This is a genomic window from Pseudonocardia wallangbongensis (genome assembly GCF_054486945.1).
The window spans coordinates 1-115343 of record NZ_JBRERS010000009.1 but is presented as its reverse complement, the minus strand read 5'-3'; the positions used below and the strand labels follow the sequence as shown (position 1 = coordinate 115343).

Annotated in this window: 103 protein-coding genes, 1 tRNA gene, 2 pseudogenes and 1 riboswitch (1 of these 107 running past the window's edge); of the genes and pseudogenes, 52 read left to right on the top strand and 54 right to left on the bottom strand. The window is 72.1% G+C overall.

Features of this window, described 5'->3' with window-relative positions; translation table 11 throughout:
• On the top strand, positions 1–375 hold the 3' portion of the coding sequence (locus ACU436_RS28750; RefSeq protein ID WP_459030102.1) for a TetR/AcrR family transcriptional regulator. The gene continues 183 nt to the left of window position 1, outside the view; 375 of the gene's 558 nt are visible here — the last part of the coding sequence; its start codon lies beyond the left edge, outside the window; it ends in the stop codon at positions 373–375.
• Positions 376–382: 7 nt separating this feature from the next.
• Here the strand turns inward: ACU436_RS28750 and ACU436_RS28745 are convergent, their stop codons facing one another.
• A complete protein-coding gene (locus ACU436_RS28745; protein WP_459030101.1) occupies positions 383–1309 on the bottom strand; it encodes a DUF4231 domain-containing protein in 927 nt (308 codons plus the stop codon).
• A 102-nt stretch (positions 1310–1411) separates the two neighbouring features.
• On the opposite strand from ACU436_RS28745, the gene ACU436_RS28740 reads away from it, so the two are divergent.
• From ACU436_RS28740 to ACU436_RS28730, 3 genes are read left to right on the top strand one after another with little or no spacing between them, the layout of a single operon-like run.
• On the top strand, positions 1412–5788 hold the full coding sequence (locus ACU436_RS28740; RefSeq protein WP_459030100.1) for an nSTAND1 domain-containing NTPase: 4377 nt from the start codon (positions 1412–1414) through the stop codon (positions 5786–5788).
• A gap of 31 nt (positions 5789–5819) precedes the next feature.
• Positions 5820–7142 carry an alpha/beta hydrolase gene (locus tag ACU436_RS28735; RefSeq protein ID WP_459030099.1) on the top strand — a complete coding sequence of 441 codons (1323 nt, stop codon included), beginning with the start codon at positions 5820–5822 and terminating at the stop codon, positions 7140–7142.
• On the top strand, positions 7139–9625 hold the full coding sequence (locus ACU436_RS28730; protein ID WP_459030098.1) for a bifunctional lysylphosphatidylglycerol flippase/synthetase MprF: 2487 nt from the start codon (positions 7139–7141) through the stop codon (positions 9623–9625). Before ACU436_RS28735 ends, ACU436_RS28730 begins: the two co-directional genes overlap by 4 nt.
• On the opposite strand, the gene ACU436_RS28725 is transcribed toward ACU436_RS28730, so the two are convergent.
• The 4 genes from ACU436_RS28725 to ACU436_RS28710 are packed head-to-tail and all read right to left on the bottom strand — an operon-like array spanning position 9594 to position 12902.
• A complete protein-coding gene (locus ACU436_RS28725; RefSeq protein ID WP_459030097.1) occupies positions 9594–10073 on the bottom strand; it encodes a peroxiredoxin family protein in 480 nt (159 codons plus the stop codon). The genes ACU436_RS28730 and ACU436_RS28725 overlap by 32 nt on opposite strands.
• A gap of 26 nt (positions 10074–10099) precedes the next feature.
• Positions 10100–10864, bottom strand: a complete 765-nt coding sequence (locus ACU436_RS28720; protein WP_459030096.1) for an SDR family NAD(P)-dependent oxidoreductase — start codon at positions 10862–10864, stop codon at positions 10100–10102.
• Entirely contained in the window at positions 10861–11961 is a 1101-nt protein-coding gene (locus ACU436_RS28715; protein WP_459030095.1) for a haloacid dehalogenase type II, read from the bottom strand. Before ACU436_RS28715 ends, ACU436_RS28720 begins: the two co-directional genes overlap by 4 nt.
• Positions 11958–12902 (bottom strand): alpha/beta fold hydrolase, encoded by a 945-nt coding sequence (locus ACU436_RS28710; protein WP_459030094.1) that lies wholly within the window; start codon positions 12900–12902, stop codon positions 11958–11960. The genes ACU436_RS28715 and ACU436_RS28710 overlap by 4 nt, the downstream gene beginning before the upstream one ends.
• A gap of 61 nt (positions 12903–12963) precedes the next feature.
• Here ACU436_RS28710 and ACU436_RS28705 point away from each other — a divergent pair, with 61 nt between their 5' ends.
• The gene (locus ACU436_RS28705) at positions 12964–13578 is read left to right on the top strand and encodes a TetR/AcrR family transcriptional regulator (protein ID WP_459030093.1); all 615 of its coding nucleotides are present in this window, start codon (positions 12964–12966) and stop codon (positions 13576–13578) included.
• A gap of 74 nt (positions 13579–13652) precedes the next feature.
• On the opposite strand, the gene ACU436_RS28700 is transcribed toward ACU436_RS28705, so the two are convergent.
• Complete coding sequence (locus ACU436_RS28700; protein ID WP_459030092.1) at positions 13653–13859, bottom strand: DUF397 domain-containing protein; 207 nt, start codon at positions 13857–13859, stop codon at positions 13653–13655.
• Positions 13860–13881: 22 nt separating this feature from the next.
• Positions 13882–14829 carry a helix-turn-helix domain-containing protein gene (locus ACU436_RS28695; RefSeq protein WP_459030091.1) on the bottom strand — a complete coding sequence of 316 codons (948 nt, stop codon included), beginning with the start codon at positions 14827–14829 and terminating at the stop codon, positions 13882–13884.
• Between ACU436_RS28695 and ACU436_RS28690 the strand changes: the two genes are divergently transcribed.
• The 7 genes from ACU436_RS28690 (at position 14828) to ACU436_RS28660 (ending at position 22400) form a co-directional block, all read left to right on the top strand.
• On the top strand, positions 14828–15055 hold the full coding sequence (locus tag ACU436_RS28690) for a hypothetical protein (protein ID WP_459030090.1): 228 nt from the start codon (positions 14828–14830) through the stop codon (positions 15053–15055). The genes ACU436_RS28695 and ACU436_RS28690 overlap by 2 nt on opposite strands.
• Positions 15056–15126: 71 nt before the next feature.
• On the top strand, positions 15127–16254 hold the full coding sequence (locus ACU436_RS28685; RefSeq protein WP_459030089.1) for an ROK family protein: 1128 nt from the start codon (positions 15127–15129) through the stop codon (positions 16252–16254).
• Positions 16251–17717 (top strand): sulfatase-like hydrolase/transferase, encoded by a 1467-nt coding sequence (locus ACU436_RS28680; protein ID WP_459030088.1) that lies wholly within the window; start codon positions 16251–16253, stop codon positions 17715–17717. The genes ACU436_RS28685 and ACU436_RS28680 overlap by 4 nt, the downstream gene beginning before the upstream one ends.
• Complete coding sequence (locus ACU436_RS28675; protein WP_459030086.1) at positions 17714–19006, top strand: extracellular solute-binding protein; 1293 nt, start codon at positions 17714–17716, stop codon at positions 19004–19006. The genes ACU436_RS28680 and ACU436_RS28675 overlap by 4 nt, the downstream gene beginning before the upstream one ends.
• 18 nt (positions 19007–19024) lie before the next feature.
• The gene (locus ACU436_RS28670; protein WP_459030085.1) at positions 19025–19963 is read left to right on the top strand and encodes a carbohydrate ABC transporter permease; all 939 of its coding nucleotides are present in this window, start codon (positions 19025–19027) and stop codon (positions 19961–19963) included.
• Complete coding sequence (locus ACU436_RS28665) at positions 19964–20788, top strand: carbohydrate ABC transporter permease (protein WP_459030084.1); 825 nt, start codon at positions 19964–19966, stop codon at positions 20786–20788.
• Positions 20789–20798: 10 nt separating this feature from the next.
• Positions 20799–22400 carry an alpha-L-arabinofuranosidase C-terminal domain-containing protein gene (locus tag ACU436_RS28660; RefSeq protein ID WP_459030083.1) on the top strand — a complete coding sequence of 534 codons (1602 nt, stop codon included), beginning with the start codon at positions 20799–20801 and terminating at the stop codon, positions 22398–22400.
• Positions 22401–22482: 82 nt separating this feature from the next.
• Here ACU436_RS28660 and ACU436_RS28655 read toward each other — a convergent pair whose 3' ends face one another.
• From ACU436_RS28655 to ACU436_RS28645, 3 genes are all read right to left on the bottom strand, one after another.
• Positions 22483–23334 (bottom strand): GNAT family N-acetyltransferase, encoded by an 852-nt coding sequence (locus tag ACU436_RS28655; RefSeq protein WP_459030082.1) that lies wholly within the window; start codon positions 23332–23334, stop codon positions 22483–22485.
• Positions 23335–23349: 15 nt separating this feature from the next.
• Positions 23350–24693 carry a type I glutamate--ammonia ligase gene (glnA, locus tag ACU436_RS28650; RefSeq protein WP_459030081.1) on the bottom strand — a complete coding sequence of 448 codons (1344 nt, stop codon included), beginning with the start codon at positions 24691–24693 and terminating at the stop codon, positions 23350–23352.
• A 206-nt stretch (positions 24694–24899) separates the two neighbouring features.
• The gene (locus tag ACU436_RS28645; RefSeq protein ID WP_459030080.1) at positions 24900–26498 is read right to left on the bottom strand and encodes an alpha/beta hydrolase; all 1599 of its coding nucleotides are present in this window, start codon (positions 26496–26498) and stop codon (positions 24900–24902) included.
• A gap of 185 nt (positions 26499–26683) precedes the next feature.
• Here ACU436_RS28645 and panB point away from each other — a divergent pair, with 185 nt between their 5' ends.
• Positions 26684–27517, top strand: a complete 834-nt coding sequence (gene panB / locus ACU436_RS28640) for a 3-methyl-2-oxobutanoate hydroxymethyltransferase (protein ID WP_459030079.1) — start codon at positions 26684–26686, stop codon at positions 27515–27517.
• 109 nt (positions 27518–27626) lie between these two features.
• Here panB and ACU436_RS28635 read toward each other — a convergent pair whose 3' ends face one another.
• The 4 genes from ACU436_RS28635 to ACU436_RS28620 form a co-directional block, all read right to left on the bottom strand.
• Positions 27627–28730 carry a glutamate-cysteine ligase family protein gene (locus tag ACU436_RS28635; RefSeq protein ID WP_459030078.1) on the bottom strand — a complete coding sequence of 368 codons (1104 nt, stop codon included), beginning with the start codon at positions 28728–28730 and terminating at the stop codon, positions 27627–27629.
• A 78-nt stretch (positions 28731–28808) separates the two neighbouring features.
• Positions 28809–30224 carry an RNB domain-containing ribonuclease gene (locus ACU436_RS28630; RefSeq protein ID WP_459030077.1) on the bottom strand — a complete coding sequence of 472 codons (1416 nt, stop codon included), beginning with the start codon at positions 30222–30224 and terminating at the stop codon, positions 28809–28811.
• Positions 30225–30263: 39 nt separating this feature from the next.
• Entirely contained in the window at positions 30264–31007 is a 744-nt protein-coding gene (locus ACU436_RS28625; RefSeq protein ID WP_459030076.1) for a maleylpyruvate isomerase family mycothiol-dependent enzyme, read from the bottom strand.
• On the bottom strand, positions 31004–31834 hold the full coding sequence (locus ACU436_RS28620) for a fumarylacetoacetate hydrolase family protein (RefSeq protein WP_459030075.1): 831 nt from the start codon (positions 31832–31834) through the stop codon (positions 31004–31006). The genes ACU436_RS28625 and ACU436_RS28620 overlap by 4 nt, the downstream gene beginning before the upstream one ends.
• A gap of 197 nt (positions 31835–32031) precedes the next feature.
• On the opposite strand from ACU436_RS28620, the gene ACU436_RS28615 reads away from it, so the two are divergent.
• Entirely contained in the window at positions 32032–33186 is a 1155-nt protein-coding gene (locus ACU436_RS28615) for a lactonase family protein (RefSeq protein WP_459030354.1), read from the top strand.
• 50 nt (positions 33187–33236) lie between these two features.
• Here the strand turns inward: ACU436_RS28615 and ACU436_RS28610 are convergent, their stop codons facing one another.
• On the bottom strand, positions 33237–35606 hold the full coding sequence (locus ACU436_RS28610) for a xanthine dehydrogenase family protein molybdopterin-binding subunit (protein WP_459030074.1): 2370 nt from the start codon (positions 35604–35606) through the stop codon (positions 33237–33239).
• Positions 35607–35832: 226 nt separating this feature from the next.
• Between ACU436_RS28610 and ACU436_RS28605 the strand changes: the two genes are divergently transcribed.
• The 3 genes from ACU436_RS28605 (at position 35833) to ACU436_RS28595 (ending at position 40324) form a co-directional block, all read left to right on the top strand.
• Positions 35833–37482 (top strand): fumarate hydratase, encoded by a 1650-nt coding sequence (locus tag ACU436_RS28605; RefSeq protein WP_459030072.1) that lies wholly within the window; start codon positions 35833–35835, stop codon positions 37480–37482.
• 274 nt (positions 37483–37756) lie between these two features.
• Positions 37757–39379, top strand: coding sequence for an ABC transporter substrate-binding protein (locus ACU436_RS28600; RefSeq protein ID WP_459030071.1), 1623 nt, complete (start codon positions 37757–37759; stop codon positions 39377–39379).
• Between the two features lie 27 nt (positions 39380–39406).
• Complete coding sequence (locus tag ACU436_RS28595) at positions 39407–40324, top strand: SMP-30/gluconolactonase/LRE family protein (RefSeq protein ID WP_459030070.1); 918 nt, start codon at positions 39407–39409, stop codon at positions 40322–40324.
• Between the two features lie 48 nt (positions 40325–40372).
• On the opposite strand, the gene ACU436_RS28590 is transcribed toward ACU436_RS28595, so the two are convergent.
• From ACU436_RS28590 to ACU436_RS28580, 3 genes are read right to left on the bottom strand one after another with little or no spacing between them, the layout of a single operon-like run.
• On the bottom strand, positions 40373–43105 hold the full coding sequence (locus tag ACU436_RS28590; RefSeq protein WP_459030069.1) for a bifunctional acetate--CoA ligase family protein/GNAT family N-acetyltransferase: 2733 nt from the start codon (positions 43103–43105) through the stop codon (positions 40373–40375).
• A gap of 5 nt (positions 43106–43110) precedes the next feature.
• On the bottom strand, positions 43111–44274 hold the full coding sequence (locus tag ACU436_RS28585; RefSeq protein WP_459030353.1) for an acetoin utilization protein AcuC: 1164 nt from the start codon (positions 44272–44274) through the stop codon (positions 43111–43113).
• 2 nt (positions 44275–44276) lie between these two features.
• The gene (locus ACU436_RS28580; RefSeq protein WP_459030068.1) at positions 44277–45140 is read right to left on the bottom strand and encodes a sulfurtransferase; all 864 of its coding nucleotides are present in this window, start codon (positions 45138–45140) and stop codon (positions 44277–44279) included.
• A 93-nt stretch (positions 45141–45233) separates the two neighbouring features.
• On the opposite strand from ACU436_RS28580, the gene ACU436_RS28575 reads away from it, so the two are divergent.
• Together ACU436_RS28575 and galE are read left to right on the top strand one after the other, a co-directional pair.
• On the top strand, positions 45234–45959 hold the full coding sequence (locus tag ACU436_RS28575; RefSeq protein ID WP_459030067.1) for a metal-dependent transcriptional regulator: 726 nt from the start codon (positions 45234–45236) through the stop codon (positions 45957–45959).
• A 108-nt stretch (positions 45960–46067) separates the two neighbouring features.
• Positions 46068–47027, top strand: coding sequence for a UDP-glucose 4-epimerase GalE (gene galE / locus ACU436_RS28570; protein ID WP_459030066.1), 960 nt, complete (start codon positions 46068–46070; stop codon positions 47025–47027).
• A 20-nt stretch (positions 47028–47047) separates the two neighbouring features.
• Here the strand turns inward: galE and ACU436_RS28565 are convergent, their stop codons facing one another.
• Positions 47048–48118, bottom strand: a complete 1071-nt coding sequence (locus tag ACU436_RS28565; protein ID WP_459030065.1) for a DUF4192 domain-containing protein — start codon at positions 48116–48118, stop codon at positions 47048–47050.
• Positions 48119–48359: 241 nt separating this feature from the next.
• Between ACU436_RS28565 and sthA the strand changes: the two genes are divergently transcribed.
• Positions 48360–49775 (top strand): Si-specific NAD(P)(+) transhydrogenase, encoded by a 1416-nt coding sequence (gene sthA, locus ACU436_RS28560; RefSeq protein WP_459030064.1) that lies wholly within the window; start codon positions 48360–48362, stop codon positions 49773–49775.
• A 53-nt stretch (positions 49776–49828) separates the two neighbouring features.
• Here the strand turns inward: sthA and ACU436_RS28555 are convergent, their stop codons facing one another.
• Positions 49829–49972 carry a hypothetical protein gene (locus ACU436_RS28555; RefSeq protein ID WP_459030063.1) on the bottom strand — a complete coding sequence of 48 codons (144 nt, stop codon included), beginning with the start codon at positions 49970–49972 and terminating at the stop codon, positions 49829–49831.
• Between the two features lie 267 nt (positions 49973–50239).
• Here ACU436_RS28555 and ACU436_RS28550 point away from each other — a divergent pair, with 267 nt between their 5' ends.
• Complete coding sequence (locus ACU436_RS28550) at positions 50240–51145, top strand: EamA family transporter (protein WP_459030062.1); 906 nt, start codon at positions 50240–50242, stop codon at positions 51143–51145.
• A gap of 22 nt (positions 51146–51167) precedes the next feature.
• On the opposite strand, the gene ACU436_RS28545 is transcribed toward ACU436_RS28550, so the two are convergent.
• Complete coding sequence (locus tag ACU436_RS28545) at positions 51168–52187, bottom strand: LacI family DNA-binding transcriptional regulator (protein WP_459030061.1); 1020 nt, start codon at positions 52185–52187, stop codon at positions 51168–51170.
• A gap of 96 nt (positions 52188–52283) precedes the next feature.
• On the opposite strand from ACU436_RS28545, the gene ACU436_RS28540 reads away from it, so the two are divergent.
• Both ACU436_RS28540 and ACU436_RS28535 read left to right on the top strand, forming a co-directional pair.
• The gene (locus ACU436_RS28540; RefSeq protein WP_459030060.1) at positions 52284–53609 is read left to right on the top strand and encodes an MFS transporter; all 1326 of its coding nucleotides are present in this window, start codon (positions 52284–52286) and stop codon (positions 53607–53609) included.
• Positions 53606–54901 carry a sulfatase-like hydrolase/transferase gene (locus ACU436_RS28535; protein ID WP_459030059.1) on the top strand — a complete coding sequence of 432 codons (1296 nt, stop codon included), beginning with the start codon at positions 53606–53608 and terminating at the stop codon, positions 54899–54901. The genes ACU436_RS28540 and ACU436_RS28535 overlap by 4 nt, the downstream gene beginning before the upstream one ends.
• Positions 54902–55013: 112 nt before the next feature.
• Here ACU436_RS28535 and ACU436_RS28530 read toward each other — a convergent pair whose 3' ends face one another.
• On the bottom strand, positions 55014–55922 hold the full coding sequence (locus ACU436_RS28530) for a M23 family metallopeptidase (RefSeq protein ID WP_459030058.1): 909 nt from the start codon (positions 55920–55922) through the stop codon (positions 55014–55016).
• Between the two features lie 500 nt (positions 55923–56422).
• Here ACU436_RS28530 and ACU436_RS28525 point away from each other — a divergent pair, with 500 nt between their 5' ends.
• Positions 56423–57643, top strand: coding sequence for a hypothetical protein (locus ACU436_RS28525; RefSeq protein WP_459030057.1), 1221 nt, complete (start codon positions 56423–56425; stop codon positions 57641–57643).
• Here the strand turns inward: ACU436_RS28525 and ACU436_RS28520 are convergent.
• A complete protein-coding gene (locus ACU436_RS28520) occupies positions 57599–57973 on the bottom strand; it encodes a hypothetical protein (protein WP_459030056.1) in 375 nt (124 codons plus the stop codon). The two genes, ACU436_RS28525 and ACU436_RS28520, sit on opposite strands and share 45 nt — an antisense overlap.
• 167 nt (positions 57974–58140) lie before the next feature.
• On the opposite strand from ACU436_RS28520, the gene ACU436_RS28515 reads away from it, so the two are divergent.
• Positions 58141–59283: a sensor histidine kinase gene (locus ACU436_RS28515; RefSeq protein WP_459030055.1), complete on the top strand. Its 1143-nt coding sequence runs from the start codon at positions 58141–58143 to the stop codon at positions 59281–59283.
• A 136-nt stretch (positions 59284–59419) separates the two neighbouring features.
• Positions 59420–60088 carry a response regulator gene (locus tag ACU436_RS28510; protein ID WP_459030352.1) on the top strand — a complete coding sequence of 223 codons (669 nt, stop codon included), beginning with the start codon at positions 59420–59422 and terminating at the stop codon, positions 60086–60088.
• 37 nt (positions 60089–60125) lie between these two features.
• Here ACU436_RS28510 and ACU436_RS28505 read toward each other — a convergent pair whose 3' ends face one another.
• Positions 60126–60521 (bottom strand): hypothetical protein, encoded by a 396-nt coding sequence (locus ACU436_RS28505; RefSeq protein ID WP_459030054.1) that lies wholly within the window; start codon positions 60519–60521, stop codon positions 60126–60128.
• Positions 60522–60646: 125 nt separating this feature from the next.
• Between ACU436_RS28505 and ACU436_RS28500 the strand changes: the two genes are divergently transcribed.
• Positions 60647–61321 (top strand): response regulator transcription factor, encoded by a 675-nt coding sequence (locus ACU436_RS28500; protein ID WP_459030053.1) that lies wholly within the window; start codon positions 60647–60649, stop codon positions 61319–61321.
• On the top strand, positions 61318–62577 hold the full coding sequence (locus ACU436_RS28495) for a sensor histidine kinase (RefSeq protein ID WP_459030052.1): 1260 nt from the start codon (positions 61318–61320) through the stop codon (positions 62575–62577). Before ACU436_RS28500 ends, ACU436_RS28495 begins: the two co-directional genes overlap by 4 nt.
• Positions 62578–63960: 1383 nt before the next feature.
• On the opposite strand, the gene ACU436_RS28490 is transcribed toward ACU436_RS28495, so the two are convergent.
• Both ACU436_RS28490 and ACU436_RS28485 read right to left on the bottom strand, forming a co-directional pair.
• Complete coding sequence (locus ACU436_RS28490; RefSeq protein ID WP_459030351.1) at positions 63961–64899, bottom strand: NADP-dependent oxidoreductase; 939 nt, start codon at positions 64897–64899, stop codon at positions 63961–63963.
• 103 nt (positions 64900–65002) lie between these two features.
• Positions 65003–65407, bottom strand: a complete 405-nt coding sequence (locus tag ACU436_RS28485; protein WP_459030051.1) for a PaaI family thioesterase — start codon at positions 65405–65407, stop codon at positions 65003–65005.
• 87 nt (positions 65408–65494) lie between these two features.
• Here ACU436_RS28485 and ACU436_RS28480 point away from each other — a divergent pair, with 87 nt between their 5' ends.
• The 3 genes from ACU436_RS28480 to ACU436_RS28470 are packed head-to-tail and all read left to right on the top strand — an operon-like array spanning position 65495 to position 69044.
• Entirely contained in the window at positions 65495–66292 is a 798-nt protein-coding gene (locus ACU436_RS28480; protein ID WP_459030050.1) for a helix-turn-helix domain-containing protein, read from the top strand.
• 56 nt (positions 66293–66348) lie between these two features.
• Positions 66349–68277: an ABC transporter ATP-binding protein gene (locus ACU436_RS28475; protein WP_459030049.1), complete on the top strand. Its 1929-nt coding sequence runs from the start codon at positions 66349–66351 to the stop codon at positions 68275–68277.
• Positions 68274–69044: an enoyl-CoA hydratase-related protein gene (locus ACU436_RS28470; RefSeq protein ID WP_459030048.1), complete on the top strand. Its 771-nt coding sequence runs from the start codon at positions 68274–68276 to the stop codon at positions 69042–69044. The genes ACU436_RS28475 and ACU436_RS28470 overlap by 4 nt, the downstream gene beginning before the upstream one ends.
• 128 nt (positions 69045–69172) lie before the next feature.
• Here ACU436_RS28470 and ACU436_RS28465 read toward each other — a convergent pair whose 3' ends face one another.
• Entirely contained in the window at positions 69173–69760 is a 588-nt protein-coding gene (locus ACU436_RS28465; protein ID WP_459030047.1) for a TIGR03086 family metal-binding protein, read from the bottom strand.
• A gap of 77 nt (positions 69761–69837) precedes the next feature.
• On the opposite strand from ACU436_RS28465, the gene ACU436_RS28460 reads away from it, so the two are divergent.
• Positions 69838–70671, top strand: a complete 834-nt coding sequence (locus ACU436_RS28460) for an NAD-dependent protein deacetylase (RefSeq protein ID WP_459030046.1) — start codon at positions 69838–69840, stop codon at positions 70669–70671.
• Here ACU436_RS28460 and ACU436_RS28455 read toward each other — a convergent pair.
• A complete protein-coding gene (locus ACU436_RS28455; protein ID WP_459030045.1) occupies positions 70668–71975 on the bottom strand; it encodes a lipopolysaccharide biosynthesis protein in 1308 nt (435 codons plus the stop codon). The genes ACU436_RS28460 and ACU436_RS28455 overlap by 4 nt on opposite strands.
• Positions 71976–72138: 163 nt before the next feature.
• Positions 72139–72330 (bottom strand): hypothetical protein, encoded by a 192-nt coding sequence (locus tag ACU436_RS28450; protein WP_459030044.1) that lies wholly within the window; start codon positions 72328–72330, stop codon positions 72139–72141.
• Between the two features lie 43 nt (positions 72331–72373).
• Between ACU436_RS28450 and ACU436_RS28445 the strand changes: the two genes are divergently transcribed.
• Together ACU436_RS28445 and ACU436_RS28440 are read left to right on the top strand one after the other, a co-directional pair.
• A complete protein-coding gene (locus tag ACU436_RS28445; protein ID WP_459030043.1) occupies positions 72374–73339 on the top strand; it encodes a zinc-binding dehydrogenase in 966 nt (321 codons plus the stop codon).
• A 148-nt stretch (positions 73340–73487) separates the two neighbouring features.
• Entirely contained in the window at positions 73488–73898 is a 411-nt protein-coding gene (locus tag ACU436_RS28440) for a MarR family winged helix-turn-helix transcriptional regulator (RefSeq protein ID WP_459030042.1), read from the top strand.
• 34 nt (positions 73899–73932) lie between these two features.
• Here the strand turns inward: ACU436_RS28440 and ACU436_RS28435 are convergent, their stop codons facing one another.
• Positions 73933–74580 carry an MOSC domain-containing protein gene (locus tag ACU436_RS28435; protein ID WP_459030041.1) on the bottom strand — a complete coding sequence of 216 codons (648 nt, stop codon included), beginning with the start codon at positions 74578–74580 and terminating at the stop codon, positions 73933–73935.
• A 132-nt stretch (positions 74581–74712) separates the two neighbouring features.
• Complete coding sequence (locus tag ACU436_RS28430) at positions 74713–75093, bottom strand: hypothetical protein (protein ID WP_459030040.1); 381 nt, start codon at positions 75091–75093, stop codon at positions 74713–74715.
• A gap of 70 nt (positions 75094–75163) precedes the next feature.
• On the opposite strand from ACU436_RS28430, the gene ACU436_RS28425 reads away from it, so the two are divergent.
• Positions 75164–75598, top strand: coding sequence for a hypothetical protein (locus tag ACU436_RS28425; RefSeq protein ID WP_459030039.1), 435 nt, complete (start codon positions 75164–75166; stop codon positions 75596–75598).
• A gap of 15 nt (positions 75599–75613) precedes the next feature.
• On the opposite strand, the gene ACU436_RS28420 is transcribed toward ACU436_RS28425, so the two are convergent.
• From ACU436_RS28420 to ACU436_RS28400, 5 genes and pseudogenes are all read right to left on the bottom strand, one after another.
• A complete protein-coding gene (locus ACU436_RS28420) occupies positions 75614–76042 on the bottom strand; it encodes a TA system VapC family ribonuclease toxin (RefSeq protein ID WP_459030038.1) in 429 nt (142 codons plus the stop codon).
• Complete coding sequence (locus ACU436_RS28415; protein WP_459030037.1) at positions 76039–76272, bottom strand: ribbon-helix-helix protein, CopG family; 234 nt, start codon at positions 76270–76272, stop codon at positions 76039–76041. Before ACU436_RS28415 ends, ACU436_RS28420 begins: the two co-directional genes overlap by 4 nt.
• A gap of 52 nt (positions 76273–76324) precedes the next feature.
• Positions 76325–78163, bottom strand: coding sequence for a translation elongation factor 4 (lepA, locus tag ACU436_RS28410; RefSeq protein WP_459030036.1), 1839 nt, complete (start codon positions 78161–78163; stop codon positions 76325–76327).
• Between the two features lie 69 nt (positions 78164–78232).
• Positions 78233–78364 carry a hypothetical protein gene (locus tag ACU436_RS28405; protein WP_459030365.1) on the bottom strand — a complete coding sequence of 44 codons (132 nt, stop codon included), beginning with the start codon at positions 78362–78364 and terminating at the stop codon, positions 78233–78235.
• 53 nt (positions 78365–78417) lie between these two features.
• Positions 78418–78639, bottom strand: a pseudogene (locus ACU436_RS28400) (MscL family protein); the annotation flags it as partial.
• Between the two features lie 158 nt (positions 78640–78797).
• On the opposite strand from ACU436_RS28400, the gene ACU436_RS28395 reads away from it, so the two are divergent.
• The 3 genes from ACU436_RS28395 (at position 78798) to rpsT (ending at position 82113) form a co-directional block, all read left to right on the top strand.
• Positions 78798–80507, top strand: a complete 1710-nt coding sequence (locus ACU436_RS28395; protein WP_459030035.1) for a GGDEF domain-containing protein — start codon at positions 78798–78800, stop codon at positions 80505–80507.
• A 36-nt stretch (positions 80508–80543) separates the two neighbouring features.
• The gene (locus tag ACU436_RS28390; RefSeq protein ID WP_459030034.1) at positions 80544–81758 is read left to right on the top strand and encodes an MFS transporter; all 1215 of its coding nucleotides are present in this window, start codon (positions 80544–80546) and stop codon (positions 81756–81758) included.
• Between the two features lie 94 nt (positions 81759–81852).
• Positions 81853–82113, top strand: coding sequence for a 30S ribosomal protein S20 (gene rpsT / locus ACU436_RS28385; RefSeq protein WP_459030033.1), 261 nt, complete (start codon positions 81853–81855; stop codon positions 82111–82113).
• Between the two features lie 59 nt (positions 82114–82172).
• Here rpsT and ACU436_RS28380 read toward each other — a convergent pair whose 3' ends face one another.
• Both ACU436_RS28380 and ACU436_RS28375 read right to left on the bottom strand, forming a co-directional pair.
• Positions 82173–83039: an LLM class F420-dependent oxidoreductase gene (locus tag ACU436_RS28380; RefSeq protein ID WP_459030032.1), complete on the bottom strand. Its 867-nt coding sequence runs from the start codon at positions 83037–83039 to the stop codon at positions 82173–82175.
• 52 nt (positions 83040–83091) lie between these two features.
• Positions 83092–83811: a B3/B4 domain-containing protein gene (locus tag ACU436_RS28375; protein WP_459030031.1), complete on the bottom strand. Its 720-nt coding sequence runs from the start codon at positions 83809–83811 to the stop codon at positions 83092–83094.
• Between the two features lie 28 nt (positions 83812–83839).
• Between ACU436_RS28375 and pdxR the strand changes: the two genes are divergently transcribed.
• A complete protein-coding gene (pdxR, locus tag ACU436_RS28370) occupies positions 83840–85273 on the top strand; it encodes a MocR-like pyridoxine biosynthesis transcription factor PdxR (protein WP_459030030.1) in 1434 nt (477 codons plus the stop codon).
• On the opposite strand, the gene ACU436_RS28365 is transcribed toward pdxR, so the two are convergent.
• The 4 genes from ACU436_RS28365 to ACU436_RS28350 all read right to left on the bottom strand — a co-directional run bounded on the left by ACU436_RS28365 (position 85240) and on the right by ACU436_RS28350 (position 88364).
• Positions 85240–86034 (bottom strand): SCO1664 family protein, encoded by a 795-nt coding sequence (locus ACU436_RS28365; RefSeq protein WP_459030029.1) that lies wholly within the window; start codon positions 86032–86034, stop codon positions 85240–85242. The genes pdxR and ACU436_RS28365 overlap by 34 nt on opposite strands.
• Before the next feature lie 146 nt (positions 86035–86180).
• Entirely contained in the window at positions 86181–86750 is a 570-nt protein-coding gene (locus ACU436_RS28360; protein WP_459030028.1) for a DUF3090 domain-containing protein, read from the bottom strand.
• Between the two features lie 50 nt (positions 86751–86800).
• Positions 86801–87508 carry a histidine phosphatase family protein gene (locus tag ACU436_RS28355; RefSeq protein WP_459030027.1) on the bottom strand — a complete coding sequence of 236 codons (708 nt, stop codon included), beginning with the start codon at positions 87506–87508 and terminating at the stop codon, positions 86801–86803.
• Positions 87509–87542: 34 nt separating this feature from the next.
• On the bottom strand, positions 87543–88364 hold the full coding sequence (locus ACU436_RS28350; RefSeq protein WP_459030026.1) for an undecaprenyl-diphosphate phosphatase: 822 nt from the start codon (positions 88362–88364) through the stop codon (positions 87543–87545).
• Between the two features lie 51 nt (positions 88365–88415).
• Here ACU436_RS28350 and ACU436_RS28345 point away from each other — a divergent pair, with 51 nt between their 5' ends.
• Both ACU436_RS28345 and ACU436_RS28340 read left to right on the top strand, forming a co-directional pair.
• Positions 88416–89360 (top strand): aldo/keto reductase, encoded by a 945-nt coding sequence (locus tag ACU436_RS28345; protein ID WP_459030025.1) that lies wholly within the window; start codon positions 88416–88418, stop codon positions 89358–89360.
• A 99-nt stretch (positions 89361–89459) separates the two neighbouring features.
• Positions 89460–89699 carry a DUF5703 family protein gene (locus tag ACU436_RS28340; RefSeq protein ID WP_459030024.1) on the top strand — a complete coding sequence of 80 codons (240 nt, stop codon included), beginning with the start codon at positions 89460–89462 and terminating at the stop codon, positions 89697–89699.
• A gap of 4 nt (positions 89700–89703) precedes the next feature.
• On the opposite strand, the gene ACU436_RS28335 is transcribed toward ACU436_RS28340, so the two are convergent.
• The gene (locus ACU436_RS28335) at positions 89704–90549 is read right to left on the bottom strand and encodes a helix-turn-helix domain-containing protein (protein WP_459030023.1); all 846 of its coding nucleotides are present in this window, start codon (positions 90547–90549) and stop codon (positions 89704–89706) included.
• Positions 90550–91096: 547 nt separating this feature from the next.
• On the opposite strand from ACU436_RS28335, the gene ACU436_RS28330 reads away from it, so the two are divergent.
• Positions 91097–91963 carry an oxidoreductase gene (locus ACU436_RS28330; RefSeq protein ID WP_459030022.1) on the top strand — a complete coding sequence of 289 codons (867 nt, stop codon included), beginning with the start codon at positions 91097–91099 and terminating at the stop codon, positions 91961–91963.
• On the opposite strand, the gene ACU436_RS28325 is transcribed toward ACU436_RS28330, so the two are convergent.
• From ACU436_RS28325 to ACU436_RS28315, 3 genes are read right to left on the bottom strand one after another with little or no spacing between them, the layout of a single operon-like run.
• Positions 91960–92325, bottom strand: coding sequence for a hypothetical protein (locus tag ACU436_RS28325; RefSeq protein ID WP_459030021.1), 366 nt, complete (start codon positions 92323–92325; stop codon positions 91960–91962). The two genes, ACU436_RS28330 and ACU436_RS28325, sit on opposite strands and share 4 nt — an antisense overlap.
• 14 nt (positions 92326–92339) lie before the next feature.
• A complete protein-coding gene (locus tag ACU436_RS28320; RefSeq protein ID WP_459030020.1) occupies positions 92340–93110 on the bottom strand; it encodes an SDR family oxidoreductase in 771 nt (256 codons plus the stop codon).
• Entirely contained in the window at positions 93110–94426 is a 1317-nt protein-coding gene (locus ACU436_RS28315; protein WP_459030019.1) for a M20/M25/M40 family metallo-hydrolase, read from the bottom strand. The genes ACU436_RS28320 and ACU436_RS28315 overlap by 1 nt, the downstream gene beginning before the upstream one ends.
• A gap of 70 nt (positions 94427–94496) precedes the next feature.
• On the opposite strand from ACU436_RS28315, the gene ACU436_RS28310 reads away from it, so the two are divergent.
• A tRNA-Leu gene (locus tag ACU436_RS28310) sits at positions 94497–94583 on the top strand.
• Here the strand turns inward: ACU436_RS28310 and ACU436_RS28305 are convergent.
• The 3 genes from ACU436_RS28305 to ACU436_RS28295 form a co-directional block, all read right to left on the bottom strand.
• A complete protein-coding gene (locus ACU436_RS28305) occupies positions 94562–96322 on the bottom strand; it encodes a recombinase family protein (protein ID WP_459030350.1) in 1761 nt (586 codons plus the stop codon). The genes ACU436_RS28310 and ACU436_RS28305 overlap by 22 nt on opposite strands.
• 554 nt (positions 96323–96876) lie before the next feature.
• Entirely contained in the window at positions 96877–99267 is a 2391-nt protein-coding gene (locus ACU436_RS28300; protein ID WP_459030018.1) for a cell division protein FtsK, read from the bottom strand.
• Positions 99260–100111, bottom strand: a complete 852-nt coding sequence (locus ACU436_RS28295) for a DUF2637 domain-containing protein (RefSeq protein ID WP_459030017.1) — start codon at positions 100109–100111, stop codon at positions 99260–99262. Before ACU436_RS28295 ends, ACU436_RS28300 begins: the two co-directional genes overlap by 8 nt.
• Before the next feature lie 350 nt (positions 100112–100461).
• Here ACU436_RS28295 and ACU436_RS28290 point away from each other — a divergent pair, with 350 nt between their 5' ends.
• From ACU436_RS28290 to ACU436_RS28280, 3 genes are all read left to right on the top strand, one after another.
• Positions 100462–101175 carry a hypothetical protein gene (locus ACU436_RS28290; RefSeq protein ID WP_459030016.1) on the top strand — a complete coding sequence of 238 codons (714 nt, stop codon included), beginning with the start codon at positions 100462–100464 and terminating at the stop codon, positions 101173–101175.
• A gap of 64 nt (positions 101176–101239) precedes the next feature.
• Positions 101240–102253, top strand: a complete 1014-nt coding sequence (locus ACU436_RS28285) for a hypothetical protein (RefSeq protein WP_459030015.1) — start codon at positions 101240–101242, stop codon at positions 102251–102253.
• An 886-nt stretch (positions 102254–103139) separates the two neighbouring features.
• The gene (locus ACU436_RS28280; RefSeq protein ID WP_459030014.1) at positions 103140–104435 is read left to right on the top strand and encodes a hypothetical protein; all 1296 of its coding nucleotides are present in this window, start codon (positions 103140–103142) and stop codon (positions 104433–104435) included.
• 18 nt (positions 104436–104453) lie between these two features.
• Here the strand turns inward: ACU436_RS28280 and ACU436_RS28275 are convergent, their stop codons facing one another.
• Positions 104454–104888 (bottom strand): polysaccharide biosynthesis C-terminal domain-containing protein, encoded by a 435-nt coding sequence (locus ACU436_RS28275; RefSeq protein WP_459030013.1) that lies wholly within the window; start codon positions 104886–104888, stop codon positions 104454–104456.
• Between the two features lie 14 nt (positions 104889–104902).
• On the bottom strand, positions 104903–105646 hold the full coding sequence (locus ACU436_RS28270) for a pentapeptide repeat-containing protein (protein WP_459030012.1): 744 nt from the start codon (positions 105644–105646) through the stop codon (positions 104903–104905).
• 1466 nt (positions 105647–107112) lie between these two features.
• Here ACU436_RS28270 and ACU436_RS28265 point away from each other — a divergent pair.
• Positions 107113–107622: an SDR family NAD(P)-dependent oxidoreductase gene (locus ACU436_RS28265; RefSeq protein WP_459030011.1), complete on the top strand. Its 510-nt coding sequence runs from the start codon at positions 107113–107115 to the stop codon at positions 107620–107622.
• 264 nt (positions 107623–107886) lie between these two features.
• On the top strand, positions 107887–108675 hold the full coding sequence (locus ACU436_RS28260) for a transposase family protein (RefSeq protein ID WP_459030349.1): 789 nt from the start codon (positions 107887–107889) through the stop codon (positions 108673–108675).
• A 326-nt stretch (positions 108676–109001) separates the two neighbouring features.
• On the opposite strand, the gene ACU436_RS28255 is transcribed toward ACU436_RS28260, so the two are convergent.
• Positions 109002–109919, bottom strand: coding sequence for a LysR family transcriptional regulator (locus ACU436_RS28255; RefSeq protein ID WP_459030010.1), 918 nt, complete (start codon positions 109917–109919; stop codon positions 109002–109004).
• 109 nt (positions 109920–110028) lie between these two features.
• Here ACU436_RS28255 and ACU436_RS28250 point away from each other — a divergent pair, with 109 nt between their 5' ends.
• Genes ACU436_RS28250 through ACU436_RS28240 form a run of 3 tightly spaced genes read left to right on the top strand, consistent with a single transcriptional unit; the run spans position 110029 to position 112577 of the window.
• Positions 110029–110451 carry a hypothetical protein gene (locus ACU436_RS28250; protein ID WP_459030009.1) on the top strand — a complete coding sequence of 141 codons (423 nt, stop codon included), beginning with the start codon at positions 110029–110031 and terminating at the stop codon, positions 110449–110451.
• Complete coding sequence (locus tag ACU436_RS28245; protein ID WP_459030008.1) at positions 110444–112078, top strand: multicopper oxidase family protein; 1635 nt, start codon at positions 110444–110446, stop codon at positions 112076–112078. The genes ACU436_RS28250 and ACU436_RS28245 overlap by 8 nt, the downstream gene beginning before the upstream one ends.
• Before the next feature lie 58 nt (positions 112079–112136).
• Positions 112137–112577, top strand: coding sequence for a YybH family protein (locus tag ACU436_RS28240; protein ID WP_459030007.1), 441 nt, complete (start codon positions 112137–112139; stop codon positions 112575–112577).
• 411 nt (positions 112578–112988) lie between these two features.
• On the opposite strand, the gene ACU436_RS28235 is transcribed toward ACU436_RS28240, so the two are convergent.
• The gene (locus ACU436_RS28235) at positions 112989–113153 is read right to left on the bottom strand and encodes a hypothetical protein (RefSeq protein WP_459030006.1); all 165 of its coding nucleotides are present in this window, start codon (positions 113151–113153) and stop codon (positions 112989–112991) included.
• A gap of 119 nt (positions 113154–113272) precedes the next feature.
• The gene (locus ACU436_RS28230) at positions 113273–114259 is read right to left on the bottom strand and encodes a methylenetetrahydrofolate reductase (RefSeq protein ID WP_459030005.1); all 987 of its coding nucleotides are present in this window, start codon (positions 114257–114259) and stop codon (positions 113273–113275) included.
• A gap of 141 nt (positions 114260–114400) precedes the next feature.
• Positions 114401–114535: riboswitch (cobalamin riboswitch) on the bottom strand.
• 571 nt (positions 114536–115106) lie between these two features.
• Here ACU436_RS28230 and ACU436_RS28225 point away from each other — a divergent pair.
• Positions 115107–115343 (top strand): annotated as a pseudogene (locus ACU436_RS28225) (superoxide dismutase); the annotation flags it as partial.

Here is a 115343-nt window from a genome sequence, read left to right as displayed (position 1 = left end):
GAGTTCGACCTGCGCCTGCCCGATCTCACCGCCGCACCGCGCGAGCGGGTCGGCCAGGTGCTGGCCGCCCACCTGCTCGAACGCTGGGAGAACGACGACGGCCTGCAGATCCTGCTCCGCACCGCGACCACCGACGACGACGCGTCGGGCCGGATGCAGGCGATCTTCGCCGGGCAGCTCGGACCGCAGATCGCCACGCTCTCCGACGACCCGTCCACCGCGGCCACCCGCGCCGGCCTCGTGGCCTCACAGGCCCTCGGTGTGGCCCTGTGCCGCTACGTCCTGCGGCTGCCCCCCGTCGTCGCGATGTCCCGGGAGGAGATCGTCACGTGGATCGCGCCCACGCTGCAGCGCTACCTGACCGGATCACCGTGACGTGGCCTCAGCCGCCGGGAGGCCCGCTATCCGGAGCGGCGGCCGGTGCCTTGTGACCGGGGGGTTCCTCGGCCAGCTTGGCCATCCATCCCTGGTTCTCGACCGAGATGGCCTCCTCCGCCTCGATCGCGAGGTCGGCCATGCCGCCGGGGTCGGCGGTGGTGGCGGCCACGGCGAGCTGGTTCAGCCGCTGCGCGGTGCGGAGGAACTCGATGAGCTGGAACTCGTACCGGGCCGCGGCGACGTGCGTGGCCAGCGCCGTGCCGACGGTGGCCAGAACCGCGACCCACGCCGCGATCGACGCACCGAAGAGGGCGGCCGCGCCGCCCACGGCGGCACCCGCGGCTCCGATGGCGATCTCGGCGATCCGGAACCGGCGCAGCGTCGCCGCCAGGGCATCCGCCTTCGGCCGGTAGTAGCCGTCGATCTGCGATCTCACCCGCACCGCGAAGTAGGACGACGGGTCGGACACCGCGGGCAACGGCCGGTCCGCCGGCTCGATCCCCTGCCGGCGGATCAGCAGATCCGAACCGTCGGAGCACACGCGGTCCGTCGTCTCGCGCAACCGCGCGCCGGCCGGGTCGTCGCGGTACGGACCCGCCTTCGCCAGCCACAGGTAGACCTCGCTCTTCAGCGCCTCGGAGACCGACCGGGCCCGCGTCCACTCCCGCAGCCGGGTCCCGCTCCACGCCGGCCGGAGAACCGGCAACAACGCCGATCCCACCGCGGCGGCCGCGGCGAGTGCCCGGGCGAGCCCCGGAGCGCTGCCGGCCAGCGTGGCACCGGCCGTGGCCAGCGCGGCGACCACGACGACCAGCACCAGCGCGGTCCGCCGCGCGGCCTCGATCCGCCGCTTCATCCGGTCGGCCGTGCGCGACCACAGCGACTGCTCCCGCCACAACTCCACCAGCAGGCCCGAGGCCGGTATCGCCATGACCGCGAATCGTGCCAGAGCACCCACACGGGGTTCACCCGGTAGATCGAGTTCCGGAGTACGGTGCTCGGCGGGTGTGATCGTCACGGTTGCGGGGGCGCGATGACGCGGGTCTTCATCAGCCACGCGGGCCTCGACACGGAGCCGGCCGCCGAGCTGCAGCGGTGGCTCGTCGAGGACGGCCACGACGTGTTCCTCGACCGGGATCCGCAGGACGGGATCCGGCTCGGCGACGAGTGGGAGAAGCGGCTCCACGAACGCCTGCGCTGGGCCGACGCCGTCGTCTGCGTGGTGACGTCGGCCTATCTGCAGTCGCCGTGGTGCGCGGCCGAGGTGGGGGCGGCACGCAGCCGCGGCAGCCGGATGCTGCCGGTCGTCGCGGAGCCCGGGGTGGTCCACCCGCTGCTGCGCCCCGTGCAGCACACGAACATGGCGCGCGATCCCGCGGCCGCCCGGCGGGCGCTGTCGGACGCGCTCCGGCGCGTCGACGCGTCGGGGGGAACGGGGTGGCCCGACGGCACGTCGCCGTACCCCGGTCTGGTGGCGTTCGACAGAACGTTGCGTCACGTGTTCTTCGGCCGGTCCGAGGAGATCGGCCGGTTCCTCGAGTTGCTGCGCTCCCCCGTCGAGCGCGCCGACGGCGGGTTCCACCTCGTCGTCGGCCCGTCGGGATGCGGGAAGTCGTCCCTGGTCCGGGCCGGGTTGGCGCCGGCGCTCGCGGAGGAACCGGGCTGGTGGACCGCACCGCCGTTCGTTCCGGGCACCGATCCGGTCGGCGCGCTCGCCAGGAGCGTGGCCACGGCGGGGCGCCGGGTGGGCCTGGACCGGACGATCGCCGACGTCCGCGCCCGGATCGACGATGCGGGGCTCGCCGGCCCGGCCGGCGAGGTCCTGCTCGCCGCCCCGGGCGGGAAGGCGGAGCGGCTGCTGGTCGTGGTGGACCAGCTCGAGGAGCTCCTCACGCAGGCCGCTCCGTCGGAGCGCGCGCGTTTCGCCGAGCTCGTCGACGGGGCGTCGACCGGCCCCGTGCTGGTGGTGGCGACCCTCCGCTCGGAGTTCCTCGACCGGTTCCTGGCACAGCCGGAGCTGGCCGACATCCGCCCGCGGCTGCACCCGGTGCAGCCACTGCGCCGGCAGTCGCTCGGAGCGGTCGTCGAAGGGCCGGCCCGCGCCGCCGGGATCCGCGTCGAGGACGAGCTGGTGGACCGGCTCGTCGCCGACACCGGCAGCGGGTCCGCCCTTCCGTTGCTGGCGTTCACCCTGGCCGAGCTCGCCCGCGACCTCGGGCGCGGCGACCAACTCTCGGCGGCCCGCTACGACCAGCTCGGCGGGGTGCGGGGCGCCCTGACCCGGCAGGCGGACGCGGCACTCGCCGACGCGGTGCGGGCCGGGGGCCGCACCCCCGCCGACGTGCTCGCGGGCCTGCTGCGGCTGGTCACCGTCGACGAGCAGGGCAACCCCACGGGCTGGCGGGTCGACCGCGGCGAGCTGCCCCGCACCGTCGACGCCGAGCTGGACGCGTTCGTCGCCCGCCGGCTGCTGGTCACCGACACCGGCGACGACGGGTCCGCGGTGATCGGGGTCGCCCACGAGGCGTTCCTGACGGCGTGGCCGCCACTGCGGGAGGCGATCGACGCGGAGGCGACCGCCCTGCGGGCGCGCCGCGCGGTCGAGCACGGCGCCGCGGAGTGGGACCGCAGCGGGCGGCCAGACGAGCGCCTGTGGGAGCGGGGCCAGCTCGCTGCCGCGGTGGCCGACACCGGTGCCCGCGTCGGCTCCGCGACCGAGGCACCGGACCCCGGCGACGCCGGCACGACCGTTCGGGGACACCGGGCGGTGCGGCTGCCCCGGCCGCGTCCCCGCGCGGTGGTGACCGACCGCGTCCCGCTCAGCCCGACGGCCAGGACGTTCCTGCTGGCGAGCATCCGGCGGGATCGGCTCCGGCGGGGCCGGGCCACGGCGATCCTCTCGGTGTTGTGCGTGCTCGCGCTGGTCACGGCGGGGTTCGCGGTCGTGCAGCAGCGCGCCGCGCAGGAGCAGGGACGGGTGGCCACGGCCCGGCAGCTCATCGCACAGGCCGACCTCCTGCGCGACAGCGAGCCGGACACGGCGTTGAGGCTGGACATCGCGGCCGAACGGACTCATTCCGACGCCGACACCCGGGCCGCCTTGGTCGACGGCATGCTGTCCTCGCGGTTCGCGGGAACGCTCGCCGGACACACCGCAGAGGTGCGTGACGCGGCGTTCACTGCGGACCGACGCACGATGGCGACCGGCGGGGACGACGGCACAGTGATCATCTGGGACGTGTCCGATGAACGACCACGGGCTCTGGGGCCGCCCCTCACGAGCGATGTCGGTCTCGTCGGCCAGCGGACGTTCTCGCCCGATGGCCGCATCCTCGCCACGACGAGACGGGACGCGTCGGTCGTGCTGTGGGACGTGGCCGACCCGTCCGCTCCCCGGCCGATCGGCCGGCCCGTCCCGTTCGCCGACGGTGAGATCGTTACGGAGCCCTCCTCACTCACCCCTGGTGAACAGTACGTGTCAGGCCTGGGGTACTCCCCGGACGGGCGCATGCTGGCTGTCGGCGTCAAGGTTGTAGGGGCTGCAACGTCCAGGGTCGTGTTGTTGGACGTCTCGCAACCGGCCGATGCCCGTCGTCTCGGTGGGTCCATCACGCTGGAAGGGACGATCGACCTCTTGCAGTTCCACCCGACCGGCACGGCGCTCGTCACCGGCGCGGGCGACGGGCCCGGCGGCAGCGTGGTGGTGTGGGACGTCGCCGATCCGGCAAGTCCCCGCCCTCTCGGCCCTCCACTCGCCTACGGCGGAGCGCCGACGTTCAGCTCCGAGGCGCGGTTGCTGGCGGCCGCCACGCCTGCGTACGGCGGTGCCGTGACGATCTGGGATCTGACGGACCCGGCAACACCTCGGCAGCGCCCGGGGATCTCCCAGGATGCCTTGGCTGCATTGGGGTTCGACAACGAGTCCGTCGACCAGCTCTCGTTCACCACGGACGCAGCGATGCTCCGCGTGGTGAGCAGGACGAGTTCGGGCAGATACACCGTGCGGCTCTGGGACGTCGCCGACACCGCCTTGTCCCCGCGCTACCCGGAGTGGCCCGAGTTCGAGGAGCCGATCGACCGGGTGGCAACCACCCCCGACGGCGGCACCCTCGCGGTCGGTGGCTCGGACGGGATCGTGACGTTGTGGGATCTCGCCGGCAACGGTGTGCGGCAGATCGGCACACCTATCCGTGGGAACGTCGGCAGCCTCAGGATGGTCGCGTTCCTCCCGAACTCGATTCTCACCAGTCGGCGTGACGGCACGATGCTCTTCTGGGATCTCCCTGATCCACGAACACCCCGTCGGTTCGGACACCCGATCGAGGGCCCGAGCAACGTGTCCTCGCTCGCGTTCCCCGGCGGGTCGGAAACGGTGATCATCGGCTATCGGGACGGCCTGGTGGTACAGCACCCCGTCGCTGGTTCCACCGCATCGGATCCGGACCGGCAACTCCATCCGGTGGACTACAGCCAGTCCCCTCCCGTCTTCGCTCCTCGAACGGGGCTCCTCGCCGTTTCCGGCCCCGACGGGTCGATCGTGGTGAAGGACGTTTCCGAGCCATCTCGGGTCGGACGGATCTCGAAGCCATTCCCCGGCGAGCTGCGCGACGGGGATGCGGTGCCACTCGGTTTCTCATCCGACGGGCGCACTCTGGCTGTGAGCATCGTCAAGCCGACGCCGACGGAGCCGGGGAGCTTCGTGTCACTGTGGGATGTCACCGACCCCGCGGCTCCCCGCCATCTCAGCGCGACGTTCGTGCCGAACGGCAACCCGGGTTGGTATTCGCATGCATTCGCCGCCCTGTCCCCGGACCGTCGCCTGCTCGCCGCCCGGACGGGGCCCTCGTGGAATGAGATCAGCCTGATCGACATCAGCGACCCGGCACGGCCGGATCCGATCGGTGAGTCGCTGGTCGGCCATACCGCCCAGATCGGAGCGATCACCTTCTCGGCGGACGGCACGCTACTCGCCACCGCCGACTGGGACCAGAGCATGATCCTGTGGGATGTCACGGACCCGGCTCGCCCGAAACGATGGGGACCCACTCCCACCAATCACCCGTCCGCCGTGAGCTCCCTCGCGCTGTCATCCGATGGTCGAACATTGGCCTCCGGTGACGGCGACGGCGGCATCACCGTCTGGGACATCGCGAACCCCGCACGCCCTCGTTCACTCGTATCCACACCACCCAGCGGCGGTGGGCCCGTGTCGGCCCTGCAGTTCTCGCCCGACGGCAACATCCTGGCCTCAGGCGATGCCTCCATCGCCGACACGTGGGATCTCACCGAGCTCAACGCTCTCCGTCGCGACCCGAGGGAGGTCGCCTGCGAGCGCACCGGCCGAGGCCTGGACCGAGCCGAGTGGGCTCGCTTCGTCGGAGGGCTCGACTACCAGGACACCTGCAGCTAGGACGTGTCGACACCGGACCGTGACCGCCGGGATGGCAGGCTCTGATCTCGTGTCCGGGCTGCTCGACGCACCGCTGCTGAGCGGTCCCGCCCAGGTCCTCGTCGGCCTGGCCGGTGTGGCGGGCGGCCTCTTCCTCCTCCTGCGGCCCTCCCGCCGCTGGTGGACCCGGACGGTGCCGGCCGTGCTGGTGGTCGCCGCCGCCCTGACCGCGCTGCTCGCCGTGCTGGTCGACCAGGTGTGGCAGCCGTTCCCGGACGCGCTGCCGATGTCGGTGCTGCTCCTCGCCGGCGCCGTCCTCGCGGCGGTCGGGCTGGCCGCGACGGGGATGCGCGGGCGGCGGTGGCCGGGCCGGGCCGGGGCTGTGGTGGCCGTGCTGCTGGTGGTGCTGGGGTCGGCCGAGGGGATGAACGTCGTGTACCGCGAGTACCCGACGCTGCGCACGGCGCTGGGGCTCCCGGCCGTCGACGAGATCCCGTTCACCCAGATCCCGCTGCGGGAGCAGGTCATCGGCGCCCGGTCCGGGCTGCCGCTGTCGGCGATCTGGCGTCCGCCCGCCGGCATGCCCGCCGCCGGTGTCGTCACCGAGGTGCCGATCCCGGCCCCGAAGTCGGGGTTCGCCGCGCGGCCGGCGTGGCTGTACCTGCCGCCGGCCTACCTGGCGCGGCCCCGGGCGCAACTGCCGGTGCTGGTGCTGCTGTCCGGGCAGCCGGGGTCGCCCGACGACTGGCTGGACAGCGGCGCGCTCGCCCAGCGGATGGACGCGTTCGCCGCCGCGCACGACGGGCTGGCCCCCGTGGTCGTGATGCCCGACCACCTCGGCGCGCCCCTGAACAACCCGCTGTGCATGGACTCCCGCCTCGGCAACGTCGCCACGTACCTGTCCGTCGACGTCCCCGCGTGGATCCGCGACACCCTCCAGGTCGACCCGGACCCGTCCGGCTGGGCCATCGGAGGGTTCTCCAACGGCGGCACCTGCTCCCTGCAGATGGCCGTGACGGCGCCTGCGGTGTACCCCACGTTCGTGGACATCTCCGGCGAGGACGAGCCGACGCTCGGCGACCACGCCGCCACCGTCCAGGCCGCGTTCGGCGGGGACGAGGCCGCGTTCGCCGCGGTCAACCCGCTCGACGTGCTCGCGCGGCAGCAGTTCCCGGACACGGCCGGCTTCCTCGTCGCGGGCGAACAGGACACCGTCTACCTGCCGCAGGCGCGGCGGGTGCTCGCGGCCTGCCAGGCGGCCGGCATGGACGTCCAGCTGGATCTCAAGCCGGGCGGGCACAATTGGGAGGTATGGGGCCCGGGCCTCGAGGACTCCCTGCCATGGCTCGCCACCCGGCTCGGGATGACACCGTGACCGGACTCGTCGGGCTCGCGCGGTCGCTGGTGCGGGTCATCCGGCGGGCGCCGGTCTCCGTCGCGTTCGTCCTGATGGTCTGGGCCTACGGGCTCGCGACGCGCAGCCTCCCGGGTGGACCGAGCGACCGGTTGCTGCAGCACGTCGGCACCGGGGTCGGCCCGCTCGAGGCCGGCCGCTGGTGGACGCCGGTCTCGGCGATGCTCTGGTGGGGCACCATCGGCGCGGCGCTCGCCACCACCGCGCTCGTGCTGCTCGGTGGGGCGCTGGCCGAGCACCGGCTCGGGGGCTACCGGGCGGGCGTCCTGCTGGTCGGCACCCAGGTCGTCGGCACGCTGCTCGCGCTGGTCCTGGTCGGGGCGGGCGCGGCGCTCGGGAGCGGGTGGCAGTCCGACCTGGCAGCCGAGGTGGTGGTGGGCGCGGCCCCCGGCGCCGTCGGGCTCATCCTCGCGGCGAGCGGCACGTTGTCGGCCCTGTGGCGGCGCCGGCTGCGGCTGCTCATGCTGGCCGCGCTGACGATGCTGGTGGCGTACTCCGGCGAGCTGCCCGAGGTCATCATGCTGTGCTCCGGCCTGGCCGGGCTCGCCGCGGGCCGGCTGCTGGGCAGGCCCGAGCGGCATCCGGGCCCGGCGAGCCGCACCGAGGTGCGGGTGCTCATCGCGCTCGTGGTGGCCGCCTCGGCGGTCGGCCCGATCGTCGCCGCCATCGCCCACGCGCCGATCGGCCCGCTCTCCGTCCTGCAGTTCGTGGTGCTCTCCCCGCCACCGGACGCCGCGACCGTGCAGCAGATCTGCGCCACGAGCGACGCCGAGATGTGCCGGGACCTGCAGGCGCGGCTACGCCTTTCCGGGATCGGCCCGGGGCTGGCGTCCACGATCCCGGTGCTGCTGCTCCTGGTGGTCGCCGACGGGCTGCGCCGCGGACGGCGTGCCGCCCTCGCCGTCGGGATCGCGCTGAACCTCGTGCTCGCCGCGCTCGGCGTGCTGCTGGCCGTGCTGGTGGTGTCCACCCCGGTCGAGCAGCTGATGGTCTACCAGGCCGCGCCCGGCGCCCGCCGGATCCTCGCGCTGACGCTGCCGCCGCTCCTGCCGTTCGCGGTGGCCGCCCTGCTGTGGTGGACGCGCGAGCGGTTCGCGGTGCGCGCCCCGGCCGGCACGTACCGGAAGCTGCTGGTCACCACGGTGGCCGTGCTCGTCGCGCTGAGCGCGACGTACGTGCTGCTCGGTGCCGTCATCGCCGACCAGTTCGACCGCCCGCCCACCGTCGCCCAGCTGCTCGTGGACCTGCCGGAGCGCTTCCTGCCGCCCGGATACCTCGGCGAGGTCGACCCGGACTTCCTGCCGCAGGGCTTCCTCGCCACCCTGCTGTTCGAGTGGACCGGCGTCGTGTTCTGGCTGGTCGTGGCGGGCGGCCTGCTCGCCACGTTCCGCCGCCCGCGCGCCGGTCCCCGCGCGGGCGACACGGCGCGGGCCCGGGAGCTCGCGCGCCGCGGCGGCTCCAACCTCGGCTGGCTCACGACGTGGGCCGGCAACGCCTACTGGTTCGACGACCGGGGCGACGCGGCCATCGCGCACCGGGTGATCGGCTCCGTCGCCCTCACCACCGCCGACCCGATCGGTTCGCCCGGCGGCGACACGGTGGCCGAGTTCGCCCGGTTCTGCCAGGAGCACAGCTGGACCCCGGCGCTGTACAGCGTCACCGACGACACCCGGAAGGTGTGCGAGGCGCTGGGCTGGAACTCGGTTCAGGTTGCGGAGGAGACGGTGCTGCCGCTGCCGGAGCTCACGTTCACCGGCAAGAAGTGGCAGGACGTGCGCACCGCGCTGAACCGCGCCGCCAAGGCCGGGATCACCGCGGAGTGGATCCGCTACGCCGACGCCCCGCTCGCCCTCACCGACCAGATCCGGGCGATCAGCGAGGAGTGGGTGGCCGACAAGGGCCTCCCCGAGATGGGCTTCACCCTCGGCGGCATCGACGAGCTCGCCGACCCGGAGGTGCGCTGCCTGCTCGCCGTGGACGCCGACCGCACCGTCCACGGCATCACCAGCTGGCTCCCGGTCCACCGCGACGGCGCCGTCATCGGCTGGACCCTCGACTTCATGCGCCGCCGCGAGAGCGGCTTCCGCGGCGTCATGGAGTTCCTGATCGCGTCGGCCGTGCAGCGGTTCCAGGCGGAGGACGTCCAGTTCCTGAGCCTCTCCGGGGCCCCGCTCGCCCGCCTCGACCGCGGCGAGCAGCCGGCCGCCCTCCAGCGCCTGCTCGACGTCATCGGGCACGCCCTCGAACCCGTGTACGGGTTCCGGTCGCTGCTCGCGTTCAAGGCGAAGTTCCAGCCGGAGTACCGGCCGCTGCACCTGTGCTACCCCGACCCGGCGGCCCTGCCCGCCATCGGTCTCGCGATCGCCCGCGCCTACCTGCCCGACGTCACCGCGCGCCAGTCGGCCCGGTTGCTCACCCTGCGTGCTCGCGCACGTAGCGGATGAGGCCGACGACGTCCTCGGGGACGAGCCGTCCGATGGCGCCGCTGGAGTAGACGCTGACGATGACGGCCCCGCTCGGGTCGAGGACGAACCCGGTGGACTGCAGGTGCCGCGGATCGTCGTTGACGAACGCGCCGGTGGCCTCGCCGACGGCGCGGGCGTCGGCGCTGTGGCCGACGGGGAAGCGCAGGCGGAGCTTGTCGACGAGGGCCTGGGTGGTGGGCTCGTCGTCGACGGAGAGCGCCACGACCCGGGCGTCGACCTCGGCCAGGCTGTCGTGGGCACGCTCGAAGGCGCGCAGCTGGGCGTTGCAGTACGGGCACCAGGAGCCCCGGTAGAAGAGCACGACGCCGTAGTGCCCGGCCAGGGCGTCGGGCAGCTGGATGGTCGTACCGCCGGGGAGGTCGAGGGACAGGGCGGGGAACTTGTCGCCTACACCGAGTACGGGCATGGGTCTACTCCTGTTCGGGATCTTCTTCAGGTGTGGTCGGAGACGGTCCAGGTGCGGCCGGTCGCGGCCGTGCGCAGCAGCGCGACCAGCGAGCGCGCCGACCGCTCCGGCGTGATCAGCACGCCGTCGGCCTGGTACCGGGTGAAACGTTCGTGGAGGTCCTGCCCGATCCGCCGGGGGTCCTGGGTCCGGATCCATTCCTGCATGCCGGTGTCGACGGTTCCCGGCCGGAACGCGTTGACGGTCACCCCGGTGCCGGCCAGCTCGGCGGCCAGGTTGAGGGTGTGCGCCTCGAGCGCGGTCTTGCTGGTGACGTAGGCGTTTCCGCCGATCATCGACGCCGGGCCGGCGGCGACGCCGCTGGAGACGTTGACGATGCGACCGCGCCGGCGCTCGAGCATCGTCGGGAGGAAGGCGAAGGTGAGGGTTGCGACGGCGGTCAGGTTGATCGTGATCGCCCTCGCCCACTCCGCGGGATCGTTGCCCGCGGACGGGCCCAGGGGCCAGACCACCCCGGCGTTGTTGACGAGGACGTCCAGGTCCCCCAGCCGGTCCCGGATGCGCTCGGCGGCGGCCTCGACCTGCGCGAGGTCCCCGAGATCCGCCTGCACGACGAGCGCGCTCCCACCCGCGGCCCGCACCTGCCGTGCGCTCTCCTCCAGCTCGTCGCCGGATCGGGCCAGCAGGGCGACGGTCGCGCCCGTGCGCGCCAGCTCCAGCGCGACGGCGCGGCCGACGCCCCGGCTCGCACCGGTGACCACCGCGGTGGTCGGGTCGAACGATGTGCTCACATGATCTCCGGGTCAGGTTCGTCGAGGAGCGCCGGGAGCTCCGCGAGGGAGGTGACGGTGATGTCCGGCTCCGTCCCGAGGGTGTCGAAGGGACGGGCCGCGCGGTTGGCCCACGCGGTCCGCATGCCGGCCTCGGACGCGCCGACGATGTCGAACGGGTTGGAGGACACGAGCCGGATCCCGTCGATGGGGTGCCCCAGCGTCTCCGCGGCGAGCCGGTACACCGCCGGATGGGGCTTGTAGGCGCGCACCGCGTCCACGCTGATCACCACCGGCACGTGTTCCCGCAGGCCGCTCGCCGCCAGGCAGTCGCGGAGCATCGAGCGGCTCCCGTTCGACAGCACCGCCATCCGGTGGCCCCGGCCCGCCAGCGCCTCCAGGGCGGGAACGGCGTCGGGGAAGGGTTCGGGCACGTCGTACCGGCTCAGCACGGTGACCCGGTCGCGCGGACCCAGCTCGCAGCCGCACTCGCGCAGGGCGAACTCGAGCGAGCGCTCGGTGACCCAGGCGAAGTCCTCGTAGCGACCCATCACCGTCAGCCGGAACGTGTACTCGAGCTGCGTGCGCCGCCACACCCGGGCCACGCGTTGCGCGTCGGCCCGCGACATCGCCGCCTCCAGCTCCGCGGAGATGGCGAGCGGGTCGACCAGCGTCCCGTACAGGTCGAAGACCAGGGCCTCGCCTCCTGACGCCGGCGGGGGTGGCTCGGCGGGGGCGACCGCGGGCACGCGGTAGATGCGTCCGGTGGTGCGGAGCGCGTCGACGGTCCACTCCCCGCCGACCCCGCCGACCACCCATTCCATGATCGCCCACAGGTCGCGGTCGGCGACCTGCTCGTCCAGTGGCTCCAGCCCCGCCACCAGGGCGTGGATCTCCACCCCGGCCGGGAAGGGACGCCCGGAACGGCCGGTGAACACCAGCTCGTAGAAGCGGCCGTCGACGCTCAGCAGGCCGGGAGCGTCTGCGGTGTCGAAGGCCCCCGTGAGGAAGTCGCGGAACTCCGGGTAGTGGCCCACGTCGGGCTCGGCGAGCAGCGGGACGGCGCGGTGCCCGGCCGGGCGGTTCCCGGGGGGTTCGACGATCGGGGCGGCACTCATCGCCGACCGCCGATCCCCGCGGCGAACTCGGCGAGCAGCCGACCGATCTGCACGCCCGAATCCTCCTGCAGGAAGTGCCTGCCCGTGACCAGGTGCGTGCCCTCGGCGTGCGGCCACACCTCGTGCCAGTGGGCGGCGAACACGTCCGGCGGGAAGACGTCGTCCTCGCGGCCCCAGACGACCGTCGCCGGCAGCCGCAGCGAGCGGACCCCGTCCTCGAGCCAGGTGAACCGGTCGGTCGTGATGTCGGTCGGCCGCCCGAGCGGGATCGAGCGGGGCCACGTCCAGGTGGGGGTGCGCTCGTCCGGATCGCCGAGCACCGCGGCGTAGACGTCCTGGGCCTCGGCGGCGAAGCGGGCCCGGTCCACGACGGAGAGGTACATCCCCCGCCCCGGCATGGCGGCGTGCCGGCCCAGCAGGTACGGGCCGACGAGCGGGGCGTGCATGAGCCGCCACGGGAGCACGCCCTGGTGGAAGTCCGAGGACGGCGCCGCCCAGGCCCAGGTCGACATCACCGCCACCGCGGCCGCCCGGTGCGGGCGGGTCAGCAGCGCGCCCAGGCCCGTGGGGCCGCCCCAGTCGTGGCAGGCGAACACGACGTCGCGCAGGTCCAGCGCGTCGAGCAGGGCGACGAGGTTCGCGATGTGGTTGTCGAGCGTGTGCGAGCCGTGCGTGTGCGGCTTCTCCGACAGCCCGAAGCCGATCTGGTCCGGCACGACCACGCGGTGGCCCGCGGCCAGCAACGGGCCGATCACGTCCCGCCACAGGTACCCCCACGTGGGGTTGCCGTGCAGCAGCAGCACCGGACGCGCATCGCCGGGGCCCTCGTCGACGTAGTGCATCCGCCTGCCGTTCACGGACAGGAACCGTGAGCGGTAGGGGTAGCGCGACCGTGCCGCGGGTGGCAGCTCGTCGATCGTGCCCCAGATTTTCTGGATCACACACTCCATAATGGGCTGAAATTCTGGATTGTCAACTCCAGAATTTCGGTACCCTGGACCCGTGCCGACGAGCGCAGGACCCCGACTGACCCCGAAGGGACGGGCGACGCGGGAGCGGATCGTGGCGGCCGCGTCGGAGCTGATGTTCGACCGCGGCGTCGCCGGGACGAGCACGGAGGACGTCCGCGCGGCGGCCGGGGTGAGCAGCTCGCAGCTGTACCACTACTTCGAGAACAAGCAACAGCTGGTCCGCGCGGTCATCGCCCACCAGACCGAGGCGGTCCTCGACGCCCAGCAGCCCCTGCTGAGCCGGCTCGACAGCCTCCCGGCGCTGCAGGCCTGGCGCGACCTGATCGTCGACCTGCAGCGGCAACGGCACTGCGCCGGCGGCTGCCCGATCGGGTCGCTCGCGAGCGAGCTGGCCGACGCCGACCCCGAGGCCAGGCAGGACCTCGCGGCCGGCTTCACCCGCTGGGAGTCCGCCATCCGCGACGGCCTGGCGGCGATGCGCGCCCGCGGCGAGCTACGAGCGGAGGCCGATCCCGGGCGACTGGCCCTGGCCACCCTGACCGCCCTGCAAGGCGGCCTACTGATGACCCAGGTCCGGCGGAACACAGCCCCGCTGGAGGCGGCCCTGGACATGGCCCTGGAAGCCATCCACTCCTGGTCGCGCTGACTGCGACCAGACCGCGTCATGGCTCCATACTGCTGTTTTCCAGGCCTTGGAAGAGCCGTTATGGAGCCATGGTGCTAGAACTCGCGGGCTCGGACCCCGGACAAGAAGGCCTTCCATGCCTGGCCCGTGTGGTGGTGCGGGGGGTGCCTGCGCGCCTTCGTGTCCCGCACCGCCACCCCGCCTCCAGGGAGGGGCGCCACCTCGACGCATCCGTTGCCCCCGTTGCCGCCGCTGAAGCTGCTCTTCCGCCAGGCGAGGTCGGCGGGGATCGAGGCGGGCATCGGGCACCTCTCGCGGTCGCTCCTACATCTGCGCGGCCACCCGCTCGATCAGCGCGACGGACTCGGCCGGGCTCAGCGCAACCGAGCGCAGATGGTCGAACACCAGCCTAGCCCGAGCGACGTGTTCGGCCTTCTCGATGTGCACAGATCCCACCGGATGCTCGACGTAGCCGACATCGGGCTCCCCGAGCCCCTCGAAGCTGAGCACTGTGAACGCTCCGTTGATCCCTGGGTGTGCTCCTGCTTCGGTCGGCAGCACATGCACCGTCACGGTGTCGAGCCCAGCCGCCGTAACCAGGTGTGCGAGCTGTGCACGCATCACAGCGGCGCCTCCCACGGGCCGGTACAGCACCGCCTCCTCGAGGATGGCGATCAGCTCCAGCGGTCGCTCCGTCGCGTGGAGCCGTTCCTGCCGGATCATCCGGACCGCGACCTCGTTCCGCTGCTCGGCGCACGTTCGTCGACGCAGCGACCCGTCGAAGAGCGCCCCGGCGTAGTCGGCGTTCTGCAGCAGTCCCGGCATGTGCGCAATCGTGTAGTCGCGCACCGCGCTCGCCTCGGCCTCCAGCGGCACATAGCCCTGGTCATCAAGTCCGTACGCCCGCCACCACCCCTTCACGCTGGCCTCGCGCGTGAGCTCCAGGATCTCCCTCCACCGCTCCCCGCCGACGTCGAACAGATCCAGCATGCTGCGCACGATGTGCACGTCGACGCCCTGGTGGGCGTTCTCGATGCGGCTGAGCTTGCTGGGTGAGAAATCCAGGAGCGGGGCGGCCGCCTCGATCGTCAGGCCCGCGTGCACCCGCAGCTCGCGCAGGGTGCGGGCGAGCTGCCGTCTGCGGACGAGCGAGCCGTTGCGCACGTCCCACCCTCCCTGCTCTCCGCGACGGGTCGATGACAGATGGTGGCAGCGGGAGGTGACAAGTGAAAGATCCAGCCGCCACCGATCACCCGGACCCTCCCGTGGCATGCAGACCGAGGGCAAGCCGAGGGATCGGATCACCGAGGCCGGCGCCGTGATCGCCGGGTGGACGCGGCTGTGGTCGCACCTGCTCGTGGTGCACGTCGCGGGGCCGGACGGGCGCTGCCGCGGCTGCCCGAGCAGCCTGCACGCGGCGCCGCGCTCGCCGTGCCGGCTCGCCGAGCTCGCGGGGGCGGCGCAGGCGGCCCACCGCGCGCGGTCCGGTTCTGCCTGATTCTGTCGAAACATCGACAGAACAGCTGTGCAGGCATTGACGGAATAGGAGCCCGCTCCCACGCTGACCCCGTGCCCCACTCCCCCCGTCGCCTCCACGAGACGTGGATCCTCGACCACCTGCGCCGGCGGGGACGGGCGAGCCGGGCCGAGCTGGTCGCGGCCACCGGGCTGTCCCGGGCCACTGTCTCGGCCCTGGCCGGCGCGCTGCTGGCCCAGGGGAAGGTCGTCCTCACCGAGGCGGCGCAAGCCACGTCGCCCGGCCGCACACCCCAGGTCCTCGCCCTGAACCCGGCCGCCGGGCTGGTGCTCGGCCTCGACTTCGGGCACGCCCGCGTCGGGGTCGTCACGGCCGACGCCGCCCACGCGATCGCCGGCTCGGCCACGCGCCCCTACCCGCCCACCACGCCGTGGGACGCGCGGTGCGCGACCGCGGTGCGCCTCGCCCGCAAGGTGCTCGGCGGGGACGCGTCGCGGCTCGCGGCCGTCGGCATCGGGATCGCCGGCAGCATCGCGGGGCGGCCGGCGGTGGTCGACGCGATCCGGGACGCGTTCACGAGCGCCTTCGGCGTGCCGGTGCGCACCGACAACAACGCGCGCCTCGCCGGCCTCGCCGAGTCGGTCTGGGGCGCGGCGCGCGGCGTGCCGGACGCGCTGTACGTGCGGCTGTCCAGCGGCGTCGGCGGCGCCGTGATCCTCGACGGCCGCGTGCACCGCGGCCGTGGCGGCACGGCGGGCGAGTTCGGGCACGTCTGCGTCGACCCCGCGGGCCCGCTGTGCCGCTGCTCGAACCGCGGCTGCCTGGAGTGCTACGTCGGCGTCGAGGCGGTGCTGGCGGAGAGCGGCGCGGCCACGCTCGCCGACCTCGGGTCGGCGCTCGACCGCGGCGACCGCGGGGCGGGCGCGGTGGTGACGGCGGCGGGCCAGCGGATCGGGCTCGTCCTCGCCGGTGCCGGCAACGTGCTCGACGTCCCCCACGTCGTCCTCGGCGGCGACCTCGCCGTGCTGGGCGAGCACCTCGTCCACCCCGTCCGCCAGACGCTCGCGCGGCACCTGCACGCGAACCCGGCCGCCACCGTCGGCCTCGCGGAGCTGGGCGACCTCGACGGCGCACTCGGCGGCGTGGCCCTCGTGCTGCACGACCCCTCGATCCCGTTCACCGGCCCGCTCGCGCCCCGACACCTCACCGGAACGGCATGAACGTCCTGTTCTTCCTCACCGACCAGCACCGCACCGACACCCTGGGCGCCTACGGCAACGAGGTCGTGCGCACGCCGGTGCTCGACTCCGTGGCCGCCGAGGGCACCACGTTCGACCGCTTCTACACGCCCACGGCGATCTGCACGCCGGCCCGTGCGAGCCTGCTGACCGGCGCGGCGCCGTTCCGCCACCAGCTGCTCGCGAACTACGAGCGCAACGTCGGCTACCGGGAGGAGCTGGCCGACGACCAGTACACGTTCGGCCACGACCTGCGGGCCGCCGGGTACAACGTGGGGCTGGTCGGGAAGTGGCACGTCGGCACCCGCCGCACCCCGAACGACTACGGGTTCGACGGACCGCACCTGCCCGGCTGGCACAACCCGGTGGACCACCCCGAGTACCGCGCCTACCTGGAGGAACGAGGGCTGCCGCCGTACGGGATCACCGACGAGATCCGCGGCACGTTCCCCAACGGCACCCCCGGCAACCTGCTCGCCGCACGGCTGGAGCAGCCGGTGGAGGCGACCTTCGAGCACTTCCTCGCCGACCGCGCGATCGAGTCGTTGCGCCGCTACGCCGCCGAGCCGGACCGGCCGTTCTTCCTCGCCACGCACTTCTTCGGCCCGCACCTGCCCTACATCGTCCCGAGCGAGTACTTCGACATGTACGACCCCGACGACGTCGTGCTGCCGCCGTCGGTGGCCGAGACGTTCGAGGGCAAGCCGCCGGTGCAGCGCAACTACTCGGCGCACTGGACGTTCGACACGATTCCCGAGGACGTCTCGCGCAAGCTCGTGGCCGCGTACTGGGGCTACACGACGCTGATCGACGAGCAGATCGGGCGGATCCTCGACGCCGCCCGCGAGCTGGGCCTCTACGACGACGCCGCGGTGTTCTTCTCCGCCGACCACGGCGAGTTCACCGGGGCGCACCGGCTGCACGACAAGGGCCCGGCGATGTACGAGGACATCTACCGCGTCCCGGGGATCGTCCGCCTGCCCGGCGGGGTTGCGGGGCAGCGCTCCGACCGGTTCGCGACCTTGATCGACTTCACGGCCACGATCCTGGACGTCACCGGGCTCGACCCCGCGAAGGCCGTCGACGGCCGCTCGCTGGCCACCGTCGTGCGCGGCGAGGAGACGGGGTGGCGCGAGGACCTGGTGCTCGAGTTCCACGGCCACCACTTCCCGTATCCGCAGCGCGCGCTCGTGACCGACCGGCACAAGCTCGTGGTGAACCCGGAGTCGGTGAACGAGCTCTACGACCTGGTGGAAGACCCGCACGAGCTGCACAACCGCTACCCCGACCCGGCGTACGAGGCGGTGCGCGACGCGCTGCTCGCCAACCTCTACCGGCAGCTGCGCGAGCGCGGCGACAACTTCTACCACTGGATGACCTCGATGTACCCGGTGGGCGGCAAGGACCACGACGCCTCGCTGAGCGCGTTCGAGGACGCGAAGTGATCAGCCGACGCGGGTTCCTCGGCCTCGGCGCCGCGCTCGCGCTGGCCGGCTGCTCGGCGTCCGTCGACGCCGACACCCCGCGGGTCCCGGCGCGCGCGTTCCCCGGCGAGTACGCCGGCCCGCACCGCACGCTCCAGTTCTGGAACCCGTTCACCGGCGGCGACGGGCCGACGATGGCGAAGATCGTCAAGGCGTTCAACGCGGCGCACCCGCAGATCACCGTCGAGATGTCCTCGCTGGACGCCGACGACCTGTACGCGAAGGTGCTCCCCGCGGTGGGGGCGGGCCAGGGCCCGGACGTCGCGATCATGCACCTGGACCAGCTCGCGACGTTCGCTATCCGCGGCACGATCGTGGCGCTCGACGACCTCGTCTCCGGACTCGGGCTGAGCCGCGCCGACTTCGTGCCCGCCGCCTGGGACCAGGGCATCTACCAGAGCCACCGCTACGGCGTGCCGCTCGACGTCTTCACGCTCGCGCAGTACTGGAGCCCGGAGGCCTTCGCCGCGGCCGGCGTCACCGGCCCGCTCCGCGGCGACACCGTCGACGGCGCGATGGCCGCGCTGCAGGCGTCCGGGGTGCAGAACCCGTACTGGCTCGGACCCGAGCGCTGGCAGATGTTCGTGAGCCTGCTCGTGCAGTTCGGCGGCAGCCTCTACGACGAGGCAGGCACGCGGGCGACGTTCGGCTCCGACGCGGGCGTCCAGGCGCTCACCTGGATGCGCGCCGTGGTCGAACACGGGTACAGCCCGCAGGGGGTGTCCAACGAGCGCGCCCCGTTCAAGAACGGCTCCGCCGCGTTCCTCACCGACCTGCCGGCCACGATCCCCGACCTGGGCAAGACCGCGCCCGACCTGGCGTGGGAGGTGGCGCCGCTGCCGCAGGTCGGCCCGCGCCCCGGCGCGTTCGCGAACTCGCACAACTTCGTGCTCACCGAGCAGTCGCAGGCCGACCCGGACACCGCCCATGCCGCACAGGTGTTCCTCGACTGGACCAGCCGCAACTCCGCGACCTGGGCCGAGGCCGGCAACACCCCGGCCCGCGGGATCGCGCGCGACACCGACGTGTTCCGGGCGTCGCGCCAGGCGGTCCTCGCCACCGACGAGGTGTTCGCGAACCTCTTCTTCCTCCCGCAGGTCCCCGGCTCGCGCGACATCGCGGGCAACAGCTACGAGCGCGCGGTGAGCGAGGCCGTGCTCGGCCGGGCCACTCCCGCCGCCGCGCTCGCGTTCGCCCAGGACACCGCGCAGCGCCAGCTCGACGAGTTCCGCCAGCTCTACGTCTCCTGACCCATCGATGAGGACGCGATGACCACCACCTCGATCGCAGTGCCGCGGTCCGACGTCCGCCCGGCGGCCCGCCCGGTGCGCTCGCTGCGCGGCCGGCCGTGGACGCCCTACGCCTTCCTCGCCCCGTTCTTCCTGCTGTTCGCGGTGTTCGTCGTCGTCCCGATCGGGCTCGGGCTGTGGGCGAGCCTGCACCGGTGGAGCCTCGGCCTGCCGAACCAGCCGTTCGTCGGCGTCGAGAACTACGCGGACCTGCTCACCGGCGGGAGCGTCTTGTCGGTGGAGTTCTGGAAGGGCATGCGGGCCACCGCGATCTTCACGCTGGCCAGTGCGCCGCTGCTCGTGGTGCTCCCGTTCGCGCTCGCGCTGCTGCTGAACCGCCGCTTCCCGGGACGTACGTTCTTCCGGGCCGTGTTCTTCGCGCCGTACGTGCTGGGCGTCGCGGTGGTCGGGCTGCTGTGGAACTACCTGCTGGACCGCCAGCTCGGCCCGGTCAACCAGATCCTCGGCGTCGACATCGGATGGACCACCACGCTGCCCGCCGGGTGGGTGGGGCTCGTGGTGGCCACCGTGTGGTGGACGCTCGGCTTCAACACCGTCATCTACCTCGCCGCGCTCGCGGACGTGCCCGCCGAGCTGTACGACGCGGCGAAGGTCGACGGCGCGGGGCCGTGGCAGCGGCTGTGGGCGGTGACCGTGCCCGGGGTGCGGCGGGTGCTCCAGTTCGTCGTGATGATCACGATCATCGCCTCGGCGAACATGTACGGCCAGTCGGCGCTGATCACGCGTGAGCAGCCCGGCAGCGCCACCCGCACCGCGATCGGGTTCATCGCGCACACCGGCATCGAGGGCTTCGACATCGGCTCGTCGTCGGCCATGAGCATGATCCTCGCCGCGACGCTGATGGCCGTGAGCGCGCTCGGGTCCCTGCTGTTCCGCAAGGTCGGGGGGAACGAGTAGATGACCAGACGCCCCCGGGTGGCGCTCGCGGCCACCCTGCTCGTGCTCACCGCGGCCGTCGCGCTGCCCCTGGTGTTCATGCTCTCGACGTCGTTCAAGTCGCCGCAGGAGGCGAACGCCCTCACGTTCTCCCTCCTCCCGGAGGCGCCGACGCTCTCGGCGTACCGCGAGATCCTCACCGACCCGCAGATCCCGGTGCTGCGCTGGCTGGGCAACAGCCTGCTCACCGCCGTGCTGCACAGCGCGCTCGTCGTCGTGCTCGCGACCACCGCGGCGTACGCGCTCGCGCGCATGGAGTTCCGGTTCAAGCGCACGCTGTTCGTGCTGATCATCGCGACGATGTTCGTGCCCGGGATCATCTTCCTGATCCCGCACTTCCTCATCGTCAACGAGCTGGGCTGGCTCAACAGCTACGCGTCGCTCGTGGTGCCGTCCGCGGCCGGGGCGTTCGGGGTGTTCTTCCTGCGCCAGTTCTTCCTCGGCATCCACGGCTCGCTGGAGGAGGCCGCGATCGTAGACGGCTGCAACCAGTGGGGCGTGTTCTGGCGGATCATGGTGCCGCTCGCGCGCCCCGCGATCGCCACGCTCGCCGTGCTCGCGTTCCTCACCAGCTGGAACGACTTCCTGTGGCCGGTGTTCGTGCTGTTCAGCACCGACATGCTCACGCTCCCCGCCGGGCTCGCCCAGCTGCAGAACGAGAACACCACCCGCTTCGACCTGCTCATGGCCGGTGGCGTGATCGCCAGCGTGCCCGTGCTCGCCGTCTACGTCCTCGCGCAGCGCTACATCATCGAGGGCGTCTCGCAGGGCGGCGTCAAAGGCTAGGAAGGAATCGATGACAGCCCGCATCACCATCACGACGATCCCCGGCGCCGCGCCGATCGACGACAAGATCTACGGCCACTTCCTGGAGGCCGCGTTCTTCGGCAACATCGAGGGCGGCGTGTTCGACGAGGGCTCCCCGCTGTCGATCGCCGACGGGCCCCTGCGCGGCTGCCGCGCCGACGTGCTCGATGCCTGCCGCGAGCTGGGCCTGCCGGTCGTGCGCTGGCCCGGCGGCAACTTCACCTCGCCCTACTGGTGGCAGGACGGCATCGGCCCGCGCGACGAGCGCCCGCGCCGGCTGGAACTGGCCTGGGGTTCGGAGGAGAGCAACCGGTTCGGCACGCCGGAGTTCCTCGCGTGGTGCGAGGCCGTCGGCACCACGCCCTACCTGGCACACCACGCCCGCGACGTCGACGACGCCGTGCGGTGGGTCGAGTACACCAACTACCCCGGCGACACGACGCTCGCGCGGATGCGGGCGAAGGACGGGCACCCCGAGCCGTACGGCGTGCGGATCTGGGGGCTCGGCAACGAGGTCTACGGGGCCTGGCAGATGGGGCACCGGCCCGTCGCGGAGTACGTCGCCGCGGCCCGCGAGCACGCCCGGTTCATGGACCTCGTCGACCCCGGCCTGTCGTTCGTCGCGGTCGGGAGCCGGCGCGCGGAGTGGACGGAGCCGGTCGTCGCCGGGCTCGGCGACCGCGTCGACCACGTGTCGCTGCACCTCTACGGCGCGAGCCGGCACCTCACCGACCCGAGCGAGGCCGAGTTCGACGCCGTCGTCGCCCAGGCGCTCTACGTGGAGCGGGAGATCCACGAGCAGTCCGAGACGATCCGCCTCTCCCAGCGGCACGACCGGCCGCTCTCGATCGCGATGGACGAGTGGAACATCCGGCACGTCGAGCCGGCGGCGTGGCCCGAACCGGAACCGGGCGCCGACGGCGGCGTCGCCCCGCGCGAGCTCACCGCGGGCTCGCCCGAGCAGCGCGTCAACCGCTACAGCCCGCGCACGCTCGCCGACGCGCTCTACTACGCGGGCGTCTTCCACGCGATGCACCGCGCCTCGCAGCTCCCGGTGCCGGTGCGGATGGCCAACACCGTCAACCTGATCAACGCCAACGGGCTGCTCGCCGTGCGGCCGGAGGGCCTCGTCAAGGCCGCGACCTACCACGTCTGGGACCTCTACCAGAACCACACCGGCCCCGTCCCCCTCACCGCGACCGTGCACGGCCCGGCGCACACCACGGCCCTGCGGCTGGGCGACGACCGCCGCCCCGACGGCTCCTTCCGGACCGTGCCGGCGGCGGTGAACCTGCTCGACGTCTCGCCCACCCGCAGCGCCGACGGGCGCACGCTGCACGTCGCCGTGATCAACCGGTCCGCGACGGAGGCGTTCACCGCGCGGCTCGACCTCGACGGTGCGGCGCTGCCCGCCACGGCGACCGCCCGCACGATCGGCGCGGGCGCGAGCGACCTGTTCGCGGCGAACTCGACCAGCGAACCGGACGCGGTGGCGCTGGGCGCCCCGACGCAGGTGGGGCTGGCCGACGGGTCCTACACCTTCCCGGCGCACTCGATCACGCTGCTCGGCTTCGCGCTGGACGCGCGGTAGGCCTCCGCCGGAAGTTCAGGAAAGCCACATTGCTGTCCTCCAGGTTCAGCAATGTGGCTTTCCTGAACCTGGGGCAGGCCGCTCACGCGGTGAAGCGCAGCTCCACCGCGTCGTGCACCGGGCGGTAGCCGATGCGGGGGTACAGGCGGTTGGTCGTGGGGTTGGCGAGGTCGGTGAACAGCACCACCCGACGCGCGCCCGCATCGAGCGCCGACCGTGACGCCGCGACCGTCACCGCCGCTGCGTAGCCGCACCCGCGATGCTCCGGCGGCGTGTAGACCGGCCCGATCCGGGACGCCCCGTCGATCACCGGCTTCGCGCACGCCTGCGCTACGGGCGTGCCGTCGACCTCCCACAGCATCTCGCCGGCGCCGAGCCGCAGCGAACGCGCGACGATCTCCTCCGCCTCGGCGGCTGCCTGCCCCTCGTCGTGCTGGGCCTCGATGCCGAACGCCCGGCGCCAGGACCCGAGCAGCGGGACGTCCCGGGCCTCGGCGCGGCGGGCCCGGCCGGGCACCCCGCTCGGCGGCACGAGCACGTCCAGCGCGAACAGGCGCATCCGCATCGCCGGCTCCGCCCGCCCGCCGGTGCGGGCGACCCGGGCGGCCGCGAACGCCTCCGCCTCGGCCACCGGCGCGCTCACCCCGCCGACGGCCGGATCGGCGTCCGCCAGCGCCCGTTCCACGGCCGGTGCGAGCCGGGGCGGCACGGCGGAGACCAGGGCCGGACGGCCCGGCGACCGCAGCGCCGCCCCCTTCACCTCGCCGGCCTCGTGCACGGTGAGCAGCACGGCGCTCGGCTCGCCGGCCCGCAGCATCGCGTCGAGGACGCTCAGCGCGACCGTGTGGCGCAGGGGGTCGGCCTGCAGAAGTGGGGCGGCCGCGGCGGCGAAGGCACCGGCGTCGCGGTGCAGGACGATCTCCACGAGGGTCACGATGCCGCCCCTGCCTCAGAGCACCGGGAGGTACGTCGCCAGCTCGTAGGGCGTCACCTGGCGCCGGTAGCCGTCCCACTCGCTGCGCTTGTTGCGCAGGAAGAAGTCGAAGACGTGCTCGCCGAGGATCTCGGCCACGAGCTCCGAGTGCTCCATGGCGGCGAGGGCCTCGGTGAGGTTCTGCGGCAGCGACTCGTACCCGAGGGCGCGGCGCTCGGTCTCGGTGAGCGACCAGACGTCGTCCTCGGTGGGCGGCTGCAGCTCGTACCCCTTCTGCACGCCGGTGAGGCCAGCACCGAGGATCACGGCGAAGGCGAGGTAGGGGTTGCAGGCGCTGTCCAGCGTGCGGATCTCCACCCGGCGGGTGGAGGCCTTGCCCGGCGAGTACATCGGCACGCGCACCAGCGCCGACCGGTTGGCGTGCCCCCAGGAGACGGCCGTGGGCGCCTCGCCGCCGGTGATCAGCCGCTTGTAGGAGTTGACCCACTGGTTGGTGACGGCGCTGATCTCCCGCGCGTGGCGCAGCACCCCCGCGACGAACGCCTTGCCCGTCTCGGAGAGCTCGTACGGGTCGTCGGGGTCGTGGAAGGCGTTGCGGTCGCCCTCGAACAGCGAGAAGTGCGTGTGCATCGCCGAGCCGGGGTGCTCGGAGAACGGCTTCGGCATGAAGGAGGCCCGCACGCCCTGCATGAGCGCGACCTCCTTCACGACGTAGCGGAACGTCATGATGTTGTCCGCCATCGTCAGCGCGTCGGCGTAGCGCAGGTCGATCTCCTGCTGGCCGGGCCCGCCCTCGTGGTGGCTGAACTCCACCGAGATGCCCATCGACTCGAGGGTCTCGATGGCGTTGCGGCGGAAGTGCGGGGCGACGTCGTGGCTGGACTGGTCGAAGTAGCCGCCGGAGTCGGCGGCCTCGGGCCGCGAGCCGTCGGAGGGCAGGCTGCGCAGCAGGTAGAACTCGATCTCCGGGTGGACGTAGCAGGTGAAGCCGGCCTCGCCGGCCCGCGAGAGCGCCCGCCGCAGCACGTGGCGGGGGTCGGCCCAGGACGGCGAGCCGTCGGGCATCGCGATGTCGCAGTACATGCGGGCCGAGTAGTGCTCGCCGGGCGAGGTCTCCCAGGGGAGGACCTGGAACGTCGAGGGGTCGGGGCGGGCGACCATGTCCGACTCGTAGACGCGCGCGAAGCCCTCGATCGCCGAGCCGTCGAAGCCGATGCCCTCGGCGAACGCGCCTTCCAGCTCCGCGGGGGCCACGGCGACCGACTTGAGGTACCCGAGCACGTCGGTGAACCAGAGCCGGACGAAGCGGATGTCGCGTTCCTCGAGCGTGCGGAGCACGAACTCCTGCTGTCGGTCCATGGGCGCCGAGCCTAGGAACGCCGGGTTACAGACATGTTTCCTGGGTGGTCATCGGGTGCGATGTCGGCCACTTCCCCCGGTCGGGCGACGGCGCCCGTCCGTGCCCGGACGGGCGCCGTCCTGGTCCGGCCGCACCGTGTTGGTGTGCCCCTCGGCTCACCGGCCCTGCCCATCTGTCGTGGTCGACCCCGCGGATGTTACCCAGGTCACCCTCCCGGGGTCGGCGCGAGGCTGCAGCGTGCCCCCTCGGGCGGCAGCCGCAGGTCGACGAGGTAGGAGCTGACGATGTCGTCGACGCACGCGTTGCCCTGCAGCGCCGCCGTGTGCTGCGAACCCTCCACCGTCAGCAGGCTTCCGCCCATCGCCTTCGCCAGGTCCACCCCGGCCTGGTAGGGCGTGGCGGGATCGCCGGTGACCGAGACCGTGAGCGTCGGCGCCAGGCCCTGCACCTGCGGCACGTGCGGTTCGCTCGTGGGCGGCGTGGGCCAGAACGCGCACGGGTCGAGCGCGGCCACCACACCGCGGCCGTCGTCGCGGAACGGCGCCGCCTCGTTGGAGCGCCGGATCAGCTCGCCCTGCTCGCCGCGGTCGGTGATGCGCTCCTCGTCGACGCAGCTGATGACGGTGAACGCCTCGATGCCGTTGCCGTAGTGCCCGTCCTGGCCGCGGTCGTTGTACATGTCGGCCAGGCGCAGCAGGATCGTGCCGTCGCCCGAGGCGAGCGCCGACAGGCCCCGCGTGAGCACCGGCCAGAAGTCCGACAGGTACAGGGCCTGGATCGTGCCCGTCACCGCGTCCGGGTAGGACAACGTGCGCGCACCTCCGTCCGCCGGGGTGGGCCGGTCCATCAGCGGGCGGGTGAGGGCCTGGAAGGCGGCGGTGGCCTGGGCCGGGTCGGTGCCGAGCGGGCAGTTCGGCTGCTTCGCGCAGTCGGCGGCGAAGGCGTCGAACGCCTGCTGGAAGCCGGCGTTCTGGTCGACCGTGCGCTGCACGGTGGTCTGCTCGGGGTCGAGCGCGCCGTCGAGCACCAGCGCCCGCACGTTCTCCGGGAAAGCCTCCGCGTAGGCCGAGCCGAGGCGCGTGCCGTACGAGTAGCCGAGGAAGGTGAGCTTCTGGTCGGCGAGGGCCTGCCGCAGGATGTCCATGTCGCGCACCACGTCGCGGGTGCCGACGTTCGCCAGCACGTCGGCACCGCCGGAGCGGTCGGTGCACCGCTGCGCGTACTGCTGGTTCTCCCCCTCCGTCTGCGCGACGCCCTCCGGGGACGGGTCGACGTCGAGGTCGGCGCGTTCGACCTCCCACTCGGCGTCGTTCAGGCAGTCGATGGTCGGGGTGCTCGCCCCGACGCCCCGCGGGTCGAACCCGACGACGTCGAAGCGCTGCCCCAGCGGGCTGTCCGCGAGCCGGCCCGACATCGTCGCGCCGAGGCTCATGCCGGACGCCCCCGGCCCGCCCGGGTTCACCACCAGCGACCCGATCCGGTCACCACCTGCCCGATGGCGCAGCACGCCGACCTGGGCGGTGCGCCCGTCGGGCTGGGCGTAGTCGAGCGGGACCTCGAGCCGCGCGCACTGGAGCGTCGGGTCCGAGAACGCCCCGCGGTCGTTCGCGGTGGTGGCGTAGTCGGCGCACCCGCCCCAGCTCAGCTGCTGGTCGTAGAAGCGCGCGAGCTCGCCGGGTGGCGCCGGTACTTGCGGATCCGGCGCCGGTGCCGGTGCCCCCGGCTGACTGCATCCGGACAGCACGAGTGCGGCGGAGCAGGCAGCGACGGCAAGGGAACGGAATGGGTCGAGCACGGCGCCCATGGTGCCAGCGGGAGGTGTTCCCGCACGGTGAACCCGTCCGGGCGCGCCCGGGTGCCGGCCCGGGTCCCGGCCGTGTGAACCTCGTCCCAGCAGCTCACCCGCCGTCCGGTCCCGGTGTCACGCTTCTCGCGTCATCACCTGACGACCCGGGGACCCCATGGGCCTCGAGGGAGGACGGACCACAGATGTCAGAGGAATCCCCCTACCGCTCCGCGGAGCGCCCGAAGCGGACCCGCATCCCGCACCTGCACGCGCTGAAGGAGCGCGGCGAGCGCTGGGCCATGCTCACCGCCTACGACGCCTACACCGCGGAGATCTTCGACGAGGCCGGCATCCGGGTGCTGCTCGTCGGCGACTCCGCCGCCAACAACGTCTACGGGTACGAGAACACGCTGCCCGTGACGATCGAGGAGCTGTTGCCGCTGGTCAAGGCGGTCACGCGGGGAGCGCGCAGCGCCCTCGTCGTGGCCGACCTGCCGTTCGGCAGCTACCAGACCGGGCCCGAGCAGGCGCTGACCACGGCGTTCCGCTTCATGAAGGAGGGCGGCGCGCACGCCGTGAAGCTGGAGGGCGGGGCGCGCTTCGCGCCGCAGGTCGAGGCCCTCGTCGGCGCGGGCATCCCGGTGATGGCGCACCTCGGCTTCACCCCGCAGAGCGAGCACGCGCTCGGCGGCTACCGCGTGCAGGGCCGCGGCGAGGCGGCCGACCGGCTCGTCGGGGACGCGCTCGCCGTGGCGGCGGCGGGCGCCTTCTCGGTGGTGCTGGAGATGGTGCCGGCCGACGTCGCGAAGCGGGTGACGGCCGAGCTGGACATCCCGACGATCGGGATCGGCGCCGGCCCGGACTGCGACGCGCAGGTGCTCGTCTGGTCGGACATGGCCGGCATGAACCGGGCGCGCAAACCCCGGTTCGTGAAGCAGTACGCGGACGTCGGCACGGTCCTGCTCGATGCCGCGCGAAGGTTCGGCGAGGAGGTGTCCGAGGGCCGCTACCCCGCGCAGGAGCACTCGTACGGCTAGCGCGGCGGTGCCGCAGAGCACGCTCACACACCAACTCGTGCGTCGGCACAGCAACTGCAGTTGGTGTGTGAGCGCCGCAGTTGGTGTGTGAGCGGTTCTGCCGCCGTCGCTACGCCCGGCGCAGGCCGGCCACGGGCTCGCCCGCCTCGTAGGCCGCCAGCATCGCGTCCGCCGGTGATTCGCGCCTTCGCCAGCGTTCGCGCAGGCGCGCCAGCCGGGCCAGGTCGGCCGGCCGCTCGGCGAGGGCCCGCTCCGCCGCGTCGAGGAGCTCGCCGGTGCCGGCGTGGACGTCGTCGTCGGCCAGCCCGACCCCGGCCACGTGCTTGTGCAGGCCCGCGTCGGGCGTGGTGCGCCTGCCCGGCAACGTCTCGTCCAGCACGACGCCGGTGAGCAGGGCGAGCAGCTCGCCGTACAGCTCGGGGTCGGGGCAGGCGTCGAACGCCTTGAACTCGATGCGGCCCACCTCGGCGGGCAGGCGCGCCACCTGGGTGAGCGACGGGTCGGCGGCGAGCTGCCGCTGCGGCCCGGCGAGGAACACCAGCGCGGCGGGCCGGACCCCGGTGCGCACCGCCGTGCGCGCCGACAGCCCGCCCCACGGCCCGCCGTCGCGGAACGGGGAGGAGAACGACAGCGGCACCAGCCACGGGCTGTAGTGCGTGAGCTTGCGGCCCGCGTCGACGAGCGCCGCCTCGTCGAGCGCGGAGCAGGACAGGTTCAGGTCCGGCCCGTAGGTCGACATGTGCACGTGCGCCGTGCGCTCCTCCGGCGAGCCCATCCGGTGCGTCCGCTCCCACTCGTTCAAGGGCGGCTCGATCCGGTACTCCGAACGGACGGGGTTGAACGCGACCGTGGCGGTGCGCAGCCCGGTGCGGGCCAGCTCGGCGTCGAGGAGGCGCAGGTCCTCGCGCAGCGCGTCGACGGCGGCCTCGATCGAGTCGTGGATGCGGGTGCGGACCTCGAGGCCCTTCGGGTCGCAGCGGACCAGCTCGCCGCGCTCGTCGAAGCGCTCGTAGCCCTCCACGTACCAGCGCTTGCGCTTGATCCCCTGGTCACCGACGCGCAGGTCCGGGTAGTCGGCCGGGTCCTCGGGCAACGCGTCGACAACGTCCTGCAGCTCGTCGAACGCGACGGAGGTGTGGTCGGCGAACCCGTCGCCGACGTGCACGAGGGCGCTCTCGTGCTCGATCCCGTAGCGGAACGCACGGTCGGGCACCGGCCCACCTCCCCCGGATCGTGGCGGACCGCCCGCCGGAGATGAGGGTAGCCTCACTCGCCCCCGGCTGGGCCCGGATCAGGAAGCCGCGAACTCGATGCGTCCGGTGTCCGGATCGGCCTCCGTGAGGCGCACCCGCACCACCGCGCCCGCCGTGAGACCGCCCGTGCAGTGCGCGAGCACGGGCGGGTCGGGCACGTAGACCTCGCCGCCCTCGCCGTCCGCCCGCAGGACGACGGCGTCGAACTCCCGCCCGACCGTGTCCCGCAGCAACGCGGCCTCGGTGCGGTCGACACACGCCCGGTCCACGCGCCCGGCCAGCGCATCCGACTCGTCCATCACGGCGGGCAGCGCCGGGAGCGCCGCCCGGAGCCACGCGGGCAGCTCCTCGCCGGCCGTGACCGCCAGGCAGACCTCGGTGCCGAACCGGTCCGCCAGCCGCCGCAGCGGCGCCGTGACGTGGGCGTACGGCGCTCCGATGCCGCCGTGCCCGGCGTCCGCGGGCGGCTCGGTGCCGGTGGAGCGGTCGAACGCGTGGTACCCGGCGCCGCGCAGCAGCGCGGTGGCCGCCCGCCGCACCGCGAGGGCGGACGGCGTGTCGGCGGGCAGCCCGGCCAGCAGCTCCGCCACCGGTGCATCCTCGGGCCAGCCGAAGCCGAGCTCGCGCGCCGAGCGCCGGAACGCGGCCAGCGCATCCGGCTCCGGCGCGGGGAGCGTGCGGAGCAGGCCGACCCCGGCGTCGAGCATGATCTGCGCCGCCGCCATGCCGGTGAGCAGGGATATCTCCGCGTTCCACGACTCGACGTCCAGCCGGCGGCGCACGCGCGCGGTCCAGCCGCCGGACCCGTCCGGCACGACCTCCTGCTCGGGCAGCTCCAGCTCGATCGCCCCGCGCCGCACCGCGTGCGCCCGGCGCAGCGGACCGAGCTCGGGAAGGGCCGAGAGCGCCGGATGCACCCGGCCGGCGTCCACGTCGGCCTGCACGCCCGCGTAGTCCAACCGGGCCCGCGACCGCACGACGGCCCGCTCCACCGAGGCCGCGACCTGCTCACCGGCGTCGTCCAGGTCGAACGTCCACAGCACGGCCGCCCGCGGGCCGTCCGCGAGCAGGCTCGCCGCGTCCTCGGAGAGAACGGGGGGGTGCAGCGGCACCGGCCCGTCCGGCAGGTAGATCGTCTGGCCCCGCCTGCGCACCTCGTCGTCCAGTGCGCCTCCTGGCTGCACCACGGCGCCGAGGTCCGCGATCGCGTAGTGCACCCGGAACCCCGAGCCGCGCCGGACGACGCCGATCGCCTGGTCGAGATCCTTCGAGCCCGGCGGGTCGACGGTCACCAGCTCGACGTCCGTGGCGTCCCGGCGACCGGGTCCCGGCCCGGGCCGGACCGCCGCGGCCCTGCTCGCGTCGACCAGCACGGCGGCCGGGAACGCGTCGGGGAGCGCGAACTCGGCGCGGACGGCGGTGAAGTCCGGGGCGGGACGCGGTGACGGGTGCACGGCGGGAGCCTCCCATGGACCGGCCCGTGCGGGGCGGCGTCAGAGCCAGCGGGGCAGGGCGGGGAGCGGCAAGCCTGCGGAGCTCCGCAGCTCGCGCCCCTTGCTCCGGCCCAGCAGCCAGGCGGCGAGGCCGGGAGCGGTGCCGCTGACGGTCGTGACCGCGGCCTGGTCGCCGACCCCCCAGCTCGAACCGTCCGGGGCTGTGAGGCACAGCGTCGGGCAGTCCGGCTTCTCCCCCATCGCCGCCGCGACGTCGGTGAGCAGCGTCGCCACCATCGGGCCCGGCATGTCGGCGAACGACGCGCCGACGTCGAGGTCCACGGCGTGGATCCACATCTCGCGGGCCCGCAGCCACGGGACGTCGGTGGCGAGCAGGTCGCGGCCCTGCGCGTTCTGGACGTTCGCGGACCAGGCGGCCTCCGGCATCGCCCGCACCACCCGGGCGAGCCGGTCGGAGGACTCAACGACGTCCTCCCGGATCTCCGCGGGCGGCCGGCCCGCGCCCGCCTCGATGTCGGCGTCCCGCTGCTCGCGGCTCGCGTACGCCGGGGTGCGGACGCCGGTGCGCGCCCAGTCCAGCAGGTTGATCATCGCGTCCGCGTTGCGCGCGACGTGCGTCAGCACGTGGGCCCGGCTCCAGCCCGGCAGCGCCGACGGCGCCGCGAACGCGTCCTCGCCCATCCGCGTCATGAGCCCGCGCAGGTGGGCGGCACCGTCGCCGGCCCAGGCGAGCGTGTGGGCGAGGGAGCGGGCGCCCGCGACGCTCATCGCGCGCTGTTTCACGGTGCCGCCTCGAGGCGGCACGTGTTGCGGCACTCTCCGACGCCCTCGATGCGGGTGACGAGCTCGGCGCCGTCGGTGAGGTACCTCGGGGGCTTGCGGGCGTGGCCGACGCCGCCGGGCGTACCGGTGGCGATCACGTCGCCGGGGTTGAGCGTCAGGATCCCGGACAGGTAGGCGACCAGGTCCACCGCCGAGAACACCAGCTCCGCGGTGGACGAGCGCTGCATCGTCTCACCGTCGAGCACGGTGGAGACCTCCCAGCCGCCCTCCGGGAGCTCGTCCGGCGTCACGAGCCACGGCCCCAGCGGCGTCGTGGACTCGAACGTCTTGCCCTGCAGGAACTGCGACGTGCGGCGCTGGAAGTCGCGCACGCTCACGTCGTTGAGCACGGTGTAGCCCGCGATCGCCGCCTGCGCCTGCTCCGCGGTGGCGTGCCGCACCGACCGGCCGATCACGACCGTCAGCTCGACCTCCCAGTCGATCGCCGTGGACGCGCGCGGCAGCACGATGTCGTCGTGGGCCCCGACGAGGGCCGGCGGGTACTTCGCGAAGACCGTCGGGTGGTCGGGCAGCTGGTTGCCCGTCTCGAGGACGTGGTCGCGGTAGTTCAGGCCGACGCAGATGATCTTCTCCGGCGACGGCACGAGCGGCGCGTAGTCCAGGCCTTCCAGCGGGTGCGACGGCCCGGCCGCCGCCGCCGCGTGCTCCGGCCAGTCGGGCCGCTCCAGGAGCGCGCGGACGTCGGCCTCACCGGTCTCGACCGCCCCGGTCGCATCCACCCGGACCGCACGGTTGCCCGTGGCCGTGCGGATCGTCGCCAGCCTCATCCCGTCTCCTCACCCGTCGTCACGGCGGCAGTCTCGCCCAATCGGCCGCGGGGCACACGATCGGGGGGCAGTCGATCTCGAATCGGGCATTCGTCACCGACCGCACGAGCAGAACGAACGGGCACAACCCGATCAGCGAACACCCGGTCGGGCGATCGAGTTGGACGAGTGTCAGTCCCCGGTCCTAGCCTCGCTGCATCACCCGCACCGCGTTCTACGCCTCGGTCGGTGCCGACCTCGGCGCATACACCGTGGACGAGGCGTCCCTGACCCTCACCCGGGACAGCGCGACCCGCACACCCGGTCCCGTGCAGTACGCCTGGGTGCACCCGACGTCGCCGGTCATGTACGTGGCCTACAGCAACCGGTCCACGGCGAACGACGACCACGGCGTCGCCGCCTACCGGATCGACCGCGGAACCGGGCACCTCACCGGGCTCGGCCCGCCCCACACGCTCGACAACCGCCCGATCCACCTCACCGTCCACCCGGCCGGACGCCACCTCCTGATCGCCTACAACCAGCCCTCGACCCTCACCGTGCACGCCCTGGACCCGGACGGCTCCATCGGCGACCCCGTCGCGCAACGGGAAGCCGTCGACGCCGGCAACTACGCCCACCAGGTGCGCGTCGCCCCCTCCGGGACCTTCGTCGTGCTCAGCACCCGGGGCAGCGACGCCACCGCCGAGAAACCGGCGGACCCCGGCGCACTCAAGGTGTTCCGGTTCGCAGAAGGCCGGCTGACGGGCGAGAAGTCGATCACCGACGGCGACGGCACCGGATTCGGTCCGCGGCACGTCGACTTCCACGCGACCGAGCCGTGGATGTACGTCTCCATGGAGCGGAACAACGAGTTACTGACCTACGACGTGCAGGGCGACGGGATCGGCGCGTCACCGCGGTACACCGAGGCGACGGTGGGCCATCCCGAGCTCCGGGCACCCACCCAGTACCTGGGGCCGATCCACGTCCACCCGAACGGCAGGTACCTCTACCTCGTCAACCGGTCCGACGGCACCGTCGACTCCGGCGGGAGGAAGGTGCACGGCCCCGGCGAGAACAGCGTCGCCGTCTTCGCCGTCGACGACCCGAGCGGGGAGCCCAACCCGATCCAGACCATCGGCATCGAGGCCTTCCACGCACGCACCTTCGCCATCCACCCGAGCGGGAAGATGCTGGTGACGGCCGCCGTCGCGCCGCTGGCCGAACGCGACGGCGACCAGCTGCGCGACGTGCCCGCCGGGTTCTCCGTGTTCGGGATCGGCGACGACGGGCGGCTGACCTTCGCGCGCAAGTACGACGTCGACGTCACCGACGGGCCGCTTTTCTGGTGCGGCATGGTGACCGTCTGACCCCGGCCCGCGCGTACCGGTAGCGGCACACGCGAGCCGGGTCCGAGATCTCAGATGGTGCCCTCCGCGGCCCCGCTGCTCTCGCCACGCACCGGGAGCGTCGCGAAGACGGCGGGCGGCTCGCGCCACGGGTCGACGGGCTGCCCGGCCCGCGCATCCCGCACGGCCCGCCACACCCGCTCCGGCGTGCACGGCAGGTCGACGTGCCGCACGCCGAACGCGCTCAGCGCGTCGACCACGGCGTTCTGCACGGCCGGGGTCGACCCGACCGTCGCCGACTCACCGATGCCCTTGGCCCCCAGCGGGTTCAGCGGCGTGGGCGTCTCGGTGTTGGACGCCTCGAACATCATCAGGTCCGCCGCGCTCGGCATCCGGTAGTCGGCGAGCGTGCCGGTGAGCGGCTGGCCCTCGGCGTCGAAGACGACCTCCTCGTACAGCGCCTGCGCGATCCCCTGGGCCAGCCCGCCGTGCTGCTGTCCCTCGACGATCAGCGGGTTCAGCACGCGACCGCAGTCGTCCACGGCGACGTGGCGCCGCGGCGTGACCCGGCCGGTGTCGGTGTCGACCTCCACCACCGACACGTGCGCCCCGAACGGGAACGTGGCGCCGTCCTGGTGGAAGTCCAGCCCCGCGAAGATCTGCTCGCCGTCGGACTCGGCGCGGCTCGCGACCTGGGCCCACGTGAGCGTGACCGACGGGACACCGGCCACCCCGAACTCGCCGTCCTCGGTGAGCTGCACGTCGTCGACGGATGCCTCGAGCATCGCCGCGGCGCGCTTGCGCCCCTGCTCGAGCACGTCGTCGGACGCTGCCTGCACCGCGTTGCCGGCCATCTGCAGCGACCGCGACCCACCGGTGCCCCCACCGCGGGGCACCGTGGCGGTGTCGGACTGGACGAACCGGATCCGCTCCACCGGGATGCCGAGCCGGTCGCTCGCGACCATGGCGAACGAGGTGGCGTGGCCCTGGCCGTGGGCCGAGGTGCCCGCCGAGATCGTGGCGGAGCCGTCGGGGTGCACGACGACCGACCCGTACTCGTCGCCCGCGCCCCCGGTGATCTCGACGTACACGCAGATGCCGATGCCCAGCTGCACCGGGTCACCGGCCTCGCGCCGGGAGGCCTGCTCCTCCCGGACCTTCGTGTAGTCGACGAGCCGCAGCGCCTCGCGCAGCGGAAGGTCGTAGTCGCCGATGTCGTACTGCACGCCGGAGAGGGTCCGGTACGGGAACTCGTCGGGCTGGATGAAGTTGCGGCGCCGCAGCTCGACCGGGTCGATACCCAGCTCGGTGGCCGCGAGGTCCATCATCCGCTCGATGTGCGCCGCGGCCTCCGGCCGGCCCGCGCCGCGGAAGGCACCCATCGGCGTGGTGTTGGTGAGCGCGACCGCCCCGTCGAAGGCGAGCTTCGGGATCCGGTACACGCCGGTCGCCATCGTGTGCGTGGACATGAAGATGAGGCCGCCACCGAACCCGGCGTACGCCCCGCTGTCGCCCACCACCCGCGCCCGCAGCCCCGTGACCACGCCCTCGCGCGTGAGGCCCAGCTCGTAGTAGGCCACCTGGCCGCGCCCCTGGGGCATCGACACGAGGTTCTCCGAGCGCGTCTCCACCCACGTGACGGGGCGGCCGAGCGCCCGCGCGACCCCGACGGCCACGGTGTGCTCGGCGAGCATGCCCGCCTTGCCACCGAACCCGCCGCCGACGTGCGGCGCGATCACCCGCACCCGGTCCTGCTCCAGCCCGAACAGGGCCGCCGCCTGCGCGCGGAAGCCGTGCGGCATCTGCGTGGAGACCCAGATCGTGAGGTCGTGGTCCGCGCCCTCGTAGCCCCCGGGCAGGACGGCGACCGCGTTGCCCTCCATCGGCATCACCGCCACGCGCTGGTTCACCAGCCGGGCCCGCACGACCACATCGGCGTCCGACAGCACGTCGGCGTCGGCGGACCGGCTGCCGTCGGCCACGTTGCTGCCCAGCTCCGGGAACTGCAGCTCCGCGTCCGGCGCGAGCGCCGCCTCCATGTCGACGACGGCAGGCAGCGGGTCGTAGTCCACCTCCACCAGCTCGACCGCGTCGACGGCGGCGGCCTTGGTCTCGGCGACCACGACCGCGACCGCCTCCCCCACGAACCGGACCCGGTCGGTGGCGAGCGGTGGGCGCGGCAGGTCCTTGTTCACGACCATGAGGCCGTGGTGGGCCGGCAGGCCGAGGTCGGCGGCGGTGTGGACGGCCACGACGCCCGGGGCCGCCGCCGCGGCGGCGGTATCGATCCCGGTGATGACGGCATGGGCGAACGGGGAACGTACGAAGGCGAGGTGCAGGACGCCCTCGAGGGAGAGGTTTCCGACGTAGGTACTCGCGCCGGTGATGAGGTCACGGTCCTCGACGCGGCGCACGGAGGTCCCGAGAATCGATCCAGGCATGCAATGACCCTACGGTCCGGTGCCCGACCCTGCCCAGAAGTTGACGGGAGGCCGTTGTCAGGAGAACCTCTCCCACCGGAGACTTCGCGCGCGCCGGCCTGCCGGACGCGCCCACCCCGGGAGGTCGGACTGGTCGGGGGCCGGTCCGGCCTCCCGACCCATTCCCCTCCCGTGCCCGGGCCGACACGGCTGTGCGCCGCAAGTTCCCTCGGGCTAGTTTCTCCAGGTGCCCGAGTTCCACCACACCGATGTACTCCCCCTCGGCCCGGACGACACCGACTACCGGCTCCTCGACCTCCCCCCGGGGCGCGTCGTCGAGGCGGCAGGCCGCACCTTCCTCGAGGTCGACCCCTCCACGATCACCGCGCTCGTGCGCGAGTCCGTGCACGACATCCAGCACATGCTGCGGCCGTCGCACCTCGCGCAGCTGCGGGCGATCGTCGACGACCCGGAGGCGTCGCCCAACGACCGCTTCGTGGCCACCGACCTCATCCGCAACGCGTGCGTGTCGGCCGGCGGCGTGCTGCCGATGTGCCAGGACACCGGCACGGCGATCGTGGTCGCGAAGCGCACCGAGACGGTGCTCACCGGCGGCGATGACGAGCGTGCCATCTCCCGGGGCGTGTTCGAGGCCTACGACGAGCTGAACCTGCGCTACTCGCAGATGGCCCCCACCTCGTTCTGGGACGAGAAGAACACCGGCACGAACCTGCCCGCGCAGGTGGAGCTGTACACCGCGCCGGGGCAGGCGCCCAAGTACGAGCTCCTGGTGATGGCCAAGGGCGGCGGCTCGGCCAACAAGACCTTCCTCTACCAGGAGACGAAGGCCCTGCTGAACCCGAAGAAGCTCGCGGCGTTCCTCGACGAGAAGCTGCGCTCGCTCGGCACCGCCGCCTGCCCGCCCTACCACCTCGCCGTGGTGGTCGGCGGGATGTCGGCCGAGTACACGCTCAAGGTCGCCAAGCTCGCCTCCGCGCGCTACCTGGACAACCTGCCCGCCCAGGGTTCGGAGCTGGGCCACGCGTTCCGCGACCGCGACCTCGAGCAGCAGGTGCTGGAGCTGACCCGCGAGTTCGGCATCGGCGCGCAGTTCGGCGGCAAGTACTTCTGCCACGACGTGCGCGTGGTCCGGCTCCCCCGCCACGGCGCGTCGCTCCCGGTGGGGATCGCGGTGTCCTGCTCCGCCGACCGCCAGGCCAAGGCCAAGATCACCCCGGAGGGGGTCTTCCTCGAGCAGTTGGAGCGCGACCCGGCCCGGTTCCTGCCGGAGGCCACCACCGAGGACCTGTCCGACGAGGTGGTGCGGGTGGACCTCAACCGGCCGATGGCCGAGATCCGGGCGCAGCTCTCGACGCTCCCGGTGAAGACGCGCGTGTCGCTCACCGGCCCGCTCGTCGTGGCCCGCGACATCGCCCACGCCAAGATCGCGGAGCGGTTGGAGGCGGGCGAGCCGATGCCCCAGTACCTGCGCGACCACCCCGTCTACTACGCCGGACCGGCCAAGACACCCGAGGGGTACGCGTCCGGCTCGTTCGGCCCGACCACCGCGGGGCGGATGGACTCCTACGTGGAGCAGTTCCAGGCGGCGGGCGGCTCGCTCGTGATGCTCGCCAAGGGGAACCGGTCGAAGCAGGTGACCACTGCCTGCGCCACGTACGGCGGGTTCTACCTCGGCTCGATCGGCGGCCCCGCCGCCCGGCTGGCCCAGGACTGCATCCGCAAGGTCGACGTGCTCGAGTACCCCGAGCTCGGGATGGAGGCGGTCTGGCGCATCGAGGTGGAGGACTTCCCCGCCTTCGTAGTGGTGGACGACAAGGGCAACGACTTCTTCGCCGGCGTGAGCCAGCCGACGCTGCAGGTCTCGTTCCGCCGGTAGGGCGTAGCGCCCGATCCGAGGTTTCGGTTGCCCATAGCTCCCCCCACGACCATGGACACCCGAAACTTCGGATCTTGCCCACTCCAGGTGCCGCCTCAGGGGCAACGGCATCGCACGGATCGGCGGCACTCTGTGCACGCAGGTGTTGGCGCTGCTCCCCGTCCGGGCTCGATGCTCGGGTGACGTCGGCGATCCCGAGCGAACGGGCGGACCGGTCCGGGTCCGTGTCATCGGAGGGAGCCCGCTGCCCGGCCCTCGACGAGGAGTGGACGACATGCGGTTGCGATCACGAAGGAGCCTGCTCGCCGTGCTCGGCGCACTGCTGTGCGTCGCGCTGACGGCCGCCTGCGGCCAAGCGCCGGCCCAGAACGGCGCCGAAGCAGGTGCAGCACTGCTGAAGACCGTCGATCCGTACGGCGGCGACCCTGCCGCCGACGGGACACCGAAGGCCGGCGGCACGCTGGTCATCGGGAACGACCGGGAGATCATCAGCTTCGACCCGGCGAAGCAGAACTCCAACCTCGCCGCCACGATGGTCTACGACTCGCTGATGAAGCTGGTGCCAGGCGGCGGCGCCGAGCCGTACCTGGCGGCGTCGATGGAGACGACCGACGGCGGCACGACGTGGCGGATGGGCCTGCGCGACGGCGTGCAGTTCTCCGACGGCACACCACTCGACGCGCAGGCGGTGATCATCAACACCCAGCGGCACATCGACAGGGCCGGCTCCCCCGCACACGCCTACGCGCAGCGGATCACCTCGATGCACGCGATCGACCCGCTGACCGTCGAGTTCGCGCTGAACGCCCCGATGGGCGACTTCCCGGTCCTGTTCGCCCAGCCACTGTCGCAGGGCACGCTCGGGATGATCGTCTCGCCGGCCGCGCTGCAGCAGTACGGCGACGACATCAGCAACCACCCGGTCGGCGCTGGGCCGTTCGTGCTGTCGAACTGGATCCGCGACAACAGGATGGAGCTCGCCAAGAACCCGCACTACTGGCAGCCGGGCAAGCCCCATCTGGACGGCATCGAGATCCGCCCGCTGCCGGACACGGAGAGCCGCTACCAGACGATGGCCAACGGCGACATCGACATGATCAACGGTGGCTTCAACACCGAGCTGGTGCGGGCCTTCCAGAACCCGAACCTGCGGATCTACTTCGCCCCGGGCAACGGCGGCGTGCTGAACTACTTCAACTTCGCCCGAGCGCCGTTCAACGACAAGCGGATGCGGGAAGCCGCGATCGCCGCGATGAGCCAGCCCGCCCTCGGCGCCGTGTTCTTCAGCAACCACATCCTGCCGGCCGAGAGCCTGTTCGACCCGGAGAGCCAGTACCACACACAGGCCGCGACCGACGCCTGGCCGAAGCTCGACGTCGAGCACGCCCGCCGGCTCGTCGACGAGTACAAGGCCGACGGCGGCAACCCCGACTTCGTGTACGCCACCGACCGCAGCTCCATCCCGCTGGGCGAGTGGGTGCAGGCCTCGATGGCGGAAGTCGGGGTCGAGGTCGACGTCCGCTACTTCGACCTCGCGGAGTTCAGCGGGCGCGTGCTACAGGGCGGCGACTTCGACATGGCGAGCCAGATCGCGGCGTTCGACTACCCGGTGCCCGCCATCACCCGCGTCTTCACCACGGGCGGGTCGTCGAACTTCGGCAAGTACCAGAACCCCGAGGTCGACCGGCTCACCCAGGACGCCACGGCGACGACGGACCCGCAGCGGCGCACGACGGACTACCAGCAGATCGAGCTGCTGCTCAACCAGGACATCGCGGTGCAGTGGCTCTCGCGCAGCTACCTGTCGACGATCACCAAGCCCGAGGTCAAGGGGATCGACCGCTACATCAGCCGCGACCTGTTCGTCGCCGGCACCTGGCTCGACCGCGCCAAGTGAGCTGCTCGAACCGACTGGAGGATGCACGTGCGCAAGGTCGTCGATGGTCTGCAGTTCCCCGAAGGACCGATCGCGCTCGAGGACGGGTCGGTCGTGCTGGTCGAGATCAAGCGCGGCACCGTCACCCGGGTCGCGCCGGACGGGACGACGTCGGTGGTCGCCGAGCCCGGCGGCGGCCCCAACGGGGCGGCGATCGGACCGGACGGGGCGATCTACGTCTGCAACAACGGCGGGTTCTCCTGGGTGGACCGGGACGGCCTGACCGCGCCCGGCCCGCAGCCGGCCGACTACATCGGCGGCCGGATCCAGCGCGTGACGTTCGACGGCGCCGTCACCGACCTGTACACCCACGTCGGGGAACACGCCCTGCGCGGCCCGAACGACATCGTCTTCGACGCGCACGGCGGGTTCTGGTTCACCGACATGGGCAAGACCCGCGATCGGGAGGCCGATCTGGGCGGGCTGTACCACGCGATGGCGGACGGGTCGAAGATCGTCGAAGCGGTCTACCCGCTGCAGGCGCCGAACGGGGTCGGGCTCTCCCCGGACGGCAGCCGGGTCTACGTGTCCGAGACGATCACCGGCCGGCTGTGGGCGTGGGATCTGTCCGGGCCGGGGGTGGTCGAGCCGAGCCCCGGCTCGACGGCCCGGCACGGCGGCACGCTGCTGCACGGGTTCCCCGGCTGGCAGTGGCTGGACTCGCTGGCCGTCGACGCCGCGGGAAACATCTGTGTCGCGACGCTCTACACCGGTGCCGTCAGCGTCGTGTCACCCGACGGCGAGCTCCTCGATGTCGTGCCCGTGCCGGAGGCCGACGTCTTCGTCACCAACGTGTGCTTCGGCGGGCCCGACCTGCGCACCGCCTACGTCACGTCCTCGGGGCGCGGGATCCTCTACGCGGCCGAGTGGCCGCGGCCGGGGTTGTCGCTGAACCACGTCGCCTGACGGCCGCGGGGGCCGACCGGAGCGGCTCCTTCCGCCGGTGGAGCGCTTCTAGGAGAGCCGCCGGGGCCCGCCGTCCTGCCGGGTGGGTGGCGGGCCGAGGACGATGCGCGCGCCCGTGACGAACGCCCCCTCGGCCGAGGTGAGCACCGGGTCGAGCACGAGCGAGCGCACCTCGGGCAGGTCCTCGGCGATCCGGCCGACGCGCAGCACCAGGTCCTCCAGTGCGGCCAGGTCGACGGGCTCGGTGCCGCGGTAGCCGGCGAGGAGCGGCGCGGCCCGCGGGGCCCGGACCAGGGCGGCGGCGTCCTGGTCGGACACCGGGACCACCCGGAACGCCCGGTCGCCGAGCAGTTCGGTGGCCATCCCCGACATCCCGAACGACAGCAGCGACCCGAACGACGGGTCGTCGACGATCTCCAGCACGCACGAGATCCCCTTCGGCGCCATCCGCTGGACGTAGACCTCGCCCTGCCCGGTGAGCCGTGCGAGGTCGGTGTGGGCGCGGCGCACTCCGGACGGGTCGTCCAGGTCGAGCCGGACGCCCACCTGATCGGTGCGGTGCCGCCAGCGGTCGCCGACCGCCTTGATCGCCACGGGGTAGCCGAGGTCCTCGGCCGCCGCGACCGCCGCCTCGGCGTCGGCTACCACGCGGAAGTCGGTGACGGCCACGCCGTAGCAGGCCAGCAGCTCGACGGCCTCGGGGTCGCCGAGCCGGTGGGAACGGTCTGCGCCGAGGCGGGCGACCCCGGCCCGGGCGCGCTCCGCGTCGATCCCCGGCGGGCTGACGAACTCCCCGACGGGCTGCGACCGCCAGCGGGCGTACCGGCTGACCCGCGCGAGCGCCGCCGCCGCGCGTTCCGGACTGGGGTAGCTCGGCACCGATCCCGGGCCGGGCGAGCCGTCCTCCCGCGCCACCGACAGCTCGACCGGGACCCCCTCTGCCGCGAGGAACACCGCGGCGACCGGTTTGTCGGACCCGGCGACGGCCTCCCGCAGGGCCCGGGCGTACTCCGCGCCGGGGATGGCGATGGGCGGGACGAAGACGGCGATGAGGGCGTCGGCCCCGTTCGCCGCCCCGTCCTCCGGGTCGTCCCGGATCGCCCGGGCGACCGCGGCCGCGAACTCGTCGGGCGGCGCCGCGGTGCCGACGTCGACCGGCGGGCCGGCGAGTTCCATCCCGCCGTCGAGCAGGGCGTCGGCGACCAGGACACCGAGTGCGCTGGAGTTGCCCACGACGGCGACGCGCGGCCCGGCCGGGAGCGGCTGGTAGGCGAGCAGCAGGGCCGTGTCGAACAGCTGCGTGAGCGTCTCCACCCGGATCACGCCCGCCTGCTCGAACAGCGCCCGCACGCTGGCCTCGTCGATGGGTGCCGCGCTCGCCGCCAGTGCGGCGGTGGGCCCGGAGTGGCGCCCGCTCTTCACCGCGACGATCGGCTTGGTGCGGGCGAGCCGTCGCGCCAGCCGGGCGAACTTACGCGGGTTGCCGAACGTCTCGAGGTAGAGCAGTACGACATCGGTGTTCGGGTCTGTCTGCCAGTACTGCAGCAGGTCGTTGCCCGACAGGTCGGCCCGGTTGCCCGCCGAGACGAACGTGGACAGGCCGAGGCCGCGCCCCTTCGCCGCCGCGAGGATGGCGATGCCCAGCGCGCCGGACTGCGAGAAGAACCCGACCCGGCCCGCGCCCGGGAGATCGGGGGCGAGCGTGGCGTTGAGCCGCACCGCGGGGTCGTTGTTGACCACCCCGAGCGCGTTCGGCCCGATCACCCGCATGCCGTGCGCCCTGGCCTCGGACACCAGGCGCCGCTCCGCGACGACACCGCTCCCGCCGACGTCGGCGAACCCCGCGCTCACCACGACGAGCGTGGTGACCCCCTTCTCGAGGCAGGAGTCCATCACCTCGTCGATGTTGGCGGCGGGTACCGCGACGACGGCCAGGTCGACCTCGTCGGGGATCTCGGTGACCGACGCGTAGGCCCGCACCCCGCGCACCGACCGCGTGGCCGGGTTCACCGGGTAGACGGGCCCGGTGAAGTTGCCGCGCAGGAGGTTGGCGAGCACGGCGTGCCCGATCTTCGACGGGTCGGTGGACGCCCCGATGACGGCCACCGACGTGGGGTGGAGCGCGTTGTGCACGCTGCGGGCCTCGGCGCGCTGCTCCCGGGAGTCGCGGACGGCGAGCGAACGCTCCGTGGGGTCGATGTCGAACTCGAGGTGCAGCACACCCTCGGCGAACTCCCGGCTCACCTGGTACCCGGCGTCCCGGAAGACCCGGACCATCTGGTGGTTCTCCACCAGCACCTCGGCCTCGAACCGGCGCAGGCCGTTCTCGCGCGCCGCGGCCGCGAGGTGTTCGAGCAGGATCGAGCCCAGCCCACGCCGCTGGTGGTCGTCGCGGGCGACGAACGCGACCTCGGCCGCCTCGACCCGCCCGTCGGGCCCCGTCCCCAGCCCCTCGTAGCGGCCCACGGCGATGATGTCGTCGCCCAGCAGGCAGATGAGCGCCACCCGCGTGCGGTGGTCGACGGTGGTGAACCGCTCGAGGTCACGCGGGGGGATGCGCGGGTAGGGGCCGAAGTAGCGCAGGTAGCGGGTGCGTTCCGAAAGGCTCTGGTGGAAGCGCAGCAGCGCGTCGGCGTCGCCAGGCACGATCGGGCGGAGGTGCACGATGCCGCCGTCGGAGGCCACGACGTCGGCCTCCCAGTGCTGCGGATAGCCGGGCCGGGGGGCCGCGGGTGCCGTGCCGCTGGTGGTGTCGCCGCCGGTGGTGCCGCTCGTGGTCATGCCCGTCAGTCCCTCGGGTCGTCGGGGTCGAGGCCGTACAGCGGGAAGACCGCCCGCCTGGTCTCCAGGACGGCGGTGTCCACGCGGTCGGCGCCCTCGGTCCAGGGGATGTACCCGGTGTCGCCGCCGTCGGTCATCGAGATCGGCAGCTGCCGGCCGGTGAGGCTCGCGGTGTGGGCCACCCAGCCCGCGGGCAGCGGACGGTCCGGCCCGACGTCGCGGTCGAGCACGGTGGCGATCAGGTGGGTCCAGGACCGGGGCACCACCCGGAAGAGCCCGTAGCCACCGCCGCCCACGGCGAGCCACTTGCCACCTGCGGTGTGGGTGGCGAGCTCCCGCAGCGCCCGGTAGATGGTGCGGTGGCCGTCGACCGTGAGCCCGAGGTCGGCGAGCGGGTCCTCGACGTGGGTGTCCACGCCGCACTGCGTGACGAGGATCTGCGGCCGGAACTCCGCGAGGAGCGACGGCACCACGGCGTGGAAGGCGCGCAGCCAGCTCGCATCCGGTGTGCCCGGCGGCAGCGGGATGTTGACCGCGCGTCCCGCGGCCTCCCCCTCGCCGTATTCGCCCGGCCATCCCGTGCCCGGCCAGAGCGTCATCGGGTGCTGGTGCAGCGAGATCGTGAGCACGCGGGGGTCGGCGTAGAACGCGGCCTGCACGCCGTCACCGTGGTGGACATCGACGTCGACGTAGGCGATGCGGTCGAACCCGTGGTCGAGCAGCCACGAGATCGCGACCGCGCAGTCGTTGTAGACGCAGAACCCCGCCGCGTGGTCGCGCATGGCGTGGTGCAGCCCGCCGGCGATGTTGACGGCGCGGTCGGCCCGGCCCTCGGCGATCTCCCGCGCGGCGAGCAGCGACCCGCCGACGACGAGCGCGCTGGCCTCGTGCATCCCGAGGAAGATCGGGTTGTCGTCGGTGCCGAGGCCGTGGCCCACGCCGAACGGCTGCTCGGGCGCCGACTTCACGGCCGTGAGGTACGACGGGACGTGCACCCGCTGCACCTCCTCGTCGGATGCCTGCTCGGGCTGCAGCGGCTCGATGCCCTCGAGCACCCCCAGCTCGGTGGCCAGCCGCATCGTGAGGTCCAGCCGGACCGGGTCGAGCGGGTGCTCGTCGCCGAGGTCGTAGCCCATGAAGTCCTCGGTCCACACGACCGCCGCCCGCACGCTCACGGCACCGCCCCGGTGGCCACCGGCCGCCCCGGGTCGGCCGACCAGTTCGACCACGACCCGACGTACAGCGCGACCGGCCGCTCCGGCGGGCGGAAGCCCGCGTGCTCCGCGGCGAGCACGAGCGCGGTGGCGGTGGCGCCCGACCCGCAGTAGGCCCCGACCTCGCCCTCCCCCGCCTCCGCGAGCCCGGCCAGCCACTCGGCCAGCGACACGGGAGCGAGCCACCGCCCGTCGGAGCCGAGGACGTCGGTGGCCGGCGCGTTGCGGGCACCCGGGATGTGGCCCGCCTTGGGGTCGACCGGCTCGTGCTCACCGCGGTAGCGCTCCGGTGCGCGGGCGTCGAGCAGCACACCGCTGCGGGCGAGCGCGGCCGCCTCGTCGGCGTCGAGCACCGGCATGCCGCCGGGCCGCACCGCGACGTCGCCGGGTGCCGGGCGCGAGGGCTCGGCCGTGGTGGGCAGCCCCGCCTCCACCCAGCCGCGGAACCCGCCGTCGAGCACCGCGACGCGGCCCGCGGCGAACCCCGCCCACCGCAGCAGCCACCAGGCCCGCGCCGCCTGCACGCCCTGGGCGTCGTCGTGCGCGACGACCAGCGACGCGTCCCGCACGCCCGCCCCGCGCAGCGCGGCCTGCAGCCGCTCGACCGACGGCAGCGGGTGGCGACCCGCCGGGCCCGGAGGGTCGGCGAGGTCGGTGTCCAGGTCGAGGAAGGCGGCGCCCGGTATGTGCGCGGTGTCGTGGTCGGGCTTCGCCGGCGGGCCGCCGAGCCGCCACCGCACGTCGAGCACCACCGGTCGCCGCGCCGGATCGGGATCGGCGAGAAGCTCCGCGAGCCGGGAGGGAGCGAGTAGGGGATCCATCGGTGCGAACACCCGGTCATCCTGCCCGGGATGGCGGGGCGGCTGCGAGCCGTTGCACCGATAGAATGGGGCCTTGACGGAAGGGCTGGGGGCGTGAACGAGCTCATCGATACCACCGAGATGTACCTCCGCACGATCTACGAACTCGAGGAGGAGGGCGTCGTACCGCTGCGCGCGCGCATTGCGGAGCGGCTCGCCCAGAGCGGGCCGACGGTGAGCCAGACCGTGGCCCGGATGGAGCGGGACGGGCTGGTGGTGGTGGCCGGCGACCGGCACCTCGAGCTCACCGAGGCGGGGCGTGGGCGCGCGGTGGCCGTGATGCGCAAGCACCGGCTCGCGGAGCGGCTGCTCGTGGACGTGATCGGGCTCGAATGGGAGTTCGTGCACGCCGAGGCCTGCCGCTGGGAGCACGTGATGAGCGATGCGGTGGAGCGCAAGCTCGTGACGCTGCTCGACAACCCCACGATCTCCCCGTACGGCAACCCCATCCCCGGCCTCGACGAGCTCGTGAACACCCTCGACACCGCCGCCGCGGCGCGTTCCGCCTCGGCGCCCCCGGTGCTGGAGGTGGGCCTGCAGCGGCTCGACGAGTTCGCCCGCCGCGGTGGTGGCCCGGTGGAGGTGCGCCGCATCGCCGAGCACGTGCAGGTGGACGCCGACCTCATGGCCGACCTCAAGTCGGCCGGCATCGTGCCGGGGCAGGACGTGGACGTGGACGCCATCTCCCGCTTCGGTGACGCCGTGACCGTGGCGAGCCACGGCGCCTCCTCGTCGGTGGCGCCGCTCATCGCCCATGCGGTGCTCGTGCGGGCTCGCTGACCCCAGCCCTGACCGCGACCCTCCGGGGGCGTCGGGGCGCGCCGTGAGACGGTGGGCCGCGCCGCGCGGCGACCGGGCGACGCGCGCCGAACCCCGAGGAGGACTTCCGTGAAGCTGCTCGTGACCGGTGGGGCAGGCTACGTCGGCAGCGTGTGCGCCGCCCACCTGCTGGACGCGGGCCACGACGTGACGGTGCTCGACGACCTGTCCACGGGGCACAAGGACGCCGTGCCGGACGGCGCGCGGTTCGTGGAGGCCGAGCTCGCAGCCGCCGCCGACGACGTGCTCGCCGAGGGGTTCGAGGGCGTGCTCCACTTCGCGGCCAGGTCGCTCGTGGGCGAATCGGTGCAGCGGCCGGAGCTGTACTGGAACGGCAACGTGGTGACGAGCTTCCGGCTGCTCGAGGCGATGCGCCGCCACGGCACCCCCCGGCTGGTGTTCTCCTCCACCGCCGCGACGTACGGCGAGCCGGAGCAGGTGCCGATCCGCGAGGACGCGCCGACCAGGCCGACCAACCCGTACGGCGCGAGCAAGCTCGCGATCGACCACGCCATCGGCTCCTACGCGGTGGCGCACGGGCTGGCCGCGGTGAGCCTGCGGTACTTCAACGTGGCGGGGGCCCACGGCGCCTTCGGCGAGCGGCACGCGGTGGAGACCCACCTGATCCCGCTCGTGCTGCAGGTGGCCTCGGGCACCCGCGACGCGGTGCAGGTGTACGGCGAGGACTGGCCGACCCCCGACGGCACCTGCGTGCGCGACTACATCCACGTGGACGACCTCGCCGACGCCCACCTGCTGGCGCTGCAACACGCGCAGCCGGGGCGGCACGCGATCTACAACCTGGGTTCGGGCAGCGGCTTCTCGGTGCGCGAGGTGGTGGAGGCCTGCCGCACGGTGACCGGGCACCCGATCCCCGCGGTGTCCGCCCCCCGCCGCGCCGGCGACCCGGCGGTGCTGATCGCCTCGAGCGAGGCGGCCAGGACGGAGCTGGGCTGGCAGCCGCACCGCACCGACCTCGCCACGATCGTGGGCGACGCCTGGGAGTTCACCCGCAGCAGGACGGCCTGACCGGAGGCCGGGCAGGTCGTTCACCGCGCGTCCCGGGCGCCGAGCAGCGTCTCGCGGATCCGGGACGGCCGGATCCCGGCCGCGGCGCAGCGGCGGACCAGCCCTGCGAAGGCGTGCCCCGGCCACGCCCGCTCGGCGCGGTCGAGCGCGATGTTGGCCAGCGCACCGTCGCCACGCAGCAGCGCCGAGACCGCCAGCAGCGCTGCGGGCTCGGCCGCTTCGGGATCGGGCATCTCCCGGACGAGTGCCGCCCACAGGTGTTCGGCCGCCGCCCCGTCCTGGCCTGCGCTGCGCTCCAGCGCCCAGGCGCGCACCTCGGCGATCCCGAGCGCGGTGGCCAACGCGACGACCCCGTCGTCGGAAAGGGCGAGCCGACCGGCCGCGGCGTCGGTGATCGCGGCGTCGACGACGGACAGGCCCGCTCCGGGTTCGAGGACGACCCCGCCGGGGTCCCCCTCGAGCGCCGCGTCCGCGGAACGGATCAGCCGCTTCTCGCGGCGCCGGATCACGGCAGGATCGGCGGGAGCGATCAGCGCCTCCAGCGCGGCCCGATCGGCGTGCACCACCCTGCCCTCCGCCACCATGGCGGCCAGGAACGGCGTGGTGGACGGGTCTGGGACCGTGCCCGCGCAGCCGCACGGCTGGTAGCAGGCCCAGCGGGCTCCACCGGCGGTGCACGCGGCCCACATCAAGGCCTGTATCGGCACGTGCCGCGCCTCGAGCGCCGACTCGACGTGGCTCGCGAGCAGCGAATGCCGGGGCGGCCCGGGTGGATCACCGGAATCGCTCACGAGTACGGCGATGGCCCCCGCGGGTTCGTCGAGCAGCAGGCCGCTCACCGCGGACGCGACGATGAGCTCGGCGTGTTCGGCGTACTGCGGGTGCTCGGGCGGAGGTAGGTCGACGCGCAACGTGAGACCCAGCCTGCGACCCGACTGACCGCCGGTGGCCATCAGGACGAGCGACTCGCGGGGGTGGAACCCGAGCATGGCCGGGACCGCGGCCACCAGCTCGCCCTGGTCGCGGACGCGCAGCGCGGGGCGGTGGTCGACCGGGAAGGCGGCGGGAGGATGGTCGGCGGGAGGCGTCATGCGGCGAGGATGCGTGGCGAGGGCGGGCGATGGGGGCGTTGCTCCGTTCGGCTGTGGGCAACGTGCGGCGGAACGGCCGAATCTCCGGCGTTGTGGACAACCGGCGCTCCGTAGCGCGGCTCTCGTCGGTCATGTCGTCGCCGGTTGTTAACCTCCCGCGCTTGCCGCGCGGCGCGAGTGCGGCGACGCTGTCCCCGTGCGGTGCGTCGATCGCCCGCCGACCCTTGGGGAGGACCGCCGGGTGTACGACTACGACCTGCTCGTGATCGGGTCCGGGCCGGGGGGCCAGAAGGCCGCGATCGCGGGTGCGAAGCTGGGCAAGCGCGTCGCCGTGGCGGAGCGGCGCAACATGATGGGCGGCGTCTGCGTCAACACCGGCACGATCCCGTCGAAGACGTTGCGGGAGGCGGTGCTGTACCTCACCGGCTTCGCGCAGCGGGACATGTACGGCGCGAGCTACCGGGTCAAGAGCGAGATCACCATCTCCGACCTGCTCGCCCGCACGCAGCACGTGGTCGGCCGCGAGGTCGAGGTGGTCCGCAACCAGCTGCTCCGCAACCACGTCGAGCTCATCGGCGGCACCGCTCGCTTCGAGGACGAGCACACGGTCACCGTGCAGGGCGAGGCGCGGGGCGACCGCAGCACCGTCACCGCCGAGAACATCGTGATCGCCACCGGCACGAAGCCGGCCCGCCCCGCCGAGGTCGAGTTCGACGACGAGCACGTGCTCGACTCCGACGGCGTGCTCAAGCTGCAGCGGGTGCCGGGATCGATGGTCGTCGTCGGCGCCGGAGTGATCGGGATCGAGTACGCCTCGATGTTCGCCGCCCTCGGCACCCGCGTCACGGTGGTCGAGAAGCGGCCGGCGATGTTGGACTTCTGCGACCCCGAGGTGGTCGAGTCGCTCAAGTTCCACCTGCGCGACCAGTCCGTCACCTTCCGGTTCGGCGAGGAGGTCGAGAAGGTCGAGGTGACGCAGCGCGGCACCGTCACGAGCCTGGCCAGCAGCAAGCGGATCGCGGCCGACATGGTGATGTACTCGGCCGGCCGCCAGGGCGTGACCGAGGAGCTGGACCTGGCGAAGGCGGGCCTGTCGACCGACAAGCGCGGCCGCATCACCGTCGACAAGCAGTACCGCACGGATGTTCAGCACATCTTCGCCGTCGGCGACGTGATCGGCTTCCCCGCGCTCGCGGCCACGAGCATGGACCAGGGCAGGCTCGCGGCCTACCACGCGTTCGGCGAACCGGCCCGCGAGCTGCAGGAGCTCCAGCCGATCGGCATCTACACGGTGCCGGAGATCTCCTACTGCGGCCGCACCGAGGCGGAGCTGACGTCCGCGGCCATGCCCTACGAGGTGGGGATGTCGCGCTACCGGGAACTGGCGCGCGGCGCGATCGTCGGCGACTCCTACGGCATGCTCAAGCTGCTCGTCTCCACCGACGACCGCACGCTGCTCGGCGTGCACGTCTTCGGCACCGGCGCCACCGACCTCGTGCACATCGGGCAGGCGATCATGGGCTGCGGCGGCACCGTCGACTACCTCGTCGACACCGTGCTGAACTACCCGACGCTCTCCGAGGCGTACAAGGTGGCGGCCCTCGACGCGACGAACAAGATCCGCGCGCTGGAGGTGTTCGAGAACGATCCGGTCTAGGCCGTAGATCATGATGTCTGTGCCTTGACGGATTGGGCGCTGTCCGGGCTTGATCAGCGCTCGCGGTTCTCCGGCCGCTCCTGGAGGCTGACCCGATCCAGGCGCCGGGCGCTGGCCCGTGATCGGCGGTATCGGTCGTCCATGGTTGTGGCAACGACGATGCGCACCCGATAACGGCAGGGCAGGACCTCGATCAAGGGCTGATGGTCGCTGTTGAAGATCGACTAGCGACCATTTCGCCTTGATCGCCGAACGCCGGCGCGGCCGATCATTCGTGGGCGCGGGACCGCCGGGCGGTGTCGCGGCAGTTCATCTCTCGTGGGCAAGCCCGCGCACCTCGGGGCCGGATGCCATCCTCGCCCGGGGCGACGCAGTCGGTGGGTCCCGCAGTGGTCGTCGATCCGGCGCACGCATCTCTCCGTGTGCCGGTGTGACGGCCGGCGGAGTCGCGGGACGATCGGGTCGTGGTGGTCGCAGCACTGCTGGCGCTGGCCGCGAGCGTCGCCTACGGGTCGAGTGATCTCGTGGCCGGGCTCGCGGCCCGCCGCGCCCGCCCGATCGCGATCGCGTTCTGGGGCCACCTGGCGGGAACGCTGGTCGTCGGCACGCTCGCGTGGTCGGTGGCGGGTGCGCCGCCGCTGGGTGGTCTGGTGTTCGGGCTGGTCGGGGGTGCTGTCGCGGCCGTCGGGCTGGTGCTGTTCTACGGGGCGTTGGCCCGCGGGTCGGTGTCGATCGTGGCGCCGCTGGCCGCGGCCGGGGCGGTGGTCCCGGTCTCGGTGGGCGTGGCTCGCGGCGAGGTGCCCGGCGCTCTCGGGTGGGTGGGCCTGGCGATCGCGGTGCTCGGCGTGGTGGTGCTCGCGACGGCGCTGGGGCCCCAGACCGCCGAGCCGAACCCACCCTGCGCCGGCGCCCGTCCCGGCTGCCCGGACGAGGGCGCCGCCCGGTCGCCGCGGATCCCGCCGACGCTGGCCGCCCTGCTCGCCGCCGGAGCCTTCGGATCGGCGTTCGTGCTGATCGACCTCGGTGGCTCCGGCGGGACGGCACCGCTGTGGGTCGCGGCGGGGCTGCAGACCGGCGGCTTCCTCGGTCTGCTGCCGATCGCGCTCGCCGGGCCGTTGACGCGGTTGGCCGTGCCCCGTGCGGCGCTGCCCGTGCTGCTCGTCTCCGGGCTGCTGGCCGCGGCAGGCGACGTCGCGCTGGCGATCGCGTTCACCCAGGGGGACATCGCCGTCGTCAGCGTCCTGGCCTCGCTGGACTCCGCGGTGAGCGTGCTGCTCGCGCGAATGATCCTGCGCGAGAAGCTCTCGCTGCGTCAGGCCGCTGCCGTGCTCGCCGTTCTCACCGGCGCGGTGCTGCTCGCCGCGACCTGAGACACGAGACCCGGACGGTGGGTCAGCCCGAGGCGCGCGTGATGAGCTCCCACGGGGCCGCGAGTTCCGCACCGGGCAGCGGCGTCGGGGCGTCCAGGCGTTCGAAGAGGCGGGTGACCTCGCGGGAGAAGTCGAGGGCGGCGGCTCCGACGCTGGTGAGGGGCGGGGAGATCATCAGGCCTTCGGGGATGTTGCCGATGCCGATGACGGCGAGCCGGTCGGGCACGGTGACGCCGAGGTCGCGGGCCGCCCAGATGCCGTCGATCGCGGCGCGGTCGGTGGCGGAGACCAGCGCGGTCGGCGGGTCCGGGCGGCGCAGGAGGTCGCGGACGGCGGCGTAGGCGTCGGGCCGCGAGTCGGCGACGGCCCGCACGAGCCCCGCGTCCTCCGCGATGCCGTGGGCGGCGAGGCCGTCCCGGTAGCTGCGCAGCTTGACGTCGGCGAGCGGGCCGCCGTGGTCGTCGGCGTGGCCGAGGAAGGCGATGCGGCGGTGGCCGGCGGCGATCAACCGCTCGATCGCGGCGCGGCAGGCCGTCAGGCGGTCCTGGCGGACCACGTCGAAACCGTCGGGCTCGAGGTCGTCGTCGAACACGACGAGCGAGCGGCCCTGCGCGGCCAGCGCAGCGAGCTCGGCGCCGTCGAGCGGACAGTCGTGCAGCAGGACGGCGCCGTCGATGTAGCGCTGCCGCAGGATCCGCAGGATCGCCGCCGTCGAGGCGCCGGTGATGACCGGGAGCGCGACGACCGCGAACCCCCGGTCCGCGGCGGCCACCTGCAGCTCCTCGGCCAGCCGGTCCGACCACGGGCTGGACGGCGCGGGGTACATCAGCGCGACGACGTCCGTGCGCTGCCTGCGCAGGCTGCGGCCGGCCTGGTCGAGCTGGTACCCGGTCTCGGCGACGGCGCGCAGCACGCGCTCCCGCGTCTCCGGCGGCGGCGGTTTGGCCCCTCCCCCGCGGCCGGAGAGCACGTAGGAGACCGTGGCGGTGGAGACGCCGGCGCGCTCGGCGATGTCGCGCTGGGTGGGTCGGCGCGGCGGCACGCCTCGACAGTAGCCGACCTCGGCCCACCGTCTTTACAGGTGAGGCCGCAGCCCCTACGGTGCGCTGTTAATCGAATAACACACTGGGGAGCAGCGATGACGCAGCAACCGCACGACGCCCCACCCCGGCAGTCGATGCCGAAGGTCGCGGCGGCCAGCATGTCCGGTGCGCTGCTCGAGTGGTACGACTTCAACCTCTACGGCATCTCCGCCGCACTGGTGTTCAACAAGCTCTTCTTCCCCGACGTCGACCCGGTGATCGGCACCCTCGCCGCGCTGGCCACGTTCGGCGTCGGCTTCGTCTCCCGCCCGATCGGCGCCCTGATCTTCGGGCACTTCGGGGACCGGCTCGGGCGCAAGAAGGTGCTCGTCACCACGATGATGATCATCGGGAGCGCGACGTTCCTGATCGGCCTGCTCCCCGACTTCCACACGGTCGGCTTCTGGGCACCCACCCTGCTCGTCCTGCTGCGCCTCCTGCAGGGACTGGGGCTCGGCGGGGAGTTCGGCGGGGCCTCGCTGCTCGCCGTCGAGCACGCGCCCCGGCACCGCCGCGGATTCTGGGGCAGCCTCCCCCAGTGCGGCGGCGCCACCGGCTACCTCATCGCCGTGTCCGTGGTGGGGCTGTTCACCGGCCTGCCCGAGGACCAGTTCCTGAGCTGGGGCTGGCGGGTACCGTTCCTGTTCAGCGCCGTGCTGCTCGTCGTCGGCCTGATCGTCCGGCTCAAGATCGAGGAGACGCCCGCGTTCCAGGTGGTGCGGGACACCGGGCAGCAGGAGCGCATCCCGCTGCTCACGGCCCTGCGCCGGTACCCGCGCAACATCGCGGTTGCCTTCGGCGTGCGCATCGGCGAGGCCGGTACGTCGCAGATCTACCAGCCGTTCGCCATCAGCTACGTCACCACGAGCCTCGGGTACGGCCAGGGCGTCGCGCTGACCGGGATCGTGTTCTACAACCTCGTCGGCCTCGCCCTCATCCCCGTGGCGGGCGCGCTCTCCGACCGCATCGGCCGCCGGCCCATCTACCTCGCGGGCGGGATCTTCGTCGTCGTCACCGCGTTCCCCTACGTCTGGCTGCTCGAGTCCGGCTCGACGGCGCTCGTGTGGTGCGCGATGGCGCTGGTCGGGCTGGGCGGCGCCGTGTGCATGTCCAGCCTGCAGCCCACGCTGTTCGCGGAGATGTTCGGCGTCGGCGTGCGCTACTCCGGCATGTCCTTCGCCTACCAGCTCTCGGCCATGGTGGCCGGCTTCGTGCCGGCGATCGTCACCTCGTTCCTCGTGGCGTCGGGCGGGGCGAGCTGGCCGGTCGCCACCGTCGCCGTGGTGCTCGGGCTGGTGTCCGTGGTCTCCACGCTCTTCCTGCGCGAGACCCGCACCGTCGACACGTCCGAGCTCGAAGCCCGCCGAGAGGTGCATGCGTGACCAACGTCCTCGTCTTCTTCACCGACCAGCAGCGCTTCGACACCACCGGAGTGCACGGCAACCCCCACGGGCTGACGCCACACTTCGACCGGATGGCGCGCGAGGGCGTGCACGTCGAGCGGTCGTTCACCTGCCAGCCGGTGTGCGCGCCGTCGAGGTCGGCACTGCAGACCGGCCGCTGGCCGACGGCGACCGGCTGCTTCCGCAACGGCATCCCGCTGCCGGTGGACGAGCCGACGCTGGCCCACCGGTTCGCCGCCGCCGGCCACGAGACCGCCTACATGGGGAAGTGGCACCTCGCCGACGACGACGTCGCCGGTCCCGTGCGGCCCGAGCAACGCGGCGGCTACGAACGGTGGCTGACGTCGAACCTGCTCGAGTTCACCTCCGACGCCTACGAGACCACCCTCTACGACGAGCACGGCGACCGGCACGACCTGCCCGGATACCGCGCCGACGCCCTCACCGACGCCGCGATCGACTACCTGCGGCAGGATCGGGACCGGCCGTTCTTCCTGTTCCTGTCCTACCTGGAGCCGCACCACCAGAACAGCCGCGACGACTACCCCGCGCCCCACGGCTACGCCGATCGCTACGCCGACCCGTGGCTCCCCGGTGACCTCGAGGCCCTCGATGGCAACACCCGTGAACACCTCGCGGGCTACTACGGCATGGTCCGGCGGGTCGACGAGTGCCTCGGTCGGGTCCGCGACGCGCTCGAGGAGCTCGGCCTGGCCGACGACACGGTGGTGCTCTACACGTCCGACCACGGCTGCCACTTCAAGACGCGCAACGACGAGTACAAGCGCAGCTGCCACGACGCGTCCATCCGAGTGCCCACCGCGTTGACCGGGCCGGGCCTCCGCACCGCGGAGCCGGTGCGGAGGCTGGTGAGCCACCTCGACCTGCCGCCGACCCTGCTCGACGCGGCCGGGCTCCCGGTGCCGCCGGAGATGGACGGCCGGTCGCTCCTGCCCGTCGTGCGCGGCGAGCCGGACCCGCGACCCGACGACGTGCTCGTGCAGATCAGCGAGTCACAGGTCGGGCGGGCCCTGCGGACGCCGCGGTGGAAGTACGCCGTGGAAGCGCCCGGAGCTGACGGGTGGGCGACGCCGGCCGCCGAGCGGTACGTCGACGCCCACCTCTACGACCTGGCCGCCGACCCGCACGAGCTGCACGATCTCGCAGACAGCCCGGCGCACGCGGACGTGCGCGCCGAGCTGCGCGACCGCCTGGAGGAACGGATCGTGGAGGCCGGTGAGAAGCGCCCGGTGATCGAACCGGCGCGGTAGTGCCCTCCACGGGCACTTCGCACATCCTGCATGGGCTTCGCATAGGGCGGGCCTTGTGCGGAGTCGGTGCCGGGTGTGCGAAGTCGGCTCGCGCCTCGCCTGTGGGACCGCCTCAGTAGCCGATGCCGTGCTGGTCCAGCCACGGGCGGGGGTTGATCTTCTTGCCGCCCGGGGTGGTGACCTCGACGTGCAGGTGGGGGCCGGTGGAGTGGCCGCGGTTGCCCACCTCGGCGATCTCCTCGCCGGCCGCGACCTTCTGCCCCATGCTCACGAGGGACCGGTTGATGTGGCCGTAGGTGGTGATGGTGCCGTCGTCGTGGCGCACCCGAACCCACAGGCCGAAGCCGCTCGCGGGGCCGGAGTCGATCACGGTGCCGGCGAGCGGCACGTGGATGGGGGTGCCGATCGGAGCGGCGATGTCGACGCCCTCGTGGGCGCGGCCCCAACGGCCGCCGAACCCGGACGTGACGCGGCCGGTGACCATCTGGACGGCGCCGCCTGCGGACGCGGTCTCGGCCGCCTTGGCCGCCTCCGCGGCCTTTGCCGCCTCGGCTGCCTTGGCAGCGGCCTCGGCGGCACGGGCCGCCTCGGCCTCGGCGGCTGCCCGCTGCAGGTCGGCGGCCTTCACCAGCGACGCCGCGTCGGCGACGGGGAGATCGGCGGGCACGTCGGCCACCGCGGGGACGACAGGGGTGAACGCCATCGAGGCCGCGTCGGTGATGTCGAACGTGTCCGATGCCGCCGCGGAGGCGGGTTCGGTGCCCATGAGCTCTTCGACGGCGACGCGCAGGGCGGCACCGTCCGCGGCGACGGGGAGGGTCTGGGCGAGCGCGTGCTGAGCCGTGGCCGCGAGCGCTCCGCCGGCCACGACGGTGGCGACGAACCGTGCGGGCAGCGACGAGGCCAGCTGCTGGACGGGGACCGACCGGTGGGCGCCACCGACCCCCGCTGCCGCCAGTGCGGCGGACAGCGGGGGCCCGAGGTGTGCGCGCCGGCCCTGGGGGGAGCGGTGCCGAGCCACGACCTTTCCTTCCGGATCTCGTGGCGACCAGGCCCGGACGTCCCGCTCGGGGGGGGGGCGGGCGGACCGTCGGGGGGCGTGCGGTCCGTGTCCGGTTTTGTGACCGGGTCGTTATCGATCCACGAGCAACGTTAACGGTCGTCGCGCGTTGAACAAGCCGGGCACGGGTCGACTGAGGCCGTTGGCGGCGGTAGCGCGACGAGCGGCAGGAACACCGCCACCCCCGATGACAGGCTCGCGGGTCGCTCGCCGTTCACCGCAAGGTCACGTCCTGTCCCCCGCCGGGCGGTCGCCCCGGGGATCGGTGGCACCGCGTCGATCGCTGCCGGTACCGACGAACGGGGCATCCTCACCTGCCGATCGCCGCAGCGGCTGCGGTGGACGGCTCCCACCGACGATCAGGATCGGAGATCGCGGCGTTCGTCAAGCGCGACGAGTCCGATCCCACACACCCGTCCAGGTACCGTGGGTCCGCCGGCGCGCGCGAGGGGGAGCGAGAGTTGTTCCGCAGGTCAGGCCCTGGAGACGAACTACCCGACGAGCGCGTCCTGGCCGCGCGCAACGCGGCCACCCACGCCTTCCTCGCCCTCGACGACGAGCAGCGCGCCGTCGCCGACGCCGTGCGCGCCGCCGCCGAGCTGGACGGCGCGTCCCGGCTCGGGCAGGAGTGGCTCGCCGTCGCCGCGGTCGGCGACGCCGCCACCAGCGCGTACCTCACCGCCACCCAGGAACACCCGCTCGACGGCAGCCGCCCCACCCGCGGCGCCCGCGAGGCCGACGAGAAGGCGCTGCGGGAGATCGAGCGGGCGCGGGAGGCGATCCGCGGGTTCCGCGACGCCCACGCGCGCGTCCTCGACGAGGCCGCGTTCGCCCGGCAGAACCTGCCGCGCACCGAGCAGGAGGCACACGCGGCGCTCGTCGCCGCGCGCACGGCCGTGCGGGACGTGGCCACGGCCGGTACCCGGTCCCGACGGGCCGAGGAACGCCTCGCCGAGGCCGAGCGGGCCGCCGGACCGGTCGCCGCGGGTACCGGGCTGAGGGAACGCAGGAACGCGGCACTCCGCACCCTGGAGCTCGCCCGTTCGGCCGCCGCACTGGCCGCCGAGGCGCCCCGCACCGCCCAGCAGGTGCGCTCGGCGCTCACCAGCATCGCCACGCGCCGTTCGGCCGCGGAGACCAAGGCGGGCCGGATCGTGCCGGCGCTCTCGGCGCTGCGGCGGGAGTTCGCCGAACCCTGCTCCCGCGACCTGACCGATGCCGAGGCCGCCGCCCGCGCCGCCATCGGCGACGCCGAGCACGCCGCCGCCGACGCCGGGCGCCTGGCCGACGCCGGCGACTGGGACGAGGCGGCGGAGCGGGTCACGGCCGCCCGCTCGGCGCTCGCCCGTGCCGAGGAACGGCACGACGCGGTGGTGGACCGGCTCGCCGCGCTGCGCGACGTCCGCGCCGATCCGGCCCGGTACGCCGCCGACGCCCGCTTCGTGCTGCGCGACGCGCAGCGGCTCGTCGTCGACCGTGGCCTCGTCGGTGCGTTCGGGCCGGTCCTCGACGCGCAGGCGGTGCGGCTCGAGAACGCCCAGCAGCGGCTGAGCGGCGTACATCCCGACTACTGGTTCTACCTCACCGAGCTGAGGGGCATCCGGGAGCGGGTGCGCGACGTCGTCGCCCGGGCCCGCTCAACGACGGGCGGCGGACAGCCGCACGGGCGGTCTCGCGAGTGAGCCGACCGCCGCGGCCACACCCACCACGAGGGCGATCATCTGCACCCACTTCCCCACCGTGACGAGGGCGTTCTGGTTGCCGAACATGTTCGCGACGTCGCCGACCACGAAGAACCCCACGAGGATGAACCCGCCGGCCACCAGCGAGATCACCGGCGCCCACCGCACGGGGAGCAGGGCGGCGAGGCCGGCCACCAGGAGGATCAGCATCCCTGGTGGGACGACCGGGTAGTCCCAGCCGCCCAGGATCTGGATCGGGATCCCGATCGCGGAGACCACGAGGCTGACGAGGACCGTGCGCCGCAGGCGGTCGGCGAGGATCCGGAACATGGCTACCCCCCAAGCTGTGTCGACCCACTCCTGTGAGCCGAACCCGACGCTAGGGACGGCGGCGGCCGGGCACGTCCGTTCAGGAGCGGCACCGGCGCTACGCAGATCCGCGTAGGTCGGGTCGGGCGAGGTCCGGGGCCCGCGGCGGGCCGCTAGCCTCGGCGGTCGTGATCCCCCGGGCCGGGCGCGGCGCGTTGCCGAGCGGACGCGTCGCCGTCGCGGCCGCGGTGCTGGCCGTCGTGGTGCTGGCCGGCACCGCGCTCGTCGGCCGTCTCCAGCCGCAGGCGGTGTTCGACGCGTGGGGGGTCGCGGCGATCCTGGTGGCCGCGGCGGCGTGGAGCTGGCACCGGGTCGCGCCCGCCGCGTCCGCGGTCGCCGTCGTCGCCACCGTCGTCGGCTACGTCCTGGCGGGTCAGCCCTACGGGCCGATCCTCGGCTTCGTCGTGCTCTCCAGCTTCGCCCTCACCCGCCACCGCCTCGCCCGCGTCGCCGCGCCCGTCTGCGTCGTGGCCGGTGGGGCGCTGGCCGCGGCGCTGTGGACGCGCCTCGACACGGAGCCGCACGCGGTGACGGTGACGCTGCTGCTGGCGTGGCCGGGCGTGTTCGTCGTGGTGCCCGCCCTGGCCGGTGCGCTGACCCGGGCCCGGGCCGACGCCGTGACCCGGGAGCGCACGGCACTGCTGACCCGTGGCGCCGACGAGGAACGGCTGCGGGTCGCGCGCGAGGTGCACGACATCGCGGGACACGGCTTCGCCGTGGTGGCGATGCAGGCCGGCGTCGCGCTCACGGTGTTCGACGAGCAACCCGCGCAGGCCAGGCTCTCCCTCGAAGCGATCCGGTCGGCGAGCCAGCACGCGCTGCAGGAACTGCAGGCCACCCTCGACACGCTGCACGCGGGGGCGGCCACCGCCCGGGACGTGCCGGACCTCGTCGAGCGTGTGCGGGCCGGCGGGCTTCCGGTCGCCCTGAGCGTCACCGGCGACCCGGGGACGCTGGGCGAGCGGGAGTCGGCCACGGTCTACCGGCTGGTGCAGGAGGCGCTCACCAACGTGCTGCGCCACGCCGGTCCGACCGCGGCGGAGGTGGACGTCGACTACGGGGTGCGCGAGGTGTCGATCGCCGTCCGCGACCGGGGAACGGGCGGCGACGCGGCGCCCGGGCGGGGACTCGGCGGCCTGCGGCAGCGGGTCGAGGAGCTCCACGGCACGTTCACCGCCCGGGAGCGGCCCGTCGGCGGCTACGAGGTGTCAGCCACGTTCCCCGTGACGGCGAGTGGCCCCGCATCGCGCTTCGCGGAAGGCGCACGGTGAGCAGCTTGCGGGCCGACGCCGTCTTGCGGGGGAGGCGCGCAGGGAGCGAGGAACGAGCGACCGAGCACCGGAGGAGCAAGACGGCGTCACCGGGGCCCGCAAGCCCGCCGGAGCGAAGCGGAGGCCGATGAACACAGTGATCAGGGTCGCGCTCGCCGACGACGACGAGCTCGTGCGGATGGGCCTTCGGGTCCTCGTCGACCGCGAGGACGATCTCGAGCTCGTCGCCGAGGCGGACGACGGTGCGGGCGCGCTCGACGTGGTGCGCTCGGCCCGCCCCGACGTGCTCCTGCTCGACCTGAAGATGCCCGGCCTGGACGGGATCGGCGTGCTGCGTGCCGTCGCGGCCGACCCGCTGCTGTCGGGCACCCGGGTGATCGTCGTGACGACGTTCGAGATCGACCGCTACGTCGCCGAGGCGCTCCAGGCCGGGGCGAGCGGGTTCCTGCTGAAGAGCAACGTGCCCGCCGAGCTGGTCCGCGCGATCCGCGTCGTGGCCGCCGGCCAGGCGTTGCTCTCGCCGTCGGTGACGCGCCGGGTGGTCGGGATGTTCGGGCGGCACCTCGCCGGCCCGACGCCGCCGCGCGCCGCGTGGGACTCCCTGACCACGCGGGAACGCGAGATGGTCGCCTGGGTGGCCACCGGCCTGTCGAACGACGAGATCGCCCGCGAGCTCGTGCTGAGCCCGGACACCGTGCGCACCCACGTGAGCCGGTCGATGGTCAAGCTCGCCGCCCGTGACCGCGCTCAGCTGGTCGTCTTCGCGATCCGGCAGGGGCTGACCATTCCCGACGTCACGGGATGAGGAGGGGTGGCGGCCCCCCGACCGCCACCCCCGGCCCTCAGCGCGGCAGTGCGGGCACCGCCGGTTCGACCCGCTCGAGGCGCGGCGCCCGCGGGCCGTCGGCGTCGCACATCACCGGCGGCGGCGCTCCCGGCTCCGCCGGAACGACCCGGACCGCTCCCCCGTCCGGCAGGACGCGGGTGTCCCCCCGCTCCGGCTCCGCCCGGTGGCTCCTCCCCTCCTCCACGCGCGGATGTGCGGGCCGGGCCGGCAGCGTCCGCATCCGCTCGCGTTCCTCCTCGGTGGGCTCGCGCGTCACGATCTCACCGTTCTCGCAGGTCACGATCAGGGGACCGCGCTCGTCGTCCGGTTCGCCCGCCGAGGCCGCACCGGCCGTCGCGACCGACAGGCCCGCTGCCACCAGCACGGCCAACGCGATGCTGCGCTTGCGCATCGTTCGCCTTTCCACTCGATCTTGTGGGACGCGCCGAAGACTCGTCGCAACGGGCTGAACCGGGCCTGAACGTGCCCGAACGCGTCTTCAGGTTCACCTCAGCCGGACGCGCGAGACTGCCCACCGTGCGGATGTTGCTGGTGGACGATGAGCAACGGCTGACCGACGTGCTCGCGGGTGGCCTGGCCAACGAGGGTTTCGCGGTGGACGTCGCCCACGACGGCAGGGACGGGCTGTGGCTCGCCACCGAGAACGCCTACGACGTGATCGTCCTCGACGTGATGCTGCCGCGGCTGTCCGGCTACGCCGTCTGCCGCGAGCTGCGGACGGCGCGGAACTGGACGCCGATCCTCATGCTCACCGCGAAGGACGGGGTGCACGACGAGGCCGAGGCGCTCGACACCGGAGCGGACGACTACCTGTCGAAGCCGTTCTCCTACGTGGTGCTGCTGGCCCGGTTGCGCGCCCTCGTGCGGCGCGGCGGGCCTGCCCGGCCCGTGCAGATCGCCGTCGGGGACCTCACGCTCGACCCGGCCGGCCTGCGCTGCCGGCGCGGTGCGGTGGACATCGCGCTGACGCCGAAGGAGTTCGCCGTGCTGCACGGGCTGGCCCGGCGGGCCGGCGAGGTCGTGTCCAAGCGGGAGCTGCTCGCGCAGGCGTGGGACTTCGCATACGACGGCGACCCGAACATCGTCGAGGTCTACGTCAGCGCGCTGCGGCGCAAGATCGACGCGCCGTTCGGGCGAACGTCGCTCGTCACGGTGCGGGGCGCCGGATACCGGCTCGAGGCCGCGTCGTGAGGGCGCGCTCGCGGACATCGGTGCGGCTGCGGACGACGCTCGCGGCCACCGCCGCCGTCGCCGTCGCGCTCGGCGTCGCGTCCGCGGTGCTCGCCGGTGTGCTGTCCGGGAGCCTCGCCGACAGCGCGGCCGCGGAGGCCGAGCGCCGGGCCTCCCTGACCGCCGAACTGCTCACCGTCCCGGTACAGCGGGAGCCGGCCGCGGGGCCCCGGCTGATGGTCGCACCCGACGTCGTCGTGCGGCCCGCGCAACCGGGAGCCCCCGCCCCCGCCGCGCCGGCCTTCGGCCAGACCGAGCGCTTCGCCGTGGCGAGCCGGCCCGTGGTGACCGCGGACGGGGCGATGCTCGTGCAGGCCAGGGCGTCGCTGAACCCGGCGGCCGACGCGCTCGAGACCCTGCGCTCGGTGCTGCTGCCCGGCATCCCCGCCCTGCTCCTGCTCGTCGCCGCGCTCACCTGGCTCGCGGTCGGGCGCGCCCTCGCCCCGGTCTCGGCGATCCGCCGCGAGCTCGCCGACATCACGGCCACCGACCTGCACCGGCGCGTCCCGGTACCGCAGACCCGCGACGAGGTCCGGCTCCTCGCCGAGACCACGAACCGCACCCTCGACCGGCTCGAACTGGCCGTCGGGCGGCACCGCCGGTTCGTCGCCGACGCGGCGCACGAGCTGCGCAGCCCGCTCGCCGTGCTCCGCACCCGCCTGGAGATCGCCCCTCCCCAACCGCTCGCGGCCGAGGCCCTCGCCGACGTCGAGCGGATCCAACACCTCACCACGGACCTCCTGCTGCTCGCCCGGCTCGACGCGGGCGAGCCGCCCGAGCACGTCGAGGTCGACCTGGGACAGGTCGCCGCGGAGGAGGCCACCCTCGCGCGGCCGCGCACCGACGTCCGGGTCGACCTGCGGATCGACGCCGGGATCGTCGTGCGCGGCGCGGCGGAGCACCTGCGCCGGCTGGTGGCGAACCTCGTCGACAACGCGGTGCGGCACGCCGCCGGCGTCGTGACCGTGCGCCTGCGGGAGCGCGACGGCGACGCCGTGCTGGAGGTCGAGGACGACGGCCCGGGCATCCCCGCGGACCGGCACGAGGCGGTGTTCGACCGCTTCGCCCGCCTCGACGAGGCCAGGGCGCGGGACGCCGGCGGCTCCGGGCTGGGCCTGGCCATCGCCCGCGACATCGCCGTGCACCACGGCGGCTCGCTCGCGGTGGCGGGCGGCCCACCGGGCGCGGTACTACGGGCCCGGCTCCCGGTCGGCTGATCATGGTCGTCGGGCCGGGGCTCGATCAGCAGCTGGGCGCACCCACGGCCGCCATCTTCGATCACGACCATCTGCCCTTGGTCACCGCCGCCGGGACCCAGGATCGATCGTCCGCGCGCCATGATCGGCGCGATCGGGACATGAGCTGCGCCCATGCGGTTCATGTCCCGATCCTGCTGATCATGACGTTCGCTGAGGCCACCTCCGAGTGCCGGTGCAACGGGAGAGGCGACCACACCCTCGGTTCGCCGGCGCGCCGATCGCCCCCGGGTCCACGAGCCTCCGGTGGCGGCCCCGGGCGGTCGCCGGCCGGGCCGGCCGCGGCGAGCCGTACGTCACGGTCGCGACCACCGCGCCAGTGTGCCGCTTGGGCCGATCATGGGCCGCGAGAAGTACCTCAGCGTGGACGCGGCCGCAGCCGGGTGCTGCTCGCATCGATCACGGGTCGCACCGCTGCGCGGTTTTGTGAGCATTCGCCGGGGGATCCCGCTGCTGCGGTGGGCGCGCCGTACCCGGCCGGCCGCCGCATGCCCCGCCTCCGGCGCCGGCCTCGCGCGCGTTCGCTCCGGTTCGTCGACTCCGTCGCCTCGGGTGGATGGCCGGGTTGGGAGCACCACCGGATCCCGGGGCTGCGTCGGCGGCCGTCCCCGTCTGTCCGGCACGCCGGTTCGCGACAAGCCCGTCGCTGCCGGGTGCGCGCGGACCATCCGGTGGTCCCCTCCTCACACCCTCCACGGCCTCGGCGAGATTTCCGGTGCGTTCCGCGGAACCGGACCCGACTCATCCACCGGCTCGGCATCGAGCTACTGCGGCCCGGACCGCTCGAACGCGAGGCCTGGGACTGCACTCAGCTCTGGACGGCCGGTCGGTGCGGCGATTCGGGACCACAGGACAGTGGCGTGGGCACCCGGCGGTGCCGGTCTCGTCCACAGGCCGGCGTGCCCCCATGTCGGGGACGGCCACCCGCGCGACCCCGGGGGTCGGTGGTGCACCCGAGCCGGCCACCACCCCGAGGTGCGGGACCCGGCGTAACCCGGGAGCCGGCTGCGACCACCGGGGCGGGCGTGCACAACAGGCCGTCCCGAGGTGACCGGGCGCGCCCACCGGGGACGAACCGCGGCGACACCCCAGGCGGCCGAACCCACCGGCGGGTTCACGGAGACGACGGCCCTCCGCAGCCCCGACCCGCAGGTCCTGTGACCACACCCGTCGACCACGCCCAGCGCCCGCCCCCACGGTGACCGCGGCGTGATCCCATCGCCTCGATCCGGCAACATCCTCCAGCTGGCCGCCCCCGCACCGAAGCCGTGATCATGTCCAACCGCACCGCCTCCGGTGACGGCGCGGGCTCACGCGGTCGACGGGTCGCATCCGCCCGCTTATCTAGACCGTGAGCACCAGCTTGCCGCTGGTGTGCCCCAGCTCCCCGGCGCGGTGGGCGTGCGAGGCCCGCTCGAGCGGGAACGTCTCGGTGACGAGCACGCGCAGCCGCCGGTCGTCGACGAGGCGGGCGAGCTCCTCGAGCTCGTTGCCGTCCGGCTCGACGAGCATCGCGGTGGCGCGCAGGCCGCGCTCCGCCGCCGCGGCGAGGGCGTCCGCCGCCGCGGCCGACGGCAGGCAGATGAGGCGGCCCTCCGGGTGCAGGATGTCGAGCGAGCGGGTGGCGACGTCGCCGCCGATGAGGTCCAGCACGAGGTCGACGTGGTCGACGGCCTTCTCGAACGCCTCCGCGCGGTAGTCGATCGCCTCGTCGATGCCGAGGTCGTGCAGCAGGTTGTGCTTGGCGCCCGACGCCGTGCCGATCACGTGCGCGCCCCGCGCCTTGGCGATCTGGACGGCGAGGTGCCCGACGCCGCCGGCCGCGGCGTGCACCAGCACCCGCTGCCCCGGCTGCACGGCCGCGATGTCCACCAGGCACTGCCACGCGGTGAGCCCGGCGAGCGGCAGGCCGGCCGCCTCCACCTCGGAGAGCCCGGCGGGGCGGTGGGCGAAGTGCCGCGACGGGCCCGTCACGAACTCGGCGTAGGCGCCGGCCTGCCGCGGGAACCACGGCATTCCGAGCACCGCGTCCCCCACGACGAACCGCGTGACGCCGGCCCCGACCGCGTCGACGATGCCCGCGACGTCCCAACCGACCGTGAACGGCGGTGGCCCGAGCACCGCGGCCATCCCGGCGCCGGCACGGGTCTTCCAGTCCACGGGGTTCACGCCGGCCGCGCCGACCCGCACCCGGATCTCGGTGGGCAGCGGCTGCGGGATCTCCGCCTCGCCGAGCTCGAGCACCTCCGGTCCGCCGGTCGTCAGCTGGGTGATCACGCGCATCGTTCCCACGGCGGATGCCTACCACCGCCGCGGCCCGCACCGCGGGCTCGAACCGGCCTCGCCATCCGTTCGCGCGACGAACGGCATCCTTCCCGCGCCGGGGCTACGCCCGCAGCACCGCTTGGGTCTGGGTCACGCGCGCGGTGAGGCGGCCGCCTGCGTCGCGCAGCTCCGTGTCGGCCACGATCACCGTCCGCCCGATGTTGAGCGGCCGGGCCGTCGCCTCGACGAAACCGCTCGTCACGGGGCGGAGGAAGTTCGTCGCCGAGGTCACGGTGGCGGTGCCGGAGGCCCCGTCGGGCAGGTTGAGGAACGCGCACCACCCGCCCGCGGCGTCGGCGAGCGCCATCAGGGCCCCACCGTGGAGCAGACCGCCGGACGTGCAGCGGGTGGCCTCCCAGTCCAGTCGCAGGACGACCTCGTCCGGGCCCACCTTCAGCGCCGCCGCACCGAGCACGGCGGTGAACGGCATGGCGGCGTGCAGCTGCGCGGTGAGCTCGTCGGTCATGCCGCCACCCTGCCGGGCGGGGCGACGCCGGTCCATTACCCCCGACGTCATCGAGTGGGCGCACGGCGGGCCGCTAGCGTCGTCGCCATGACCGCCGCGACCGTCACCGCCACCTCGTTCGGCTCCATGCTGCGCGACTGGCGCCGGCGCCGCCGGCTCACCCAGCTCGACCTCGGGATCCAGGCCGACGTGTCGGCGCGGCACCTGAGCTTCCTCGAGACCGGCCGGTCCCGCCCGAGCCGGGACATGGTGCTGCTGCTCGCCGAGGAGCTGGACATGCCCCTGCGCGGGAGGAACGAGCTGATGATGGCCGCCGGGTTCGTCCCCGCGTACAGCGAGCACTCGCTCGACGACGCCGAGATGAACGAGGTGCAGCGCTCGCTCAACCGGATCCTGGAGGGCCACTCGCCGTACCCGGCCGTGCTGGTCGACGGGTCCTGGAACATGGTCGGCGCCAACCGCGCCGTCGCGCTCCTCACCGACCTCGTCGACCCCGCGCTGCTCGCACCGCCGGTGAACGTGCTGCGTGTGAGCCTCCATCCGCGCGGCCTCGCCCCGCACGTCGTCGACCTCGCCGAGTACGCGGCGCACCTGGTGTCCCGGCTGCGCCGGCAGGCCGAGCGCGCGGCCACCACCGGGCTGCGTGCCCTGCTCGACGAGCTCACCCGGTACTGCCGGGACGCCGGGCTCGACCCGAACGCCCAGCCGCGCGACCGGATCGTGCTGCCGCTGCGGCTGCGCCACCCCGACCAGGACCTCACGCTGTTCAGCACGGTGGCCGTGCTCGGCGCCCCGCTCGACGTCACGCTCGACGAGATCGCCATCGAGAGCTTCTTCCCCGCCGACGACGCCACCGGGACCTACCTGCGGGAGCGGTTCGGCTGATTCGGCCCGGAATGTCGGACGCGCCCGGCACCATGGACCGCCGGGGGTGGGGCCGGGTGGGCGAGCCACTGATCGGTGTCGAGGACATGGAGACCCCGCGGTGGGCCGAGGGCTACGCGGCCACGGCGAACGCGGGGCTACGCGCGGTGGCCGCGAAGGCGCCGGGCACGGCGGCCCTCGCCGTCCGGTGGGCGTGGCACGCGTCCCCCCGGCTCACGCTCCTCGCGGCGGTCGTGCAGCTCGCCGCCGGCGCCGCCACCGCGTTCGGCCTGCTCGCCACCGCCGACGTCTTCACCCACCTGCTCGCGCAGGGCCCCACGCCGGAGCGGCTGGTGGCGGCGCTGCCAGCCATCTCCCTGGTCATCGCGGCCGGGGCGGCGCGCGGGCTGCTCGAGGCGTCCGTCGCGGCGGTGCAGGGGGCGCTCGTGCCGCGGGTCGAGCAGCGGGCCCAGAACGAGCTGCACTCCGCGGTGATCAGCGTCGATCTCGCCGCGTTCGACGACGCCGACTTCACCGAGCTCGTCGAACGGGCCACGCAGGACGGGCCGCCGCGGGTCCGGAGCTGCGTCCAGGACACCGGCGACCTGATCGCCGCGCTGGTGTCGGTGTCGGCGGCCGTCGTCACCGCGGGCGTCCTGCACCCGGTGCTCGCCCCCGTGGTCCTGCTCGCCGCCATGCCGCGCGGCTGGGCCACCGTGCGCTCGGCCCGGCTGATGTTCGACTTCGTCGTGCGGGTCAACTCCGCGCGCCGCCGCATCGGCGTCACCAGCGCGCTGATCACGCGGCGCGACCCGGCCGCGGAGGTGCGGGCCTTCACCACGCAGGCGGTGCTGCTGGGCGAGCACCGGCGCATCGGCGACCGGATCACCGCCGAGGCCGTCCGCCTGGAACGCGACCGCACCGTCGTCCACCTGATCGGCCGCACCGTCTCCGGCGTCGGCACCGGGCTGGCCTACGGCGTGCTCGCCCTGCTGCTCTACGCCGGCGGCATGCCGCTGGCGCTCGCGGGCGCCGCCGCGCTCGCCATGCGCACGGCGGGGCAGTCCGTCGTCAACACGATCTACGAGATCAACCGCCTGTACGAGGCGAGCTTCTACCTCGACCTGTACCGGTCCTGCCTCGCCGACGTCACGCAGCGGAGCCGCGCCCGAGCCACCGGACGGCTGCGCGGCGAGCCGGCCGAGATCACCCTCGACCACGTCTCGTTCCGGTACCCGGGACAGGAGCAACCGGCCGTCGACGACGTCAGCTGCACGCTGCGGCGCGGCGAGGTGATCGCGCTCGTCGGGGAGAACGGGTCGGGCAAGTCGACGCTCGCCAAGCTCATCACGGGTCTCTACCTCGCCGAGTCCGGCACCGTCGCGTGGGACGGCGTCGACATCGCCACCGTCGACCAGAGCGAGCTGCACGAGCGCGTCGCCGTGGTGTTCCAGGACCCGCTGCGCTGGCCGATGCACGCGGAGAACAACGTCCGCATCGGGCGGCTCGACCGCCCCGACCCGGGCGGTGCGCGGCTCGCCGACGCCGCGACCCGGTCCGGCACCGACGCCGTGGTCGCCGAGCTCCCCGCCGGGTGGGCCACGGTGCTGTCGCGGCAGTTCCAGGGCGGGCGCGACCTGTCGGGCGGCCAGTGGCAGCGGCTCTCGGTGGCCCGTGGGCTCTACCGCGACGCGTCAGTCGTGATCGCCGACGAGCCCACCGCCGCGCTCGACGCCCGCGCCGAGCACGCCGTGTTCCGCGCGTTGCGGGGGCTCTCCGGCACGGGCGGCGACCGCATCACCGTGCTCGTCACGCACCGGCTGGCGAACGTCAAGCACGCCCACCAGATCCTGGTGCTGGAGCGCGGCCGGCTCGTCGAGCACGGCACCCACGAGCAGCTGATGGCCCGCCACGGCGGCTACCACGAGCTCTTCACGCTCCAGGCCAGCGCCTACACCGACGGTGACAGCGAGCAGGACACCGAGCGGGATACCGTCCCCGCATGACGGAGCTGGTGCACCTCGACGTCGCGGCGGGCGTCGCCACGATCACGCTCGACTCCCCCGCCAACCGCAACGCGCTGTCCGCGCAGCTGCGCCGGGAGCTGCTCACCCACCTGCAGTCGGCGATCGACGACGCCGGGGTGCGCGTGATCGTGCTGAGCCACACCGGGCGGGTGTTCTGCTCGGGGATGGACCTCAAGGAGTCGCGCGGCACAGGAGCCGGGGACCAGGGCGTCAACGAGATCCCGGCGATCCTCCAGCGGATCTGGACGTCGCCGACGCCGGTGGTGGCGCGCGTCGCCGGCCCGGCGCGCGCGGGCGGGGTCGGCCTGGTGGCGGCCTGCGACATCGCGGTGGCATCCGACGACGCCACGTTCGCGTTCAGCGAGGTGCGGATCGGCGTGGTGCCCGCGGTCATCTCGGTCACCGTGCTGCCCCGGCTCCTGCCCCGCGCCGCGCACGAGCTGTTCCTCACCGGCGAGACGTTCGACGGGCCGCGGGCCGTGCGGATCGGGCTGGTGAACAGCTCCGTCCCGGCGGGCGACCTCGACGCGGAGGTCGCCCGGTACGTCGAGATGCTGTGCCTCGGTGCCCCGGGGTCGCTGGCCGCCACGAAGGAGATGCTGCGCGCCGAGCGCCCGGCCGCGCTGGACGCCCGGTTCGCCGAGATGCAGGAGCTGTCCGCCCGGTTCTTCGCCGGGGAGGAGGGCCAGGAAGGCATGCGGGCCTTCGCCGAGAAGCGCAAGCCCGCCTGGGCCACGCAGCGCTAGGAGCGCGGCCCGCGCGTCACACACCAACTTCCGCGCTGGCACACCAACTGCAGTTCATGTGCCGGCACCGGAGTTGGTGTGCGAGCGGGTCAACCTTCCGTGTTACGCACGAGGGACAGCCTGCCGCGTCACGGCGTCCAACGCGGCTCCCGGCCGGACTCCGCGAGGGCCCGCTCGAACGCCGGGGCGCCGGCCGGCACCGTGACCTCGGCGCCGAACCAGCCGCCCTCCCGTCCGGACGGGGCCATCGCGAGCACGCCCTCGAGCACCACCGCCCCGAGCTCCTCGGGGACGTCGACGGTGCGGCCGGTGGCGACGGCGAGGTCCCATGCGTGCACGGCGAACTCGGCGGTCATCATCGAGCCGATCGCGGCCGCCGGCATCGGCGCGCCGCCCATGCTGGACTGGCCCTCCCACGCGGCCGGGTCGGCCCACGCCCGGGCCGCGGCGTCCGCCTCGTCCGCGCACGCCTGCGCCCACTTGTCCTCCGGCAGCCCGACGAGGTACGGGGTGCGTTCCGCACCGGTCCACGAGGAGTCCCACGGCTCCCGAGCGCCCGAGAGGCGGGCCAGCAGGAACCCGAACGCCAGGTGGTTCACGACCTCCCGCACGGCGTACTCCGCGCACGGCGACGGGGCGTCGTAGCGGGTGAGGTCGGTGTCGCGGATCGTCGCGACGGCCAGGTCGATGCTCTGGCGCATGAAGTCGGTGTGCATGCCCCGAGCCTGCCCGGCCGCATCCCCGCGGGATTGCACGAACGCGACACCCGGTGCGACCCGGTTAACCTGGTGGGGTGCTGGATGCGCCCGCGCTCGACCGTGCGCTCGGCGTGCTCGCCGACCGCCGGATCGTGGCGCTCACCGGAGCCGGCCTGTCCACCGACTCCGGTATCCCCGACTACCGCGGGCCGGGCTCGCCGCGCCGCACCCCGATGACCTACCAGGAGTTCCTCTCCGGGGACGACGCGCAGCGGCGGTACTGGGCCCGCAGCCACGTCGGCTGGGCCCGCATGGCACACGCCTCGCCGAACGACGGCCACCTGGCGCTGGCTGCGCTCGAGCGGTGCGGCGCGCTGCACGGGCTGATCACGCAGAACGTCGACGGGCTCCACGCGGCGGCCGGGAACCGCGCCGTGATCGACCTGCACGGCCGGATCGCCGACGTCGTCTGCGTGGGCTGCCGCAGGCGCGGCACCCGCGAAGCGCTGCAGGAACGGCTCGCGGCGCTGAACCCGGGTTTCGTCGAGGCGGCGGGCAACGCCGTCGAGACCGCCCCGGACGGCGACGCCGAGCTCGCCGCCGTCGACGGGTTCCGGCCGGCCCGCTGCACCGGCTGCGGGGGTGTGCTCAAGCCGGACGTCGTGTTCTTCGGCGAGAACGTGCCGCGCGAGCGGGTGGCCCGCGCCTACGCCATGGTCGACGCCGCCGCGGCGCTGCTCGTCGCGGGCTCGTCGTTGACGGTGATGTCGGGTCTGCGGTTCGTCCGGCACGCCCACAAGGCCGGCGTCCCGGTGGTGATCGTCAACCGCGGGGCGACCCGGGGCGACGAGCTCGCCACCGTGCGGGTCGACGGCGGCTGCTCGGAGACCCTCTCCGTGCTCGCCGCAGCGGCGAGCTCGGCCGCCTAACGCTTGGCCGCGCGTACCAGGAGCACACCGGCCGCCGCGACGCTCTGCGCGCCGAGCCACGCCACCCCCGTGCCGACCACGCCCAGCACCGGCATGAGGATCCAGCTCCCGGCGATGACCGCCGTCGTGATCGCCGCCGGCAGCCCGAACAGGACGCGACCGTCACGGCGCACGCGGGCGGCCCAGACCGTCGACCAGGTGACGACGTTCGGGATCGCCGACAGCACCAGCAGCACCAGCAGCACGCTGCCCTCGGCGGCGTAGGCGGGGCCGAACAGCGACAGCAACGGGTGTGCCGCCGCGGAGATGACGAGCACGGCGGGCACGAGGAGCGCCAACGCCTTGTGGATCATGCTGCGGCGGGCCGACTCCAGCTTGGCGGGGTCGGCGGCGACGTGGGCCACCAACGACTGGCCCATACCGTTGACGACCAGGTAGAGCGCGTACGCGATCTGCCAGGCGATGCCGTACACCGCGGCCGCCTCCGGACCGAGGCGGGCCAGCACGGCCAGCGGCAGCCCGAACACCGCGGCCAGCAGGAACACCGTGCCGGCGTAGTCGGCGCGGACGAACGACGCGACGTCCCGCACGGTGACCGCGGCCGGCGCCGGGCCCGCGTCCTGATCACCCGCACGCGGGAGCACCCGCGCCAGGTAGACCGTGACGATCAGGACGATCACGGCGGTGGCCGCGACCCACGAGACCGCGAGCCCGCTCCACATCCCGAGCGCGGCCGCCCCACCGAGGAACACGATCTTCAGGACGGAGAACACGAGGTTCTCCACCGGCACGAGGGTGGCCTTCTTGATCGCGGGCAGGAGGTAGTCCTGCATCACGAACATCGCCCACACCGGGGTGGAGAGCGTGAAGAACGCCACCAGTTCGGACCCGCCGAACACGGCGTGCAGCTCCGGTGCCCACCACGAGGCGCCGAGGGCGAACACGGCACCGGCCAGGGTCGCCGCCGCGACGGCCGCGGCGTAGCAGCCCACCACGAGCGCGCGGGTGTTCCGGCCCGCCACCGGCACGAAGCGCAGCAGCGCGTTGCCGAGGTTGAGCTGCGCCGCCGTGCCCAGGAGCGTCATCGCGGACAGAACGGTGCTGTTCACCCCGACCGTCGCCGAGTCGTACAGGCGGGCAGCCAGGATCCAGAACAGCAGCCCCAACCCCGACGTCAGGGCGGAGCTGAGCACGAGCGCGAGCCCGTCCCGGTGCTGAGGGGTCCGCCAGCCGCTCAGGACGCCCGAGCGCACCCGCGAGGTGCTGGTTCGGATGGGGACGGTGTCGTCCTGCAACGTCCTCATGAGCCCTTTCCGGTCGCTTCCAACTACGGGGCGTTCACCCCGAACCTGTCGCACACCCTGGGGGGTGAGTGCTGAAGCGACGCTGAGAGCAAGCTACGGGCTGAGGGCTCACTGAGAGTAAGAGATGATCATCACGTTGCCCACGGCGGGGTGGGGGTTCGCCTCAGTCGTGCCGGGTGGTCCGGCGGGCCGCGATCCGCGCGACCGCGACGTCCACGACGCGGTCGCAGAGCACCGCCGTGCCCCAGCACAGCGGCACCAGCACGATCGTGGCGAGCAGGACCTGGAACCCGAACGGCAGTTGCGTGAGCCACAGCTCGACCGCATCCCACCAGTCCGCCACCGCCCTGACCACGTCCCACACAGTAGCGCCGGCCGATCCTGACTAGATTCGCGGCATGTTCGCCGTCTACGCCGCAGAGCCCAACGCCGACGCTCCACTCGACTCGCTCACGGTGGGCGAGCGGCCTGCCCCGGAGGTGCCCGACGGCTGGGTCGCCGTGACCGTCACCGCCGCGAGCCTCAACATGCACGACCTGTGGACGCTGCGCGGCGTCGGGATCAAGCCGGACCAGTTCCCGATGATCCTCGGCTGCGACGGGTCCGGCACCCTCGAGGACGGCACGGAGGTCGTCCTGCACTCGGTGATCGGCGACCCGGCGTGGGACGGCGACGAGACCCTCGACCCCCGGCGCACGCTGCTCACCGAGAAGCACCAGGGGACGTTCACCGAGACGGTCGTGGTGCCCGCCCGCAACGCCGTCCCGAAGCCGGCTGGGCTCACGGCCGCCCAGGCGTCGGTGATGGGCACCGCGTGGCTCACCGCCTACCGGATGCTCTTCACCAAGTCGGGGCTCAAGCCGGGCCAGACGATGCTCGTGCAGGGCGCCTCCGGCGGGGTCTCCACCGCGCTGGTCCAGCTGGGCCGGGCCGCCGGGATGCGGGTCTGGGTGACCGGTCGCACGGACGAGAAGCGGGCCGTCGCCGAGCGGCTCGGCGCGCACGCCACGTTCCCCTCGGGTGAGCGGCTGCCGGAACGGGTCGACGCGGTCTTCGAGACCGTCGGTGACGCCACGTGGTCGCACTCGATGCGCGCGCTCAAGCCGGGCGGCGTGATAGTCGTCTCCGGTTCGACCAGTGGACCCAACCCCGGAGCCGACCTCCAGCGGCTGTTCTTCCTCCAGCTGCGCGTCCTCGGTTCGACCATGGGGACCCGTCAGGAGCTCGTCGACCTGCTGCGATTCGTCGAGAACGCGGGGATTTCCCCCGAGATCGGGCTCGAACTCCCGATGGATCGGGCCCCCGAAGGGTTCCGCGCGATGCTCGACGGAGATACGTCCGGGAAGATCGTATTCACCCGATGAAGCCGTTTGTCGCGCTGAATCGGCCGTTCGTCTAGGGGTTCTTGATCCTGAGAACCCCGATCGGCCCTCTCAGGACGTACAGTGTGTGACCGTGTCTGAGCCACCAAGTCGAATGGCGCCGGGGAGCACCCCCACCCCGGCGCCGCGGGTGACAGGTCTGGTCGAGCTCCTCGACCGATTGGACCGCGCCGTCGCCGCCTCGCTCTCGCCGGTCACATCGGCCGAGGGCGTCAGCCGCGACGGATGGCGGGTGCTGCTGATGCTCGCCCGCGGCGGCGGGCGGAGCATGGGCGAGATCGCCACGCACACCGCCTTGCCGGCCCCCACCGCCACTCGCGTGGTCGACCGCCTGGTCGCCGCGCAGCTGGCCTACCGGCGTACCGACCCCGTCGACCGCAGGCGGGTGCTCGTCCACCTCGCGGGTGGAGGCCGCGCGGTCGTCGAGAGAGTCTGCGGCCGGGTGGAGCGCCATGCGGTCGAGGCCCTCGGCCCCGCCCACACCCCCGAACGCGCCCAGCTCGCCCAGCTCCTCGAGGCGCTGGCGAGCCAGCCCGCCTGAACCCGCCCCCCGACAGCCCCCGAATCCCCCCGAACTACGTCCCCAACAGCTGAAGCGCCCGATCCAGCCAGGCCTGGTCCCGGACCCCCATGTACTGCCGGGCCACGGCCACCTCGGGCACCCGATCCCGCGACACGGTGGAAGCCGCCAGCAGGTCGGCCGTGGTCACCCCGTGGCCCGGCCGGTCGAGCAGGTCCACCGTGTCGCCGGCACACACCGACCCCGGCCGCTCCACGGCCAGGTACGCCCCCGGCCGCCCGGCCGCGATGAACCGCTTCACGAGATCGGGCACGCCGCGGAAGGAGGCGAACACCCGGCACGGGATGCGGGTGCTGCGCACCTGCAACACGGCCGCACCCACCCGCCAGCGCTCGCCGAGCACCGCGCCCGTGCAGTCGACGCCGGACACGGTGAGGTTCTCGCCCACACCGCCGGGCCGGAGCTCCTGGCCGAGCCCGGCCGCCCAGAAGGCGAGGTCCTCCGCCGCGTAGGCGTAGACGGCCTGGTCCGGGCCACCGTGGTGCTTGGTGTGGCAGATGGTGTCGCCCTGCACGCCCGCGGGACTCAACAGCACCGGGCCGTCGACGGCCCGCTTGTCGATGCCGGTCCTGCCGTCCGGGGCCCGCGTGTCGATGTCGTTGCGCACCACGGCGACGTTGACGGACACCACGACGCCCGTCATCGAGCGACACCCGCCGCGGCGCGGGGCGCGGTTGTGTTCGGTGCCAGCACGATCGGTGAGTTCGGTGCGGTCAGCACGCTGATCACGGTAACCGCGCGGGACGGGCGCGGCACCGGAGTTGTGAGCGGCGCGTCAGCCGCCCCGGAGGAACGCGTCGGCGGTGGCCTGCCCGGCCGCGGCGTACGGGAACGCCACGAGCAGCAGGGCGCCGATGGCGATGACGAGGAAGCGGCGCAGCCAGCCGCCGTGGACGACCAGCCATCCCGCGACGTAGGCGATCAGGAGCGGCAGGGTGATCGTGTAGAGCGCGGTGAGCTCGGCCGCGGGATCGTCGGTCGGCGGGCCACCGCCGACCGCCGTGAGCACCACCCCGACGGCGGCGATGACCACGACGCCGGACGCGAGGGCCGTCCACCTGCTCTTCGCCCGGCCCGCCACGACGCCGATGAGCAGCACCACGAGCAGTACAGCGCCGGTCACCGCCGGGGCGTAGGGCAGGAGACCGTCGACCATGCACCCCATCGTGCCCCCCGACCGGGTCATCCGGGCAGCCGCCGCGCCGAAGCTGATCTAGCGTCGAGGTGTGCGCCGCTCGACCGCCGCAACCGCCCTGCTCACCGCGCTCGCGCTGGGCGTCCTCGGCCCGCCCGCCACCGCCCTGGCCCAGCCACCGGGCAGCGATGTCGGCGCGTGCCTCGACGGGAACTGCACGCTGCGGGTGACCGGCCCGGTGAACATCCCCCTCGACGGCCGGGCCGGCCCGATCGGGCTCTCGGTGTCGTCGATCGGGCCGTTCGCGGTGGCGTTCTGGGTGCACCGGCCCACCGGAGACGGGCTCGGTGTGGTGGGCCCCTCCGGCTCCGTGCGGTTCACCTCGGACCAGGGCTCGCTCGCCGTGCGCCTGCTGGAACTCGGCGCCGACGCCGCGGTGATCGAGCTGAGCACCCAGCCTCGTGAGTCAAGGGCGCAAGCCGTCCAACACTCCTCGTCACCCACGGCCCGGCCGGTCTCCTGGTAGGCGCCGGCCCCAGCGTCAGCCGGCGATCGGGTTGATCCACTTGAGGCCGGTGAAGCGGGCGAAGTCGGTGTCGGCGGAGCAGACGCCGACACCGTGCTCGATCGCCAGAGCGGCGAGGTGCGCGTCGGGGATCATCGAGGCTCCGAGATGGTGCTCGACGATCATCCCTCCGAGCACGTCCGCATGCCGATCGGTCGGACTGGGCACCCACGCAGCCGGAGCGGCGAGCCATGCGGTGACCCGGGACCAGGCTTCGTCCGGTGGCAGCGGCCGTTCGAACGCCCGGGGGTTGGTCCGGATCCGGACGAAGGCGAGCAACGACGGCCACGGCAGGCCGATGCGGACCGGACCGTTGAGCGCCTCCGTGAGCCATTCCATCGCCGGATCGTGGTGCGGGCTCGACCGATCCTCGGCGTAGAGCAGGATGTTCGCGTCGACGATCACCGCGAGGACGGCCCGTCCAGCAGCTCGAGTGCGTCGGCGATGTCGGTCAGGTCGATCCGGGCCCCACCCGCGGAGGTCTGCTGGGAGAAGCGCGGCCTCGGGATCCCACCCTGGGCCAGCCCTCGCCGGGCCAGCTCGTTGAGGGCGGAGCTGACGCCGAGGCCGCGTTCCTTCCGGAGCCGCTCCACGGCTGCCGCCACATCGTCGTCGAGGTTGACCGTCGTCCTCACGCACCGAGGGTAGCATCATGATGCGTAGACTCACGCATCATGATGCGGCGCACTACTTCTTCGCCTTGTCCGCCGTGGACTCGGTGGACAGCGCCGCGACGAAGGCCTCCTGCGGGACCTCGACCCGACCGATGGTCTTCATCCGCTTCTTGCCCTCCTTCTGCTTCTCGAGGAGCTTGCGCTTCCGGGTGATGTCACCGCCGTAGCACTTCGCGAGCACGTCCTTGCGCATCGCGCGGATGTTCTCGCGCGCGATGATGCGGGAGCCGATCGCCGCCTGGATCGGCACCTCGAACTGCTGGCGGGGAATCAGCTCGCGCAGCTTCGAGGCCATCGTGGTGCCGTAGGAGTAGGCCTGGTCCTTGTGCCGGATGGCCGAGAACGCGTCGACCGGCTCGCCCTGCAACAGGATGTCCACCTTGACCAGGTCGGACTCCTGCTCGCCCGCCTCCTCGTAGTCGAGCGAGGCGTAGCCGCGGGTGCGGGACTTCAGCGCGTCGAAGAAGTCGAAGATGATCTCTGCGAGCGGCATGGTGTAGCGCAGCTCCACGCGGCTCTCGGACAGGTAGTCCATGCCCCCGAGCTGGCCGCGTCGGCTCTGGCACAGCTCCATGATCGCGCCGATGTACTCCGACGGCGCCAGGATCGTGGTCTTGACGATCGGCTCGTACACCTCGGCGACCTTGCCCGTGGGCCAGTCCGACGGGTTGGTGACCACCATCTCCGTGGCGTCGTCGAGGATCACCCGGTAGACGACGTTGGGCGCGGTGGAGATCAGGTCCAGCCCGGCCTCGCGCTCCAGCCGGTCGCGGGTGATCTCCAGGTGCAGGAGGCCGAGGAAGCCGCAGCGGAAGCCGAACCCGAGCGCCGCCGACGTCTCCGGCTCGTAGGTGAGCGCGGCGTCGTTGAGCTGCAGCTTGTCGAGCGCGTCGCGCAGCTCCGGGTAGTCGGAGCCGTCCACCGGGTAGAGCCCGGAGTAGACCATGGGGCGCGGCTCGCGGTAGCCGGTGAGCGGTTGGGTGGCGCCATGGCGCTGGCTGGTGACGGTGTCACCGACCTTCGACTGCCGCACGTCCTTGACGCCGGTGATCAGGTAGCCGACCTCGCCGACGCCCAGGCCGGCCGACGCCTTCGGATCCGGCGAGACGATGCCCACCTCGAGCAGCTCGTGCACCGCGCCCGTGGACATCATCTTGATCCGCTCGCGCGGGGTGATCTTCCCGTCCACCACGCGGATGTAGGTGACCACGCCGCGGTAGGTGTCGTACACCGAATCGAAGATCATCGCGCGGGCGGGCGCGTCGGCGTCGCCCTGCGGCGCCGGGACCACGTCGACGACCTGGTCGAGCAGCTCCACCACACCGTCGCCGGTCTTCGCGCTCACCCGCAGGACGTCCCACGGCTCGCACCCGATGATGTGGGCGATCTCCGCGGCGTAGCGGTCCGGGTCGGCCGCCGGCAGGTCGATCTTGTTGAGGACCGGGATGATCGTGAGGTCCTTCTCCAGCGCCAGGTAGAGGTTGGCGAGCGTCTGCGCCTCGATCCCCTGCGCCGCGTCGACGAGCAGGACCGCGCCCTCGCACGCCTCGAGCGCGCGCGACACCTCGTAGGTGAAGTCGACGTGGCCCGGGGTGTCGATCAGGTGCAGGACGTGGTCCTTGCCGTCGACCCGCCAGGGCAGCCGCACGTTCTGGGCCTTGATCGTGATGCCGCGCTCGCGCTCGATGTCCATCCGGTCCAGGTACTGGGCGCGCATCAGGCGTTCCTCGACCACGCCGGTGAGCTGCAGCATCCGGTCGGCCAGTGTCGACTTGCCGTGGTCGATGTGCGCGATGATGCAAAAGTTCCGGATGAGCTCCGGCGGCGTGAACGTCTGATCGGCGAAACTCACTCTGTTCCTTCTCCTACGGGGTGTCTCCATCGTCCCACGTCGCACCCCGCGGAGGTCCGAACGGGTGAGCTACTCGGCCACGCGCTTCTCCGTGGCCACCAGCGGGGCCTCGTCGTCGTCGGTGACCACCGGGTCGATGTCGGCCGTGCAGTACTTGCACTTCGTCGCGTCGATCGCACGAACTCCTTGCAGTGCGGGCACTCCCGGCTGCCCTGCGCCTTGAAGTTGCCCGGCCCGAGCCGCTCGAGCGGCTTGACCATCCCGAACAGCACGGCCGCCAGCAGCAGGAAGTTGATGACGACGGTCAGGAACGCCCCGTACCGGATCTCCGAACCGTTCAGGGCGAACGTCAGGGCGGAGAAGTCGGGCTGCCCGAAGATCGCCGCCTCCGGACCGCGGGCTCCCTCGCCCGCGGCGCGGCCGATGATCGGGCGAACACGGATCGCATGCACGCATCGACGCGCAATGCCCGCCATCGGTGCAGCGCGCACGGCCTGCCGGCCGATTCCGATCACTACCGGTGAGCGAACGGCAACCATCCGTTGGATCTTGGGGCCAAGATCGTCATGTGCGCTGCTCGGAGGCCGTCCGACATGCCACGATTCCGGGCACCAGCGGTTGCGGGGAGCGAGCGGTGACATGGACGCGCACGGCCTCCGAGTGCGCCCTCCTGAGCGGGGCGCCGGAGTGCACGTGCACCCGGGACACGGCGGACCGCACCGAGGAGCAGATCGTCACCCGGGCGCTCGGCAAGCTGCGCTTCGAGCAGCGCGCCGACCCCGCGGGCAAGGCCGCGGCGCGCCGCGGGCTGGACGCGATGCTCGGTCAGGCCCGCAGGCAGGGCCCGTCCACATTGGTCTCCGAGCTGCTCAGGATGGGCCTCATGATCCGGCTCCTCGGCGCGGACGAGGCCGACGCCGACGACGTCGAGGCACTGCTCCAGGAGTTCATCGAGCTCGCCGAGATCGACGCCGACCCGCGCCGCCTCGGCGAGGCCGCCACCCTGCGCGCGCACCGCACCGCGGTGTTCGGCCACGCGGAGAACGCGCTCGCCGACGCCGCCTCCGCGTTCGCCATCCTCACCGACATCACCGCGCCGGCGCCGGGTGACGACCCGGCGCGCTGGTCCCGCTACCTCTCCCGCAGCCTCAACGGGCTCGTCGTCGTGCTGCTCAAGCTGGGCTCGCACGAGCTGGCCGACGAGGTCTCGCAGCGCGCCGTCGCCGTGTCGGAGGGCACCGGGTCGATCATGGACCGGCTGGTGCACCAGCTCAACCGGGTGCGCCTGCAGCTGTCCTGGGCGTTGCGGCTCGAACGGGGCGGGCGCGACACGGCGGCAGCCACGCGGTTCGGCGCCGCGGCGCACACCGCACACACGGCGGCGGCACTCTGGACGGCGGCGATGGGCACCGGACGTCCCGCCACCGAGGAGTGCTCGGTGATCGGCGCCGCCTACGCGCTGGTCCGGCCCGGCCCGGCGCACCTGGACATGCTGGTGAGGCTGCACCCGATGGCGCACCTCCCCGAGGACCGCATCGCGCTGGCCATCGCCACGGCCCGCTGCCTGCTCGAGGCGGGCCGTCCCGCCGACGCCGCCACAGCGCTCGACCCGCTGCAGGCGGAGCTGCTCCGCGGCACCGCCGAGGGCGTGCTCGCCCTCGCGCTGCACCGCGAGGTCGCGCGGGTGGACCAGATCACCCACCGCGGCGCGCCCTCCAAGACGCTGCAGCACTACACCAGCGCGCTGGAGAGCGAGCTGTGGGAGCTGCGCGAAGCACGGCACACCGCGCTGCGCAGCCACGCCGAGCAGCACCGCCTCGCCCGCGAGCACGGCGCCGTGGCCGCCCAGGCCCTGCAGGACCCGCTCACCGGGCTGCCCAACCGGCGAGCGCTCGACATGCGCCTCGCCGAGGCCTGCGCTTCCATCGCCGGTCAGCCCTGCTCCGTGGCGCTGATCGACCTCGACGGCTTCAAGGACGTCAACGACGAGCGTTCGCACGCCGCGGGCGACGAGGTGCTGCGCGTGATAGCGGAGTGCCTGCGCGCCGCGCTCCGCGCGCACGACCTCGTGGCCCGCTACGGAGGCGACGAGTTCGTCGTGATCATGCCGTCCACGCCGCTGCCGGTGGCGTGCGCGGCGATGGAGCGGGCGGCCACCGCGGTGGCGGCGCTGCCGGTCGACGCCGGTGCCGGCGTCACGGCGTCGATCGGGGTGGTGCGCGCCCCGCTGGACGGTGATCCCGCCGTGGCGCTGGCCGCCGCCGACGCCGCGATGTACCGGGCCAAGCACGCCGGCGGCAACACCGTGGTCAGCGGGGCGGCGGTGCCCGTCGCCGGCCGCTAGCCATCCCGACGGACAGGGCGGACGTACGCTCCGCTGGTGGTTGCAGAGCCCGGGTCCGAGCTCGACACGGCCGCGGGCCGGCGCACGGTCGCGGCGGCATTCGTCTCCATGGCCGTCGTGTTCGCCGTCGCGTACAGCTTCGGGGCGTTCTTCGCGCCGATGGCCGCCGAGTTCGGCACCGGCAGCGGGGCCACCTCCGTCGTCTTCGCCGTCACCGCGTGCTGCTGGTTCCTGCTCAGCCCGGTCAGCGGTCGCATCGCCGACCGGATCGGCCCACGGCCGGTCCTCCTGGCCGGCGCCGTCGCGCTCGCCGCCGGCCTGCTGCTCACCGCGACGGTGCGCCACCTGTGGATGGGCTACCTCACCTACGGAGGCGGCGTCGGCATCGCCGTCGCCTGCGGGTACGTGCCGATGGTCGCGGCCGTCGGGGGCTGGTTCGAACGACGCCGGGCCGTGGCGATCGCCGTCGCGGTGGCCGGGATCGGCGTCGGCACGCTGCTGGGGGCGCCGCTCGCGGCCGCGCTCATCGAGACGATCGGCTGGCGGGCCACGCACGTCGTGTTCGGCCTGACCGGTGCGGCCCTGCTCGTCGGGTGCGCAGCGGCGGTGCGGCGACCACCCCTCCCCTCCGGGGACGGCACCGCCCCGCCGCTGCGGGCGCTCGCCGCGATGACGTCGTTCCGGTCGATGTACGCCGCCACGCTGCTCGCCGCGTTCGCGCTGTTCGTGCCGGTGGCGCACCTACCGGTGTACGCGGGAACCCGCGGAGCGGGCCCGGTGGCGGGCGCGGCGCTCGTCGGGATCATCGGCGTGGCCAGCGTCGTCGGCCGGATCGCGCTCGGGGCGATCGCCGACCGGATCGGGCGCGTCCGCACGTTCCGGGCGAGCTTCGCGGTGCTCGCGGCGGCGTTCGCGCTCTGGCTCGGGCACATCGCCTTCGGTGGGCCGTTCGCGGTGCTGGTCGCGTTCGCCCTGGTGCTCGGGGTGGGCTACGGCGGCTGGGTCGCGCTGTCTCCCCCGGTGATCGCCGACGCCTTCGGTCTCCACGGGCTGGGCTGGCTCGTCGGCGTCGTGTACACCGCCGCCGGGATCGGCGCGCTGCTGGGCGTGCCGGTGGCGGGTGCCCTGGTCGACGCGACCGGCGGATACGGCGCCGCCGCGGGAGCGGCCGGGCTCTGCGGGCTCGGCGCCTTCGCCGCCCTGTTCCTCCTGAACAGGGGCGATTTCGTCGGGGGATCCGACCGGCTGTAGCATGGACCGTCGAGCGCCCGGCGTGCCGCACGATCCCTCGCCGCCGGTGCAGATAGCGAGCAGTCCACCGGCAGGAAGAACTCGAGGCATTCGCGTGGCCAACATCAAGTCCCAGATCAAGCGGGTCAAGACCAACGAGAAGCGCCGCCTGCGCAACAAGTCGGTCAAGTCCTCCGTCCGCACGGCCGTGCGGCAGTTCCGCGAGGCCGCCGAGGCCGGCGACACCGAGAAGGCCGTCGAGCTCCAGCGCACGGCCGCCCGGGCCCTGGACAAGGCCGCCAGCAAGGGCGTCATCCACAAGAACCAGGCCGCCAACCGCAAGTCGGCGATGGCCAAGCGCGCCGGCGCGCTCTGATACATCCACCACGGCGCCGATCCGCGAGATGCGGATCAGCGCCGTCGTGTTGAGCGGGGTCAGAGTTCCTTGGCCGCCGGCACCAGCTCGCGGCCGATGACCTCCAGCGGGGTGAGCTCCCACACCCGCGGCACCCAGCCGTGCACCTCGTGCACGCCGAGCTTGGAGAGCCGCTCCAGATCAGCGCGCAGCGCATCGACGTTCTCGCCCCGCTCCCCGACGTCGAGCGGGGACATCACGGTCTTCTCGATCTCGTCGTAGGGCCGTCCGACGGCCTCGCAGTGCCCGCGGAGGACGTCGAGCTTGTGCTCGAGGTCGGGACCGTTGAACAGGTTGCACGCCTGGGCGTACTGCGCCACCAGCCGCAGCGTCTTCCGCTCGCCGCCCCCGCCGATCAGGATGGGCGGGCGGCGCAGCGGCTGGGGCCGGTTGAGCGTGCGGTCGAGCCGGTAGTGGCGGCCGGCGTAGGCCTCCTCGCTCTCGCTCCACATCTGCTGCACGATCTGCAGCGTCTCCTCGAGCCGCTCGAAGCGCTCCGCGGTGGGCGGGAACGGCAGCCCAAGGCCCCCGGCCTCGGCACCGTTCCACGCAGCCCCGATCCCGAGCATCGCGCGCCCACCGGACAGCACGTCGAGCGTGCTGACGAGCTTGGCGAGCATCCCGGGCTCGCGATAGCTCACGGCCGTGACCCATGCGAGCAGCTCCACGCGCGACGTGCGCGCCGCCAGGTACCCCAGCGTCGTGTAGGCCTCGAGCATCTCGTGCTCGGGCGGGCCGAGCGCACCGATCTGCCACACGTGGTCCATGACGCTCACGCGGGCGAACCCGGCCTCCTCAGCGGCGGTGGCGATGCGGGTCAGGTCCTCGGCCAGCCGGGCCGGGCCCGACGGGTAGGTGAAGTCCGCGATGTGCAGACCGATGTCCATTTCTGTTCCTCCGTGCCTGCATCTGGGTCGGCGTCGGTTCCGACGCTAGCCCTCACGGCGTCCACGGACGGGTGGTCAAGGTGGTCCTGCTGATACCAGGATCGGCTCGGGCGACGGTGGCGGCCGGCTGGAACTCGCCCAGGAGCGCCACGATCTCCTCCCGCGCCGCGGCGACGTCACGCTCCGCGCCGTCGTGCAGCCCCTCCACGACGACGAGCGCGTCCGTCGTGGCCTCCCGGGTCGCGCTCTGGGCGCTCTGCCGCCAGCACCAGCGCCGGGCGCACGCGACCTCCGCCCGGTCGACGAACACCACCTCCCCGGCCTCCGGGGTGACCGGATCCTCGGCTCCGAGATCGGTGAACGGCTCCGTCCCGGTGGCGAACCGGACGGTGATGTCCCCGTCGATGCCGGCGAGGTCGACGACCGCGACCGGCAGCGCGTACCGGATCGACACCAGGTTCCCGAGATCGACGAGGGTGTTGATCGACGGGATGTCACCCTGCTTCGCGAGCCGCCGCAGCAACGCCTCCGCGGCGCTGCGGTACTGCGTGGGCTTGGCACCGAACCCGGCGAACGCCCGCCGCCACGCGGCGATCGACGGCAGCCCGGCGGGCGGCGTGGTCGCCAGCCGCTCCGCGGCCTCCCGCTGGGCGGCGCGGTAGCGCTGCAGCAGCGCGGGTGGCGTCGGGCCGTTGGTCAGGCCGGAGGCGAGGACGATCCCGGCGTGGACGCCGGGGTACCGGTCGAGCACGGCATGGTCGTAGCGGAACACCCGGCACACGCTAGGCCAGACTGGTCCCGTGACCGAGTCCACCGAGCCCGTGATCAACGGGACCAATCCGGGCCTGCGCATCGAGCTCGGCGACGTCCGGGCGCGCGGCTCCCGGGCGCTGGCCGACGGGCTGGCCGACGCGCTGCGCCACGCGGTCCGCGGCGGCCGGCTCCCCGCCGGCACGCGGCTGCCGGCGTCGCGGAGCCTCGCCGCCGACCTCGAGGTCTCCCGCGGGGTGGTCGTGCGCGCGTACGAGCAGCTCGTGGCCGAGGGGTACCTGCAGGCGCACACGGGGCGTGGCACCGTCGTGAGCGACGTCCACACGGAGGGCAGCGCGACCCCGCCGCCGGTGCGGCCGTTCGAGCCGGGCAACCCGGGCGTCCCGGCGCTCGGCGCGTTCCCCCGCGCCGACTGGCTGCGGGCGCTGGAGACGGCGATGCGGTCGCTGCCGGACGCGGAGCTGGGCTACGGCGACCCGCGCGGGCACCCCCGGCTGCGCCGCGCGCTCGCCGCCTACCTGGGGCGCACCCGCGCGGTCGTCGCCCCGCTGGACCGGATCGTCGTCACCGGCGGGTTCGCCCAGGCCGCCCGGGTGATCGCCGAGACACTGGTCCGCCACGACCTCCCGGCGGTCGGGGTGGAGGACCCCGGTTCGGTCGGGGTCGTCGAGACGTTCCGCATCGGCGGCCTCGAGACGCACCCGATCCCGGTGGACGGGCAGGGCCTCGACGTCGACGTCCTCGCCGCCTCCGCGCTGCGCGCCGTCTCCGTGACGCCGGCCCACCAGTTCCCCACCGGCGCCGTCCTCGCGCCCGCCCGGCGCACGGCGCTGCTGGAATGGGCCACGGCGAACGACGCGGTGGTGATCGAGGACGACTACGACGCCGAGTACCGCTACGACCGCTCCCCCGTCGGCGCGCTGCAGGGCCTCGCCCCGGACCGCGTGGTGTACGGCGGCAGCATCTCCAAGACCCTCGCCCCCGGCCTGCGGCTCGGCTGGGTCGTCGCGCCGGCCTGGCTCGCCACCACGCTCACCGAGGTCAAGCACTGGGCCGACATCGCGGAACCGGTGCTCGACCAGGTCGCGCTCGCCGTGTTCATCGAGACGGGCGCCCTCGACCGGCACATCCGGCGGATGGCCGCCCGCTACGCCGAACGCCGGCGCGCGCTGCTGGCCGCCGTGGCCCGGGACCTGCCCGGCTGGTCCGTCACCGGTGTCGCCGCCGGGCTGCACGCCGTGCTGGTGCCCAAGCGCCCGGTGCCGCCGGACGCGCTCGACACCATGGCCCACGCTCCCGGCGGGCTGGGCGCGATCCCGCTCGCCGCGTACGCCCAGTCCGCCCGGCCCCGGCCGGGCCTCGTCGTCGGCTACGGGTCCGTCACCACCGACCGGATCGAACGCGGCATCGCCGCGATGGCCGCGTCGGCTCAGAAGGCCGGCCAGGGGATCGCCGGCCCGTAACCCGACGGCTCCGGGTAACAGGACGCGTCGAGCAGGCTCTCGACCCGGTGCACGAACGTCCGCAGCTCGCGCCGGGTGATGTGCTCCGACAGGGACTCGGAGAGCGCCCCGTGCAGCTCGGCGCGCAGCCGCTCGAGCATCTCGACCACCGGGCGCGGCAGGGGCTTGCCGACCCAGCCCCACAGCACCGTGCGCAGCTTGTCCTCGGTGTGCAGGCACAGGCCGTGGTCCACGCCGTAGACGTTGCCGTCGACGCCGGCGAGCACGTGCCCACCCTTGCGGTCGGCGTTGTTGGCGACCACGTCGAACGCGGCCATCGCCTGCAGCTCGGGCGCATCGGCGTGCACCAGCACGGCGGGCTCACCGCGGTCACCGCGGGCGCGCAGCACCCCGATCCAGCCCGGTGGCACGTCCCTGGGGCTGCAGACGTCCACGAGCTCGCGGTGCTCGTCGGTGTCGACCCACACCTGCACCATGCCCGGCCCGAACGGCCCGTCGCGCAGCACCGTGGGCGGCACGACGTGGAACCCGCCCGCCTCGGAGACGAGGTAGGCGGCCACCTCCCGGCCCGCGAGCGTGCCGTCGGGGAAGTCCCACAGCGGACGCTCGCCGCGCACCGGCTTGTAGACGCACTCCGCGGCGAGCCCGTCCAGCGTGATGCTGCCGAAGAGCGTGGCGTTGGAGGCGTCGACCAGGCGGCCGGTGATCTCGATTCGGCCGTGCCGCAGCAGTCCCGGCACGGCCGGGTCTCGGGGGTCCATCAGTGTCCCCCGCCGGAAGTCCGTCGGGTAAGTCGGTGGATCCAGGTTCTCGCCGGGCGCGCCGGCCGACGGCCGGTGCGGCCAGCGTGGACCTGGGCCGCCGAATCACTCGGCGGACTTTCGGCGGGGGGCACCTAGTTCTCGCGTCAGTCCTCGACCGGGGACCGCGCGTGGTACCCGTTGAGCCGCACGCACACGTGACCCTCGGGGTCGAGCGGCTCGGCACACAGCGGGCACGGCGGACGGCCCGCGGAGACCACGCGTTCGGCGCGGTCGGCGAACGCCCGCGCCTGCACCGGCGACAGGAACACGCGCAAGGCGTCGGGGCCCTCCTCGGTGTCGTCGAGGACGACCGACTCGTCGACCTCCTCCTCGGTGACGGCGAGCAGCTCCACCACGATCGAGCGCGACTCGGAGTCCCAGCCCAGGCCCATCGTGCCGACCCGGAACTCCTCCTCGAGCGGCACCGCGAGCGGGTCGAGGTCGTTGCCGGGCTCGTCGTCGGACAGGTCGTCGCCGCCGAACCGGCGGGCCACCTCCTGCAGCAACGCGCCGATCCGGTCGGCGAGCACCGACACCTGCTGTTTCTCGAGCAGCACGCTCACCGTGCGCGCCTCCTGGATCGCCTGGAGGTAGAACGAGCGCTCGCCGGGCTCGCCGACGGTGCCCGCGACGAAGCGTTCGGGCTGGCGGAAGACGTGGATGACACGTGTCATGGCGAACCCGAGGGTAGACCGCCCCGCCGCGGAGGGCACGTCTGCGGCGCCTAGGAGCCGGTGCCGCCGCCGACGACGGCGTCGGAGCTGCGGGCCGGCGCACGGCGCCGCCTGCGTTTCGGCGCGGGCGGGATCAGCCCGGACACGTCGCCGCCCAGGTCGTTCACCCGCGCCACGAACGGGCGGGTCTCGGTGTAGTGGACCACGCTGATCGAACCGGGGTCGACGACGATGCGCTGGAAGTTGTCCAGGTGCGTCGCCAGCGCGTCGGCCAGCACGGACTTGATCACGTCGCCGTGGGTGCAGGCCAGCCACACCGCGCCGGGGCCGTGCTCGGCCGCGATCCGTGCCCCCTGCCTGCGCACCGCGGCCACCGCCCGCGCCTGCATGCCCGCGAGCCCCTCCCCGTCCGGGAACACGGCGGCCGACGGGTGGGCCTGCACCACCTTCCAGAGCGGTTCCTTGGCCAGCGTCTTCAGCTCCCGGCCGGTCCACGAGCCGTAGTCGACCTCCGAGAGCTCCGGCTCGCTGCCCGGAACGAGGCCCCTCGCCTCCGCCAGGGGCCCCACCGTCTGCGCGCAGCGCAGCATCGGCGAGCACACGATCGCCGCGAGCGGCACGCCCGCCAGCCGGTCCACGAGCTTCTCGGCCTGGGCCCGGCCGGTGTCGTCCAGCTCGACGCCCGGGGAGCGCCCGGCGAGCACACCGGACGCGTTGGCCGCCGAGCGGCCATGGCGGAGCAGGATGAGCGTCGTCACGACCGCCCAGCCTACGTGTGGTCGGACCGCCGCATCACACAGCTGCGAGCCAGCCGGCGGACAGGGCGACGAACAGCACCGCTCCCAGTGCCACCCGGTACCAGACGAACAGGTAGACGCTGTGCCGCTCGACGTAGCGCAGCAGCCATGCGATCGACGCGAACCCGATCGCGAACGCGATCACCGTGGCCACCACCATCTGCGCGCCGGTCGGGCCGTCGCCCGAGACCACGTCCGGGATCTGGAAGATCCCCGAGGCCACCACGGCCGGGATCGCCAGCAGGAACGAGTAGCGCACCGCGGCCGGGCGCGTGAAGCCGAGGAAGAGACCAGCGGTGATCGTGCCGCCGGACCGGGACACCCCCGGGATCAGCGCCATCGCCTGCGCGAGCCCCAGCAGCAGACCGTCGGCGACCGTCATCTGCTGCAGCTCCAGCCGCTGCCGGCCGACGCGCTCGGCGAGCCCCAGCAGCAGCCCGAACAGCACGAGCGTCGAGGCGATCAGCCACAGGTTGCGCGCCGCGGTCTGGATCTGGTCCTCGAAGAGGACGCCGAGCACGCCGATCGGGATCGTGCCGATGATCACGAGCCAGGCCATCCGGTAGTCCGGCGTGGCGCGCACGGCGGGGAAGCGGAAGCCGCGGAGCCATGTGAGGAAGAGGTGGCCGATGTCACGCGCGAAGTAGATGAGCACGGCGGCCTCCGTGCCCAGCTGCGTGACCGCGGTGAAGGCCGCGCCCGCGTCGCGCCCGAAGAACACCTCGGAGACGATCCGCAGGTGGGCCGACGAGGAGATCGGCAGGAACTCCGTCAGCCCCTGCACGACACCGAGGACGATCACTTCCAACCACGTCACTCGCGGGACCGTACCGAGGGCCCGTGAGCCCGCCCCACATAGGCTTCCCTCGTGCGGCGGCGACGGGTCGGGGGCAGCGGACTGGAGGTCTCGCAGATCGGGCTCGGCACGATGGGCTGGGGCGCCGGCACCGACGTCGACGACGCCACCGAGCAGCTCACCGCGTTCGTCGACGCCGGCGGCACCCTCGTGGAGACCGCCGAGAGCTACGGCGACGGCGCCGCCCAGGAGATGCTCGGCGAGGTGCTCGCCACGACGGTCCGGCGGGAGGACGTCGTCCTCGCCGGGCGCGGCGGCGTGCCCGGCGGCCCGCTCGGCGAAGGCGCCGCGCGCGGTGCCCTGCTGGACGGGCTGGACACCATCCTGGAGCGCCTCGGCACCGACCACCTCGATCTCTGGCAGCTGCCGTACTTCGACGCGAGGGTCCCCGTCGAGGAGACGCTCTCGGCCGTTCAGGTGGCGGTGTACTCGGGCAAGACGCGCTACGCGGGGCTCGTCGGCCCCGCCGGCTGGCAGCTCGCGACCGTGGCCGAGCGGGGCCGGATGCTCGGCGGCGTCGCCGTCCCGGTGTCGGCGCAGGCCGAGTACTCGCTCCTGTGCCGCACCCCGGAGCGCGAGCTGCTGCCCGCGGCCCTCCACCACGGGCTCGGCCTGATCGCCTGGGCCCCGTTGGGGCGCGGCGTGCTCACCGGCAAGTACGTCGACGGCACCCCCGCCGACTCCCGGGGCGCCTCCCCCGGGCTCGCCCCGTACGTCGAGGCCCGCCGCACCGGGCGCTCGGCCCGGATCGTGCACGCCGTGCTCACCGCCGCCGACGGGCTGGGCACCTCACCGCTCTCCGTCGCTCTCGCCTGGGCGCGCGACCAGCCCGGCGTCGCCGCCGTGATCGTCGGCGCCCGCGACGCCGCCCAGCTCACGGCCTCGATGGCCGCCGACACGCTGGTCCTCCCGGCGGAGATCCGCGCCGCTCTCGACGACGTGAGCGACCCCGGCTGAACGGTGGCACGCTCGGGCGGGCGCGCCTATGGTGTGGGGCACTCCACCTGCCGTTCATCGCGACGACAGGTGGCGGCGAGGCGCTAGGGAGGTGAGCCGGTGGCGCGGAGCGGACCGACCGGCACGGTCGAGGGGGATTCTGTCGACGGGGACTGGGAGTACCGCCCGGTCCAGCTCCCGGGGGATGTGTCCCGGATGACCGCGGCGGTACGGCTGGCGATCCAGGCCGAGTTCGGCGGCTGGGAGCTGTCCCGGGTACGGCTCTACCCGGGCGGGGTCCGCAAGGTGGTGCTGCGCCGTCGGCGCAGCTCCAGAATGCTGCCGGAACCCGCCGTCTGAGTTCTCATCCGCGCGACGACGTCCGCGGCTCCTGCCGGGCCTCCGAGGCGAGCGACCCGAGCAGCGCGAGGGACCTGGCGGTCTCCGAGCCCGGCTCCGCGTGATAGATCACCAGGAGCTGCCCGCCCGAGTCGGCGATCGGGAGCTTCTCGCGGCCCAGCTCCAGCATGCCGACCTCCGGGTGGCGCATCCGGGTCAGCCCACCCGCGAGCGGCTTCACGTCGTGGCGCGCCCAGAGCTGCCGGAACAGCTCACTCGCGAGGGACAGCTCGCCCACCAGCTGCGCGAGCCGCGGGTCGTCGACGTCGGTGCCGAGCGACGTGCGGAACGCCGCGACCATGCCGCCGATGAACCGTTCCCAGTCGGGGTGCAGGTCCTGCTCCTCCTCGCCGAGGAGGATCGACCGCAGCCGGTTCTCCCCCGGCCGGATCCGCGGCGAGAGTGCGGTGGCCAGCCGGTTCGCGGCGAGCACGTCGAACGTCCGGCTCTCGACGAACGCCGGCAGCTCCAGCACGTCGAGCAGCTGGCGGATCCCGCTCGGCACCACCTCGCGCTGCGGCCGCCTCGGCCGCGGCCGGGCGGCGGAGAGGCTCAGCAGGTACTGGGTAGCGGTCGCGTCGAGCCGCAGCACGCGGGCCAGCGCCTCGAGCACCTGCGACGAGGGGTTCCGGTCGCGTCCCTGCTCGAGCCGCAGGTAGTAGTCGGCGCTGATGCCGGCGAGGGTCGCGACCTCCTCACGGCGCAGGCCCGGCGTCCGCCGCACCCCCGCCACGCGCAGCCCCACGTCGGCGGGGTCCACGAGCTCGCGACGCGCACGCAGGTACTCGCCGAGTACGTTCGGCCTGGTCACGAACCCATCATAGGAGGGTCCCGAACAACTCCGGCCGTAGCGAGCGGCGTCCAGGTGGTGTCCTCGCAAGGCGGACGACCGGGCCGATGCCCGTTGCTCGCGGTGGCCCAGCCGGCCCGTGGCCTGCTTGATCGACGGAACCGGGATCTGACGCTCACACGGAGGGTGTTGCGGAATCGGCCGCGCCGGCGTTCGGCGGTCAAGGCGAAATGGTCGCTAGTCGATCTTCAACAGCGACGATCATCCCTTGATCGCCACCCTGACCTGCCGTTATCGGGCGCACATCGTCGTTGCCACAACCATGGACAACCGAAACCGCTGATCACGGGCCGCCGCCCCGGCGGCTGGATCGGGGACGATCGGGCCGATACCGCTCTTGTACCGGCCCCATCGTCCAACGCGGCGAGGGCGCCGCCTGGGCGTCGCGCAGTAGGCCCGAGTCGTTCAGGGCGCTCCAATGATCGTCCCGACCCGCGATCCTGGTCCCGTCACTCCCAGGATGAAGGGACCGGTTCCTCGTTCCGGAGTCCCGACGAATCATGGAGCCATGACATCCAGCGATCTCCCCGGTGGCCGTTATCGCGTCGCCGACCTCGACCTCACCCGCGTCGGCTACGGCGCCATGCAGCTCGCCGGCCCCGGCGTCTTCGGCCCGCCGAAGGACCGCGACGCCGCGATCGCCGTGCTGCGCGACGTCGTCGACCTCGGCATCAACCACATCGACACGGCCGACTTCTACGGCCCGCACGTCACGAACGAGATCATCCGTGAGGCACTCGCCCCGTACCCGGACGACCTGCACATCGTCACGAAGGTCGGCGCCCGCCGCGACGAGAACGGCGGATGGCCGCACGCCCGCACCCCCTCCGAGCTTCGGGAGCAGGTCCACGACAACCTGCGCAACCTGAAGCTCGACGCCCTGGACGTGGTGAACCTGCGCGTCGGCGGCCTCGAGTCGCCCGAGCCGGGCTCCATCGCCGAGCAGTTCGAGGCGCTCGCGGAGCTGCAGCAGCAGGGGCTGATCCGCCACCTCGGCCTCAGCACCGTCTCCGCCGACCAGCTGGCCGAGGCGCAGTCGATCGCACCCGTCGTCAGCGTGCAGAACCTCTACAACCTCGCCCGCCGAGACGACGACGACCTCGTCGACCTCACTTCGGAGCAGGACATCGCGTTCGTGCCCTACTTCCCCCTCGGCGGCTTCTCGCCGCTGCAGTCGGACGCGCTGGAGTCCGTCGCGGGGCGGCTCGACGCGACGCCGATGACGGTCGCGCTCGCCTGGCTGCTGCAGCGCTCACCGAACATCCTGCTGATCCCGGGCACGTCGTCGGTGGCGCACCTGCGGGAGAACGTTGCGGGGGCCGCCCTCGAACTCCCGGCCGACGCGATCGCGGAGCTCGACGCGATCGGTCGCTAGCGGTCCCGCGCCATGCGTGCGAGCAGCCGGTCGCCGAGCACGACGTCGTGGGGCAGCCGCCGCAGCTCCTCGGGATCGACGCTCACCCCGTGCCCCTGGAGCCTCCGGGCCAGGTAGGTCCAGTGAGAGGCCTGCGATTCCTCCCACGTGCCACCCTCGGGCGGCTCGTCCGGGCCGACGACCATGCGTGCGGTCTCCTCCACGTCCGGCACCGTGACCGCGGCCCAGGCGGCGGACGAGCTCCAGCCGCGGTCGTCGAGCAGGAGGACCCGGCTCCCGCCCGGGAGCACCGCCTCGTGGAGCGCCCGCACCGCCACCAGCCCGGTGTCCGGGGCCCGGTCCTCGACGTCCGCCGTGGTCACGAGGCGTTCCACCGCTAGTGGTCCGCCCACGACACCCTTGGCGGCCGGGCGCCGCTCCCGGGGCCGGGCGCGCCCCGGAACCCGTACGGCGCGGGCTCACGACCCGGTTGCACGAACCAGCACTCCCCCGGCTCGCCGCGCTCCAGCACCGACTCGATCGCATCGGCGACCTCCTCGGCGGTGAGCAGCGGGAAATCGCCGAACTGCGGCCTGGCCCGCGCGATCAGCGGCGTGTCGGCGAAGCCGGGGCACACGGCGTTGACTCGGATCCCGTCGGCGGCGAGCACCGGCGCCGCCGCCCGCACGTAGCCCACCACCGCGTGCTTCGTCATCGTGTACAGGGCGTCGCCCGGCATCGCCACGAGCCCGGCCAGCGAGGCGGTGGCGACGACCCGCCCGCCGCCCGCGCGGCGCAGCGCGGGCACGGCGGCGGCGAGCCCGAACACGACATGATCCATGTTGACGCCGACGATCCGCCGGTAACCGGCCAGGTCGAGGTCCTCGACCCCGGACTGGCCGGCCGTCACCCCGGCGTTGAGCAGCACTACGTCCAGCCGGCCGAACGCGTGCTCGGCGGCGGCGACGTGCGCCGGCATCCGCTCCGGGTCGGCGACGTCACCGGCGAGCGCGATCCCACCGACCTCGGCGGCGAGCACCCGGGCCGCCGCCTCGTCCCGATCGGCGACCGCGACCCGCGCTCCCGCGCCCGCGAGCCGCCGCACCGCCGCCGCCCCGATCCCCGACGCACCGCCCGTGACCAGGGCGCCCTTGCCCGTGAGTTCCATCAGCAGCTCCGCAGGAATCGGTCGAGCACCCGGGTGCCGAACTTCAGCGCGTCGACGGGCACCCGTTCGTCGATGCCGTGGAAGAGCGACGCGAAGTCCAGGTCCGGCGGCAGCCGCAGCGGGGCGAACCCGTAGCACCGCATGCCCAGGTCGGCGAACGACTTGGCGTCCGTACCCCCGGAGAGCATGTACGGCACGGTCTTCGCGCCCGGGTCCTCCTCCCGCAGCGCGGCCGCCATCGCGTCGGTCAGCGCACCCTCGAACGGCGTCTCGACGGCCTGCAGGTTCTGCACCCACTCCCGCGTGACGTCCGGTCCGAGCAGCTCGTCGACCTCCCGCAGGAACGCCTCCTCGCGGCCCGGCAGGACCCGGCAGTCCACGACGGCCTCCGCGGTCGACGGGATGACGTTGGCCTTGTAGCCCGCCGAGAGCATCGTCGGGTTGGCGGTGTCGCGGACCGTGGCCCCGACGATCCGCGAGAGCGGCCCGAGCTTGGCGATGGACCCTTCGAGGTCGTCCTCGGGGAACTCCAGCCCCGTCAGCTCGGACATCTGCTCCAGGAACGCGCGGACCGTGTCCGTGAGCACCAGCGGGAACGTGTGGTTTCCGAGCCGCGCCACCGCCTCCGCCACGTGCGTCACCGCGTTGTCGTCGTGCAGGAACGACCCGTGCCCCGGCTTGCCCCGGGCCCGCAGCCGCATCCACGCGATGCCCTTCTCGGCGGCCTCGATCAGGTAGACCCGCTGGTCCTCGCCGAGCGTGAGCGAGAACCCGCCCACCTCACCGACCGCCTCCGTGCACCCCTCGAACAGGTCGGGCCGGTGCTTGACGAGCCACTGTGCCCCGTAGGACCCGCCCGCCTCCTCGTCGGCGACGAACGCGAACACGATGTCCCGGGGCGGCACCACCCCGTCCCGCTTGAACCGCCGCGCGACCGCCAGCGTCATGCCGACCATGTCCTTCATGTCGACCGCGCCCCGCCCCCACACGTAGCCGTCCTGCACCGCCCCCGAGAACGGATTCACCGACCACTCCGCGGGATCGGCCGGCACCACGTCCAGATGGCCGTGCACGAGCAACGCCCCACGTGCCGGATCGGCCCCCGCCAGCCGGCAGAACACGTTCGACCGCCCCGGCGCCCCCGACTCGAGCACCTCCACCTCGTACCCGACCTCGGTGAGCTTGCCCGCCACGTACTCGGCGGCCTCCCGCTCCCCCGTCGTCGTATCGAGGTCACCCGTGTTCGTCGTGTCGATGCGGATGAGCTCCGACGTCAGCTCGACAACCTCGTCCTCGGCTGCTCCTCGCCTGGTCACGCCGATCTTCCTACCACCCGGAGGTCCGGTCGCGGGGGTTCGGAGGGTGTGGGCTATCCTTCCCCAGCAAGTCCGAGTGGCGGAATGGCAGACGCGCTAGCTTGAGGTGCTAGTCCCCGAGTAGGGGGTGGGGGTTCAAGTCCCCCCTCGGACACCAGCACTATTCACCCGTCGTCCCAGACGGATGCCCACCTCCGCGGCGTTCACCTTTGGTTCGTAGCGAACCTGCAGGTCAACGGCCGTGTACAGGTTCGCCAGCCTCTCCTCTTTAGCATGGGACAGCGCCGCTCCGACGTCACCGAGCGAGTCGACCATGGCGTAGACCTCGGCGTCGGTGAGCAGGCCCGGCGCTGGGGCGCCGTCCAGCTCCGCCCGCGCGGCGGCCCGCTGAGCCTGTGCCTCGTTGATCACGTCGACCAACGCTGCCGGATCGACGCCCGAGGCAATGGCTGCCTGGAAGCGACGGAGCCGGGCCTCGGCGTCAGCGAGCCGCTTCTTCGCTGCCTCGTACCCGACCTGCTCGGCACCGCCGTCCTGCGAGGCGACAAGCGCCGCAACGGTCCGGTCCATGTTCGTCCGGTCGAACAGACGACCGATCCACGAGTTCACCGCTTCCCGGACGGGGTCCTCCCGCAGGTAGACCGCGGGCGGATGCGACGCGAGGGCCGGCGATCCGGGCGCCAGCGTCCGCGCCGGGCACCGGTAGTACATCCCGTGCTTTCGCGGGCTGGCCTCCATCTTGCGACCGCACACCGTGCACCGGATGCGCCCTCGGAACAGGTACGGCCGCGTCGTGCGCCGCCCGCTGCGCTCCGTCTTCCGCGCTGCCTTGAGCCCTCCCGCGGCCTTCGACCGGCGCAGCAACTGCGCCTGTGTGAAGTCCTCCACCGACACGACTGCCGGGTGCGCCTGCTCGCGCGAGCGCACCACCCGGTCCGCTTCCGCGCGCCGGAACCGGACGACATGCCCTGCCGCCACGTCGTCCGGGTCGAGCAGCGTCTCGTGCTTGGTCCAGCGCCCAAAGAACGCGTAGCCGGTGTAGCGCGGGTTGTCCAAGATCGACCGGACCGTGCTGCCCTGCCACCCGTCCGCGAGTCGGTGACGGTTCTGGTCCGGGCGCCGCGCGGACGGGCACGGGATGCTGTCGCGGTTCAGGCCGTTCGCGATCGCCCGATCACCCTTGCCGTCCAGGTACTCGGCGAAGATCCGCCGCACGACCTCGGCCGACGCGTCCTCGATCGCAAGCACTCGGAGTCGGTAGCCCTCCGCGGCCTTACGCGGGTTCGGGTGCGGCCCGCCGTCCACGACCACGTACCCGTACGGCGCCCGGCCACCCTGGTGACGCCCCTCGTTGACCACCTGAGCGTCCATCGCCGCCCGCACCCGGGCCTGCACGTGCTGACGCTCCGACTCGCTCATCCCGCCGAGCACGCTCATCAGCATCTTGTGCGACGGGTTGCGGCCGTCGAACTTGCCGCCCAACTCCGGCACCCACAGCTCAACCCCGTGTGCCGCGAACCGCGGCGCGATCAACGAGAACTGGTTGCCGAACCAGCACCGCGTGCCCTCCCCCACCACGACCGCGCTCCAACCGCGATCAGGCCGCTTGAGCTGCGCAAGCAGGCGCGACGCTTCCTCACGACGCTCCCATGGCACCGACCGCGACTGCCCGACGTCGAAGAACTCGGCGGCGATCGAACCGCCGAGCGGCTCGACGAACTTCCGCGCGTTACTCACCTGCCAACCGAGCGACGTCTCCGGATCCTGGTTGTCCTCTGTGGAGCAGCGACCGTAGAAGGCGACCGGACCGATCCCTTGATCCACAGGAGCACTGACCTCGACACCCAGGAGCCCATCCAGAGTGGCCCAGGGATCGCGTGCAATTTCAGCGGTCATATCGTCCACCTTGAGGAGACACCTCAATCACGTCGACCGTCGTCAGCTCGACCAGGATTGCCAGCAGTATACGGCTCACAGGCACGGTGAGCGAGGGCAACTCAGCTGGCACACGAACCGTCAGCGAATGTTCTTCGGTTACAGGATGCGACTTCCTTCCTCTGCCTCGGCCACTGGATTCGGCCGCGGAGGAGGTCTGGCGGGGCACGTCAGGGAGCTCGTTCCGCCCAAGTTTCGGCCCGCTGCCCTCTACGTCCGCTGCGCGTCCCCGTGTGCCTCCTCGCGGTCCTCGACCGGACTGCGCCTGACTCACGGGCTCGACGACAGTCTCGTCAGAGCTCGGCGGCAGCGAGTTAGCTCCCGAGTTAGGTGCCGGCTGTCGAGTTAGGTTCCTAACCCCTCGGCCTGGGCGGGCGATCATGTCGTCTACCTGCGAAGAGTTAGGAGAGTTAGGCGCGTTGGCCTGCCGCGGCAGGGCTCCTAGAGCCCCAGTTTCGGCCTGGTCGCGTCGACCTTGCGGGGACCTAACCGACCTCACTCGCGCATCCCCGGAGCTACTCATCGTCGCCCCCGCGGGCAGCTTCGCGCTCGGCGATTCGACTACGCACCGTCACCGGGTCGACCGGGTAGCGGTTGCCGGTCGACGGCACCTTGATGCCGTACTCGCGCTCCAGCACGTCACGCAGCCCAACGCCGGTAAGGCGTCGATACGGCTTGTAGTTCGGTGCGAGGTCGCGCAGCCGGGCCGGGACATCCGCTGCGGGAATCCGCTCGTTCCCAAGAACCGTGGCGAGGTCGTCGAGCAGATCCCGACGCTCATCCACAACATGCGCGTCATCCGACCCTTCGTCGATTTCAGCACGGGCTGTGCGCTCGTCGAGATACGTCATCGCACGCTCGATGACCTCGGCCGCGGCGTCGTAGCCGGTGTCATCGTCCGCTTCGATATAGAACCACTTCACGATCTCGAACCGCTCATCGGTCGCGCCGGTCAACAACGAAGTCCCGACGTCCTTACCCGGCCGCAGCTCGGTTGCCCGGATCCCGGCCTGGAACGAACCGTCACCGAGGAACCCATCGTTGGAACGCCAGGATTTCACCGCGAAACACGCATTGACCTTCACCAGTTCGACGATCTTCGGCGGGATCGCGTCCGCCCGCGAAGATTGGGTGTCGAACGCGAGCGTGATCGCGGTCTTCCGCCCGCGGCGCATCGTCTGCACCGCGAGATCGGCGGCCTCCTTCCCGAACTGCTCGTGGCCGAACAGCTCGTGGCACTCGGAGAACTGCACCACCAACGGCCGCAACTCCGGATGCTTCTCCGCCAGGGCCCGGGTGACCTTCTTCGCGCCCAGCTCGGCCAAGCGGGCCTCGCGCTGCGCCACCTTTTCGTACAGATCCCGCAGCGCCTGCAGCGCGGCAGCGGCCACGTCGTCGCCGATGCCGCGGTGGTAGCGGGCCAGGCGCGGGCGGTAGGCGTCGAAGTCGCCGTTGTTGGCGAACACGAACACCCACAACTCACACAGCGGGTCCAGGGCGGCGCCGAGGATCACGACGCGGGCGGCGTTGGACTTGCCTTGGCCCATCAGCCCACCGAACACCAGGTTCCCGCCCGGCAGTGCCACGATGATCACGTCGCCGCGCTGGGAGACGCCGAACGGGATCCCGGCGAACACGTCCGCCTTGCCGTCGCTAAGCAGCGGGTAGGGCGGGGCCGGTTTCTCCGTCGAGCCGGGGTCGGCCACCCACAGATCGACGTAGGGGACGCGTTCGGCCGCCGACGGCCAGACCTCCAGGGGCGCGCGGTTGAGGTTGCGGGCCAGCACGTCGCGCCGGTCGGCGATCATGTCCGGAGTGACGCCCATCGGCAGCGAGAACGCCGCGTGGTAGCCGCAGTTGTTCACCCGCACCGGCGGGGTGAGGAACTCGACCTCCCACCCCTTCTTGATCGCCTCGTTCAGCTTCCCGATCCCCAGATGCGCGAGCGCGGCCGCCACTCCGCCCGAAGTGACGATCACACCCTCCTGCTCCCGCACCCGGGTAGGAGCGGCCCAGGCCGGGACGGAGCCGTGGGTACGGCCGAGCTGCCACAACACCGCCAGCGCGAGCCACGGCGCCGCCAGCACCAGCGGCAGCCACGCGACGGTGACCAGCCAGACCACCCACGCGATCAGGTCCACGACCGCCTGCAGCGGGGCGAGCACCCACGCGATGTCCCGGTAGCCGACGGCCAAGGTGATGCCAAGCGCGAGCAGCATCCCGGCGATCGTCATCGCCGCGACCGCGACCGCCTTGGCCAGGGCAAACGGCGCGGAGATCCAGTCCATCCGCCGCTTGTGCCGCAACGCCCGCGCCCGCTCGGCGCGCTGCTCCCAGTCGATCAGGCGCTGCATGTCGCCGGCCAACTCGGCCTGACGCATCATCCGCTCGTAGCGGGACTGGGTGTGCGCCTCCCACACCCGCCGCACCACCACCCAGACTCCGGTGGCGATGTAGACGATCCCGTTGCGGACCGCCCACCGCAGCGTGGTGCGCGTCCGCTCGTGTGTGGCCGCCACCCGCACCCCGGTGACTACGTACACGGTCGCCCGCCCCGTGCCGCGGCGCACCACCGATGCCGCCTTCCGCAGCACCGGCGCTGCCGGGCGTGACCGGCGCACCAGCGGCGCCGGGCGGCGAACTTCCACTGCCGCCTGCCGACCGCCAGCATCACTCGCGGTCTGCCGTTGGTACGCCATGTGGCGGGTCACGTACTCGCTCTCCAGGTCGGAGAGGAGCACCGCCTCCACCACCGGCCCCGCCGCTCCCGGCCCTGCCGGCATCAGTCCTGCCGGCACCGGCCCGTTCGGCTGGGTCGGCACGACCGGGATCGGCTCGGTGGGCGGATCATCGTGGCCCGGATCGCTCCTGCGCGGATCGGCGCCGCCCGAACGGTGCTCACGCATCGGGACCACCCGAACCCGTCGCGCCCACGTCCGTCACGGAATCCGTCACGAAACCTTCGCATGCCTCGCGGGAGCGTGACATGGCCAGCAGCGCGAACCCGGACACGACCATCAGCCCGTCCAGCACCAACGGACCGACGGCGGCCCCGAGCGGCCCGTAGTCCCAGGCGATCAGCACCTCGTGCAGGTGGCCGTAGGAGATGACCGCCGCGCCCACGGCGACAGTCCCGGCGCCGCCGTAGCGGGCCAACGCCCACCAGACACCAGGCGCCCACCGCACCCGAGACAGCACCTCCACCGACAACAGCAGCCCGATCGGCCACACCGCCGAGCCGATCTGCGGCGCGATGCCTGGCGACCAGCCCGCCGGCCGCTCCGCCGCCGGCAGCCACGCGTGCAGCACGTTCGCCGCCACCGACATCACCGAGCCGAACACGAACCCCAGCCAGGCCACGAACCGCCCACCACGCGGCAGCACTGCCGACCACCTGTCCGCCACAGCCGCCATGTCAGCGCCGTGCGGCTGCCGCCCGGGCTCGCTCGCGCCGTAATCAGCGCTGCCGCTGCCGCCGCTAACGTTGAGCTCGTCGAGCAGCCGGGCGGGTCGGGTCTCGGCGATCCGTTCTCGGCCCCACCGCTCGCTGCGCCCGAACCGCTCGCCCAACGCCTTGCCGCTCATGCCGGCACCGGCGGCAACGCTGTCCCGATACACCTGCCGAGCCTGCTGCCGTAGGTCGGAGAAGATACCGCCCTCGTGCATCGGCTCGGGCCGTTGACCCGGAGCGGTGGGCGCAGCGTCACCGCCGCGCCCACCCACCGGCAGCCCGCCCTCAACGGTGGTCATGGTCGAACAGGTCACCGGTCGGCCCGTCGCACGTGTCGCCGGGCGGCGCTGGACCCTGATCGCGATGCTCGCCTACGCCCTGCTGGCCGGGGGCCTGGATCGACTGCGCGACTTTGCCGCACGGCTGAGGTCCCTCGCTGGTGGCACGTCAAGATCACATTCGAAGCCTTCCGAATTGCTGGCTAGGCGATAACCACCCTTCGACGACGTATCAGCGAGGGCTGCTAGCGTCTGCCATGGGCATAGGCGTGGGCATCGCTCTCGCCGATCCTGCTCGTGGATGAACGGTATTGAGCCCGCGCCATATACATCGAGCCGAAAACTTGAGATGATCAAGGAAGGTCGAGACGATGGTTGAAACCGGAATGCCACGCTCTAGAAGCGAGGCCATGAGGGAATTTATTGAGCAGGCGTACGTGAAGTACATGGAAGGTGAGCATTGGTCGAAGGGTGCAGCAGCATTCCACCGTGGCGATGACGCTGACGTAGTCGACAATCTCGGTAAGGTCGTCGCCAACATACCCAATCTGACCATACGGTCGGGCATGTATCTGGTAATCGCGAGAAGCCAGTTCAAGCTTGGAGATCTGACAGCTGCCGAAAGCGCGCTGCGCTTGGCTCAGAAATGTGGTGAGGAACTCCCGTCCGGCGAGTGGAGTCGCTGGCTCGCATCGACGATTGCAATTGATATCGCTTTTGCTTACAGAAAAACCGGCGATCTTTCCAAGACTCGCGCCGCCTACAAGCGGGTAATGGACATCGATGATCCGGAATTTGGGCCGAAGGCCGCGGGGAGCCTTGGCGCACTCGAGTACAGCCTAGACGGCCCAAAGAATGCTCTGCCGCTGTTTGAGTATGCATTCACCAAGGGTGCACGCAGAACAAAGAAGGTGGCGGCCTACAACCTTGGAAACCTCTGGGATAATAGGGGATTTCGCATCAAAGCGTTGCGGTACTACCTCGCCGCGGCTTGGCTGTGGCCGTGGGTGGATCACGATCTTGCGGTCTCACGGACGGCCGTCCGTAGGCTTATAGACTTGAGAAGGAAGAAGGGACGCACTTAGAGCCGCATCGCCATGAGTCCAATAGTTTTCGCTGCCCACAACTCCCGTTCGTAGGATCTAATTAATGACACCAGAGATCATCACTCTGATCGGCGCAATTGCGGTAGCCTGCATTGGTGCATGGGCGACCTTGCGTAGCCGTCGGCTCCGCAGGCCGAGGCTGCGCATCACCGATACGTATTCAACCGGTAGTCATCCCGATCAGCCAGAAGCTCGGCCATACGCAGCGAGCATTGGAATCAACCTTGCCGACATCAACATTCCGAGCCTGGCCGCTACCGAACACCCCCTGATGGAGATAATGCTACACAACAGCGGCGGGCAACCTGTTGTTCTGAACCGTACCGTGATAGATATAATCTGGGCAAAACGATTCAAGGTCTTGCAAAGTCCTCGAGTCCGCAAAGACACTGCTGGGCCATTATGGATGCCGCCATCTGCTACGTATGAGATACACTTTCCAGATCCAGAGGAGGCGGTAGGCGAGCGGATCACGATCGGAACCACGCATGTATTAGACCCTCAGGACTCCGACCGTATCCAACTAAGAATTGATACGAACTTTCCGGAAGGCGACATCGACGCCGATTCTGAGCCGGCAGCGACGTTTGTATATGTACTTCGATTGACCTTCCTGTACGATGTGGGCAATAGACAACTACACTCGCGGACAGTAGGCGTAGCATGCCCTGGAAACATTCTGTTCGTGCCAACTATCGACGGCCTCAGAAGAAAGATCCGGCGCTTTCAAGCGGAGGTTGAGTCGCTTCGAGAAGATATCGGTCGCGAGATCGAAGCCCGTGGACAACCTCTTCCCGACTGGAGTGCGCGACCCCCTCTCTGTCGTATTGATCTACCTAGTCCACTACCGGAACTCGACCGGCATCCTGCCGTCCGCGAAGCTTTCTGGAATCCCCAGCGAGCTATTGGTTCGTATCTTGATGATGCGGAACGTGCGTGCGGTGAGATCACAGATTCGCTGTCACCTGACATGCCCAATGGTCTAGCGGAAGCAATCTCGAAGGCCCGTGCTACAGCCGCCGATATCCCTCAACTCAGAGCCGAATTCGGGGCGTGAGCCAGTCGTTGCCACTGACGCCGCCGAGGTTTTGGGCGTAGCTAGCCAAGGCCGATCGAAAAGAGCAGCAGCTGGTGGGCGCGCCGATTCGGCCGTCGCGGTGGCGTACTGCGCTCTGCCGCGGCTTGGCGTTCGCCAGCTGGGGGGCGATAGCCCCGGTCAGCCCTCGCCGCAGCCCGGAGCCTCGACTCTACTTGCGCGCTGCCAGCGGCCGTCCGACCCGCTGAGGCCGAGGCGCACCGTCTCCACTGTGGGCGTCTTCCGGACCGGAGCACGACGTGAAGCCGGCCTCATTCGCGATCTGCTGCTCGGCCATCCATCCGATGACCGATCCGGACCCGCGCGGCTTGATTTTAAGGGGTGCGCGCGCCGGTGGTCGGCCGTGGTGGGCACCGGCGGTGGCGCTGCGTGTCCAGCCAAATCCTGCCACGTCAGACCTGTCACCCGATCCTTCACCTCGCCGGCGGCCCAGGTGGTCCCGCTCGGGTGAGGCCGAGACTCAGGCCGCTGCTGCGAGCCCGGGGATCGCGCCTACCACGGCTGAACATCGAGCCGGCCGTACGGCCGGGGGGCGGTAACGATCAGCCCGGGGCGGCCAGCGAACGGGATGAGCGGGTTGTCATCAGGTGCAGGTGCTGCGAGCCATCACCGGCATCTACGAACGGCTCGCGACACACGGATTGCCGTAGGGGTCTGCATTCGCGAGGGACAGGCGATCTCCTTGTCTGTGTATAGATCGACTTAGCAAGATCGTCGTAACGGGCCGACCCACTATGACGACTTCGTAAGTGCGGTCGGGCGCCTCCGTGGTCTAGCTAGCCGCAGGACGTCCGGCAACGTGCAGTAGCGACGAGACTTATCCTCTGCAGCGTTCGGAGTAGGAACTATGATAGACGAGGCTGTCGGCCTGAGTTCATTCTGCCATATAAGCGAGTACGCTACTGATCAACCCGGAGAATTCACAATTGATGGCTACGATAGCCTTCATCGAATGGCGTCCGTAAGCGCTCCACTCAACCTCTGGTCGCCGTCTAGCGCCTTCATTAGGCGCCCATCTTGCAGGCTCTCTTCGTCTGAATTTCTTGACCTACTGCGTCGAGGATATATCCGGGTCTATGGACGGAAAGGATGGATCGGAAACTCGGAAAAGCGACAAGAACTCGCGCGTAGATGGAGCGGTGCGACCTGGGACGACGAGATCGACGGAGGAATCCTCCAGCAGCATCTGATCGAAGATATTGAACAAGTGCCAATCTCGCGGCGCGGCGTGATAATTGCACCTGAGGAACGCGGCTACGACAAGGCGGAGGAGATGCTAGCAGAGAACCCTGACCTGGTCGGTCAGCTTTACGGTGCATTCGAGAACCCCGCTGACCGACGGATTCCAATCGGGACCCGGGAAACTGTTGTTCGCGATCTCCGGGACTACAGGCATGGAGATGTTCCGGCCGAGTTTGCTGTAGCAAAGACGATTCTGCGCGACGCTCAGAATCATGCGGACGCCATGACATTGTGTGATGCGACTGCGCCGTTCCTACTCTCGGCCGATGATACCGAGTTCTTGAACTTTCTTGGGCAGCTGCGAGCGCCAGTTGTGTACCCAGGTTACGCGGCGGCGCCGGACGCTCTTCAACGTGGCGCAGAACTGCAGGCTCGACTCGGTGAATTGACGCGGCAGGTGATCTCACTTCTCGGCGAGCTGGATCAGATTCGATCCGAGCACGGCGAGCTTGCGGAGGACAGAAGTATCACAGCCTGGGTGGGCAGCGAAGGTCATTCCCTGGTCATGAACTGGCTTTCAGGTCTTTGTCTCACGATCGGAACTGCTGAAGATGAAGACTCAAGTGGCGCTGTCATCGACTCGCTAGTCGATGCGGTATCTAGGGGCGGGCGCTGGAATATTCGGAGTCTGCGGAGGTTAGCACAACTCGAGGCGAGTACCGTAGATGCCGTCGAGGTGTTGTCGATTGTGACGCTTGGAAATGTGGGGCCATTCGGCATGTCAGACGTTGGCGTAGAGGACCTGCCGCGGGGCGGCGGCCTCCCGGAGAAGCTCGGGTGGATCCGTCGAGAGTACTCAGGTCCGCAATGGCCGTACCTCTACATTTTTGGCGATCGCGCAAGTAGGACTAGGCGGCGTGCCTTACTCGCCAAATTGAGCGAGATTCAGTACGCGGGGTAGGCTGGTGTGTGGTGTAGTCTATTCTGCTACAACTCGGCGAATCGCATCCTTCTCGATTTCGTCAGTGGCGTGACGATCGTAAGGCTGATCGCTTGAAGCGACGATGAGGACGTTCTCCTTACCGTCGTTCTTGACCGCGTGCGACCACCCCCTCGGGGGAATTACGGCAACCGCGCCGACTCCATCGAAATTTCGAACATGACGATCCGTGCCTTCACCTTCATCCCAGTGGAGCGACCACCTGTCGCGGAACACAACCGCGATTATCTCTCCGCGTTTTGCGTGATAATGATTGCCTCTGATTGATCCGGGCTCAATCTCGGCGATGTGCATATCCGCGATCGAGCCAATGCATTTCAGCTGCTCCCATAGGACCGAATAGCTGAGGCCTCTGGCGTCGGTGGTATTGTCGAGATCGAAGACCAGCATGGAGCTGGTACCGTCGTCTTGCATCGAACCGGCCTCCTTCAGGTGTTCCCTGAGATCGTCGTGCGATCATCGCGCATACTACCAACGCGATATAAGTGAGGCGAAATGCGTACCGATACTTTCATTAGCTGCTCGCGGACACCCGTCGGGAACTTCGTCGAATCGGGATCCCATCTAACGTCGGGAAATCGTGCGCCCGAGAAGACAGCGCCAGTAAAGTCGGCACCGGATATATCTGCGGCATAGAAGTTCGCGCCAGACAGGTCTGCATTGCGAAATGCCGCATGCCTGAGGATGGCCAGGACGAACGTGGCCTCTCTTAGATCACCTTCCGAGAAGTCGGCCTCAGAACACTCCGCTTCGGTGAGGTCCGCCCTGTGAAGGTCTGCGCCTCTCAGTGATGCACCGCGGAGGCTCGCCTGCCTTAAGTCGGCCCGCGGAAGCGATACTTCGTTGAGCATCTGCTCTGATAAGTTCGCTCCGAAGAGTCGTCCTGATTCTACTTCCCTTGGGTCGAGGGAACGAAACCCAGATCTTGCGCGACGCGTATCGCGTGCGTCGATTCGATCATTTGTCGACCCGGCGGTTGAGGCTGAGGGTTCACCCGCTCGGGTGTCTTCAAGATCTTCTGCCGTCGCCCTGCCCAAGTCGACACGACTAATGCTTCTCAGGAGCATCATTACGGGCAGGTCGGACCAAATAGTTTTTTCCGCCGGGGTGAATGCGCGCTCATTCCTTGCAACAACGTCGCAGACCTGGATGAGCCTTTCGCCCATCTTCATGATTCGCCTTCTCCTAGCCTGGTAGATGGCGGGCCAATCGCGAATGGAACCTGTGCGGCAAGTCGCTGGAGTATGAGCGGTGCTGCGACTCCCGTCGCTAAGGCAATTAGCGGCCTATCGGCGATGGCTGACGCGCCCGCGGCAGCAGCTACGCCAAACGCCATGATAAGCCTCAAAAGGCTGCCAACTGCATAGATGATCGCTGGAGGTCGGCGATGATCGCGCTTCCTTGAGTATCGCTTGCTCCAAGGAAGTGACCCGCGGGCTCTAATTTCGGTGTAGAAGTCAAGGGTCTCAACGAGACCACCGCCGAGCACGCCCCAAAGCGCAGCCACCCACCAATCCATCAGCGAGCGCCTTCGAAAATTTCTCGAGACCCTACGCGAGTCGCGGAGTCGATGCGCTTCACGAAAGGATGGCGCCGACCAACGCCAGCATTCCCAGTGCCAGCAACCAGCTCGCTGCGACGATGAGAATGAACGGGATCCCAATTGCTGCGGCTGATCCCCGCAACGACCTTCCCGGCGGTCGTCAATTCCTGCCACGCCACGGTACCAAATCCTGTGAATAGCCAGCTGGCGATGCCGAGGGCGCCGAACAGCACCCCGAATACGACTCCTACTGGTCCTTGGAAAATCAGAAGCACGCCGAGAACCACGCATGACAATGCGAACCAGCGGAGCCGTATTGGGTCGACGGCGGAGCGTCCGTTGACCGAGAAAGGTGTCGTCATGAGGGCTCTCCCCTTGTGAGCCGTCGGAGATCGTTTTCACTGGGTCGCGGAGGTCGTTGTCGGGGGCTTGCTCTGCGACTCGAATTCGCTTAAGGGTGGGCGCTTGTTACCACAACCTTTGATCAACGGATCCCGTTCACCCGAATGGGGTAGGAGGTGATCGCTATCGGCCAGATGGCGAAATCAGTCACGCACTCTGTCCAGCTCGTAGGGGCGCTCGTGGAGCTGGGAGGCATCACCTCCGCCTCGCCAGGTCAGCCCCTGCCAGCGCGCTTGCGGCGTAGAGCCGCGTGCGACCTGTCACGTAACTGGTCACGGAGGAGGGCGCGACTGGAAGCCGATCGATGTGCCAACCCATCCGCGAGGCACCACAGCTGCGGGCTCGCTCTCTCGTTGCGGGCGCCGCCGTAGGTTGCCAAGCGTGACGGAGCAGCGAGGGGCGGCTCACTCAGTCAGCACAGTTTGATGCGGGTGAATAATGCGCAACTCCGGCCTCGGACACCAGATCATGCTCCTGACCATCAAGTTCCCTGCAAGTCCTTCGGCGCCTGCCGTGTATGCCCTGGTCACCGGCGTGGGGGTTCAGGTACCACTGGGACACGCCCGTCCGAGCGCACACGAGTCGGGCACGGCTGCTTCTCCGCGGTTCGTCGCGCACGAGCTGTTCTATCGCCTGGGCCGCTTCGACCGGCGCCTCGATCGAGTGGTGAACGTGGCCTCCGGCGCTCACCGCGTGTCCGACATCTGGGACGACCCGGACTTCACCACCGGCGACCAGGACGGCCACACCGCTCACGGCCAGTCCAAGACCGCGAACATCCTGTTCGCCGTCGAGTTGGACCGCCGCTGGGCCGACCAGGGGATCCACGGCTACGCCGTGCACCCCGGCATCGTCGTCGGCACCAACCTGGGTGGCTGGATGTCCGAGGAGCAGCTGCGGGCCGCCAACCTGTCCATGGGGCTGATCGACGAGTCGGGCAGGCCGATCATCGACCCCTACCACGAGAAGACGACCCCGCTACAGGGAGCGAGCACCATCGTGTTCGCCGCGACCAGCCCCCTGCTGGCCGGCATCGGCGGCGTCCACCTGCAAGACAACGACATCTCGCCACTGGACGCGGACCCGAAGCCCGTCGACCTCGCCAGCGGCGAGACCCCCATATCCACCGTCGTGCCGCACGCCGTGGACCCGGAGTCGGCGAAGCGGCTCAGGGAGCTGAGCGAGCGGCTGCTCGCGGCGTAGCCCGGATCTCACCGATCGGTGTCGACGTCCGCGGAGCGGATCTCCGGTTCGGCCGGCTCCTGCGCCGTGGCCAGCCATGACGACAGCAACCGCACCGCGTCCCGTGACGGGCTGCCCGCGCGGGTGGCGTACAGGAACAGTGAGCCCTTTCCAACCTGGTGGAGGTCGGGGTCGGCTGCCCGCGGCGTGGCATCACCGGAATGAGTGAAGCTCCTGGTAGACGGGCGATTGACTAGATCAACTCGTCCAGACCAGGAGCTTCAGGTGCCTTCCTACCCCGCCGGGTTCACCGTGTCCAACCACGCCCTCATCACGCTGTCCGACGCGCTGCGCCACCGCCGTGCACAGGTGGGGACCCGGTGGCGGCGACTGACCGTCGGCGAACAAGCCCTGCTCGTGGTCGCGCACCTGCGCAAGGGCGAGACCTACGCAGACCTGGCCACCGGGTTCGGGATCGGCACGACCACGGTGTTCCGCTACATCACCGAGGCCATCGAGGTCCTGGCCGCGCTCGCCCCGACCCTGCGCGAAGCGATCGCAGTCGCGGCGCGGAAGGCGTTCGTGATCCTCGACGGCACCTTGCTGCGCATCGACCGGGTCGGCATGGGATCCGGGCGCGATCGACCGTACTTCTCCGGCAAGCACAAGTGCCATGGGGTGAACGTGCAGGTCATCGCCGACCCCGCCGGTCGGTTGATCTGGGCGTCTGCCGCTCTACCCGGCGCCCGCCACGACATGGGAGCCGCCCGAGAGCACGGCATCATCGACGCCCTCCACAAGGCGGGAGTGCGGGTGATCGTCGATCACGGCTACCGCGGCTCGGAATTCGAGACCCCGCAACGGCGCCGCTCCGCCGACCCCGAGTCCGGCGAACGTCGGCACCTCTCGCGAAACCAGAAGGACGTCAACGCAGCCCACGCTCGTCAGCGCGGACCGGGCAAGCGCGGCAACGCCCAGCTCAAGGCGTGGCGCGTTCTCCGCAAGATCCGCTGCTGCCCGCGCCGGGCGACTGACCTGGTCAAGGCGATCCTGGTGCTCATCCACGCCCACTGACGCCAAGTGGAAAGGGCTCAGTGTCTAGTCCGGGTCGCCGGGGAGTTCATCGCCTCGTAGTGGATCTCCACCGCACCGACGACCGAGTGGCGCATGCGACCGCCGCGGCGAGCAGCGACCCGGGCTGACGGAGGCGGGCACCCAGATCTCCGAGGATCACCCTCAGCACCGGCGACCTACCGCTGGTGAGCCCGACAGCCCCCGCCGGCGTCGTGACGATCCACCACGGCGACGGCAATCTCGTAGCGGTCACCTCCTTCCCCGTGTGACCGAGATGCACGCCAGGCGGCGGCGCCGGCATCCAGAGTCGGCTCGAGATCGGCCCCTCACCCCCGACGAGCCGGCCACCAGTGCACCTCGTGGGGTTCGCCGGCGTTCCAGTCCCAGTTGGTGATCGTGGTGCGCATCAGGCGGGCGGCGGGTGCCAAGTGGCCGTCGGCTCCCCAGTGCAGGGTGACCCTGCGGCGGCAGTCGGGTTCGTCGACGGCGGTCCAGGTGAGCGGAGCTTCCGTGGCGCCGCGGCGGGCGAAGGCGGGGACGAGACCGATGCCGAGTCCCGCGTCGATCAGGGCCGCGATGGCGCTGTGCTCGTCGACCTCGCAGACGATCTTCGGGGTGAGGTCTCGGGCGGCGAAGAGCCGCTCGAGCATCCGGCGTAGCCAGTGTCCCTTGCGGGCGGTGACGAACGGCTCGTCGGCGAGTTCGACGGCGCTCACCGTCGCACGGCCGGCAAGCGGGTGATCGAGTGGAACGCAGACATCCACCGCCTCGTCGAACAGCTGCGTCGACTCCAGACCGTCGGCGTGGATCGGCTGCGAGGTGACGCAGAGGTCGACGTCCTGGGCCCGCAGGCGGGCGGCCATGTCCTCGGCAGGCGACCAGTGGAGCTCGATCTCGACCGCGGGATGGGCACGCTTGTAGGCCGCCAGCGGGCCGGTGAGGGTGAGGAAGGTTTCCGACGCCAGTCGCACGGTGCCCAGTTCCCCGCTGGCGGCCGCGTCGACGGCGCGCCGTCCCGCCTCGAGCTCGCCGAGGGAACGTTCGACGTGATCGCGGAAGAGCTTCCCGGCGTCGTTCAGCCGGAGCCGGCCGCTGCGGTCGAACAGCGGCGCGCCCAGTTCGCTCTCCAGCCGGGTGATGGTGCGGCTCAGCGACGGCTGGGCTACATGCAGTTCCTCGGCTGCCCGGCTGAGGTGCTCCAGTCGCGCTACCACAAGGAACTGCTTGAGCCCATTCAGTTCCACTATGCCTCCCTCGACATAACGCCATAGCAATACTGATCTTAGACGCCATATCTTTCAAGACATAGCTTGGAGGCGTTCGCACCGGAAGATCAGAGTGAGGAGGATCCCCGTGACGATCAGCAGTCCGGGATCCGCTGCGGTTCATAGGACGGCGCCGATCGGCTGGGCGTTCCGGGCGGTCGTCAGTGCGCACGTCGTGGCGATCGTCGGCCAGCCGGTGTTCGCCGGGGTGTACCTGACCGGCGACTTCGACAGCCTGCGCTGGCACGCGGTCGGCGCCGACGTGGTCACCTCCATCGGCTACCTGCAGGTGATCGTGGCGATCATGGTGTGGGTGCGACTGCACCAGGCATGGCCCTTCCTGGCGACGACGGCGGTCGTCGCGGCGGAGACGGTGCAGTACTTCGCCGGCCTGGACGGCGCGCTGTGGCTGCACATCCCGCTCGGCGTGATGACGGTCGCCGCGATCGTCGTGCAGTTCATCGCCGTGTGGCGCCATCCCCTCGTGCAAACGGAGACGCGCCGTGCGTGAGCACGACGCGCACCGCGCTGTGGGTCGACGCCGGGTGCTGGGCATCGGCGCGGCACTGGGGCTGATTGCGGCCACCGGGCTGTCGACCTCGACCGCGCTGGCCCGCCGGCCGTCGCTCACCGGTGCCGAGTTGCCCAGCGCCGTGCCGCTGCCGCCGCCCTTCGAAGTACCGCTGCCGATCCCCGCGGTGCTGAAGCCGATCAGCACCTCGGGCGGGGTCGACCGTTACGAGATCACCCAGCGCGAGGCGGTCGCGCAGATCCTGCCCGGAGTCCGGACGCCGCTGTGGACCTACGGGGGCACCTTCCCCGGGCCGACGATCGAGTCTCGCCGCGGACGGCCGATCACCGTGACGCATCGCAACGAACTGCCCATGCCGACCGTCGTGCACCTGCACGGCGGACGGACCCCGGCGGACTCCGACGGCTACCCGACCGACCTCGTTCTGCCCGATCGCCGGCCGAACTCCGCCGAGACGATGCACGGCGTGCACGACATGCACGCGATGAGCGGCATGCCGGGGATGCCGGGGATCCAGGACCCGCGGGCGGTGGTGACCAGGCTGACGCGGGACTACACGTTCCCGATGGACCAGCGGCCGACGCTGCTCTGGTACCACGACCACCGGATGGACTTCACCGCCCCCGCGATCTGGCGAGGGCTTGCCGGGCTGCACATCGTCCGCGACGACGCCGAGGACCAACTCGGCCTGCCCGCGAGGCAACGCGAACTGCCGCTCATGATCGCCGACCGTTCGTTCGCCGCGGACGGCAGCCTCGCCTACCCCGCGCTCGACCCCTCGCTGCGCAAGCAGCCGGGCGTGCAGGAGCCCTTTCTCGCCGGTGTTCTCGGCGACGTGATCCTGGTCAACGGCGCGCCCTGGCCCATGCACGAGGTCGACGCGGCCCGCTATCGACTGCGCGTGCTCAACGCCTCCAACGCCCGGCACTACGAACTCGAAGCGGTCACCGACGACGGGGAACGACTCGATCTCGTGCAGATCGGTGCCGACCAGGGACTGCTCGCTGCGCCGGTCACCCACGGGCTCCTGCCGATCGCGCCCGCCGAGCGCTACGACGTGATCATCGACTTCTCCGGGGTCCCGATCGGTGGGCGCGTCAGGCTCGTCAATCGGCTCGGCTCGGGTCCCACCCGTGAGGTGATGGCCTTCCGCGTCGCACGGCGCGGCACCGACGGCAGCCGCATCCCCGCCACGTTGTCGACCGATCTGCCGACCTGGCAGCGGTCGGACGCCGTCAACGTGCGCGACATCGCCTTCCGCGCCGGGCAGGTGCACGGCGGCCACGGGTGGCTGATCGGCGGGCTCCCGTTCGACCCCGCGCGCTCCGACGTCACCGTCGGGCTCGGCGACGTCGAGGTGTGGCGGCTGATCGCCGACGTCCACCACCCCGTCCATCTGCACGTGGTCGGCTTCCGCGTGCTCTCGCGCAGCGGCCGGCCGCCGCTGCCGCACGACGCCGGGCTCAAGGACACCATCTCGCTACGACCCGGCGAAGCGGTCGAGATCATCACCCGCTTCGACGGCTACCGCGGCCGATACCTCTTCCACTGCCACAACGCCGAACACGAGGACATGGGCATGATGGCCAACCTCGAGATCGTCTGATTCGTGTCACACCTGGGATGAGTCAGGAATCCACCACAAAGGAAAGGGTTGAGTATCGATGCCTACGCAACGCGAGGTTGACGAAGCCGAGATCCGCCAGCTGGTCGACAAGATCGTCGAAGGGCTCCAAGGCAAGGATCTTGAGGGCCTGAGGCGTCTCTACACAACGGACATCGTGTCCTTCGACATCGAGCCGCCGCTCCAGCACGTCGGAATCGAGGCGAAACTCAAGAACTGGGCGTCTGTATTCACGTTCTTCGAGCGGGTGAATTACGAGGTTCGCGACCTGACGCTCACCGTGGGCGACGACGTGGCCTTCGGGCACGCCTTCGCTCGCCTCAGCGGCACGCTGAAGAACGGGCCGGCGATGAGCGGTATGTGGGTCAGAGTCACGTACTGCCTCCAGAAGATCGACGGCGCGTGGTTGATCGTGCACGACCAGGTCTCCGTGCCGCTCGACATCACCAGCAGCAAAGGCGTTGTCGACCTCGAGCCGTGATCCCGCCAACCCACTCCCGCCTGCGCCGCGGCGCGACGGCACCACATCCCAGGCCCTCACATCCAGCGGTGGTGACACCGTGACGCCCGGGGTGCCATGCCAGCCGCGGTCAAGGCGGGACGATGCGTGTGGTTAGTGCGCAACTCCCTTCTCGGACACGGTGTTACCCGTGACGACCACGGTCGGTGCGAACGCCGGCCAGGTCCGGGATCGTTCACCCCGTCGCCGCGACCGTCCAGTCCGACCTCCCGCGGATGAGCACCTTCGACTCCGCACGCAGACGTGCAACGACCTCCGCCACCACGCCCGGCTCCTTCATCGGCCTCCGATCGACACCGGTCCGGGGCGAGATGACGAACGAGCGGTACTGGGCAGCGATCCTCGACTGACGGCGCCGACGACCGCTCGACGTCAATCGCGGGCCCGACGGCTCGTCACGCGCTCCTGGCCGGCGCGGACGTCGGTCACCGGCATCGCGTCCTGCAGCGGTGCGCCGAGCTCGGGGAACCATCGGAACGCCTGCGGCTGCCGCTCCCACTCGCAACCGGCGCACTCCCCCGTGCGGTGCTCGTCCATCCTCGCCTCCGGCTCGTCGCCTAATTGCCATTCTCTTGCAGCAGCGAACAGTGTGCGTTCCCGAGCGGGCCAGGTCGACCCCATGCCAGCTCGCTGCCGATGCGGAGGGCGTGCCGGCATCACGGAAGGCTGAGAGCACTGCCGGACCCGTGCGCCCGCTCACCGACCCGGCATCCGAGCGTTGTCGACGGTCGCTCGGTGGCAAGGCCCAACCACATCACCAGCTCCACGGTCGCGGCGGAGCGGTTCAGGGTGTAGAAGTGCAGGCCGGATACGCCCTCGTCGAGCAGACGCGAGCACAGCTCGGCGGTCGCGTCCATCCCCGCGGCGCGGAAGGCGACCGGATCGTCGGCGTAGCGGCCGAGCCGGTCGACGAGGGCGCCCGGCAACGGAGCACCGGACAACTCCGGGCCGCGCCAGAAGGTCCTGACCGTGGTCAACGGCATGATCCCGGGCAGGAGCGGGCCGACGCATCCGGCCGCGACGAGCCGGTCACGCAACCGTAGGAACGCCTCCGGGTCCCAGAACAGCTGGCTGACCGCGAAGTCCGCCCCGGCCCGGAACTTCCCCAGCAACCGGGCGAGGTCCGAGTCCCCATCGGCCGAGCGGGGATGGCCGTGTGGGAACGCCGCAACGCCGACGCAGAAGTCACCCAGCCGGCGCACGAGCCGCACCAGGTCGTCGGCATGAGCCAGGCCGTGCGGGTGGGTGACCCACTCCCCCAGCGGGTCGCCGGGCGGGTCCCCGCGCACCGCGAGCACGTTCCGGATGCCCGCTGCGGCGTAAGCGCCGATCACGCGGCGCAGCTCGGCGACCGAATGCGACACCGCGGTGAGGTGCGCCATCGGGACGAGGGTGGTGTCGGTGGCGATGCGAGCGGTCGTGCGGATGGTGCGGTCGCGGCTCGACCCGCCCGCGCCGTACGTGACCGAGACGAACGCCGGATCCAGCGGCTCCAGGCGGCGGATGGTCCGCCAGAGATCCACCTCGCCGCGCTCGTCCTTCGGCGGGAAGAACTCGACCGAGAAGACCGGCCGCTCGCCGGCGATCCGCTGAACGATCTTCACCGGCCCACCGCCGTCGTTCCCGTGCCCGTAGCTGTCCACTGCTCTCTCCTCGCGAGCGGTACGACGACCCGCGGAGAAGGCAGGCAGCAGCGGCAACCGAGGCGCGACGGCCCGGCATCCGCCCGGCCCGCCCTCGAGACCGCGGATCAGCGTGCACCGGCCGGCGCACGCACCGGCGGCAGGTCTTCGGACTCACGGGCCCACGCTCGCGCGCACCTACTGGCCGTCGCTTCCCAGGCTCACACCCAGTGCCGTTGACGGCGGTCGTTCCCGTTCACCGCTGCGGGGCAGTCCCGGACTCGCACCGGGTTCCCTCTTGCCTCGACCCGCGCCCCGGAAGGGCACGCGCCGAACCGTCGGCGACGAACACCGTACTGCGCCACAACGACCGCTCGGCGGCCGCGCTGCACTTCTGGGACCCGGACACTGCCGCGTTCCGCTACCTCGTTGCCGACGAGATCAGCGCCAGCCTCGACGCGCTGAAGCAGGCCCGCATCTGGCACCTCCTGCTCGACCGTGCCCGGTCGGAGGGCATCGGTGTTCTCGCGATCTCCCACGACGGGCCGCTCCTTGCGGTGGCTTCCCGGCTGGTCGAGTGGGGGGACTTCGACCGCGCCGAGCAGGCCTGACCGTCATGGCTGCAACCATCTTGCAGTAGCAAGATTCTCTCGGCAGTGGCATGCTGGAACGGCCGGTGATCGTTCTGGCAGCTCGACATCGGCTGCATGGGTCCGGGGCCCGGTTCGTGGGCGACGCCTCCGTACCGCGGCCCCGGACCCCTCCCGTCCCCCACGTGGGCACCGCGCTCGAGCACCGCCTCCGATTCAGCAGTAAGTTGCAGGTGCTGGATGTTCGCAACTGCAGATCACGAACGAGGAGTACCCCTGTGGCCGAGTACGCGCTGCCCGATCTTCCCTACGACTACGGCGCCCTCGCCCCGCACATCGCCGGCGAGATCATGGAGCTGCACCACTCCAAGCACCACCAGACCTACGTCGGAGCCCTCAACCAGACCCTCGACAAGCTCGCCGCCGCCCGCGACGGCGGCGACTACGGCGCCATCGTCGGCCTCGAGAAGACCCTCGCGTTCAACCTCGGCGGCCACGTCAACCACTCCACCTTC

Excerpts from the sequence above, each read along its gene's own strand:
- ACU436_RS28745 (WP_459030101.1), bottom strand. The coding sequence starts at position 1,309 with ATGGCGATACCGGCCTCGGGCCTGCTGGTGGAGTTGTGGCGGGAGCAG.
- ACU436_RS28740 (WP_459030100.1), top strand. The coding sequence starts at position 1,412 with ATGACGCGGGTCTTCATCAGCCACGCGGGCCTCGACACGGAGCCGGCC.
- ACU436_RS28735 (WP_459030099.1), top strand. The coding sequence starts at position 5,820 with ATGGCAGGCTCTGATCTCGTGTCCGGGCTGCTCGACGCACCGCTGCTG.
- ACU436_RS28725 (WP_459030097.1), bottom strand. The coding sequence starts at position 10,073 with ATGCCCGTACTCGGTGTAGGCGACAAGTTCCCCGCCCTGTCCCTCGAC.
- ACU436_RS28715 (WP_459030095.1), bottom strand. The coding sequence starts at position 11,961 with ATGAGTGCCGCCCCGATCGTCGAACCCCCCGGGAACCGCCCGGCCGGG.
- ACU436_RS28700 (WP_459030092.1), bottom strand. The coding sequence starts at position 13,859 with ATGCCCGCCTCGATCCCCGCCGACCTCGCCTGGCGGAAGAGCAGCTTC.
- ACU436_RS28690 (WP_459030090.1), top strand. The coding sequence starts at position 14,828 with ATGCAGACCGAGGGCAAGCCGAGGGATCGGATCACCGAGGCCGGCGCC.
- ACU436_RS28695 (WP_459030091.1), bottom strand. The coding sequence starts at position 14,829 with ATGCCACGGGAGGGTCCGGGTGATCGGTGGCGGCTGGATCTTTCACTT.
- ACU436_RS28680 (WP_459030088.1), top strand. The coding sequence starts at position 16,251 with ATGAACGTCCTGTTCTTCCTCACCGACCAGCACCGCACCGACACCCTG.
- ACU436_RS28670 (WP_459030085.1), top strand. The coding sequence starts at position 19,025 with ATGACCACCACCTCGATCGCAGTGCCGCGGTCCGACGTCCGCCCGGCG.
- ACU436_RS28665 (WP_459030084.1), top strand. The coding sequence starts at position 19,964 with ATGACCAGACGCCCCCGGGTGGCGCTCGCGGCCACCCTGCTCGTGCTC.
- ACU436_RS28660 (WP_459030083.1), top strand. The coding sequence starts at position 20,799 with ATGACAGCCCGCATCACCATCACGACGATCCCCGGCGCCGCGCCGATC.
- glnA (WP_459030081.1), bottom strand. The coding sequence starts at position 24,693 with ATGGACCGACAGCAGGAGTTCGTGCTCCGCACGCTCGAGGAACGCGAC.
- ACU436_RS28645 (WP_459030080.1), bottom strand. The coding sequence starts at position 26,498 with ATGGGCGCCGTGCTCGACCCATTCCGTTCCCTTGCCGTCGCTGCCTGC.
- panB (WP_459030079.1), top strand. The coding sequence starts at position 26,684 with ATGTCAGAGGAATCCCCCTACCGCTCCGCGGAGCGCCCGAAGCGGACC.
- ACU436_RS28620 (WP_459030075.1), bottom strand. The coding sequence starts at position 31,834 with ATGAGGCTGGCGACGATCCGCACGGCCACGGGCAACCGTGCGGTCCGG.
- ACU436_RS28610 (WP_459030074.1), bottom strand. The coding sequence starts at position 35,606 with ATGCCTGGATCGATTCTCGGGACCTCCGTGCGCCGCGTCGAGGACCGT.
- ACU436_RS28600 (WP_459030071.1), top strand. The coding sequence starts at position 37,757 with ATGCGGTTGCGATCACGAAGGAGCCTGCTCGCCGTGCTCGGCGCACTG.
- ACU436_RS28590 (WP_459030069.1), bottom strand. The coding sequence starts at position 43,105 with ATGACCACGAGCGGCACCACCGGCGGCGACACCACCAGCGGCACGGCA.
- ACU436_RS28580 (WP_459030068.1), bottom strand. The coding sequence starts at position 45,140 with ATGGATCCCCTACTCGCTCCCTCCCGGCTCGCGGAGCTTCTCGCCGAT.
- ACU436_RS28565 (WP_459030065.1), bottom strand. The coding sequence starts at position 48,118 with ATGACGCCTCCCGCCGACCATCCTCCCGCCGCCTTCCCGGTCGACCAC.
- ACU436_RS28540 (WP_459030060.1), top strand. The coding sequence starts at position 52,284 with ATGACGCAGCAACCGCACGACGCCCCACCCCGGCAGTCGATGCCGAAG.
- ACU436_RS28520 (WP_459030056.1), bottom strand. The coding sequence starts at position 57,973 with ATGTTCCGGATCCTCGCCGACCGCCTGCGGCGCACGGTCCTCGTCAGC.
- ACU436_RS28505 (WP_459030054.1), bottom strand. The coding sequence starts at position 60,521 with ATGCGCAAGCGCAGCATCGCGTTGGCCGTGCTGGTGGCAGCGGGCCTG.
- ACU436_RS28490 (WP_459030351.1), bottom strand. The coding sequence starts at position 64,899 with ATGCGCGTGATCACCCAGCTGACGACCGGCGGACCGGAGGTGCTCGAG.
- ACU436_RS28485 (WP_459030051.1), bottom strand. The coding sequence starts at position 65,407 with ATGACCGACGAGCTCACCGCGCAGCTGCACGCCGCCATGCCGTTCACC.
- ACU436_RS28480 (WP_459030050.1), top strand. The coding sequence starts at position 65,495 with ATGACCGCCGCGACCGTCACCGCCACCTCGTTCGGCTCCATGCTGCGC.
- ACU436_RS28470 (WP_459030048.1), top strand. The coding sequence starts at position 68,274 with ATGACGGAGCTGGTGCACCTCGACGTCGCGGCGGGCGTCGCCACGATC.
- ACU436_RS28465 (WP_459030047.1), bottom strand. The coding sequence starts at position 69,760 with ATGCACACCGACTTCATGCGCCAGAGCATCGACCTGGCCGTCGCGACG.
- ACU436_RS28455 (WP_459030045.1), bottom strand. The coding sequence starts at position 71,975 with ATGAGGACGTTGCAGGACGACACCGTCCCCATCCGAACCAGCACCTCG.
- ACU436_RS28445 (WP_459030043.1), top strand. The coding sequence starts at position 72,374 with ATGTTCGCCGTCTACGCCGCAGAGCCCAACGCCGACGCTCCACTCGAC.
- ACU436_RS28435 (WP_459030041.1), bottom strand. The coding sequence starts at position 74,580 with ATGACGGGCGTCGTGGTGTCCGTCAACGTCGCCGTGGTGCGCAACGAC.
- ACU436_RS28430 (WP_459030040.1), bottom strand. The coding sequence starts at position 75,093 with ATGGTCGACGGTCTCCTGCCCTACGCCCCGGCGGTGACCGGCGCTGTA.
- ACU436_RS28380 (WP_459030032.1), bottom strand. The coding sequence starts at position 83,039 with ATGGACATCGGTCTGCACATCGCGGACTTCACCTACCCGTCGGGCCCG.
- ACU436_RS28365 (WP_459030029.1), bottom strand. The coding sequence starts at position 86,034 with ATGGACCCCCGAGACCCGGCCGTGCCGGGACTGCTGCGGCACGGCCGA.
- ACU436_RS28360 (WP_459030028.1), bottom strand. The coding sequence starts at position 86,750 with ATGACACGTGTCATCCACGTCTTCCGCCAGCCCGAACGCTTCGTCGCG.
- ACU436_RS28330 (WP_459030022.1), top strand. The coding sequence starts at position 91,097 with ATGACATCCAGCGATCTCCCCGGTGGCCGTTATCGCGTCGCCGACCTC.
- ACU436_RS28320 (WP_459030020.1), bottom strand. The coding sequence starts at position 93,110 with ATGGAACTCACGGGCAAGGGCGCCCTGGTCACGGGCGGTGCGTCGGGG.
- ACU436_RS28305 (WP_459030350.1), bottom strand. The coding sequence starts at position 96,322 with ATGACCGCTGAAATTGCACGCGATCCCTGGGCCACTCTGGATGGGCTC.
- ACU436_RS28300 (WP_459030018.1), bottom strand. The coding sequence starts at position 99,267 with ATGCGTGAGCACCGTTCGGGCGGCGCCGATCCGCGCAGGAGCGATCCG.
- ACU436_RS28295 (WP_459030017.1), bottom strand. The coding sequence starts at position 100,111 with ATGACCACCGTTGAGGGCGGGCTGCCGGTGGGTGGGCGCGGCGGTGAC.
- ACU436_RS28290 (WP_459030016.1), top strand. The coding sequence starts at position 100,462 with ATGGTTGAAACCGGAATGCCACGCTCTAGAAGCGAGGCCATGAGGGAA.
- ACU436_RS28285 (WP_459030015.1), top strand. The coding sequence starts at position 101,240 with ATGACACCAGAGATCATCACTCTGATCGGCGCAATTGCGGTAGCCTGC.
- ACU436_RS28280 (WP_459030014.1), top strand. The coding sequence starts at position 103,140 with ATGATAGACGAGGCTGTCGGCCTGAGTTCATTCTGCCATATAAGCGAG.
- ACU436_RS28275 (WP_459030013.1), bottom strand. The coding sequence starts at position 104,888 with ATGCAAGACGACGGTACCAGCTCCATGCTGGTCTTCGATCTCGACAAT.
- ACU436_RS28270 (WP_459030012.1), bottom strand. The coding sequence starts at position 105,646 with ATGAAGATGGGCGAAAGGCTCATCCAGGTCTGCGACGTTGTTGCAAGG.
- ACU436_RS28240 (WP_459030007.1), top strand. The coding sequence starts at position 112,137 with ATGCCTACGCAACGCGAGGTTGACGAAGCCGAGATCCGCCAGCTGGTC.
- ACU436_RS28235 (WP_459030006.1), bottom strand. The coding sequence starts at position 113,153 with ATGGACGAGCACCGCACGGGGGAGTGCGCCGGTTGCGAGTGGGAGCGG.